At 67.6% G+C, this 103,877-nt stretch carries 97 protein-coding genes, 1 tRNA gene and 1 pseudogene; 62 read left to right on the top strand and 37 right to left on the bottom strand.

The window, feature by feature from the left end; all coding sequences use genetic code 11:
• Window positions 1-1,046: 1,046 nt before the first annotated feature.
• The 3 genes from H0523_RS10640 to mpl form a co-directional block, all read right to left on the bottom strand.
• A complete protein-coding gene (locus tag H0523_RS10640; protein WP_054432845.1) occupies window positions 1,047-2,954 on the bottom strand; it encodes a ribonuclease catalytic domain-containing protein in 1,908 nt (635 codons plus the stop codon).
• Between the two features lie 66 nt (window positions 2,955-3,020).
• Window positions 3,021-3,623 carry a YqiA/YcfP family alpha/beta fold hydrolase gene (locus tag H0523_RS10635; protein WP_054432844.1) on the bottom strand — a complete coding sequence of 201 codons (603 nt, stop codon included), beginning with the start codon at window positions 3,621-3,623 and terminating at the stop codon, window positions 3,021-3,023.
• Window positions 3,624-3,666: 43 nt separating this feature from the next.
• Window positions 3,667-5,037 carry a UDP-N-acetylmuramate:L-alanyl-gamma-D-glutamyl-meso-diaminopimelate ligase gene (gene mpl / locus H0523_RS10630; RefSeq protein WP_054432843.1) on the bottom strand — a complete coding sequence of 457 codons (1,371 nt, stop codon included), beginning with the start codon at window positions 5,035-5,037 and terminating at the stop codon, window positions 3,667-3,669.
• A 98-nt stretch (window positions 5,038-5,135) separates the two neighbouring features.
• On the opposite strand from mpl, the gene H0523_RS10625 reads away from it, so the two are divergent.
• From H0523_RS10625 to H0523_RS10565, 13 genes are all read left to right on the top strand, one after another.
• Window positions 5,136-5,672, top strand: a complete 537-nt coding sequence (locus H0523_RS10625) for a TlpA family protein disulfide reductase (RefSeq protein ID WP_054432842.1) — start codon at window positions 5,136-5,138, stop codon at window positions 5,670-5,672.
• A gap of 89 nt (window positions 5,673-5,761) precedes the next feature.
• The gene (aroQ, locus tag H0523_RS10620; RefSeq protein ID WP_006392754.1) at window positions 5,762-6,196 is read left to right on the top strand and encodes a type II 3-dehydroquinate dehydratase; all 435 of its coding nucleotides are present in this window, start codon (window positions 5,762-5,764) and stop codon (window positions 6,194-6,196) included.
• Between the two features lie 88 nt (window positions 6,197-6,284).
• Window positions 6,285-6,743, top strand: coding sequence for an acetyl-CoA carboxylase biotin carboxyl carrier protein (gene accB, locus H0523_RS10615; protein ID WP_054432841.1), 459 nt, complete (start codon window positions 6,285-6,287; stop codon window positions 6,741-6,743).
• A gap of 9 nt (window positions 6,744-6,752) precedes the next feature.
• The gene (gene accC / locus H0523_RS10610) at window positions 6,753-8,099 is read left to right on the top strand and encodes an acetyl-CoA carboxylase biotin carboxylase subunit (RefSeq protein ID WP_006392756.1); all 1,347 of its coding nucleotides are present in this window, start codon (window positions 6,753-6,755) and stop codon (window positions 8,097-8,099) included.
• Window positions 8,100-8,197: 98 nt separating this feature from the next.
• Window positions 8,198-9,124 carry a 50S ribosomal protein L11 methyltransferase gene (prmA, locus tag H0523_RS10605; protein ID WP_049071128.1) on the top strand — a complete coding sequence of 309 codons (927 nt, stop codon included), beginning with the start codon at window positions 8,198-8,200 and terminating at the stop codon, window positions 9,122-9,124.
• A gap of 23 nt (window positions 9,125-9,147) precedes the next feature.
• Complete coding sequence (locus H0523_RS10600; protein WP_054432840.1) at window positions 9,148-10,542, top strand: DUF3426 domain-containing protein; 1,395 nt, start codon at window positions 9,148-9,150, stop codon at window positions 10,540-10,542.
• A gap of 12 nt (window positions 10,543-10,554) precedes the next feature.
• Window positions 10,555-11,496 carry a carbohydrate kinase family protein gene (locus H0523_RS10595; protein WP_054432839.1) on the top strand — a complete coding sequence of 314 codons (942 nt, stop codon included), beginning with the start codon at window positions 10,555-10,557 and terminating at the stop codon, window positions 11,494-11,496.
• Window positions 11,497-11,716: 220 nt separating this feature from the next.
• Entirely contained in the window at window positions 11,717-12,220 is a 504-nt protein-coding gene (locus H0523_RS10590; protein ID WP_006388608.1) for an outer membrane lipoprotein, read from the top strand.
• Window positions 12,221-12,631: 411 nt separating this feature from the next.
• Complete coding sequence (locus tag H0523_RS10585; RefSeq protein WP_054432838.1) at window positions 12,632-12,868, top strand: acyl carrier protein; 237 nt, start codon at window positions 12,632-12,634, stop codon at window positions 12,866-12,868.
• Entirely contained in the window at window positions 12,849-14,027 is a 1,179-nt protein-coding gene (locus H0523_RS10580) for a D-alanyl-lipoteichoic acid biosynthesis protein DltD (protein WP_054432837.1), read from the top strand. Before H0523_RS10585 ends, H0523_RS10580 begins: the two co-directional genes overlap by 20 nt.
• Window positions 14,024-14,230, top strand: coding sequence for a hypothetical protein (locus tag H0523_RS10575; protein WP_006392763.1), 207 nt, complete (start codon window positions 14,024-14,026; stop codon window positions 14,228-14,230). The genes H0523_RS10580 and H0523_RS10575 overlap by 4 nt, the downstream gene beginning before the upstream one ends.
• 7 nt (window positions 14,231-14,237) lie before the next feature.
• Window positions 14,238-15,365, top strand: a complete 1,128-nt coding sequence (locus tag H0523_RS10570) for an MBOAT family O-acyltransferase (RefSeq protein WP_054432836.1) — start codon at window positions 14,238-14,240, stop codon at window positions 15,363-15,365.
• A 16-nt stretch (window positions 15,366-15,381) separates the two neighbouring features.
• Entirely contained in the window at window positions 15,382-16,830 is a 1,449-nt protein-coding gene (locus H0523_RS10565) for a D-alanine--poly(phosphoribitol) ligase (RefSeq protein ID WP_054432835.1), read from the top strand.
• A gap of 59 nt (window positions 16,831-16,889) precedes the next feature.
• Here H0523_RS10565 and H0523_RS10560 read toward each other — a convergent pair whose 3' ends face one another.
• The 5 genes from H0523_RS10560 to H0523_RS10540 form a co-directional block, all read right to left on the bottom strand.
• The gene (locus H0523_RS10560; RefSeq protein ID WP_006392766.1) at window positions 16,890-17,450 is read right to left on the bottom strand and encodes a YggT family protein; all 561 of its coding nucleotides are present in this window, start codon (window positions 17,448-17,450) and stop codon (window positions 16,890-16,892) included.
• 167 nt (window positions 17,451-17,617) lie between these two features.
• Window positions 17,618-18,271, bottom strand: a complete 654-nt coding sequence (locus H0523_RS10555; RefSeq protein WP_082380580.1) for a histone H1-like DNA-binding protein — start codon at window positions 18,269-18,271, stop codon at window positions 17,618-17,620.
• A 345-nt stretch (window positions 18,272-18,616) separates the two neighbouring features.
• The gene (locus H0523_RS10550) at window positions 18,617-19,816 is read right to left on the bottom strand and encodes a ribonucleotide-diphosphate reductase subunit beta (RefSeq protein WP_054432834.1); all 1,200 of its coding nucleotides are present in this window, start codon (window positions 19,814-19,816) and stop codon (window positions 18,617-18,619) included.
• 21 nt (window positions 19,817-19,837) lie between these two features.
• Complete coding sequence (locus H0523_RS10545; RefSeq protein ID WP_054432833.1) at window positions 19,838-22,768, bottom strand: ribonucleoside-diphosphate reductase subunit alpha; 2,931 nt, start codon at window positions 22,766-22,768, stop codon at window positions 19,838-19,840.
• A gap of 303 nt (window positions 22,769-23,071) precedes the next feature.
• A complete protein-coding gene (locus H0523_RS10540) occupies window positions 23,072-26,578 on the bottom strand; it encodes an indolepyruvate ferredoxin oxidoreductase family protein (protein ID WP_054432856.1) in 3,507 nt (1,168 codons plus the stop codon).
• 138 nt (window positions 26,579-26,716) lie between these two features.
• Here H0523_RS10540 and H0523_RS10535 point away from each other — a divergent pair, with 138 nt between their 5' ends.
• Entirely contained in the window at window positions 26,717-27,166 is a 450-nt protein-coding gene (locus tag H0523_RS10535) for an Lrp/AsnC family transcriptional regulator (RefSeq protein WP_006388620.1), read from the top strand.
• A gap of 259 nt (window positions 27,167-27,425) precedes the next feature.
• Here H0523_RS10535 and H0523_RS10530 read toward each other — a convergent pair whose 3' ends face one another.
• The gene (locus tag H0523_RS10530) at window positions 27,426-28,406 is read right to left on the bottom strand and encodes a Bug family tripartite tricarboxylate transporter substrate binding protein (protein ID WP_054432832.1); all 981 of its coding nucleotides are present in this window, start codon (window positions 28,404-28,406) and stop codon (window positions 27,426-27,428) included.
• Between the two features lie 152 nt (window positions 28,407-28,558).
• Entirely contained in the window at window positions 28,559-29,410 is an 852-nt protein-coding gene (locus tag H0523_RS10525) for an alpha/beta hydrolase (RefSeq protein ID WP_054432831.1), read from the bottom strand.
• A 74-nt stretch (window positions 29,411-29,484) separates the two neighbouring features.
• Here H0523_RS10525 and H0523_RS10520 point away from each other — a divergent pair, with 74 nt between their 5' ends.
• The 3 genes from H0523_RS10520 to H0523_RS10510 all read left to right on the top strand — a co-directional run bounded on the left by H0523_RS10520 (window position 29,485) and on the right by H0523_RS10510 (window position 32,401).
• Complete coding sequence (locus tag H0523_RS10520; protein ID WP_054432830.1) at window positions 29,485-30,384, top strand: LysR family transcriptional regulator; 900 nt, start codon at window positions 29,485-29,487, stop codon at window positions 30,382-30,384.
• 189 nt (window positions 30,385-30,573) lie between these two features.
• The gene (locus tag H0523_RS10515) at window positions 30,574-31,080 is read left to right on the top strand and encodes a hypothetical protein (protein ID WP_054432829.1); all 507 of its coding nucleotides are present in this window, start codon (window positions 30,574-30,576) and stop codon (window positions 31,078-31,080) included.
• Window positions 31,081-31,207: 127 nt separating this feature from the next.
• Window positions 31,208-32,401, top strand: a complete 1,194-nt coding sequence (locus tag H0523_RS10510) for an MFS transporter (protein ID WP_054432828.1) — start codon at window positions 31,208-31,210, stop codon at window positions 32,399-32,401.
• A gap of 94 nt (window positions 32,402-32,495) precedes the next feature.
• Here the strand turns inward: H0523_RS10510 and gltX are convergent, their stop codons facing one another.
• Window positions 32,496-33,902 (bottom strand): glutamate--tRNA ligase, encoded by a 1,407-nt coding sequence (gltX, locus tag H0523_RS10505; protein ID WP_054432827.1) that lies wholly within the window; start codon window positions 33,900-33,902, stop codon window positions 32,496-32,498.
• Window positions 33,903-34,022: 120 nt separating this feature from the next.
• Here gltX and H0523_RS10500 point away from each other — a divergent pair, with 120 nt between their 5' ends.
• Window positions 34,023-36,464: a bifunctional acetate--CoA ligase family protein/GNAT family N-acetyltransferase gene (locus H0523_RS10500; protein ID WP_054432826.1), complete on the top strand. Its 2,442-nt coding sequence runs from the start codon at window positions 34,023-34,025 to the stop codon at window positions 36,462-36,464.
• 85 nt (window positions 36,465-36,549) lie between these two features.
• Here H0523_RS10500 and H0523_RS10495 read toward each other — a convergent pair whose 3' ends face one another.
• From H0523_RS10495 to yjgA, 6 genes are all read right to left on the bottom strand, one after another.
• A complete protein-coding gene (locus tag H0523_RS10495; protein WP_054432825.1) occupies window positions 36,550-37,242 on the bottom strand; it encodes a cysteine hydrolase family protein in 693 nt (230 codons plus the stop codon).
• A gap of 9 nt (window positions 37,243-37,251) precedes the next feature.
• Window positions 37,252-38,088 (bottom strand): ABC transporter permease, encoded by an 837-nt coding sequence (locus H0523_RS10490; protein WP_054432824.1) that lies wholly within the window; start codon window positions 38,086-38,088, stop codon window positions 37,252-37,254.
• A 3-nt stretch (window positions 38,089-38,091) separates the two neighbouring features.
• Window positions 38,092-38,904: an ABC transporter ATP-binding protein gene (locus H0523_RS10485; RefSeq protein WP_054432823.1), complete on the bottom strand. Its 813-nt coding sequence runs from the start codon at window positions 38,902-38,904 to the stop codon at window positions 38,092-38,094.
• A complete protein-coding gene (locus H0523_RS10480) occupies window positions 38,904-39,920 on the bottom strand; it encodes an ABC transporter substrate-binding protein (RefSeq protein ID WP_054432822.1) in 1,017 nt (338 codons plus the stop codon). The genes H0523_RS10485 and H0523_RS10480 overlap by 1 nt, the downstream gene beginning before the upstream one ends.
• A gap of 312 nt (window positions 39,921-40,232) precedes the next feature.
• The gene (locus H0523_RS10475; RefSeq protein ID WP_054432821.1) at window positions 40,233-40,910 is read right to left on the bottom strand and encodes an alpha/beta hydrolase; all 678 of its coding nucleotides are present in this window, start codon (window positions 40,908-40,910) and stop codon (window positions 40,233-40,235) included.
• Window positions 40,911-40,925: 15 nt separating this feature from the next.
• Window positions 40,926-41,474 (bottom strand): ribosome biogenesis factor YjgA, encoded by a 549-nt coding sequence (gene yjgA / locus H0523_RS10470; RefSeq protein WP_054432820.1) that lies wholly within the window; start codon window positions 41,472-41,474, stop codon window positions 40,926-40,928.
• 58 nt (window positions 41,475-41,532) lie between these two features.
• Here yjgA and pmbA point away from each other — a divergent pair, with 58 nt between their 5' ends.
• From pmbA to erpA, 12 genes are all read left to right on the top strand, one after another.
• Window positions 41,533-42,897 (top strand): metalloprotease PmbA, encoded by a 1,365-nt coding sequence (pmbA, locus tag H0523_RS10465; protein WP_054432819.1) that lies wholly within the window; start codon window positions 41,533-41,535, stop codon window positions 42,895-42,897.
• Window positions 42,898-43,127: 230 nt separating this feature from the next.
• Window positions 43,128-44,441, top strand: a complete 1,314-nt coding sequence (locus H0523_RS10460) for a TRAP transporter substrate-binding protein (protein WP_180180055.1) — start codon at window positions 43,128-43,130, stop codon at window positions 44,439-44,441.
• Window positions 44,442-44,698: 257 nt separating this feature from the next.
• Window positions 44,699-45,853 (top strand): ABC transporter substrate-binding protein, encoded by a 1,155-nt coding sequence (locus H0523_RS10455; protein WP_054432817.1) that lies wholly within the window; start codon window positions 44,699-44,701, stop codon window positions 45,851-45,853.
• Between the two features lie 249 nt (window positions 45,854-46,102).
• Entirely contained in the window at window positions 46,103-46,984 is an 882-nt protein-coding gene (locus H0523_RS10450) for a branched-chain amino acid ABC transporter permease (protein ID WP_006388637.1), read from the top strand.
• A gap of 2 nt (window positions 46,985-46,986) precedes the next feature.
• Window positions 46,987-47,853, top strand: a complete 867-nt coding sequence (locus tag H0523_RS10445; protein WP_006392787.1) for a branched-chain amino acid ABC transporter permease — start codon at window positions 46,987-46,989, stop codon at window positions 47,851-47,853.
• Complete coding sequence (locus H0523_RS10440; protein ID WP_054432816.1) at window positions 47,846-48,634, top strand: ABC transporter ATP-binding protein; 789 nt, start codon at window positions 47,846-47,848, stop codon at window positions 48,632-48,634. The genes H0523_RS10445 and H0523_RS10440 overlap by 8 nt, the downstream gene beginning before the upstream one ends.
• The gene (locus H0523_RS10435; RefSeq protein WP_006392789.1) at window positions 48,631-49,341 is read left to right on the top strand and encodes an ABC transporter ATP-binding protein; all 711 of its coding nucleotides are present in this window, start codon (window positions 48,631-48,633) and stop codon (window positions 49,339-49,341) included. The genes H0523_RS10440 and H0523_RS10435 overlap by 4 nt, the downstream gene beginning before the upstream one ends.
• Before the next feature lie 396 nt (window positions 49,342-49,737).
• Window positions 49,738-50,166: a 50S ribosomal protein L13 gene (gene rplM, locus H0523_RS10430; protein WP_006217309.1), complete on the top strand. Its 429-nt coding sequence runs from the start codon at window positions 49,738-49,740 to the stop codon at window positions 50,164-50,166.
• A gap of 9 nt (window positions 50,167-50,175) precedes the next feature.
• Window positions 50,176-50,568 (top strand): 30S ribosomal protein S9, encoded by a 393-nt coding sequence (gene rpsI / locus H0523_RS10425; protein ID WP_006388641.1) that lies wholly within the window; start codon window positions 50,176-50,178, stop codon window positions 50,566-50,568.
• Between the two features lie 188 nt (window positions 50,569-50,756).
• Window positions 50,757-51,821: an N-acetyl-gamma-glutamyl-phosphate reductase gene (argC, locus tag H0523_RS10420; RefSeq protein ID WP_054432815.1), complete on the top strand. Its 1,065-nt coding sequence runs from the start codon at window positions 50,757-50,759 to the stop codon at window positions 51,819-51,821.
• Between the two features lie 41 nt (window positions 51,822-51,862).
• A complete protein-coding gene (locus tag H0523_RS10415) occupies window positions 51,863-52,609 on the top strand; it encodes a DUF6776 family protein (RefSeq protein WP_054432855.1) in 747 nt (248 codons plus the stop codon).
• Window positions 52,610-52,695: 86 nt separating this feature from the next.
• Complete coding sequence (gene erpA / locus H0523_RS10410; protein WP_006388644.1) at window positions 52,696-53,067, top strand: iron-sulfur cluster insertion protein ErpA; 372 nt, start codon at window positions 52,696-52,698, stop codon at window positions 53,065-53,067.
• 87 nt (window positions 53,068-53,154) lie between these two features.
• On the opposite strand, the gene H0523_RS10405 is transcribed toward erpA, so the two are convergent.
• Entirely contained in the window at window positions 53,155-54,264 is a 1,110-nt protein-coding gene (locus H0523_RS10405; RefSeq protein WP_054432814.1) for an anhydro-N-acetylmuramic acid kinase, read from the bottom strand.
• A gap of 79 nt (window positions 54,265-54,343) precedes the next feature.
• On the bottom strand, window positions 54,344-55,756 hold the full coding sequence (locus H0523_RS10400; RefSeq protein ID WP_054432813.1) for a M23 family metallopeptidase: 1,413 nt from the start codon (window positions 55,754-55,756) through the stop codon (window positions 54,344-54,346).
• Between the two features lie 259 nt (window positions 55,757-56,015).
• Between H0523_RS10400 and tyrS the strand changes: the two genes are divergently transcribed.
• Together tyrS and H0523_RS10390 are read left to right on the top strand one after the other, a co-directional pair.
• Entirely contained in the window at window positions 56,016-57,245 is a 1,230-nt protein-coding gene (gene tyrS / locus H0523_RS10395; RefSeq protein WP_054432812.1) for a tyrosine--tRNA ligase, read from the top strand.
• A gap of 72 nt (window positions 57,246-57,317) precedes the next feature.
• Window positions 57,318-57,974 (top strand): YbhB/YbcL family Raf kinase inhibitor-like protein, encoded by a 657-nt coding sequence (locus H0523_RS10390; protein ID WP_054432854.1) that lies wholly within the window; start codon window positions 57,318-57,320, stop codon window positions 57,972-57,974.
• A 79-nt stretch (window positions 57,975-58,053) separates the two neighbouring features.
• On the opposite strand, the gene H0523_RS10385 is transcribed toward H0523_RS10390, so the two are convergent.
• Entirely contained in the window at window positions 58,054-58,692 is a 639-nt protein-coding gene (locus H0523_RS10385; protein WP_054432811.1) for a LysE family translocator, read from the bottom strand.
• A gap of 205 nt (window positions 58,693-58,897) precedes the next feature.
• Here H0523_RS10385 and glyA point away from each other — a divergent pair, with 205 nt between their 5' ends.
• The 3 genes from glyA to nrdR all read left to right on the top strand — a co-directional run bounded on the left by glyA (window position 58,898) and on the right by nrdR (window position 62,313).
• Complete coding sequence (gene glyA / locus H0523_RS10380) at window positions 58,898-60,148, top strand: serine hydroxymethyltransferase (RefSeq protein ID WP_054432809.1); 1,251 nt, start codon at window positions 58,898-58,900, stop codon at window positions 60,146-60,148.
• Between the two features lie 392 nt (window positions 60,149-60,540).
• Window positions 60,541-61,683, top strand: coding sequence for a hypothetical protein (locus H0523_RS10375; protein ID WP_156350358.1), 1,143 nt, complete (start codon window positions 60,541-60,543; stop codon window positions 61,681-61,683).
• A gap of 150 nt (window positions 61,684-61,833) precedes the next feature.
• Complete coding sequence (nrdR, locus tag H0523_RS10370; protein ID WP_006392798.1) at window positions 61,834-62,313, top strand: transcriptional regulator NrdR; 480 nt, start codon at window positions 61,834-61,836, stop codon at window positions 62,311-62,313.
• A gap of 22 nt (window positions 62,314-62,335) precedes the next feature.
• On the opposite strand, the gene H0523_RS10365 is transcribed toward nrdR, so the two are convergent.
• On the bottom strand, window positions 62,336-63,295 hold the full coding sequence (locus H0523_RS10365) for a GlxA family transcriptional regulator (RefSeq protein ID WP_054432805.1): 960 nt from the start codon (window positions 63,293-63,295) through the stop codon (window positions 62,336-62,338).
• A gap of 11 nt (window positions 63,296-63,306) precedes the next feature.
• On the bottom strand, window positions 63,307-63,876 hold the full coding sequence (locus tag H0523_RS10360) for a cysteine hydrolase family protein (RefSeq protein ID WP_054432804.1): 570 nt from the start codon (window positions 63,874-63,876) through the stop codon (window positions 63,307-63,309).
• A 204-nt stretch (window positions 63,877-64,080) separates the two neighbouring features.
• Between H0523_RS10360 and ribD the strand changes: the two genes are divergently transcribed.
• Window positions 64,081-65,250, top strand: coding sequence for a bifunctional diaminohydroxyphosphoribosylaminopyrimidine deaminase/5-amino-6-(5-phosphoribosylamino)uracil reductase RibD (gene ribD, locus H0523_RS10355; protein WP_054432853.1), 1,170 nt, complete (start codon window positions 64,081-64,083; stop codon window positions 65,248-65,250).
• 19 nt (window positions 65,251-65,269) lie between these two features.
• Here the strand turns inward: ribD and H0523_RS10350 are convergent, their stop codons facing one another.
• Both H0523_RS10350 and H0523_RS10345 read right to left on the bottom strand, forming a co-directional pair.
• Complete coding sequence (locus H0523_RS10350) at window positions 65,270-67,768, bottom strand: hypothetical protein (protein ID WP_054432802.1); 2,499 nt, start codon at window positions 67,766-67,768, stop codon at window positions 65,270-65,272.
• Window positions 67,755-68,978 (bottom strand): DUF3142 domain-containing protein, encoded by a 1,224-nt coding sequence (locus H0523_RS10345; RefSeq protein WP_231689803.1) that lies wholly within the window; start codon window positions 68,976-68,978, stop codon window positions 67,755-67,757. Before H0523_RS10345 ends, H0523_RS10350 begins: the two co-directional genes overlap by 14 nt.
• Window positions 68,979-69,823: 845 nt before the next feature.
• Between H0523_RS10345 and H0523_RS10340 the strand changes: the two genes are divergently transcribed.
• The 4 genes from H0523_RS10340 to H0523_RS10325 all read left to right on the top strand — a co-directional run bounded on the left by H0523_RS10340 (window position 69,824) and on the right by H0523_RS10325 (window position 74,819).
• Window positions 69,824-71,740, top strand: coding sequence for a PrkA family serine protein kinase (locus tag H0523_RS10340; RefSeq protein ID WP_369816849.1), 1,917 nt, complete (start codon window positions 69,824-69,826; stop codon window positions 71,738-71,740).
• Window positions 71,741-71,752: 12 nt separating this feature from the next.
• Complete coding sequence (locus tag H0523_RS10335) at window positions 71,753-73,012, top strand: YeaH/YhbH family protein (protein ID WP_054432798.1); 1,260 nt, start codon at window positions 71,753-71,755, stop codon at window positions 73,010-73,012.
• Window positions 73,009-74,559 (top strand): SpoVR family protein, encoded by a 1,551-nt coding sequence (locus H0523_RS10330; protein WP_082404658.1) that lies wholly within the window; start codon window positions 73,009-73,011, stop codon window positions 74,557-74,559. Before H0523_RS10335 ends, H0523_RS10330 begins: the two co-directional genes overlap by 4 nt.
• Before the next feature lie 169 nt (window positions 74,560-74,728).
• A tRNA-Ser gene (locus tag H0523_RS10325) sits at window positions 74,729-74,819 on the top strand.
• 178 nt (window positions 74,820-74,997) lie between these two features.
• Here the strand turns inward: H0523_RS10325 and H0523_RS10320 are convergent.
• Window positions 74,998-75,855 (bottom strand): LysR substrate-binding domain-containing protein, encoded by an 858-nt coding sequence (locus H0523_RS10320; RefSeq protein ID WP_054432796.1) that lies wholly within the window; start codon window positions 75,853-75,855, stop codon window positions 74,998-75,000.
• Window positions 75,856-75,938: 83 nt separating this feature from the next.
• Here H0523_RS10320 and H0523_RS10315 point away from each other — a divergent pair, with 83 nt between their 5' ends.
• From H0523_RS10315 to H0523_RS10305, 3 genes are all read left to right on the top strand, one after another.
• A complete protein-coding gene (locus H0523_RS10315) occupies window positions 75,939-76,319 on the top strand; it encodes a tautomerase family protein (RefSeq protein WP_054432851.1) in 381 nt (126 codons plus the stop codon).
• 347 nt (window positions 76,320-76,666) lie between these two features.
• Window positions 76,667-77,443, top strand: a complete 777-nt coding sequence (locus tag H0523_RS10310; protein ID WP_231689804.1) for a putative nucleotide-diphospho-sugar transferase — start codon at window positions 76,667-76,669, stop codon at window positions 77,441-77,443.
• 85 nt (window positions 77,444-77,528) lie between these two features.
• Complete coding sequence (locus H0523_RS10305) at window positions 77,529-78,179, top strand: DsbA family oxidoreductase (RefSeq protein WP_054432793.1); 651 nt, start codon at window positions 77,529-77,531, stop codon at window positions 78,177-78,179.
• A gap of 106 nt (window positions 78,180-78,285) precedes the next feature.
• Here H0523_RS10305 and H0523_RS10300 read toward each other — a convergent pair whose 3' ends face one another.
• Both H0523_RS10300 and H0523_RS10295 read right to left on the bottom strand, forming a co-directional pair.
• A complete protein-coding gene (locus H0523_RS10300) occupies window positions 78,286-79,560 on the bottom strand; it encodes a hypothetical protein (RefSeq protein ID WP_054432791.1) in 1,275 nt (424 codons plus the stop codon).
• Window positions 79,561-79,583: 23 nt separating this feature from the next.
• A complete protein-coding gene (locus H0523_RS10295) occupies window positions 79,584-80,576 on the bottom strand; it encodes a Bug family tripartite tricarboxylate transporter substrate binding protein (RefSeq protein WP_054432789.1) in 993 nt (330 codons plus the stop codon).
• 144 nt (window positions 80,577-80,720) lie between these two features.
• Here H0523_RS10295 and H0523_RS10290 point away from each other — a divergent pair, with 144 nt between their 5' ends.
• Window positions 80,721-81,626 carry a LysR substrate-binding domain-containing protein gene (locus H0523_RS10290; protein WP_054432787.1) on the top strand — a complete coding sequence of 302 codons (906 nt, stop codon included), beginning with the start codon at window positions 80,721-80,723 and terminating at the stop codon, window positions 81,624-81,626.
• A 158-nt stretch (window positions 81,627-81,784) separates the two neighbouring features.
• The gene (locus tag H0523_RS10285; protein WP_054432786.1) at window positions 81,785-83,263 is read left to right on the top strand and encodes a glutamate-cysteine ligase family protein; all 1,479 of its coding nucleotides are present in this window, start codon (window positions 81,785-81,787) and stop codon (window positions 83,261-83,263) included.
• 35 nt (window positions 83,264-83,298) lie between these two features.
• On the opposite strand, the gene H0523_RS10280 is transcribed toward H0523_RS10285, so the two are convergent.
• Both H0523_RS10280 and H0523_RS10275 read right to left on the bottom strand, forming a co-directional pair.
• Entirely contained in the window at window positions 83,299-85,092 is a 1,794-nt protein-coding gene (locus H0523_RS10280; protein ID WP_054432783.1) for a patatin-like phospholipase family protein, read from the bottom strand.
• Window positions 85,089-86,003, bottom strand: a complete 915-nt coding sequence (locus H0523_RS10275) for a hypothetical protein (protein WP_054432781.1) — start codon at window positions 86,001-86,003, stop codon at window positions 85,089-85,091. The genes H0523_RS10280 and H0523_RS10275 overlap by 4 nt, the downstream gene beginning before the upstream one ends.
• 166 nt (window positions 86,004-86,169) lie before the next feature.
• Between H0523_RS10275 and H0523_RS10270 the strand changes: the two genes are divergently transcribed.
• On the top strand, window positions 86,170-86,613 hold the full coding sequence (locus H0523_RS10270) for a CesT family type III secretion system chaperone (RefSeq protein ID WP_231689805.1): 444 nt from the start codon (window positions 86,170-86,172) through the stop codon (window positions 86,611-86,613).
• Window positions 86,614-86,634: 21 nt separating this feature from the next.
• Here H0523_RS10270 and H0523_RS10265 read toward each other — a convergent pair whose 3' ends face one another.
• Genes H0523_RS10265 through sctW form a run of 8 tightly spaced genes read right to left on the bottom strand, consistent with a single transcriptional unit; the run spans window position 86,635 to window position 92,949 of the window.
• A complete protein-coding gene (locus H0523_RS10265; RefSeq protein WP_054432779.1) occupies window positions 86,635-86,901 on the bottom strand; it encodes an EscF/YscF/HrpA family type III secretion system needle major subunit in 267 nt (88 codons plus the stop codon).
• A 10-nt stretch (window positions 86,902-86,911) separates the two neighbouring features.
• Window positions 86,912-87,184, bottom strand: a complete 273-nt coding sequence (locus H0523_RS10260; protein ID WP_054432778.1) for an EscE/YscE/SsaE family type III secretion system needle protein co-chaperone — start codon at window positions 87,182-87,184, stop codon at window positions 86,912-86,914.
• Window positions 87,185-87,209: 25 nt separating this feature from the next.
• Complete coding sequence (gene sctD / locus H0523_RS10255; protein ID WP_054432777.1) at window positions 87,210-88,544, bottom strand: type III secretion system inner membrane ring subunit SctD; 1,335 nt, start codon at window positions 88,542-88,544, stop codon at window positions 87,210-87,212.
• A gap of 25 nt (window positions 88,545-88,569) precedes the next feature.
• Window positions 88,570-90,663 (bottom strand): type III secretion system export apparatus subunit SctV, encoded by a 2,094-nt coding sequence (gene sctV / locus H0523_RS10250; RefSeq protein WP_054432775.1) that lies wholly within the window; start codon window positions 90,661-90,663, stop codon window positions 88,570-88,572.
• An 8-nt stretch (window positions 90,664-90,671) separates the two neighbouring features.
• Window positions 90,672-91,031 carry a type III secretion apparatus assembly chaperone SctY gene (gene sctY / locus H0523_RS10245; RefSeq protein ID WP_054432850.1) on the bottom strand — a complete coding sequence of 120 codons (360 nt, stop codon included), beginning with the start codon at window positions 91,029-91,031 and terminating at the stop codon, window positions 90,672-90,674.
• Window positions 91,032-91,039: 8 nt separating this feature from the next.
• Window positions 91,040-91,447 (bottom strand): type III secretion apparatus assembly protein SctX, encoded by a 408-nt coding sequence (gene sctX / locus H0523_RS10240; RefSeq protein WP_054432774.1) that lies wholly within the window; start codon window positions 91,445-91,447, stop codon window positions 91,040-91,042.
• Between the two features lie 24 nt (window positions 91,448-91,471).
• Complete coding sequence (locus H0523_RS10235; RefSeq protein WP_054432772.1) at window positions 91,472-91,852, bottom strand: type III secretion system chaperone family protein; 381 nt, start codon at window positions 91,850-91,852, stop codon at window positions 91,472-91,474.
• A complete protein-coding gene (gene sctW / locus H0523_RS10230) occupies window positions 91,849-92,949 on the bottom strand; it encodes a type III secretion system gatekeeper subunit SctW (RefSeq protein WP_054432771.1) in 1,101 nt (366 codons plus the stop codon). The genes H0523_RS10235 and sctW overlap by 4 nt, the downstream gene beginning before the upstream one ends.
• Window positions 92,950-93,228: 279 nt before the next feature.
• Between sctW and H0523_RS10225 the strand changes: the two genes are divergently transcribed.
• From H0523_RS10225 to H0523_RS10150, 16 genes and pseudogenes are all read left to right on the top strand, one after another.
• Window positions 93,229-93,897, top strand: coding sequence for a hypothetical protein (locus tag H0523_RS10225; RefSeq protein WP_231689806.1), 669 nt, complete (start codon window positions 93,229-93,231; stop codon window positions 93,895-93,897).
• Window positions 93,898-94,042: 145 nt separating this feature from the next.
• The gene (locus H0523_RS10220) at window positions 94,043-94,645 is read left to right on the top strand and encodes a hypothetical protein (protein WP_156350356.1); all 603 of its coding nucleotides are present in this window, start codon (window positions 94,043-94,045) and stop codon (window positions 94,643-94,645) included.
• A 40-nt stretch (window positions 94,646-94,685) separates the two neighbouring features.
• Window positions 94,686-94,982 carry a Btc22 family type III secretion system chaperone gene (btc22, locus tag H0523_RS10215; protein ID WP_054432764.1) on the top strand — a complete coding sequence of 99 codons (297 nt, stop codon included), beginning with the start codon at window positions 94,686-94,688 and terminating at the stop codon, window positions 94,980-94,982.
• 29 nt (window positions 94,983-95,011) lie between these two features.
• On the top strand, window positions 95,012-95,524 hold the full coding sequence (locus H0523_RS10210) for a SycD/LcrH family type III secretion system chaperone (RefSeq protein WP_054432763.1): 513 nt from the start codon (window positions 95,012-95,014) through the stop codon (window positions 95,522-95,524).
• Between the two features lie 52 nt (window positions 95,525-95,576).
• Entirely contained in the window at window positions 95,577-96,455 is an 879-nt protein-coding gene (sctB, locus tag H0523_RS10205; protein ID WP_054432762.1) for a type III secretion system translocon subunit SctB, read from the top strand.
• 25 nt (window positions 96,456-96,480) lie between these two features.
• The gene (sctE, locus tag H0523_RS10200) at window positions 96,481-97,707 is read left to right on the top strand and encodes a type III secretion system translocon subunit SseC family protein (protein ID WP_054432761.1); all 1,227 of its coding nucleotides are present in this window, start codon (window positions 96,481-96,483) and stop codon (window positions 97,705-97,707) included.
• Window positions 97,708-97,742: 35 nt separating this feature from the next.
• Window positions 97,743-98,204 carry a tetratricopeptide repeat protein gene (locus tag H0523_RS10195; protein WP_054432760.1) on the top strand — a complete coding sequence of 154 codons (462 nt, stop codon included), beginning with the start codon at window positions 97,743-97,745 and terminating at the stop codon, window positions 98,202-98,204.
• A gap of 72 nt (window positions 98,205-98,276) precedes the next feature.
• Window positions 98,277-98,651, top strand: coding sequence for a hypothetical protein (locus tag H0523_RS10190; protein WP_231689807.1), 375 nt, complete (start codon window positions 98,277-98,279; stop codon window positions 98,649-98,651).
• 46 nt (window positions 98,652-98,697) lie between these two features.
• Window positions 98,698-99,114 carry a type III secretion system inner rod subunit SctI gene (sctI, locus tag H0523_RS10185; protein WP_054432758.1) on the top strand — a complete coding sequence of 139 codons (417 nt, stop codon included), beginning with the start codon at window positions 98,698-98,700 and terminating at the stop codon, window positions 99,112-99,114.
• Between the two features lie 77 nt (window positions 99,115-99,191).
• Window positions 99,192-99,956 carry a type III secretion system inner membrane ring lipoprotein SctJ gene (gene sctJ / locus H0523_RS10180; protein WP_231689812.1) on the top strand — a complete coding sequence of 255 codons (765 nt, stop codon included), beginning with the start codon at window positions 99,192-99,194 and terminating at the stop codon, window positions 99,954-99,956.
• 2 nt (window positions 99,957-99,958) lie between these two features.
• Entirely contained in the window at window positions 99,959-100,615 is a 657-nt protein-coding gene (locus H0523_RS10175; RefSeq protein ID WP_054432756.1) for a SctK family type III secretion system sorting platform protein, read from the top strand.
• Window positions 100,585-101,223: an HrpE/YscL family type III secretion apparatus protein gene (locus H0523_RS10170; RefSeq protein ID WP_054432755.1), complete on the top strand. Its 639-nt coding sequence runs from the start codon at window positions 100,585-100,587 to the stop codon at window positions 101,221-101,223. The genes H0523_RS10175 and H0523_RS10170 overlap by 31 nt, the downstream gene beginning before the upstream one ends.
• Before the next feature lie 2 nt (window positions 101,224-101,225).
• Window positions 101,226-102,557: a type III secretion system ATPase SctN gene (gene sctN / locus H0523_RS10165; protein ID WP_054432754.1), complete on the top strand. Its 1,332-nt coding sequence runs from the start codon at window positions 101,226-101,228 to the stop codon at window positions 102,555-102,557.
• A complete protein-coding gene (locus tag H0523_RS10160; protein ID WP_054432753.1) occupies window positions 102,554-103,060 on the top strand; it encodes a type III secretion protein in 507 nt (168 codons plus the stop codon). The genes sctN and H0523_RS10160 overlap by 4 nt, the downstream gene beginning before the upstream one ends.
• Complete coding sequence (locus H0523_RS10155) at window positions 103,057-103,617, top strand: hypothetical protein (RefSeq protein ID WP_054432752.1); 561 nt, start codon at window positions 103,057-103,059, stop codon at window positions 103,615-103,617. The genes H0523_RS10160 and H0523_RS10155 overlap by 4 nt, the downstream gene beginning before the upstream one ends.
• A gap of 12 nt (window positions 103,618-103,629) precedes the next feature.
• Window positions 103,630-103,877 (top strand): annotated as a pseudogene (locus H0523_RS10150) (type III secretion system cytoplasmic ring protein SctQ); the annotation flags it as partial.

The raw sequence follows: 103,877 nt of genomic DNA, 5'->3' as shown, positions 1-103,877 counted from the left end.
GGGGTAGCCTCGCCTCGGGCGTTACCTTGCGATCAATCGGCGGTCCTAGGCCGCTAGATTCCTTATCGACGCTGTGAGGCGGGGTGGGATGCTCTCGTTGTGGCAGTCCGGCTGCTACCGGCTGATGGATGACGACGTCCCTACCCCAGCACCCTCCCACTGCGGAAGGCGCATCTACACCATACAAGGATGACGACGGGGCAGTCCGGAGCGAACGCTCCGGACCGCAATCGCAGCCCCGCGCCCCACCGGCCGCCGACGCCACGGGCTGCACCGTGATCACTTCACCGGCGCGGGGGCGAATCGTGTGCTTGGCGTTTTGGTGGAAGATCGCGTCGGGACGGAAGATTTGGCGGGGCCGCCAAAACCGGCCGCGCGGGCGGCCTTCTTTGGCATTTGGGGGGAGGCCGGGCGAGATGCGGAAGAGTCTGTGGGCATTGCCGGAGGTGTTCTGCCTGGAGGAGGGATGCATTGGGAGTGTTCCCGCGGAAGAGTCCGGGATGCATTGGGTGGGGCTCCCCGCGGGAGAATCAGCGATGCATCACCTTATGTCTTCCCCGTTACCCACTCTTCCCTAATCAGGCGGCGCGCCAAGCCCGTCACGCGCACGCCACCCTCCACCGCGCGCCGCCCACTCTCCCCCCCCCCCGACCGGACGGCCCCCCAGCAAGCCACCCGTCACCCGCGCACAGCGTCATCAAACCAAGCCAAGACACCGCGTAAGTTGCGGGCGGCCGCCCGCGCGGCCACCCGCAACGGGCACCAGCAATCTCGTGAAGTTTCCCCGCTCCAGTAGCGCGACAGGCCAAGAAAAACGTAGCCCGTCTGGCAGGCGGTCCTGGCGGCGGGCAACCTCGATGCGCCCGACGGAATCCGAAGGCAGCCGCCGACAGGCGGCAACGAGGATGAGGATGGGGCAGTCCGGAGCGAACGCTCCGGACCGCAATCGTGGGCGCCCGCCGCCAGGACCGCCTGCCAGACGGGCGGCCTAAGAAAGCCCCCCCCGCCGCCAGCAGAAACAACCCAACGACAAGCCAAATGCCGCCCTAGGCAGCAGCCTCTTCAGCCGCCGGCCCCACCTGCCCCACATACCGGCAGTCCAGCTCCAGCGACAACTCATCCATCCCCAGGATCTCCACCTCCACCGCCGTCCCGCGCTCCAGCTCGGGCATTCCCCCGATGCGGGTGACGAGCGGGCAGTTGGCGAAGCGCACCAGGTCTTCGCGCAGCACGTGGGCCACCGTGCGGGTGATGTGGTGCTGCTTCAGCCAGCGCAGGCACCAGTAGCGCTCCATCGCGCTCTGGAACTCGGCCCAGGCCGCGTACTGCGCGTCGAACGCGCCGATGATCGCGAACAGGTCCGCGTCGCGCGGCTTGAAGGGGGCCACCAGGCGCGCCGAGACGCCGTGTTCCACCGCGGCGATCAGCTGCCACTGGTTCACCAGGTCCACGTAGCGGCGCAGCGGCGACGTGCTCCAGGCGTATTGCGGCACGCCGATGGCCTCGTGCGGCAGCGCCTGCGTGCTCATGCGCACGCGGCCGGCCTGTTGCGAGCGGTAGATGCCGGGCACGCCGTGCTGGTTCAGCAGGCCGCCCCACAGGTTGTTGGCCAGGATCATGTACTCGGCCACCATCCGGTCCAGCGGCGCGTTGCGCTGGCGCGGCACCAGGCGCACCGGGGTGTCGGGATCGTCGGGGTCGCCGTCCAGGTAGAAGCTGTACTCCACCCGCGAGTTGTTCTCGGGCTTGCCGCGCACGTTCTCGCGCTGCGCCGACAGCGCCTGCGCCAGCTTCCACAGCGGGCGCAGCCAGTGGCCGTAGGGCATGTCGGTGGACGTGTCGTTCAGGCTCTCTTCCGTGACTTGGGCGTCGAGCATGTTGTGGCGCAGGTTCTCGCGCACCACCACGCGCTCCAGGCGCGTGTCGGATTCGATGACCTCGCCGGTTTCCGGGTTGGCCGTCACGTACAGCGACAGCACCGGCACCTCGCGGCCCGCGTCCAGCGAGAACGCCTTGATGACGTTGTCGGGCTGCATCGGGATCTTGTCGCCCGGCATGTAGACGGTCGACAGGCGCGCGCGCGCCAGCTTGTCGAATTCGCTGTCGCGCGTCACGGTCAGGCCGGGCGCGGCCACGTGGATGCCCACGCGCAGGTTGCCGTCGGGCAGGGTGGAGACCGACAGGGCATCGTCGATCTCGGTGGTGGTGACGTCATCGACCGAATAGATTTCGGCGTCCGACAGCGGCAGGTCGCGGTCGACCGGCGGCAGTTCCAGTTCGGGGAAGGCCAGGCCGCGCGGGAAGTTCACCGCCAGGAAGCGGCGCTTGTGCAGCGCCAGCGCGTGCGGCCAGGCGCCCAATTCCAGCAGCAGGCGGTCGGGGCTCTTGCCGAGCTTGGCGCAGGCGGCGTCCAGCGCCTTCCATTGCTGCGAATTCTTGTCGGGCCGGATCAGCAGCGATTCGGCGGCCTGGGCGATGGGCTCGGGCAGGCGGCCGGCGGCCATTTCGTCCACCCATTCCTGCTGCTGCTCGGCCTGGCGCTGTTTCTTTTCCAGCGCGGCCAGGGCGGCGGCCAGGATGTCGGGCGGGGCGGGGCGGTAGCTGCCCTTGCCGCGACGGTGGAAATAGGCGGGCGCGCCGTGCAGCCGCATCAGCAGCGCGGCCTGCTCGACCGGGGTGGGGGCGTGGCCGAAATAGTCGGCCGCCAGCACGGGAGAATCGAATTCCTCCTGGGGGGCGCATTCCCACAGGAACTGCAGGTCCAGGGTGTCGGCCAGCGCGGTCGCCTGGGCCATCAGCGCGGCCGGTTCGGGCGCGGCGAAATTGAACAGGGTGTTGGCGCGCTTGATCTTGCTGCGCTTGCCCGATTCCGACTCCACCTGCAGGCTGGCGTCGGTTTCGGACAGGATATGGCCGGCCTTGAAGCTGCCGTCGTCTTCGTAAAACACATACATGGTGAGGGTCGTCCTGGGCGGCGCGCATGCGCCGCCTTGCGCAGCTATCTATCGTTGATGTCAGTGTTATTTGGGGCCATTCGGCGCGGAGCCAAGAGCGAATTCGAGCACCTCGGGCATCCAGTCGGCGAAATCGGACAGGCCGTGGTCGCTGCCCTGCACGATGCGCTGGCGGCAATCCGCGTAGCGATCGCGCATTTCGCGCCAGTCCAGCACCTCGTCGCCCGTCGCCGCCACCAGGAAATACCGCTCTGGCTGGGTGATCCGGCTGACGTGCAGGGCGGCCAGTTCCTCCACATACTCCGGCAGGAACATGAACGGCGCGTCGGAATGATACATGCGGTGCTCGCCCACCTGGGTCGCCAGGTCGCGCGCGGCCTCGACCGCGGGGTTGAGCAGCACCGCCTTGCAGCCCAGCTGTTCGGCCAGCCAGGTGGCGTAGAAGCCGCCCAGCGACGAGCCGACCACGGTCAGCGCGCGCGGGGCGGCGGCGCCGGCCAGTTGGCGCTGGGCGATGCCCAGCGCCAGCGCGACGGCCTCGCGCGGGCTGGCCGGCAGTTGCGGGCAAGCCCAGTCGCCGGCCAGGCCGCGGGCGGCCATGGCGTCGGCCATCAGGCGGGCCTTGAACGAGGTCGGCGAGGAACGGAAGCCGTGCAGGTAAAGAATCATCTCGTGCCTTTCCGGTGGAGCGGGATCGCGGGGGCGCCAGGCCTCAGCCGCGCGCCTCCAGGGCGGCCAGCAGTTTGCCGTGGATGCCGCCGAAGCCGCCGTTGCTCATCACCAGCACCTGGTCGCCGGGTCGCGCGGCATGCGTGACGGCGGCCACCAGGGCGTCGATATCATCGTAACTGGAAGCACGCTCGCCCAGGGGCGCCAGCACCTCCGCCGGATTCCAGCCCAGAGCGTGCTTGCCGGCGCGGGCGCCGAAGCAGAACACCAGGTCCGCGTCGCGCAGGGAGTCCGGCAGGCGCGCCGCCATGGCTCCCAGCTTCATGGTGTTGGAGCGCGGCTCCAGCACGGCCAGGATGCGCGCCGGTCCGACCTGGCGGCGCAGGCCTTCCAGGGTGGTGGCGATGGCGGTGGGGTGATGGGCGAAATCGTCATAGACCTTGACGCCGTTGACCGTGCCGCGCAGTTCCATGCGGCGTTTCACGCCGCCGAACCGGCTCAGGGCCTCGACGCCCTCGGCCGCCGGCACGCCGGCGTGCTCGGCGGCGGCCAGCGCCGCCAGCGCGTTCATGCGGTTGTGTTCGCCGCCCAGGGTCCAGCGCACGGTGCCCATGTCGACGCCGTCGCGCCGCACCTCGAAGGCGCCGCTATCGTCGGGCGCGCCCGCCTGCCAGGCGCCATCGGCGCCGAACGTGACGGTTTCCGACCAGCATCCGCGCGCAATCACGCGGTCCAGCGCCTCCGAGTGCGTCGGGCGGATGATGCGGCCGGACGCCGGAATGGTGCGGACCAGGTGATGGAATTGGGTTTCGATGGCGGCCAGATCGGGGAAGATGTCGGCGTGATCGTATTCCAGGTTGTTCAGCACCGCGGTGCGCGGGCGGTAGTGGACGAACTTGGAGCGCTTGTCGAAGAACGCCGTGTCGTATTCGTCCGCTTCGATCACGAAGGGGCGGCGCGCCGGGTCGTAGCGCGCCGACACGTGCAGGTCCTGGGCCACGCCGCCGATCAGGAAGTTGGGCGCCAGGCCCGCGGCCTCCAGGATCCAGGCCAGCATCGAGCTGGTGGTGGTCTTGCCATGGGTGCCGGCCACCGCCAGCACGTGCGCGCCGGGCAGGATGTTGTCGCCCAGCCATTGCGGGCCGGACACGTAGCGGGCGCCGGATTCCAGAATGGCTTCCATCAAGGGGTTGCCGCGGCTGACGACGTTGCCGATCACGTACAGGTCCGGCTTGAGGGCCATCTGCTCGGGGCCGAAGCCCTCGATCAGCTCGATCCCCTGTTCGGACAGCTGGGTGCTCATGGGCGGGTAGACGCCCGCATCGCAACCGGTGACCTTGTGGCCGGCGGCGCGCGCGATCAACGCCAGGCCGCCCATGAACGTACCGCAGATGCCAAGAATGTGCAGGTGCATTGAAAACTCTCCTGTCCTGCATTGTATATATAGGCGCAGGTCATGCCGGCGCGGCGGCCGATGCGGCGCAAACCGGCCGCAGCGGTTATGATCGCGCCATGAATCGACGCCTACTCCTTTCCGCCGCCGTGGCCGTTGCCGCCACGGTCGCGGGTGGCTACACCCTGCTGGGGCGCAACAAGCCGCAGCCGGCACCCGCGGCGCCCGCCGCCGAGGATCCTGTCGCCGCCCTCATGCAGTTGCAGCTGCCCGACCTGAACGGCGCGACCCAGTCGCTGGCCGCCTGGAAAGGCCAGCCCATCGTGGTGAATTTCTGGGCCACCTGGTGCGCGCCATGCGTCAAGGAAATGCCCGAGCTCGACGCGTTGCAGAAAAAATACCCGCAAATCAAGTTTGTCGGTATCGGCGTGGATTCTGCCGCCAACATGCAAAAATTTGTCGAGAAAGTACAGGTTTCCTACCCGTTGTGGGTCATCGGCGCCGGTGCCATCGACACCCTGCGCAAGCTCGGAAATCCCAGCGGTGGCCTGCCGTTTACCATTGTTTTCAATGCAGATGGCAGCATTAACCGGAAGATATTAGGTGAAATTCAGCCTGATGATCTGAACCAGACGCTATCCGGTTTGAAGGCGTAAGTCTGTTGGACAAATAGTAGGAATTGGCGTAAAAAGCTGGTTTATCGGCTGTTTTGCCAACAATTGGCAATCCACTCATTGGCAAGCGCATGGCGCAAAACATACTGGTATTGCATGGCCCGAATCTGAACCTGCTCGGCACCCGGGAACCTCACATCTACGGCAGCCTCACGCTGTCCCAGATCAACGAGGGTCTGGAGCGGCTGGCCGGTGACTTGGGCGCCACGCTGACCGCGTGGCAAGGCAATCACGAAGGCGCGCTGGTTGACCGCATTCAGGCGGCCCGGCAAGACGGCACCGATTTCATCATCATCAACGCGGCGGCATATACGCACACCAGCGTCGCGATCCGCGATGCGCTGGCCGGGGTCGCGATCCCATTTATTGAAGTACATTTGTCCAACCTGTATAAGCGAGAGCCCTTCAGGCATCACTCATATCTGTCCGACTTGGCGGTAGGCCTCATCAGCGGCCTGGGCGCGGACGGCTACGAAGCGGCTCTGCGTTACGCAGTGCGGCACTGATCTCGCACCAACTCTCAGCTTTTACATCTTATATGGCGCGGCCCCGACGATCGGGACGTTGCCGACACTATCTCGGGAAGCAGCTTCTATGGACCTTCGAAAACTCAAAACCCTGATCGACCTGGTGGCTGAATCGGGCATCGCCGAGCTGGAAATCACCGAAGGCGAAGGCAAGGTTCGCATCGTCAAGTTCTCGCAGACCCTGCAGCCGGTGGCCTACCACCAGCCGGAAGCCGGCGTCGCCGCCGCGCCGGTGGCCGCCGCCGCGCCCGCCGCTGCCCCCGCCGCGGCCGAAGCCGCCCCGGTGATCCAGGGCCACGTGGTCAAGGCGCCGATGGTCGGCACTTTCTACCGTTCGCCGAACCCGGGCGCCGCGCCGTTCATCGACGTCGGCGCCACGGTCAAGGAAGGCGATCCGCTGTGCATCATTGAAGCCATGAAGCTGCTCAATGAAATCGAAGCCGACAAGTCCGGCGTCATCAAAGAAATCCTGGTCGAAAACGGCGAGCCCGTCGAGTACGGTCAACCCCTGTTCGTCATTGGCTGATAGCTGAAAATGTTCGAAAAAATCCTGATCGCCAACCGGGGCGAAATCGCCCTGCGCATTCAGCGCGCGTGCCGCGAGCTGGGCATCAAGACCGTGGTGGTGCACTCCGAAGCGGACCGCGAAGCCAAGTACGTGCGCCTGGCCGACGAATCCGTGTGCATCGGGCCCGCGCCGTCGCGTGAAAGCTACCTCAACATGCCGGCCATCATTTCGGCGGCCGAAGTCACGGATTCCGAGGCAATCCACCCGGGTTACGGGTTCTTGTCCGAAAATGCCGACTTCGCCGATCGCGTCGAAAAGAGCGGCTTCGTCTTCATCGGCCCGCGCCCCGACACCATCCGCCTGATGGGCGACAAGGTCAGCGCCAAGCGCGCCATGATCGAAGCCGGCGTGCCGGTGGTGCCCGGTTCCGAAGGCGCGTTGCCCGACGATCCGCAGGAAATCATCCGCGTTGCGCGCGAAGTCGGTTATCCGGTCATCATCAAGGCCGCTGGCGGCGGCGGTGGCCGCGGCATGCGCGTGGTGTACACCGAGGCCGCGCTGCTGAACGCCGTCACCATGACGCGTTCGGAAGCGGGCGCCGCGTTCAACAACCCGGAAGTCTATATGGAGAAGTTCCTCGAGAACCCGCGCCATGTGGAAATCCAGGTGCTGGCCGACGGCGGTCGCAACGCCGTGTGGCTGGGCGAACGCGACTGCTCCATGCAGCGCCGCCACCAGAAGGTCATCGAGGAAGCGCCGGCCCCCGGCATCGCGCGCCGCCTGATCGAGCGCATCGGCGACCGCTGCGCCGACGCCTGCCGCAAGATGGGCTACCGTGGCGCCGGCACGTTCGAGTTCCTGTATGAGAACGGCGAGTTCTATTTCATCGAAATGAACACCCGCATCCAGGTCGAACACCCGGTCACCGAGCTGATCACCGGCATCGATCTGGTGCAGCAGCAGATCCTGATCGCCGCCGGCGAGAAGTTCACGCTGCGCCAGCGCGACATCACCTTCAAGGGCCATGCCCTCGAGTGCCGCATCAACGCCGAGGATCCGTTCCGCTTCGTGCCCAGCCCCGGCCGCATCACCAACTGGCATACGCCGGGCGGCCCGGGCGTGCGTATCGATTCGCACGCGTTCAACGGCTACTTCGTGCCGCCGAACTATGATTCGATGATCGCCAAGGTCATCACCTACGGCGACACGCGCGACCAGGCCCTGGCCCGCATGCGCACCGCGCTGTCGGAAATGGTGGTGGAAGGCATTTCCACCAACATCCCGCTGCACCGTGAACTGCTGCAGGATGCCCGCTTCATCGAGGGCGGCACCAGCATCCACTATCTGGAAAACAAGCTGGCCCAGCGCCCCTGACCAGCAAATAGGGGCCCTTGGCCCCTTTTTTACTGCCTTAACCGGCTGACCGGGCCGCGGCGTTTGCCGCGGCCCGTTGGCCAGATGGAAGAATCATCATGCGTGAACTCGTGCTCCATTGCCAGGAGGCGCAAGCCGAGGCCCTGTCCGACGCCCTGCTGGAAGCCGGCGTGCTGTCGGTGTCCGTCGAGGACGCCGACCTGGGCACCGACGACGAGCGTCCGCTGTTCGGCGAGCCGGGCACCGAGCCCGACGTGCAGGCCTGGGAACGCAATCGCGTCGTGGCCCTGCTGCCGGACGGAGCCGATCCCGCGCAGATCATGGAAGAAGCCGCCGCCGCGGGCGAGCTCGACCCGGCGCTGTTCGCCGGCTGGAGCCTGCGCGACGTGCCGGACGCCGACTGGGTGCGCCTGACGCAATCGCAGTTCGGTCCCATCCACATCGCCGAGCGTCTCTGGATCGTGCCCAGCTGGCACCGCGACAGCCCGGACGTGCCGGGCCTGGAAGCGGCCGCGGCCGAGGACGGCGCCATCCATATCGAACTCGATCCGGGCCTGGCCTTCGGCACCGGCAGCCATCCGACCACGCACCTGTGCCTGGCCTGGCTGGAAGCCGAGTTGCCCAAGGGCGCGACCCTGCTGGACTACGGCTGCGGCTCGGGCATCCTGGCCATCGCCGCGCGCAAGCTGGGCGCCGGTCCGACCCAGGCCGTCGACATCGACGCCCAGGCGGTGCAGAGCACGGTCTTCAACGCCGAGGTCAACCACGTCGAACTGCAGGCCATGTTGCCCGACGGCCTGGCCGACGGCACGTTCGAAGTGGTGGTGGCCAACATCCTGTCCAACCCGCTGAAGGTGCTGGCGCCCATGCTGGCCGGCCGCGTCGCCGCCGGCGGTCACCTGGTGCTGTCTGGCGTGCTGGAACGGCAGGCCGAGGAAGTCGCCGCCGCCTACGCGCCCTGGATCGCCATGTCGGTCTGGCGCGCCCGTGACGGCTGGGTCTGCCTGCACGGCCAGAAGGCCTGAGTCCGTTTCCGCCGGATCGCGCCATGGCCCTGACCACCCGCTGCCCGCAATGCGGCACGTCATTCAAGGTGGTGCCCGACCAGCTCCGGGTCCGCAACGGCCTGGTGCGTTGCGGCGCCTGCGCGACCGTGTTCGACGGCCGCGCCTGCCTGCTGCCTGAGGCGGGCGTACCGGCATCGGGCGTACCGGCGTCGGGCGTACCGGCTGCGGTTCCGCCGCCCGCCTCGATCCCGCCCGCCGCGCCCATTGCGTCGCCGGTGATCGCCGCGCCGGTCCTGGCGCCACCCGCCCAACCGGCCGACGAACCTCCGCCCCTGGTGCGGCGGCCGTCCGCCGAGCAACCCCCCGTTGCGCCCTGGGATGACCTGCCCGACGAACCTTTCCTGGCGCCGCCGCCCGAAGCGGCGATCCGGCCCGTCACGCCGCCGCCCGCAGTGTCGCCCGCCATACCGCCCGCGGTGCTGCGCGGCCGCGAGGATATCCGCCGCCGCATCGAACCCGACGCCGCGCTGGCGGAAGAGGGCGATGACGACGAAGACGAGAACGAAGACCTCGATCGCTACGACGACGAGCCGCGCCTGGCCCGGCAGCCGCGCTGGCAGGAACCCGCCGCGCCGCGCGACGAGCCCATCGTGGCGGTGCGCGACAGCGCGCGCTGGGACGCGCCGCGCGCCACCCGGCCGGCCGAGCCGGTGTTCGTGGTGCGTGACGACGCCGCCGATTCGCGCCACGACGATGACGAGGATGACCGCGACAGGGATCTCGACGACGATTTCGACAGAGACCACGACGACGTCGATGCCGAGCGCGACGCGGACTCGCCGGAACCGATCCTTGGCGACACGCGCACGCGCTACTCCAGCGCCACCGACGTCGGCCGCGCGCCGCCCGAATTCCTCGACCAGGACCGCCAGGAGCGCCGCGGCCTGCTGCGCAAGCTGTGGGGCTACGCCTGCCTGCTCGGCCTGATCGCGCTGGGATTGCAGCTGCTGTACGTGTACCGCATCGACATCGCCAACTCCGTGCCGGTGCTGCGGCCCGCGCTCGAGACCGTCTGCAAGCCGCTCGGCTGCACGGTCGGCTACGCGCGCCGCCTGGAGCGGATCGCGATTTCCTCGTCGTCGCTGCAGCCGCCCACGGGCGCCGCCGCCATCGACGACGGCCGCACCCGACTGGTGTTGAACCTGGTCCTGCGCAACCGCTACGACAAGCCGCAGCACTGGCCCGCGCTGGTGCTGGACCTGACTGATTTGTCCGATACCGTGGTGGTGCGCCGGGTGCTGATGCCCGAGAATTACCTGACGCCCGAGCAGTTGCGCGGTCCTTTCGGACCGGCAGGCGAACTGAAGATTTCCGTGCCGATTGAAGTGACGGGTGTCCAAGTCAACGGCTACCAACTCGACAAGTTCTTTCCCTGAAGGATGACATTCATGGCAACCCCTGTTCTAGTCTGCGGTTCGATGGCGTTCGACACCATCGCGGTGTTCGAAGGTCGCTTCAAGGAGCACATCCTGGCCGACCGCATCCAATCCCTGAGCGTGTCGTTCCTGGTGCCCAGCATGCGCAAGGAATACGGCGGCTGCTCCGGCAACATCGCCTACAACATGAATCTGCTGGGCGGCAAACCCGTGCCGGTGGCCACGGTGGGCGAAGACGCCGGTGAATACCTCGAACGCCTGGACGGCCTCGGCATCGACACGAGCCGCGTCAAGGTCGTGCCCGGCACCTTCACCGCGCAGTGCTTCATCACCACCGACCTGGACGACAACCAGATCACCGCGTTCCACCCGGGCGCCATGTCCTTCTCCGCCAGCAACGACCTGAGCGACGCCAAGGCCACCTGGGGCATCGTCGCCCCGGATGCCAAGGAAGGCATGTTCGCCCACGCCGAGCGCCTGCATAAGCAGGGCATCCCCTTCATCTTCGATCTGGGCCAGGCCATGCCGCTGTTCGACGGCGCCGACCTGGAACGCATGCTCGGCCTGGCGCAGGCCCTGACGGTGAATGACTATGAAGCCGGCGTGGTGGAACAACGCACCGGCCGCAGCATGGCCGACATCGCCACCAAGCTGCAGGCCGTGGTCGTCACGCGCGGCGCCGAAGGCGCCACGCTGCTGACCGAAGGCAAGACGATCCAGATCGCGCCGGTGCGCGCCACCCAGGTGGTCGATCCCACCGGTTGCGGCGACGCGCAGCGCGGCGGCCTGCTCTACGGCCTGACCAGCGGCTGGAGCTGGGAAGACAGCTGCCGCCTGGGCAACGTCATGGGCGCCATCAAGATCGCGTCGCGCGGTCCGCAGAACCACGCGCCTTCACGCGCCGAGATCGACGCCGTGCTGCACGCCACCTACGGCATCCATCTGCCGGTCTGAACGCGTTCCTGGCGGGTTCGGATCGTTGCGGGAACCTGAAACCGCGCAGATGGTCCAACCACGGTCAAGAAAACCGGCCGCGGCGTGGGAACGCCGCGGCCGGTTTGCAAATCGATTTTCCGCCCATGGCGGTGAGTTTCAGTGTGTTGCACGTTAGACTGCCGCTGTGGCTGGGCAGGGTATGATCAGATCGTCGGCAGTGCCCGATTGAGGAGTCCAAATGAACCAAAGCAAAACCTTTTCCCTGTTGACGCCGCGTACTGGCCGGTGGTTGGCTGTGGCTGCCGTCGTGACTTCGATGGCGGTCCTGGGCGGTTGTGCCAATCGCAGCGCATCCAGCGGTGTGTATAGCTATGATCAGGCCCAGCGCGAGCAGATCGTCCGCACGGGCACGGTAACGGGCGTGCGCCCCATCGTCATCCAGAACGACAAGTCCAGCGGCGTCGGCATGCTGGCCGGCGGCGCGCTGGGCGGCGTGGCGGGCAACGCCATCGGCGGCGGCACGGGTCGCACCATTGCCACTGTCGGCGGCGCCATCCTCGGCGCCCTGGCGGGCAACGCGGTGGAAAACCAGGTCGGCAAGAATTCCGGCTACGAAATCACGGTTCGCCTGGATAACGGCGAAACCCGCGTCGTGGCCCAGGAAGCCGACGTGCCGATCAGCGTCGGCCAGCGCGTGCAGGTCATCAGCGGCGCCGGTCCCACGCGCGTCACGCCGATGTAAACGGTCGGCGCCAGCCAACAGAAAAGCCCGCGAAAGCGGGCTTTTCTGTTTTGGGAGGCCGCGATGACGGACCGCTTTGGGGCGCTCAAGGGAGGCAGGGGACGGATGCCGCCGGAAAATCTGTCGCTCCGCTGCAACGCAGCACCCGGTATTTACCCGCAGGCGTTACGTTTACGCGCTTTTTATAGCGATTTGGTCTGTAAGTTTCATGGCGATTCGACGGTTGTAGTGCCATGATTGCATCCGTGAGCGATCTCGCCGCCTGACTTTGATGTAACCAAGTGCATCGACGGGCCGCTCCAGGATGCTGTAAATGTCAGTCGATTTTCAGCGATTTTTTGTATACTCGCCGTCCTGTATCTCGGGGCGGGGAATATTTTGCCGACGAGGCAATGTAACGCCGCACTCTCTATGCATACCGAGCAAGAACTCCACACCAAGATCGGCTCTATCGTCGAGTCGATCGTCATGAAGAAAGTCACTCCCGATACGCAACTGATTGCCACTGGCCTGGTCGACTCGCTCGCCGCCGTGGATATCACGCTGGCGGTCGAGGCGGAGTACGGCTGCAGCATTCCGGCTCCCGAGATCGCGGAGCACCTGCAGTCGGTCCGCAAGCTCGCCGGCTATGTCGCTGCCAATATTTAGCAATACCCGCCTGTTGTCCCATGTTGCAGCAGCCGCCACCGCGGTGGTGCTGGCGTATGGGGCCTTTTGTGGCGCGGACGACGTGTTGTCCAACATCGTCCATCCGGTTTCCACGGTGGCGGCGTCCAAGAGCAACTACCTGCCCAATCTGGGGCCGGATTGGGGCACGCAGCACGTCAACCTGAACCGGCTGGGCAATGCGCTCAGCGACGGCACGCTGGTGGTGCTCGGTTCGTCCGAGTTGTCCAGCCATGACCTGCGTTTCGTGCCTTACCGCTTCTTCCCCGAAGAACTGAAGGTGCCGACGCTGGCCTACGGCCACGCCATGTTCCAGTCGTACGGCATCGTCAGCGTGCTCGAGTCGGTGGCGGATTCGCTGACGCCGAATACGCGGTTGGTGATCATGGTGTCGCCGGCCTGGTTCGCCTCGGGCGGCCAGCTGCCGCGCAGCGCGTTCGCCGAGCACGTGACCGGCCCGGTCTGGGAACGCCTCTGGGACAAACCCAGCACGCGCGAACAGATGCAGACCTGGATCAGCGACAACGCCAACTGGGGCCTTCTGTGGCTGATCGCCAATGGCCAGGTCGCCGAGCTCAAGGACAAGCTGTCGCTGTGGTGGAACGCGCGCAAGGAACCCGCGCCCGACCGTCCGCGCAGCAAGCTGTCGGTGCCCGCGCACCGTTTCGTCTCGTGGCCCTCGTCGGCCAAGCTCAATGCCGGCCAATGGTCGCGCCTGACGCACGAGGCGCGCGAAGTCGAGCACCAGCTGGGCAGCAACAACCCCTACGACGTGCGCGACGACTACTACAAGCAGTACCTGGCGCCGCTGTATTCGCCGGCGCGCAATGAATTCGCCAACGTCGATCCGCTCACCCGCACCGAACTGGGCGACCTGTCGCGTGTCATGGCCTTGCTGCAACGGCGCAAGGTCAAGGCCTACTTCGTGATCCAGCCGTTCAATCCCAAGCTCATCCTGGACGTCGAGCGTTTCGACCCGGTGGTGGCCGCCATCACCGGCATGTGCCAGCGCTACCAGATGGGTTGCCTCGATATGTACAGCATTCCCTTCGAACCGGGCATGGTGCGTGATGACATGCATCTGGCCGAGCTCGGTTGGGCGATGGCGGACCAAGGCATTGCGGAGTACTTTTCCCGATGAACCCCTCACAGAAAACCGATGCGACGCCGGACGGCGCCGCCCAGGGGCCGGACGCCCGCAAGGCGGCCAAGGCCTGGGGGCGCCGCTTCTTCTGGCATCTCTGCCTGTATATCGGGGTGATCCTGGTGTTCGTGCTGCAGGCGCAGCCCACCACGGGTAGCGGCGGACCTATCAAGGTCGAATTCCAATATCAACAGTTCTGACCGCAGCATGGAATTGTTCGCAAGCTTGAGCTTCTTCGGCGGCGCCCTGTTCGGCGGGCTGGGTCTGTTGGCGTACCGTTCGTTCGGCATGCCCCTGCGCATCGGCTATCGCCACATCATCGGCGTGATCTGCCTGGGCGTGTGGATGGCGGTGTTCTGGGCGCGGCCCTACCAGCCGATCGCGCTGCTGGCCATTTCGGGCAGCGCGCTGTGGGCCATGCGCCGCAACTACATCCCGACCTGGCTGGCCGTCATCATCACCATGACGCCGCTGCTGCTGGTGAAGACCGGCGTGTCGCACCTGGGCGCGATGCTGGGCCTGTCGTTCGCCACCTTCCGCGCCATCGACGTGCTGCTGTTCGCGCCGCGCAACGAGCGCGTGTCGCCGCTGGACTACTTCATCTACCTGTTCTTCCCGCTGACGCTGCTGGCCGGTCCGATGTACCGCTGGCGCAGCTTCCAGGCCGACCTCAAGCGCGGCTACGAAGGCGTGAACCTGAACACCTGGCTGGCGGGCCTGGAACTGATCATGCTGGGCGTGATCCAGAAGTTCGGCCTGGCCGAACTGATCTGGCGCTACGGCCTGTCGACGCTGGACGCGCACGACTACTCGTTCACCGGCGTGGCGCTGAACGCCTCGCTCTACAGCGCCTACCTGTTCTTCGATTTCGCCGGCTATTCCACCATGGCCATCGGCATCGGCATGCTGTTCGGATTCACCCTGCCGATCAACTTCCGCAACCCGCTGGCGACGCTCAATCCGCAGGACTTCTGGCGCCGTTGGCACATCAGCCTGTCCGAATGGCTGCGCGACGTGGTGTTCATGCCGATCTACAAGGCGCTGAGCAAGACCGCGTTCTTCTCGCGCCACCGGATGGCGGCGCAGAACATCGGCATCTTCGCCACGCTGCTGGCGATGGGCGTGTGGAACGGCCTGTCGGTGCACTACATCGTCAGCGGCCTGATGTTCGGCGCGTACTCGGTGGGCCACAACCTGCTGATCAACGCCGCGCGCACCCGGCCGGCCCTGCAGGCCACGCTGGCGCGGCCCGTCATGCGCTTTCTCGGGCGCGTCCTCACCCTGATTCTGGCTGCCCTGGCGCTCTACGTGTTCAGCGGTCGCAGCCCCATCTGACGCCCGGAGTTTCGGCATGCGTTTCGACCTGAAGACTTTCCAGTTCGTTGACTCCGCGCGCGCGCCCGACGCGCTCGCGGTGGTCGGCGCCGACCGCAGCCTGACCTGGGCGCAACTGCGCGACGAAGCCACGGCCTGGGCCGACGAGGCGCGCGCGCATGGCGCGGCGCCGGATGTGCCGGTCGCCATCTATGGCCACAAGGAAGCCTCGTTCTTCGTCGCCATGGTGGGGGCGCTGCTGATCGGCGCGCCGTTCGTGCCGGTCGACACCATCTATCCGCCCGAGCGCCTGCGCCGCATCGTCGAGATCGTGCGCGCCGCCGCCGTCTATGACGCCGCGGCCCGCGGCTTCGAGCCGGGCGAGGGCGCCGAGCTGGCCGAGCGCGGCCTGGCCTACGTCATGTTCACGTCCGGCAGCACCGGCGACCCCAAGGGCGTGCAGATCGGCCGCGAAAGCGTCGGCCTGCTGGGCGACTGGATGCTCGGCAGCTTCGGTCTGGGCGAGGCGCCGGTGTTCATGAACCAGGCGCCGTTCAGCTTCGACCTGTCGATGTACGAGGTGTTCGCCACGCTGGCCGCCGGCGGCACCTGCGTGCTGAACTCGCGCGAGCAGATCGGCGCGGCCGCGACCTGGATGAGCCGGCTGGCGCAGAACGGCGTGACGGCCTGGGTCTCGACGCCGTCGTTCGCCCACCAGCAACTGGCCAACCGCGACTTCTCGCCGGCTACGCTGCCGACGCTGCGCACCTTCCTGTTCTGCGGCGAGCCCCTGCCGGCGGCGCTGGCCAAGAAGCTGCGCCAGCGTTTTCCGGACGCGGTGATCCTGAATACCTACGGTCCGACCGAGGCCACCGTGGCCACGACCTGGATCGCCATCACCGACGCGGTGCTGGCGGCGCACGATCCGCTGCCCGTCGGCCACGCCAAGCCCGATTGCGAACTGCGCATCGAGGACGGCGAGATCTGCATCATCGGCGACCACGTCATGCGCGGTTACCTGAACCGCCAGGACCTGAACGAGGTCAAGCTGTTCATGGCCGAGGACGGCCGCCGCGGCTTTCGCACCGGCGACCTGGGGCAGCTGGACGCGGACGGCCTGCTGTTCTGCCGCGGCCGCATGGACGACCAGATCAAGCTGAACGGTTATCGCATCGAGCTGGCCGAGATCGACGAGGCCCTGCATGGCCTGCCGGGCGTCGAGGGCGGCGCCTGCGCGGTGCTGCGGCGGCCGGACGGCACCGCGGTGCGCCTGATCGGCTTTGTCGCCGGCGTGGCGGCCGAGCAGGCCGAAGCCAGCCTGCTGGCGCAGGATGCGTTGACGGGGTGGAAGGATAAGCTGGGGCAGCGCCTGCCGCCCTATATGGTGCCGTCCGAGCTGGTGGCCTGCGCCGCGCTGCCGATGTCGAACAACCACAAGATCGATCGCAAGAAGCTGATCGATATCTACGCCGCGATTCCGGCGTAACGCGCCGCCCGCGGCGTGCGCCAGAGACGGCCCGGGCAGTTCGCCGGGCCGTTGCCGTTTCAGACGCCCATCATGCTGTAGCTCAGGCGCGCCAGCACCATCAGCAGGACCTGGGCCACGATCAGCAGCACCAGCGGCGAAAAGTCGATCGAGGTGCGCGGCAGCAGCCGGCGGATGGGATCGAGCATCGGCGCGGTCAGCGCCTGCAGCATCGGCATCATGGGCGCCATCGGGTTGACCCACGACAGCACCGCCTGGATCAGCGTCAGCCACACCACCAGGTTCAACGCCCATTTGAGCGCCATCAGCAGCGCCGACAGCATGGCCGAGGGCAGCAGCGCGGCCGGGATCAGCGCGCCGATGGCGATCAGCCAGATCAGCAGCAGATAGACCAGCGCGGCCAGCCAGGTGGCGACCAGGCTGGTCCAGTCGATCTTGTTGCCGGCGGGAATGATCTTGCGCAGGGGCAGCACCAGCCAGTTGGTGGCCTGGTAGATGACGCGCGCCAGCGGATTGAAGGGATGCAGCCGTATCGCATGCATCCAGGCGCGGGCGATGAGTGCGGCGCCGAACAGCGTGAACGCGATTTCGAGCAGGAAGCGAAGGATTTCACCGAGCATGGACGCTATCTACCTAATGATGACGGCTTTTATTGTCTCACGGCATTGCGGCAACGGTAGCGCCCAGGGCGCGGGGACACGCTTCTTTCTTCGGGCTGGGGACAAATAAAAACCGCCTGGCCGGGGCCAGGCGGTTTGAGGTACTGCTACCGTTGTGACCGGTCCGATTACGGACGGCCACCCGTCGGGAACGGCCACGACGCGGCGGGGTTCAGCGCGGTCTTCGCGCCCGGGGCAGCAGCCGTGGACGGCGGCGTGGCGGGCTTCTTCGGAGCGGCTTTCTTCGCAGCGGGCTTCTTGGCAGCGGCGGGCTTCGCAGCAGGCTTGGCGGCCGGCTTGGCAGCGGGCTTCGCGGCAGGCTTGGCAGCGGGCTTCTTGGCAGCCGGGGCCTTCTTGGCTACGACTTTCTTGGCAACCGCCTTCTTGGCGGGGGCCTTCTTGGCAACCGCCTTCTTGGCGACGGCCTTCTTGGCTACCGCTTTCTTGGCGACGACCTTCTTGGCTACCGCTTTCTTGGCGACGGCCTTCTTGGCAACCGCTTTCTTGGCGACGACCTTCTTGGCCGCTGCCTTCTTGGCTACCGGCTTCTTGGCCGCGACTTTCTTGGCGACGGCCTTCTTGGCTACCGCTTTCTTCGCGACCTTCTTGGCGGCCGGCTTCTTGGCGGCAACCTTCTTCACCGCCGGCTTCTTGGCGGCGACCTTCTTGACGGCTACCTTCTTGACGGCAGCTTTCTTGGCCGGAGCGGCCTTCTTCGCTACTGCCTTCTTGGCGGCGGGCTTCTTCACCGCTTTCTTTACGGCTTTCTTGGCTGTTGCCATGGTCATGCTCCTTAGGTTCAGGGGTCCCAGAACTTAAACCCGTGCCCCGATCCGCCAACAAGGCGAACCGTGCCCGGGCTATTCATCGGCGCATGCCGCTGTTCTGTGCGAGCAACAGCTACTACGGTTTGCGCTAATGAATTCGGCACAGCCATTTGATATGGCCCCCGCTCCTTTGGCGCGAGCCATTTCAAATGGCGCCGGTGGGCAGTCTGATCACAGACCGCCTACCGCTTGTTCTACGTGTTCGAAAACACCCTGACCTGGGAGATCGTCCTCGAGCCTGGCGCGAACGCGACGCTCTTTGGCAGAGCGTGCCCGCGCCGGGCCCGAAGGCGAACTACGTTACTCCCAGCTCAGCGTGCCACCGGTTTGGTATTCGATCACGCGAGTTTCAAAAAAGTTGCGTTCCTTCTTAAGATCGATCATCTCCGCCATCCACGGGAAGGGATTCTCTTCCTGCGGGTACAGCGGTTCGATACCGATTTGCTGGCAACGACGGTTGGCGATGAAGCGCAGGTAGGATTTGAACATGGGAGCGTTCAAGCCCAACACGCCGCGCGGCATCGTGTCTTCGGCGTAAGCGTATTCGAGTTCGACCGCTTTGCGGAAGAGTTCTCGAATTTCTTCGCGGAATTCCGGCGTCCACAGATGCGGATTTTCCAGTTTGACGGTGTTGATCAGGTCGATGCCGAAATTGCAGTGCATGGATTCATCGCGCAGGATGTACATGTACTGCTCGGCGGCGCCGGTCATCTTGTTCTGGCGACCGAGCGCCAGGATCTGCGTGAAGCCAACGTAGAAGAACAGGCCTTCCATCAGGCAAGCGAAGACGATCAGCGACTTCAGCAGCGTCTGGTCGGCCTCGGGCGTGCCCGTCTTGAAGTTGGGGTCCGCGATCGCGTCGATGAACGGGATCAGGAACTCGTCCTTGGCGCGGATGGACGGCACTTCGTTGTAAGCGTTGAAGATCTCCGCTTCGTCCAGGTCCAGGCTTTCGACGATGTATTGATAGGCGTGCGTGTGGATCGCTTCTTCGAAGGCCTGGCGCAGCAGGAACTGGCGGCATTCGGGCGCCGTGATGTGGCGGTAGGTGCCCAGCACGATGTTGTTCGCGGCCAGCGAGTCGGCCGTGACGAAGAAACCCAGGTTGCGCTTGACGATGCGGCGCTCGTCCTCGGTGAGCCCGTTCGGGTTCTTCCAGAGGGCGATGTCGCGCGACATGTTGATTTCCTGCGGCATCCAGTGGTTCGCGCACGTGGCCAGGTATTTCTCCCATGCCCACTTGTACTTGAACGGCACCAGCTGGTTGACGTCGGTCTCGCCATTGATGATGCGCTTGTCGGCAACCTTCACGCGTTGCGAGGTGGCGCTGCCGCTGGCCGTCAGGCCGGCCGCATGCTGCGGCGCGGCCGGGGTCGGCATGGCGGTGTCGCCGAACACGCCGGTCGCCGCCCGGACTTCGGGCGCAGCCTGCCCGCCCGCCGCGGGCGCGGGGGCTTGTGCAGGTTGCGTGGCGAGGGTGTCGTCTTCCCAATTAATCATGATTCATTCTCCGGAGGCGGTTTATTGGCAGGCTTCGCACTCTTCGAAGCCGGGGTCGCCCGGCCGCATGGTGCAAACCGCCCCGAGAACTTCGGGTTCCGGCAAAACAGGTGCAGCGGACACGGGGGCGGCGGTGGACTGGCCACCGGCGCTGACGGCGTTCAGTTCGCCGCCGCGTCCCGTCGACTTCTCGGCGCTGGTGGCGCCAAGGGTACGCAGGTAATAGGTCGTCTTCAGGCCACGCTTCCAAGCCAGCTTGTAGGTGTCGTCCAGCTTCTTGCCGGAGGCGCCGGCCATGTAGATGTTCAGCGACTGGGCTTGATCGATCCACTTCTGGCGACGCGAGGCGCATTCCACCAGCCAGCTCGGTTCGACTTCGAACGCGGTGGCGTAGAGTTCGCGGAGTTCGGAAGGTACGCGATCGATGCGGGACAGGCTGCCGTCGAAGTACTTGAGGTCGGCGACCATGACTTCGTCCCAGAGACCGAGTTTCTTCAGGTCACGCACGAGGTAATCGTTAACGACCGTGAACTCGCCGGAGAGATTCGATTTGACGTACAAGTTCTGGAAAGTGGGTTCGATGCACGCAGATACACCAATGATATTGGAAATAGTCGCGGTTGGGGCGATTGCGATGCAATTGGAGTTGCGCATGCCGTGTTGATTGATGCGCGCGCGCAACGCATCCCAATCGAGCGTGCTCGATTCATCGACCTCGACGTGACCACCGCGTTCGTCACGCAGCATCTTCAACGTGTCTTGCGGCAGGATGCCACGCGACCACAGCGAGCCTTCGTACGATTGATAGCGGCCACGTTCTTCAGCCAGCAGGCTCGAGGCCCAGTAGGCGTGATAGCACACGGCTTCCATCGAGGTGTCGGCGAATTCGACGGCGGCGTGCGAGGCGTACGGCACGCGCATCATCTGCAGGCAGTCCTGGAAACCCATGATGCCCATGCCCACCGGACGATGGCGCGCGTTGGAGTTGCGGGCCTTCTCGACGGCGTAGTAGTTGATGTCGATGACGTTGTCGAGCATGCGCATGGCGATGCTGACGGTGCGCTTGATCTTCTCGTGGTCGAGTTCGAAACCGCCGCCGGCGGCGGGCTTCATGTGCGCGACCAGGTTCACCGAACCCAGGTTGCAAACCGCGATTTCCGATTCGTTGGTGTTCAGCGTGATCTCGGTGCACAGGTTCGAGCTGTGGACCACACCGACGTGCTGCTGCGGCGAACGGATGTTGCACGGATCCTTGAACGTGATCCACGGGTGGCCGGTTTCGAACAGCATCGACAGCATCTTGCGCCACAGGTTCAGCGCCGGCATCTTCTTGAACAGCTTCAGGTCGCCGCTGGCAACGCGCGCTTCATAGCCGATGTAGGCTTCTTCGAAAGCCTTGCCGTACTTGTCGTGCAGGTCGGGGCAGTCGGACGGCGAGAACAGGGTCCATTCGCCGCCTTCCATGACGCGCTTCATGAACAGGTCGGGAATCCAGTTCGCCGTGTTCATGTCGTGGGTGCGACGACGCTCGTCGCCGGTGTTCTTGCGCAGTTCGAGGAATTCCTCGATGTCCAGGTGCCACGATTCCAGGTAGGTGCAGACCGCGCCCTTGCGCTTGCCGCCCTGGTTCACCGCCACGGCGGTGTCGTTGACGACCTTCAGGAACGGGACCACGCCCTGGCTTTCGCCGTTGGTGCCCTTGATGTGGCTGCGCAGCGCGCGCACCGGGGTCCAGTCGTTGCCCAGGCCGCCGGCGTACTTGGCCAGCAGCGCGTTTTCCTTGATGGCGTCGTAGATGCCTTCCAGGTCGTCGGAGACGGTGGTCAGGTAGCACGACGACAGCTGCGAGTGCAGGGTGCCCGAGTTGAACAGCGTCGGGGTCGAGCTCATGAAGTCGAACGACGACAGGATCTCGTAGAACTCGATGGCGCGGGCTTCGCGGTCGGTCTCGCGCAGCGCCAGGCCCATGGCCACGCGCATGAAGAACACCTGCGGCAGTTCGATGCGGGTGCCGCGGATGTGCAGGAAGTAGCGGTCGTACAGGGTCTGCAGGCCAAGGTAGCCGAACTGCAGGTCGCGCTTGGCGTTCAGGGCGAGGCCCAGCTTGGTCAGGTCATAGCCGGCCAGGTCGGGCGACAGCAGGCCGCCTTCGATGCCGCGGGCGATGAAGGTGGGGAAGTACTCGGCGTAGCGGGCGGCCATGCCGTCCTGCGAGACTTCTTCGCCCAGCACTTCCTTGCGGATCGTGTGCAGCAGCAGGCGGGCGGTGACCTGGCTGTAGGCCGGGTCCTTCTCGACCAGCGCGCGCGCCGACAGAATGGCGGACTTGAACACTTCGTCGACGGGGATGCCGTCGTACAGGTTCTTGACCGTTTCCTTCAGGATGGCTTCGGAGTCGATGAATTCGGCCAGGCCTTCACCGGCGGCGACGATGGTGGCGCGCAGTTCGGCGATGTCCAGCGGACGGCGGACACCCGCGTCCGTGACGTGCAGCACGTTTTCCTGCGGCGTCGTGTCGGCCTTCTGCTGGCCTTCGGCGGCCGCGGCGGCGGCGCGTTCCTGGGTGCGCTTTTCGCGGTAGAGCACGTAGGCGCGGGCGACGTCATGCTGGCCCGAGCGCATCAGGGCCAGTTCGACCTGGTCCTGGATGTCTTCGATGTGGAAGGTGCCGCCGCCCGGACGGTTGCGCACCAGCGCGTTGACGGCCTGGGTCGTCAGCTGTTCAACCAGCTCGCGCACGCGGGCCGAGGCCGCGCCCTGGCCGCCATTGACGGCCAGGAACGCCTTGGTCATGGCGATGGCGATCTTGCCGGGTTCGAACCCGACCACCGAGCCATTGCGGCGAATGATGTTGTAGCTGGCCCATTGCCCGCCATTGGCGTCGGCAGGGGAATCGGTTTGAGAGGGCGGCACGGCCGAGGGCCGGGTCACAGAGGCGATCGTAGTCTGCATGGAAGCTCCTGTGCGAAAAGCGCGTAGATAGCGACATGACGACGTCATGTCAGGTACGAAATTGGATCTTATTGAGGGGGTCGCAACGCTTGGACGGACGAATCCGTATGGCGTGGCCGACGAGTATCAGCGGTTAGGCGACCACAACATGTAGTGTAGCACCCCTCGTTGGACACTAATTCTAGTGATCGAGTACGACAGCTACAAGAAGAAGATAGGATCAGGTTCCCAAAACATTGTTACTAAATGCACTGGGCGCGCCTAGCAAGGCGCGCCCAGGAGAATGCCGCTCAGCGCGAGTGTTTATGCGGTTTTCCGCAGGGGTACATCGCGCGGGGCAGGCGCCGTATAGCTCTGCATCGAGCGGGCCAGCTCCGTCCTGTACTTCTCGACGTTCGCGGCCTTCACGTGGCCGAAGCCGCGGATGGTTTCTGCAAGGGCGGCGATTGTAGCTGCTTGCGCCAGGTTGTCGCGATTCAACCCTGCGAGCAACTGGTCTATGGTCTGGCGGTACTCGCCCACCAGCGCGCGTTCCATCTTGCGCTCGGCGGTGTGGCCGAACGGATCGAACCAGGTGCCGCGCAGGCGCTTGAAGCGGGTCAACAGCCTGAGCGCGGTCATGGTGCGCGGGCCCAGCGTCACCTTGCGCGGCACGCCGGTGCGCGGGTCCTTGCGCGCGAAGATCGGCGGCGCCATGTGGAAGCGCAGGCTGTAGTCGCCTTCGAACTGGCCCTTGAGCTGGGCCTGGAAGGCTTCGCCGGTGTAGAGGCGGGCGACTTCGTATTCGTCCTTGTAGGCCATCAGCTTGAACAGGCCGCGCGCCACCGCCATGGCCAGGCGCGGTGTCTTGGCGTCGGGCGCCAGCTCGCGTTCGCGCGCGGCGACGCGCTCGACCACGTCGCGGTAGGCCTGCGCGTAGGCGGCGTCCTGGTAGGCGGTCAGGTCGTCGACGCGGCGCGCCACGGCGCGTTCGAAGCTCTCCGGCACATGCAGTTGCACCACCTGGGCGCGCGGGCGCAGCGCGCCGTCCAGCGCGTCGGGCTGGTGCGCGGCCAGGCGGCCGCTGTCGAACGCGGCGCGGTTGGCGGCCACGGCGACGCCGTTCAGTTCGATGGCGCGGTTGATGGCGGCCTGCGACAGCGGCACGCCGCCGCGCTGCCATGCGTAGCCCAGCATGAACATGTTCGACAGGATGCTGTCGCCGAACAGGGCCAGCGCGGCTTCGTGCGCGTCGATGGCGGCGGTGTGATCGTCGCCCGCGGCATGGCGGATCTTGGCCAGCAGCGCCTCCGGCCGCATGGCGGCGTCAGGATTGCGGGTGAAATCAGACACCGGCGCGACGTAGGTGTTGACGGTGACCCGGGTGTGGCCGCGCCGCAGCGCGCCGAGCGAATCGGGCGCGACGGCGGCGACCGGGTCGCACAGGATGGCGGCGTCGGCCTGCTGCCAGTCCAGGCGCACCGGGCCGGCGGCGGCGCCCGCGGGCGCCAGGCGGATGTGGCTGACCACCGTGCCGCCCTTCTGCGCCAGGCCGGTCAGGTCCAGCACCGCGGCCGACAGGCCTTCCAGGTGCGCGGCCATCGAGACGATGGCGCCGATGGTGATGACGCCGGTGCCGCCCATGCCCGCCACCAGCAGGCGGTAGGGACGATCCAGCGCCGGCGCCTGCGGCAGCGGCAGTTGCTGGATCAGGCGCTGCAGGCGTTCCTGGTCGGCCTTGGGCGCGGCGCTCTTCCTGGGCTTGCCGCCCATGACCGAGACGAAGCTGGGGCAGAAGCCTTCGGCGCAGGAGTAGTCCTTGTTGCAGCTGGACTGATCGATGGCGCGCTTGCGGCCGTAGGGCGTTTCCAGCGGCACCACCGACAGGCAGTTCGATTTCACGCCGCAGTCGCCGCAGCCTTCGCACACGGCGCTGTTGATCAGCATGCGGCGGGCCGGGTCGGGGAACTGGTTCTTCTTGCGGCGGCGGCGCTTTTCGGCGGCGCAGGTCTGGTCGTGGATCAGCACGGTGACGCCGGGGATTTCGCGCAGTTCGCGCTGCAGGGCGTCGAGCTCGCGGCGGTGGTGCACCTTGATGCCGGCGCCCAGGTCCACGCCCTGGTATTTCTCGGGCTCGTCGCTGGTGACGACGATGCGGGCAACGTTCTCGCCGCGCAGCTGCTGGCAGATCTGCGGCACCGATATCGGACCATCCACCGGCTGGCCGCCGGTCATGGCGACGGCGTCGTTGAACAGGATCTTGTAGGTGATGTTGGCCTTGGCGGCCACGGCCTGGCGGATCGCCAGGTAGCCGGAGTGGTAGTAGGTGCCTTCCCCCATGTTCTGGAAGATGTGCGGCATCTTGGTGTAGCGCGACAGGCCGATCCAGTCGACCCCTTCGCCGCCCATCTGGGTCAGGCCGCCGGTGTCGCGGTCCATCCAGGCGGCCATGTAGTGGCAGCCCACGCCCGACAGCGCCTGGCTGCCTTCCGGCACCTTGGTCGAGGTGCTGTGCGGACAGCCGGAACAGAAGTAGGGGCGGCGGCGCATGCCGTCGGCGTCGTTGGACAGCATGTCCTGGCAGTCGAAGGTGGCCAGGTCGATGCCGGGCTGCAGGCCGGCGGCGCGCGACAGCCACTGGGCCAGCGGCCGCGCCAGCAGCGACGGGCGCAACTGGCCGGCGGACGGCACCAGCGCTTCGCCGTCGAAACCCTTCTTGCCGACCACGGTGGCGCGCTCGGGCAGGTTGAACAGCAGGTCCTTGAGCTGGGTCTCGACGACGGCGCCTTTTTCCTCGATCACGAGGATGTGCGAGAGGCCGCGCGCGAAATCGAGCATGCGCTCGGCGTCCAGCGGCCAGGTCAGGCCGGGCTTGTAGATGCGCACCGGCGCGTTGGCGGTGACGGTGTCCACGCCCAGGCGCGACAGCGCTTCCATGGCGTCCAGGTGGGCCTTGCCGACGGTGACGATGCCGACGGTGGCCTTGGGCGCCGGACAGGTGAGGCGGTCGATGCTGTGGCGGCGGGCGAAGGCGGCGACCGCCTTCATGCGCAGGTTCATGCGGGTTTCGACCGCCAGCGACAGGAAGTCGCGGGCGGAGTATTCCAGCGCTTCCGGCGGCAGGTCCGGGTCCGCCGGCATGTCGTAGTTGCGCACCGGCGCGGGGGTGAAGGAGTGGCCGCTTTCGATGGTTTCGGACACGGCCTTGAAGGCGACCCAGGTGCCGGAATGGCGCGACAGGGCCCAGCCCCACAGGGCGAAGGTTTCGTATTCGTCGATCGAGGCCGGGTGCACGATGGGCATCTGCCAGCCGATCAGCGAGGCCTCGCTGGCGTGCGGGATCGAGGAGGAGACGGCGGTGTGGTCATCGCCCACCACCACCAGTACGCCGCCGTGGCGCGAGGCGCCGGCGGCGTTGCCGTGGTGCAGGGCGTCGCCGGCGCGGTCCACGCCGGGGCCCTTGCCGTACCACATGGCGAAGACGCCATCGACGTTGCGGTCGGCGCGCACGCCGGCCTGCTGGGTGCCCATGACGGCGGTGGCGGCCATGTCTTCGTTGATGCCGGGCAGGAACGAGATCTGGTTGGCGTCGAGCGCCTTCTGCGCCTTCCACATCGCCATGTCGACGCCGCCCAGCGGCGAGCCGCGGTAGCCGGAGACGAAGCCGGCGGTGTTCAGGCCGCGCTCGCGGTCGACGCGGCGCTGGGTCAGCATGATGCGGACCAGCGCCTGCGTGCCGGTGAGGAAGATGCGGCCGGTCTCGCGGGTGAGGTTGTCGGCGAGCTGGTAGTCGAGGTCCAGCGTGGGCTCGGGGGCGGGAGTGCCGTCCATCATGAATGCTCCTGTAGTCGGCACCATGATAGGTTCGCGCGGCATCGGGTTTATTGCGTTTTCGGATCGTGCTATCCCTATAATTCGCAATGAATATTTCGTGTTCGCGGAATTTCGACCCAAACAGGAGACAAAACGATGGACAAGACCGATATCGGCATCCTCAAGGCCCTGCAGGAGGATGGCCGGGCCTCGGCGCAGCAGCTTTCGGACAAGGTAGGGCTATCGGCGGCGCCGGTGTGGCGGCGGGTGAAGGCGCTGGAGGCCAGCGGCGTGATCCAGGGCTACAGCGCGCAGGTGGATCGCAGCAAGGTGGGGCTGGGCTGTATGTTCGCGCAGATCAGCCTGGAGCGGCATTCGGCGAATACGGTGGAGAACTTCGAGCGGTCGGTGCGGGATGCGCCGGAGATTCTCGAATGCTATGCGGTGACCGGGGATTCGGATTTTCTGCTGAAGATCCTGGTGGAGAGTCCGGAGGCTTATGACCGGTTCCTGCATCGGTTCTTGTTCAATATGCCTGGGATTCGGCAGACGCGGACGATTGTGGCGTTGCGGGAGATCAAGCATGAATTGAAGTTGCCTTTGTAGGGCGGCTTCTTTATCTGTTCTTGCGGCGGATTGGGTTCTTTAGCCGCGAGCGACGGGGCAGGCGGGGGATGGCGGGGCTACGATTGCGGTCCGGAGCCTTCGCTCCGGACTGCCCCGTTGTCATCCTCGTCCGCCTTCGGCTCCCTTCGGATTCCCTCGGGCGCAATCTACACGCCCCGCCATCCCCCGCCTGCCCCGTCACTCGCTCACGATGAGACTTAATGGGCGCTTTTGGGATTGTCTCTATATATAGAGTGTCTTACTGGGGCTGGATGCCGGAGATTTTTATCCATTCCTTCCAGCGGGCGGTGTCTTCCTTGACGAAGGTGTCGAAGCGGGCGGTGTCCATGGCTTCGGGGGTGAGGCCCAGGGCGCGGAGTTTGTCGGCGGTGGCGGGGTCGTTGACGGCGGCCTGGGTGGCGGCGTTCATCTTGGCGACGACGTCGGGCGGGGTGCCGGCGGGGGCGGAGATGCCGAGCCAGCCGGCGACGATGAAGTCGGGGTAGTAGGTCGACATGGTGGGAACGTCGGGCCAGGCGGGGTGGCGCTGGGCGGCGGTGACGGCGAGGGGGGCGAGGCCCTTGCCGTCGATCTGGCCCATGGCGGTCAGGTAGTCGACGAAGGCGAAGCCGATCTGCTTGCCGCGCAGGTCGGTGATGATCTGGGTGATGTTCTTGTAGCCGGCGGCGCCGATGTTGATGCCGGCGCGTTGCTTGAAGAGTTCGGACGGCACTTGCGAGGACGAGCTGTAGTAGCCGAAGAAGACTTCGCCGGGATGCTTCTTGGCGTAGTCGACCAGCTCGGGCACGGTGCGATAGGGGCTGTCGGGGGCGACGATGCCGACGGTGCCGAAGGTGCCGAGCATGCCGATCTGCACGAAGTCCTTTTGCGCGTCGTAGGGCAGGCGCTTGTAGAGGAACTGGTTGGCGGCGTGGGTGGAGTTGGTGGACAGCAGGAAGGTGTAGCCGTCGGCGGGGGCGTTCTTGGCGGCATTGGTGCCGACGATGCCGCCGGCGCCGGGGCGGTCTTCGACGATGATGGTCTGGCCGATCTGCTTGCCCAGGAACTGGGCGAAGGTGCGGGCGGTGAGGTCGGCGGCGCCGCCGGCGGCGGACGGGACGATCAGCGTGATGGGTTTTTCGGGCCAGCCGGCGGCGTGGGATGCGCCGGCAAGAAGCAGGCTGGCGGCGGCGAGCGCGTGGCGCAGGAATGCGCGGGGCGCGAGGGCGGTGAGGGTCATGCTTGTCTCCTGGGGCGGCGGTGGCGCCGTCATGTTCTATGGCTTGCGGTGTGTTTCATGGCGCGCTGAACGCGCGCCGGGTGGATCTGTCTGGGGTTCGTGGGCGGATGTCGGTGGCTGGGTGTGTGTCTGGCGTGGGCGGGCGTCGCGGCTCAGTCGAACTGCTGGCGATACCAGTCGAGGATCGCGTCCGCGCTGACCTGCCATGCGTCGCCGTACATCATGCAGTGCGGCTGTCCGGCGAGGACGGCGTGGGAAAAGCCGAACAACTGCGCGATGGCGCGGTCCTGGCCGGGCGGGTGGCGGTCGTGGGTGTCCAGGCCGGCCTCCAGGCACAGGCCGGGGGCGGTGACGGCGGCGGGGTCGACGGGCACGCGCAGCAGGTAGCGGTCGTTGAGCACGCGCGGGCTTTCGGGGTTGAGGCGTTGCATGACGGCGCTGACGTCGCGCGTCGGCGAGGTGGCCAGGAAGCGGGCGCGGATCTCGCTGGCGGCGGGCACGGCGCGCACGGTATCCGCCGGCACGGGCGGCAGGCCCAGCGCGCCGGGCAGGTTGGCGGGCGGCGAGGGCGCCATCAGCACCACGCCGGCGACGGCGCGCTGGCTGGCGGCCAGCAGCGCGGGCAGGGCGCCCATGCTGTGACCCACCACGACGGTGGGCGCATCCAGCAGGTCGAGCGCGCTGACGACGTCGGCGGCCAGGTCGGCGATGTCGGCGTCGATGAAGCCGGGCGCCTGCGGCAAGGGGCCGTGGCCGCGCACGTCGATGGCGGCGCAGGCCAGGCCGGCGCGGGCGAAATGGTCCAGGTAATGGGCGTAGCACCAGGCGCCGTGATAGGCCCCGGGCACGAGCAGCAGGCCGGGCCTGCCGTTGGGCGCGGCGGCGGTCAGCAGCCGGCCCTGGCCGGCGGGGCGGACGGGCAGCCGGTCGGCCAGGCTGAAGTCGAGCGGGTCGACGGCGCGGGCGGCGGCGGGGGAAAGGGTCGCGGTAGTCATTGCGGCCATGTTAAGTGCCGCCCTATGATGAGAAAACTTTATTTTTCCTATGATTTGATAAGTTCCTCAAATCAGGTGCCACGATGCCCGCCTTGCCCGAACTCTCCATTGCGCACTACCGGCACTTCCTGCTGGTGGCCGAATTGCGCAGCTTCCGCGCCGCCGCCGCGCGCGCGTTCCGTTCGCAGCCGGCGCTGTCGCTGTCGATCCGTGAAATGGAGCAGCGCCTGGGCCAGCCGCTGTTCGAGCGCGGCAACGGCAACGCGCTGACGCGCTTCGGCCAGGACTGCCTGCCGCTGGCGCGCGAACTGGTCGAGCACCATGACCGCGTGGCGGGCACGCTGGCGGGGCTGGCCAGCAACGAGGCCGGCACCCTGACGATGGCCTCGGTGGCGACGGTCGCGACGCATTGGCTGCCCGAGCTGGTGGCGGCCTACCGCGAGCGGTTTCCGGCGGTGGCGCTGCGCCTGTTCGACGACAACTCGGAGGGCGTGGAGCGCATGGTGCTGGCGGGCGAGGTCGAGCTGGGCGTGTGCAGCCCGGTGCTGCGCGACCGCCGGCTGGCGTTCGAGCCGCTGCTGCGCGATGCCTTCGGCCTGGTCTGCCACCGGGGGCATCCGCTGGCCGGCCGCAAGTCCGTGACGTGGCGCGAGATCGCCGGGCTGCCGCTGGTGGGCACGGTGGCGCACCGGCAACTGGCGGACTATCCGCAGGCCGCGTTCATGATGGAGCGCCAGGTGTTCGTGTCCAACATGATGTCGCTGCTGGCGATGCTGGAGCGCGGCGTGGGCGTGACGGTGCTGGCGCGGCTGGGCGTGCCGCCGGATTCTCCCGGTCTGGTTTTCGTGCCGCTGGCCCGGCCGCGCATCGAGCGCGAGCTCGGCATCACGCGGCTGGCCGGCCGCAGCTTGTCGCCGGCCGCCGCGCGGATGGAGGAAATGCTGCGCGCCAAGGCCGCCCGCGGCGGCCGCAGTGTCGCTTGAAACCAACGCATTTTTGCGCGTTGAGGCCTTAAAACACGGGCTTTGCGGCGGGGACTGTTGCGCAATTGCACACGGCGCGGATCGTCGTTGATTCTTCCGTGGCGCGTCTTTAGAGTGCGTGATGTTTGCTGCGCGAGGGGCGTGCCGATCTGAACGGCGCGGCGCGTCGACAGACGTGTTGAGGAAGTCATGAGCAGTGTGTATTTGCGTTCGGCGGGCGTGGCTTGCGCCCTTCTGATCCTGGCCGGTTGCGTCACCCGCAAGCCCGCCGCCATTACCGAGGCCCAGCCGGAAGGGCCGCCCAAGCCGATCGCGTGCGTGCCCGCCAAGAGCGGTGAACCCATGGTCGGCACCTGGTATTCGAATTCCAAGCCAAAGGGCGTCAGCGGCGACCTGCAGGCGCTCACGGTGCTGTATCCCGACGGCCGCATGGCCTATGAGACGCAGCTGAAGATCGGCCGCAAGACCCGGCCGGCGCTGCGCGAGACGGGTTGCTGGAGCGTGGTGGACGGCGTCTACACGATGCAGACCACGCAATCGAACGGCGAGCTCGTCGATGCCGGCGATCCGATCTACATCAACCGCTACCGCGTCGAGAAGGTCGAACAGGCCAAGCTGACGCTGCGCGAGCTCAGGAGCGGTGGCCAGGTCGTGACCGCCCGCCGCATGCCGCAGGGCTACCGCCTGCCGTATTGATCCCCGGGGCCGTCCGGCCGCTGGCCGGACGTAACGCCGGGCGGACGCAATCGCGCCGCCGGCGTCGCCAAGCGCCCGGGGCTGCGGTAAGGTGCGGACTTCGTCCTCCATCCGCCGCCGGCCCTCCATGCCCGCCCTCTCTTCCGAAGCGCGCGCCATTGCGCTGCTTGCCCTGGCCGCTTTCGTCAGCGCCAGCGCCTTCCGTATCTGTGATCCCATGCTGCCGCAGCTGGCCGCCGAGTTTGGCGCCTCCACCGGCCAGGCCGCGCGCGCGGTGACCGCGTTCGCGGTGGCCTACGGCGTGCTGCAGATGTTCTTCGGCCCGGTCGGCGACCGCTACGGCAAGTACCGCGTCGTCAGCGTGGCGACCTTCGCCTGCGCGCTGGGCAGCGCCGGCGCCTTCGCGGCCGAGACGCTGGACGCGCTGGTGTTGTGCCGCGCGCTCTCGGGGGCCGCTGGCGCCGGCATCGTGCCGCTGTCGATGGCCTGGATCGGCGACACCGTGCCCTACGAGCGCCGCCAGGCGACGCTGGCGCGGTTCCTGACCGGCACCATCCTGGGCATGGCGGCCGGCCAGCTGGCCGGCGGCCTGTTCGCCGACACGCTGGGCTGGCGCTGGGCCTTCGCGGCGCTGGTGGGCGGCTACCTGGTGGTGGGCGCGCTGCTGCATCGGGAAGTGCGGCGCCAGCGCGCGCTGGGGCTGGGCGTGGTCGATCCGAACGCGCCGCGCCAGGGTTTCGTGGCGCAGGCGCGGCTGGTGCTGGGCACGCCCTGGGCGCGGGTGGTGCTGGCCACGGTGTTCATCGAGGGCCTGCTGGTGTTCGGCGCCCTGGCGTTCGCGCCGTCCTACCTGCATGAACGCTTCGATATTTCGCTGACCGCGGCCGGCGCGCTGGTGGCGGTCTACGCGGTGGGCGGGCTGCTGTACACGGTGGTGGCGGGCCGCATCCTCAAGCGGCTGGGCGAACGCGGCCTGGCGGTGGCGGGCGGGCTGGTGCTGGGGGTGGCCTTCCTGTCGTACCTGTTGGGGCCGGTATGGCTGTGGAGCCTGCTGGCCAGCGTGCTGGCGGGCTTTGGCTACTACCTGCTGCACGCGACGCTGCAGACCAATGCCACCCAGATGGTGCCGTCGGCGCGCGGCACGGCGGTGGCCTGGTTCGCGTCCTGCCTGTTCATGGGGCAGGCGGCGGGCGTGGCGCTGGCCGGCTCGGTGGTGGACGAGGCCGGCGCGGCGGTGCTGTTCGGCGGTTCGGCCGTGCTGCTGCCGTTGCTGGGCGCGTTCTTCTCGCGGGCATTGAAGACGCGGCCCAAGGCCGCCTAGGGCGACGGCAGCCGCGCGGCGCCGGCCCGCGAGGCCAAAGAAAAGCCCCGAACGGCCAGGCCGGACGGGGCTTTTTCGTGGACGGGAAGTCCGATCAGATGGCGGCCAGGCGCTTGATCACGACGTCCTTGCCCAGCAGGGCCAGCACCGCGTCGACGGCGGGCGTCTGGGTCTGGCCGGTGACGGCCACGCGCAGCGGGATCGCCAGTTGCGGCATCTTCAGGCCGCGGTCGGCCAGCACCGCCTTGATCAGCGCCGAGATGGCCTCGCGGGTCCAGTCGGCGCCCTGGGCGCGCTGGGCGAAGTCGGCCAGCGCCTCGCGCGCGGCGGCGGTCAGGTGATGTTCGACCAGCTCCGGCGCGGCCGGCTTGAATTCACCGCAGAACAGCATGGCGCCGTCGGCCAGCTGTTCCAGGGTCTCGGCGCGGTCCTTGAGCAGGCCCATCACGCCCGGCAGGTCGATCTTTTCCGGATAGCCGCCGCGATGGGCGACGCGCGGCGCCACGCGTTCGGCCAGTTCGGCGTTGTCCATCTGCTTGATGTAGTGGGCGTTGACCCAGTTCAGCTTCTTCGGGTCCCACTGCGAGGCCGACTTGGACAGGTGGCGGGTGTCGAACCATTCCACCAGCTGGTCGCGGCTGAAGAGTTCGTCGTCGCCGTGGCTCCAGCCCAGGCGCGCCAGGTAGTTGATCATGGCCTCGGGCAGGTAGCCCTCGTTGTCGTATTCCATGACGTTGACCGCGCCGTGGCGCTTGGACAGCTTTTCGCCGTCCGGGCCGAGGATCATGGGCACGTGGCCGTATTCGGGCAGGGTGGCGCCCAGCGCGCGCAGGATGTTGATCTGGCGCGGGGTGTTGTTGACGTGGTCGTCGCCGCGCAGCACGTGGGTGATGCCCATGTCCCAGTCGTCCACCACCACGCAGAAGTTGTAGGTGGGGGTGCCGTCCGGGCGCGCGATGATCAGGTCGTCCAGCTCGGTGTTGTCGAAACTGATGGGGCCCTTGACCATGTCGTTCCAGGCGGTGGCGCCGTCCTGGGGATTCTTGAAGCGCACCACGGGCTTGCGGCCTTCGGGCACCGGCGGCAGGGTCTTGCCGGCCTCAGGGCGCCAGGTGCCGTCGTAGCGCGGCTTGTCGCCGCGGGCGCGGGCCGCCTCGCGCATGGCCTCGACTTCCTCGGGCGAGCTGTAGCAGTGGTAGGCGGTGCCGGCGGTCAGCATCTGCGCCACCACTTCGCGGTAGCGGTCCATGCGCTGCATCTGGTAGAACGGGCCTTCGTCCGGCTGCATGCCGAGCCAGTCCATGCTGTCCAGGATGGCCTGCACCGCTTCCGGCGTGGAGCGTTCGACGTCCGTGTCTTCGATGCGCAGCACGAATGTGCCCTTGTGGTGGCGCGCGAAGGCCCAGGAGAACAGCGCGGTGCGGGCGCCGCCCAGGTGCAGGAAGCCCGTGGGCGAAGGCGCGAAGCGGGTACGGATGGGGGAGGAGGCGTTGGAAGTCATAGGAACCAATGATAGCGGCAGCGGCGCCACGAAGCGGCGGCGGACCCGGCCTGGATCAAGCGGACGTGGGGGTTGTCTTGTTACGATGAACGCTATTTTAGATTAGTGCCTGTTCCCGCCATGCTGCGACACGCTCTTGCCCCGATGTTCGAACCCGGTTCGCTGGTGATCGTCGCCGATCGGCCGCTGCCGGCGGCGGGCTCCCTGTCGCCCGCGCTCAAGGCGAAAACCACGGTGGTAGCCTGCGAAACCGGCGCCGCGCCCGACCTGCCGGCCGCGCTCCAGGGCCTGGCCGCCGGCGAGCGGCCCGATCTGGCCCTGGTTTGCGTCTCGCCCGCCGTGCTGCCCGAGACCCTGCGCCGGCTGGCGCCGCTGGCGCCGCGCGCGGTCATCCTGCTGCCGCACGAGCTGCCCGATCCGTATCCGCGCGGCACGCTGGCGCTGTGCCGCGCCTGGGCCGAGGAAAACCGCTGCGAACTGCTGGGGCCGCGCTCGTTCGGCGCCCAGCGGCCGCATGCCGGCCTGAACCTGAGCCAGCACCCGGTGCTGGCGCGCGCCGGCCGCGTGGCGCTGCTGGCGCAGTCGCGCTCCATCATGGCGGCCGTCATGGACTGGGCCGAGGACGTGCACATCGGCTTTTCCACCGCCGTGTCGTTGGGCGACGAGGCGGTGGTGGGCCTGTCCAAGGTGCTGGACTACCTGGCCAGCGACCCGCGCACCGACAGCATCGTGCTGTACCTGGAAGACGTGGGCCCGGCGCGCGAATTCATGAGCACGCTGCGGGCCGCGGCCAGCGTCAAGCCGGTCATCGTGCTCAAGGCCGGCCGCGCCGACACCGACAGCGCGGACGCCATCTTCGATGCCGCCCTGCGGCGCGCCGGCGCGGTGCGGGTGCGCTACTTCGTGCAGCTGTTCTCGGCGGTCAAGGTGCTGGGCTACACGCGCCGTCCCAAGGGCCGGCGCGTGGCGCTGATCTCCAACGGCAGCGGGCCTCCCCAACTGGCCATGGACCTGATCGGCCCGGACGCCGCGGTGCTGCGGGCCGACCTGGCGCCGGCCACGCAGCGCGCGCTGGCGGCGATGCTGGAGCCGGACGCGGCTAGCACCAATCCGGTCATCACCTACGTGCCGCTGACGCCGGAACGCATCCGCGCCATTCTCGACGTGGTGCTGGACGACACCGGCGTGGACGGCGTGCTGGTGCTGCTGGCGCCCGACGCGCTGGCCGACATGCCGGCGGTGGCGCGCGAGCTGGCGCTGATCGCGCCCAAGGCCAAGAAACCGGTGGTCACCTGCTTCATGGGCGATGCCGGCATGCGGCCGTTGCGGCGCATGCTGGACGATGCCGGCACCTCGGCGTTCCGCACGCCCGAATCCGCGGCCGACGCCTTCGGCGTGCTGGCCACGCACCACTACAACCAGCAACTGCTGCTGCAGACCCAGCCGCCCGAGCCGGCCACCCACGTGCCCGACCTGGGCGCCGCCCGCGAGATCCTGGCGCGGGTGCGGGCCGATTGCCGGCGCGAACTGAACACCGCGGAGATCCGCGCGCTGCTGGCGCTGTTCTACGTGCCGCTGCGCGACATGCCGGTGGACGTGGCGGCCGCCGAGCCGGAGTCCCGCCCCATGGCGATCCGGGTGCGGCGCGATCCGCAGTTCGGGCCGGTCATCCGCTTCGGCGCCGGCGGCCCGGACGCGGTGTTGTCGCAATCCGATCGCGGCATCGACCTGCCGCCCCTCAACGGCTTCCTGGCGCGCCAGATGATCGAGCGCAGCCGCCTGTGGCGCCGGGTGCTGGCGCCGCGCGTCGGTCACCTGGCCGCCGAGGCGCTGCAGCAGGCGCTGGTGCTGGTCTCGGAGATGGTGTCGGAGCTGCCGGACATCGAGACGCTCGACATCGATCCGCTCTATGCCGGCGAAACCCATCTGCGCGCCGGCGGCCTGCGCATGATGCTGGCCGAGACGCCGGGCTGCGAGACGCCGCAGACCGCCGGTTATCCACACATGGCGATCCACCCGTACCCGGCGCGCCTGGTGCAGGTGCGCCGCTTCGCCGACGGCATCCCGTGGGTGCTGCGGCCGATCCGCCCCGAGGACGGCCAGCCGCTGCAGGACTTCATCCGCGGCCTGTCGGAGCGTTCGCGCTACATGCGCTTCGTGTCGATGATGCGCGAGCTGACGCCGCGCATGGTGTCGCGCTACACCCAGGTGGACTACCACCGCGAGCTGGCGCTGGTGGCCGCCACCCAGGTGCCCAACCCGGCCAACCGCGGCCATCCGCACGAAGTGCTGGTCGGTTTCGCGCACTACCTGCGCAACCCCGACGGGCGCGGCGCGGAATACGCGCTGGTGATCGGCGACGATTGGCAGCGGCGCGGCCTGGGCCGCCAGCTGATGACGGCGCTGATCGACGCGGCGCGCGAGCAGGGGCTGGAATACATCGACGGCCTGGTGCTGTCGACCAACCGGCCGATGCTGTCGCTGATGACCAGCCTGGGGTTCACCAACGATCCGGATCCGGAGGACCCGACCATGCGGCGGGTCTGGCTGGACCTGGACTGAGCCGGCGCCGGCCGGTGCCGGCGCCGTATCCCTGGCGGACCGCGCCCTGTCCGCGGCGGCATCTCCCGCCTGATATCAGGCCAAATCAGGCCGTCTTGCGCGCGGCCTGCGCCGGCCGCAGCCGCGTCGACACCTCATCCACCGACAGCACGTCGCCGAAGAAAAGCAGCCAGCCATGCAGGGCGTTTTCGTGCTCGGCGGGCGTCACCGCGGCCAGCGCGTCGTCCACCATGATGGTGCGGAAGTCGCGCATCATCGCGTCGCGCGCCGTCGATTCGCAGCAGACGTTGGTGACCGTGCCGGCGATCAGCAGCGTGTCCACGCCGCGTCCGCGCAGCAGCGGCTCCAGTTCCGACGAGCCCGTGGCCATGGCGCTGTAGAAGCGCTTGGTCACGCACAGGTCGCTGTCGGCCGGCCGCAGGTCCGGATGCAGGGCGAAACCCGGCGCATCGCGGCGCAGGGTTTCCAGGCGCCGCGCGCTGCGCTCCGGCGTCAGCATTACGCCATGGTGGTGCGACCAGAAGGCGTCGGCGTTGTCGGACGCGGTCTGCACCCAGACCACCGTGCCGCCGGCCGCGCGCACCGCGTCGCACAGGCGGTTGACCGGCGCGATGATGTCGCGCGCCGCGGCGCATTCGCCCTGATAGCCAGGCAGCGTGAAGTACTGCTGCATGTCGATCACCACTACCGCGGTGCGGGCGCCGGGCAGGCTGTCGTAGGGATGCAGGCAGCCCTGGCGGGCGATGACGCGGTCCTGGACCCATTGCGGAATCTGCATGGCGGTTCCTTATCCGTAGCGCCGCGCCACGGCGGCTTCGATGCGGTACACCACCAGGTACATGACGCTGGAGATCAGCGCCAGCATGGCGATGGCGGTCATGACGATGTTCAGCTTGAAGACCTGGCTGCCGTTCATGATGAGAAAGCCCAGGCCCGAGTCGGCCGACTGGAATTCGCCGACGATGACGCCCACCAGCGCCAGGCCGATGTTCATCTTCACCGCGGCGATCAGGGTCGGCACGCTGCCGGGCAGCACCACCTTGGTCAGCACCTGCCAGCGGCTGGCGCCGAAGGTGCGGGCCAGCTTGACCTTGTTCAGGTCGATGGCGCGAAAGCCGGCGTACACCACCATGATGGTCACGAACACCGCGATCGCCACGGCCATGCCGTAGACCGCGTAGTCCGAGCCCAGCCACAGGTAGAAGATCGGCACGAAGGCGATCTTGGGCATGGCGTTGGCCACCACCAGGAACGGATCGAGCACCTTGTACAGGAAGTCCGACCACCACAGCGCAGCGGCGACGATGATGCCGATCACCATGCTGAGCGTGAAGCCGACCAGCGTGGCCGACAGCGTGGTGAGGATGTGGTGCGCCAGGTTGCCCTGGCTCCACAGCTCCAGGAAGGTCGGCCACAGCGCGCTCGGATAGCTGGTCAGCAGCGGGTTCAGGATGTGCATGCGCGGCAGGATCTCCCAGGCGCACAGGAACACCACCAGCAGCAGCGCCTGGGCGATGCGGATGTTGCGGCGGCGGGCGCGGTCGCGCCGCAGGTAGTCCTGGTACTTCTGGCTGGGCGCGGGCACGGCGCGCAGCGGCACGGTGTTGGCAATCGGTGCGTTCACGGCTCAACCCTCCACATGGACGTCCAGCTCGTCCCAGAGCTGCTTGAAGTAGGCATTGAATTCCGGCCGCGAGCGGGCCTGGAACGGCGTCGGCCGCGCGCCGTCGCCATAATGGATGCGGTATTGGCTCTTGAGCCGGCCGGGCCGGCGCGACAGCACGATGACGCGGTCGGTCATGGCGATGGCCTCGCCGATATCGTGGGTCACCAGCACCACCGTCTTGCCTTCGCGCCGCAGGATGTCGACGACCTCGTCGGAGATCGCCAGCCGGGTCTGCGAATCGAGCGCCGAGAACGGCTCATCCAGCAGGATCACGTCGGGCTCGGTCACCAGCGTGCGCGCCAGCGCCGCGCGCTGGCGCATGCCGCCCGACAGCTGGCGCGGCGTGTGCGACAGGAACGCGCCCAGCCCGCACTTTTCCAGCAGGTGCACGGCCCGGGCCTCGCTGCGCGCATCGCGCCGGCCCTGGATCTCGGCGCCCAGCATGACGTTGTCGAGAATGGTGCGCCACTCGAAAAGGTAGTCCTGCTGCAGCATGTAGCCGATGCGCGGATTGGGTTCGGTGACCGCCTGACCGTCGATCATCACCGTGCCCGAGGTCGGCGCGTGCAGGCCGGCGATCAGCGACAGCAGCGTGCTCTTGCCACAGCCGCTCTGGCCGATCAGGCTGACGAATTCGCCCGGCGCCAGCGCGAACGACACCTGCGACAGCGCTTCGGTCTCGCCCTCCGGCGTGAAATAGCTCAGGCAGACATCGCGCAGTTCGATCTTGGAGGTGGCCGGGTCCGGCTTGAGGTTGTGGACGACGGCGCTCATCACGGCACCTTCCTGGCGAAGTCGGCCACCACCACGTCTTCGTATTTGACGCGGGCGCCGTCCTTCATCACCGCGCTGGCGATCAGCATGTCCTGCAGCTGGTTCATGGCCTCGGCCGTCACCAGCGGCGTGGTCTTCCAGATCTGGTACTGCTTGTAGCGTTCGATGGCGTCGGTCACCGCGGCCGCGTCCATGCCGGGGAAGTAGGTCATGATCTGCGGCGCCAGCGTGGCCGCCGGCGTGTCCTTGACGTATTTCTCGGCGCGCGCCACCACATTGGTCCAGGCCTGGATCACCTTGGGGTTGTCGCGGATGTACTTGTCGGTGGCGGTGAAGACCGTGTAGTCCACCTGGCCGACCTCATGGCCGACCGAGGCCACGATGTAGCCCTTGCCGTTGCGCACCAGTTCGCCGGCCTCGGGTTCCAGGAAGATGCCGTACTCGCCCTGGCCGGCCATCCAGGCGCCGGCGCGCGCGGGGATGCCGATGTTGTTGAGCAGCTTGACGTCCTTCTGCGGGTCCAGGCCGTGCTTGCGCAGCGCGGTCTCCAGGAACACGATGGGGTTCGACCCGGGCCGGAAGCCGATCACCTCCTTGCCCTTGAGCATGCTCCAGTCGAACTTCTCGACCGGCTTGCGCGCCAGCAGGAAGAAGCCGTCGGTGGCGGTCAGTCCGGCGAAGATCTTCGGCTTGACTGGCGATTCGCTGTTCTGCACGTAGATCGAGGCCTCGGGCCCGATCAGGACGATGTCGGCGCTGCCGGACAGCAGGGCGGTCATGCCCTTGTCGGTGCCCTGCGAGGTCTTCATGGACACGTCCAGCCCGGCGTCCTTGAAGTAGCCCTGCGACAGGGCGACATACTTGGGCACGTAGAGGATGGAGCGGACCACCTCTTCGTAGCGCACTTTCACGGGGGGATTCAGGGCTTCGCCTTGGCTGGCGAAGGGGGCGAGCGCGGCGGCGCACGCGGCAAGCAGCGCCACGGCTGCCGGGCGGGGCGATGGCAAGGGCTTCACGGGACTTTCTCCTGCGTCTGAATGCCTCGCCGAAACCCGGCGCGACACGGCCAATGGGATGGATCGACTGCAACAACAGGGAAGCCCGAACACTTTCTCGCCCGGGCCGATACGGCGTGATTGAATACTATATTCAACAATCGCGGCCCACAAGCGTTTTGATATTGGCGTTTTCTCTAGGGGCGAGCATCAGGCAGCGCCGGAAAATCCGGAGCTGGAATACCACTTGGTATACAAAGCAGGGGAGTCCCCCGTTGGAATGGCCCGGAGAATCCGGGCCCGGGGGGAGGGCGGCGGCGCGCGCCGCCCGCGTCAGGCCAGGACCTGGTTCAGAAAGCGCGAGATGTCGGCCACTTCCTCGGCGCAGACCGAGTGCGGCATGGGGTAGGTGTGCCAGCGCACGTCGTAGCCCAGGCGTTCCAGCTCGGCTCGCGAGGCCTCGGCGCGCGGCAGCGACACCACCGGGTCATACAGGCCGTGGGCCAGGAAGATCGGGGTGCGCTGGTTGGCCGGCGCGCGCTCGGCCTCGGCGCTGGCCAGCAGCGGCAGGTAGCCCGACAGGCCCATCATGCCGGCCAGCTTGTCCCGCAGGCGCAGGCCCGTGTGCAGGGTCATGGCGCAGCCTTGCGAGAAGCCCGCCAGCACGATGTTCGAGGTCGGGATGCCGCGCGCGTTCTCGCGCGCGATCAGCTTGTGGATCGCGGCTTCCGAGGCGCGAATGCCCTTGGCGTCTTCCACCCGCACCAGGTCCATCACCAGGATGTCGTACCAGGAGCGCATCGCCATGCCATTGTTGATGGTGACGCGCTGCACCGGGGCATTGGGGAAGACGAAGCGCACGCCCAGGCCGGCCGGCAGGTCCAGCTCCGGCACGATGGGCGCGAAGTCGTTGCCGTCGGCGCCCAGGCCGTGCAGCCAGATCACGGCGTGCGTGGGGTTGGGGGCGGTTTCGATCTCGATGCAATCGAGCAGGTCGGTCGGGGCGTTCATGGACGGCGGGCGCGATCAGTGGGTGAGGGTCTTGAGGGTCTGGAACAGCGCGCGGTAGTGCTTTTTCTGCGGTTCCTGGCCCTGCAGCAACGCGGCGTTGGCCAGCTTTTCCTTGCGGGCGGCGCGGATCACCGCGCGCAGCTGCTGCACATCCGCCTGCGGATTGTCGTTCAGCAGCTTGGTCAGGGCTTCGTCGTCGTCGAGCAGGCGGTCGCGCAGGGTTTCCAGGCGGTGCATGGCCGCGGTTTCCTCGCGCGAACCGTTTTCCCAGACGTCGAGCTGGGCGCGGATCTCGTCGGCGGGCGCGTCGCGCATCAGCTTGCCCACGAAGTGGGTCTGGCGGCGCCGGCCTTCGCGGCTGGTGGTGCGTTGCGCCTCGCGGATCGCCTCGTAGAGGCGTTCGGCCAGGGGCAACTGCTTGAGGCGTTCGGGGGACAGTTCGATCAGCTGCTTGCCCAGGTCCAGCAGCGCGTGCATGTCGCGCTTGACCTGGGACTTGCTGGGACGATCGTAGCCGTTCTCGTCGTAGCCGTCGGTGGATTCTTCTTCGATATGGGAATTCATGGAAAACTGCGCAATGACAGACTTGGCTATGATAACCGTCTCTGCAAATTGGACAGCAATGGTCAAATCCTCCTCCTCCTTGCCGCTGGCGGCCAATCACGCGCGTTTTTCCGAACTCGTCGAGCAAACGCTGGCCTACGCGCGCCAGATCGGCGCCTCGGACGCCGCGGCCGAAGTCTCCGAAAGCCTGGGCCTGTCGGTATCGGTGCGCAAGAACGACATCGAGACCGTCGAACAGACCCGTGACCGCTCGCTCGACCTGACGGTCTACGCCGGCCAGAGCCGCGGTTCCGCCTCGACCTCCGACTTCTCCGAAGCCGCGCTGCGCCAGACGGTCGAAGCCGCCTGGCACATCGCCCGCCACACCGCCGCCGATCCGGCCGCCGGCCTGCCCGACGCCGACCAGCTGGCCACCGAATTCCCCGACCTCGACCTGCATCGCGCCTGGACGGTATCCACCGAGGAAGCCGCCGAGCTGGCGCTGCGCGCCGAACGCGCCGCGCGCGAGGTCGATGCGCGCATCACCAACACCGATGGCGCCACGGTCGGCACCTACGAAGGCCAGTTCGTCATGGGCAACACCCGTGGCTTCCTGGGCGGCTACCCGTATTCGCGCCACAGCCTGTCGGTGGCGCCCATCGCCGGGCGCGGCAACGGCATGCAGCGCGACTACTGGTACACCTCCGAGCGCGATCCGGCCAAGCTGGCCACGCCCGAGGCGGTCGGCCGCTACGCCGCCGAGCGCACGCTGTCGCGCCTGTCGGCGCGCCGCATCCGCACCGGCAAGTTCCCGGTCCTGTTCGAGGCCCCGCTGGCGCTCGGCCTGGTCGGCGCCCTGACGCAGGCGGCCAACGGCGGCGCGCTGTACCGCAAGGCCAGTTTCCTGCTCGACGCGCTGGGCAAGCCGATCTTCCCCGACCACATCAACCTGACCGAGGATCCGCACATCCGCGGCGCCATGGGCAGCTCGCCGTTCGATGACGAAGGCGTGCGCACCCGCAAGCGCAGCGTGGTGTCGGCGGGCGTGCTGGAAGGCTATTTCCTGTCCTCCTACACCGCGCGCAAGCTTGGCATGCAGACCACCGGCAACGCCGGCGGCTCGCACAACCTGGTCTTCAGTTCCACCCTGACGCGCCGCGGCGACGATTTCGAGGCCATGCTCAAGAAGATGGGCACGGGCTTCCTGGTCACCGAGCTGATCGGCCAGGGCGTGAACTACGTCACCGGCGACTACTCGCGCGGCGCGTTCGGCTACTGGGTCGAGAACGGCCAGATCCAGCACGCGGTGCAGGAGATCACCATCGCCGGCAACCTGTCGGACATGTTCCGCCAGATCGTCGCGGTGGGCGCCGACACCATCTCGCGCGGCACCAAGACCACCGGCTCGATCCTGATCGAGCAGATGGCGATCGCGGGCACCTGAGTCCCGTTTTCTCGCCCCTGCGCCCGCCTGCGCGGCACCTTCGGGTGCCGGCGGCGGGCGTTTTCATTGGCGCGGCCACGGCGTTCGCGCCGGATCTCGCGGCAACCGGTCCGCGCCTGTCTTTGCAATCCTTTATCGCTCGGGAATTCCTCTAGCCGCCAGGGCCGATTGCAACGTGTAATATCCGGCGGGTATTGCTCAAACTGGTATCGCTGTAGAGGAGCAAAGAGATGCAACGACGTTCATTCTTGAAGCAGGCCGGCCTGGGCGCCGTGGCGACGGGGGCGGCGATCAGCGCTCCCGCCCTGGCGCAGGATTCCCCCTCGATCAGCTGGCGCCTTGCGTCCGGCTTCCCGGCCGCGCTGGACCTGCGCTTCGGCGCCGGCGAGGTCTTCCGCAAATTCGTCTCCGACGCCACCGGCGGCAAGTTCAGCATCCGCCAGCTGGCCGACGGCGAGATCGCGCCCGCGGCGGAACTGATGGACGCGGTCGGCGCCGCCAAGGTCGAGTGCGCCCACGTCTCATCAGGCATCTACTTCGCCAAAAACCCCGCCTTCTGCTTCGATTCGGCGGTGCCGTTCGGGCTCGACGCGGGTCAGATGAATGCCTGGATGCTCGAAGGCGACGGCCTGCGCCTGACGCGCGAACTGTTCAAGGCGCAGAAGATCATCAACTTCCCGCTGGGCAACACCGGTCCGCAGATGGGCCTGTGGTCCAACCGCGAGATCAAGCGCGCCACCGACCTGAAAGACCTGAAGATGCGCGTTGACGGCCTGGCGGCGCAGGTGCTGGCGCAGCTGGGCGTGGCGCCGCAGCAGGCCGGAGCGGCCGCGCAGGCCGGCGACGGGAAGGGCGCCGAAGCCGCCAAACCTGCGGAGGGGGCCAAACCTGCCGAGGAGGCCAAGCCCGCCGAAGGGGCCAAACCTGCCGAAGGGGCCAAGCCCGCCGAAGGGGCCAAACCTGCCGAAGGGGCCAAGCCCGCCGAAGGGGCCAAACCTGCCGAAGGGGCCAAACCTGCCGAAGGGGCCAAGCCCGCCGAAGGGACCAAGCCCGCCGAGGCCGCCGCCAAGACGGGCCCGGACGCCGTGGCCGGCGCCGGCGCCTACGACGACGGCAAGCTGGGCCTGAACAAGACCGCCAGGTTCTACTACGGTCCCAGCTGGTGGGCCGCCAGCGAACAGCTGTCGCTCTATATCAATGAAGAGGCCTGGGCCAAGCTGCCCAAGCACTACCAGGCCGTGCTCGAGGCCGCCGCCCTGGCCGCGCACACCCGCACCACGGCGGCCTACGCCGCCCGCAATCCCGCCGCGCTGGCCCAGCTGGTCGCGGCCGGCGTGCAGGTGCGCGCCTTGCCGCGCTCGGTCATGGACGCCGCGTTCGAGGCGTCCCTGCAGGTCTACAAGGACTTGAGCGAGAAAGACCCGAAGTTCAAGGCGATCCACGACAACTACATGGGCTTTCGCGACAGCGCGATGCCCTGGTTCCGCCTGACCAGCGGCGCCTACGACCAGTACCTGGGCGTGGCGCTGTCGGCGCGCAGTTGATGGCAGGTCCGGATGCCGAATGGCATTCGGTTGGAGGTGGGGTTTTCGCTGATAACCCCGTGTTTTTTACAAAAAAATGGGCGGTTTTGCTCCTTTTGTTGAACGGCATTCGAGTTTCGGCCTGATACAAAGGAGTAATATCCCGGGTCTTGACGCGCAAACGTGACGCCTTCAGGCGCCATTGGACGTCAATCCGGCGGGAACATCCCGGCCTGGATAACCAACATTCCGAGACAGACTTTAAGGTGGTATCAACCATGCAATCCAAGACCAAGAAGCTGCTGGCCGCGCTGATCGCCGCCGGTATCGTCCCGGCCGCCCATGCGGCCGACATCAAGCTGGGCGTGGCCGAGGCCCTGTCGGGCGGCGCCGCCCAGTACGGCGTGTCGATCCGCAACGGTTTCCAGCTGGCGGCCGACGAGATCAACGCCGCGGGCGGGATCAATGGCAACAAGATCGTGCTGGTGGTCGAGGACGAGCAGGGCAAGAAAGAAGAAGCCATCAACGTCTTCAAGAAGCTGATCTTCAAGGACAACGTCCTGATGGTCTTCGGCCCGACGCTGTCGAACTCGGCCCAGGCCGCCGACCCGGTCGCCCAGGCCGCCAAGACGGTCGCCTTCGGCACCTCCAACACCGCCGACGGCATCACCTCGATCGGCAACTACGTGTTCCGCAACTCGGTCACCGAAGCCGACGTGCTGCCGGCCACCATCTCCACCGTCAAGGCCAAGACCGGCCTGAAGAACGTGGCCGTGCTGTACGGCAACGACGACGTCTTCACCAAGAGCGGCTACGACAACTTCAAGAAGGCCCTGGAAGACCAGAAGATCCCGGTCACCACGACCGAAACGTTCGCCAAGGGCGACGTCGACTTCAAGGCCCAGCTGACCAAGATCAAGGGCACCAACCCCGACGCCATCGTGCTGTCGGCGCTGCTGGCCGAAGGCGCCCCGATCATGGTGCAGGCCCGCCAACTGGGCATCAACGTGCCCGTCATCGGCGGCAACGGCATGAACTCGGTCAAGATCTTCGACCTGGCCCCCGGCGGCGCGTCGAACAACCTGTGGATCGGCAGCCCGTGGTCGATCGAGAACAAGGCCCCCGAGAACGTCAAGTTCATCGACGCCTACAAGGCCAAGTTCAACGGCGCGCCCGACCAGTTCGCCGCGCAGTCGTACGACGCCATGTACATCGTCGCCCAGGCCCTGAAGAACACCAAGATCTCCGGCGAACTGGCCAAGGATCGCGCCGCCCTGCGTGACGCGCTGCCCGCCGTCCAGTGGACCGGCGCCACCGGCGCCTTCAAGTTCCGCCAGGCCACCGACCGCGCCGGCAAGCCCGCCGGCTACGACGCCGACCAGGCGCCGATCGTCAGCGTGACCAAGGACGGCAAGTACGTCATCGAGAAGTAAGCAGTCCGCATCCCCGCGCGGGGGGATGCGCCTTGCGGACGGCGGCTGGCCGCGGTCCGCAAGGCGCTTTTTATCGTAGGACTCCCCAGGAATAGAACGGCTCTCTCAGGGCGGCAGGTCCACGCAATGCGCGGCGTGGAAGGCCTTACACAGGCCTGCCCCGAGTCCCGAAGCCGAGCCTGGCGAGCGGCAAGTCCACGCAGGGGGCGCAGCGTGGGGGCTCTTTTTTGATTTGGAATATGTCCCATCATGTTGGAACAACAATTCGTTAACGCCTTGTCGCTGGGCTGTGTGTACGCACTGTTCGCGCTGGGCTTCACGCTGGTATTCGGCGTGCTCGGGGTGATCAACCTCGCGCATGGCGCCGTCTTCATGGTGGGGGCCTACGCGGCGCTCTCCGTGGTGCAGCATTTCGGCCTGCCCCTGTGGGCGGCGCTGATGGTGGCATTTTTCGTTGCCGGCTTCACCGGGGTCATCATCGACTACCTGGTGCTCAAGCCGCTGCGCAAACGCAATGCACCCCACCTGATCCCCATGATCGCCACGATCGGCGTGGGCATCATCCTGAACAATGGCGCGCAAGGCATCTTCGGCGCCAGCAACCTGCGCTTCCCGCACGGCACCGTGCCCGAGGAAGTCATCGAGATCGCCGGCCTGCACCTGACCGTGATCGAACTGGGCATCATCTTCCTGTCGTTCGCGCTGATGGCCCTGCTGATGTTCGTGATGCGTCGCACGCAGTTCGGCCGCGCCCTGCGCGCCATTGCCGAATCGCCCAAGGCCGCCTGGCTGCTGGGCATCAACGTCGAAAAGCTCTTCATCACCACCTCGTTCGCCGCCGCCGCCCTGGGCGGGGTCGCGGGCGTGCTGATCGGCCTGTACTCGAATGCGCTGTTCCCGCTGATGGGCCAGCCGATGCTGCACAAGGGCATCGCGGTCATCATTCTCGGGGGCATGGGCGACATTCGCGGCGCCATGCTGGGCGGGCTGTTCCTGGGCTTCGCTGAAGTGCTGTCGGTGGCCTATATCGGCTCCACCATGCGCGACGCGGTGGCATTCGGCCTGCTGTTCCTGATCCTGCTGGTGCGCCCGCAAGGTCTGTTCGGCAAAGTGGTTCAACGCAAGGCGTGAGTATGAGCGGATTCGAAAACTTCTGGGCCATCTATGGCAACCTGGTGCTGACGCTCGGCACCAACGCCCTGCTGGCCCTCTCCATCTGGCTGACGCTTGCCTGCGGCATGCTGGCCATGGCCAATGCGGCCTTCATGGGCATCGGCGCCTACGCGGCGGCGTTGCTCACCATGAACTACGACGTCTCGTTCCCGGTCGCGCTGGCCGGCGGCATGGCGGCGCCCGCCCTGGTGGCGGCGCTGATCGGGTTGCCGACCTTGCGGCTGTCAGGGGTCTACCTCGCCATGGCCACGCTGGGCTTTGGCGAAGTGGTGCGGGTGACGGTGCTGAACACCGAGTCGATCACCGGCGGCGCGCTGGGCCTGAACGGCATTCCGCAGCTGACGCAATGGTGGCACGTCATCCTGGCGGTCGTCATCGTGCTGTTCGTGCTGTGGCGCGTGCGCGCCTCGAAGATCGGACGGGCCTTCGAGGCCATCCGTGGCGACGAGACCGCGGCCGGCCTGATGGGCATCGACGTGCGCGCCAACAAGATGCTGGCCTTCGTGGCGGGCGCGATGATCGCCGGCCTGGCTGGCGCCCTCAACGCGCACCTGACCTTCTTCATCGGCCCCAACGAATACGGCTTCGACCGCGGCGTTGAAATCCTGACGATGGCCATCCTGGGCGGTATCGGCGGCCTGGCCGGCCCCGTGCTGGGCAGTTTCATCATCACCGTGCTGCCCGAGATGCTGCGCGGCTTCGCGGATTTCCGCCTGGTCATCAACGGAGTGATCCTGGTGGTGATTGTGCTGTTCCTGCCGCAAGGCATCTGGGATCCGGCGCGCTTCAAGCGCTGGATGCGTCAAGGAGGCAAGCGCCATGCTTGAGCTGACCTCCGTTTCCAAGAGCTTCGGCGGCCTGCACGTGCTGCATGACGTCAGCCTGTCGGTGCCCGAAGGCGCGATCTTCGGCCTGATCGGCCCCAACGGCGCCGGCAAGACCACGGTGTTCAACCTGATCACCGGCCTGCTGCCGCCCAGCGGCGGCGGCATCGCCTTCCAGGGCGAAAGCCTGCTGCGCAGGAAGCCGCACGCCATCACCCGCATGGGCATCGCCCGCACCTTCCAGAACATCCGCCTCTTCAAGGAGATGACGCTGCTGGAGAACGTGGTGGTGGGCGCCTACCGCCACATGAACTATGGCTTCCCCAGCCTGTTGCTGGGCCTGCCGGGCTACCGCGAGCACGAGCAGCGCGCCCGCGAGCGCGCCCACGAGCTGCTGACGTGGATGCGCCTGGACCACAAGGCCAACGACCTGGCCGACAACCTGTCGTACGGCGAACAGCGCCGCCTGGAGCTGGCGCGCGCGCTGGCCACCGAGCCCAAGCTGCTGCTGCTGGACGAGCCGGTCGCCGGCATGAACACCGGCGAACGCGCCGAGTTGATGCGCGAGATCCTGGCGATCCGCGACCGCGGCTACACCATCCTCATGATCGAGCACGACATGCGCTTCGTGATGGGGCTGTGCGAACGCATCGCGGTGCTGAACTTCGGCAAGATCATCGCTTGCGGCGGGCCTGAAGAGATCCGCAACAACGAGCAGGTCATCGAGGCCTACCTGGGCCGCGAGGACGACGACGACATCGAAAACGCGGAGGCCGCACAATGAGCGCAATGCTGGAAGTCCGCGGACTCGAGGTCAACTACGGCCACATCGAAGCCGTCCGCGGCATCGACCTGGACCTGGAAGCCAAGGAAATCACCGCCCTGGTCGGCGCCAACGGCGCCGGCAAGTCGACCACGCTGCTGGCGCTGTCGGGCCTGCTGCCCAAGGCGCGCGGCAAGATCCTGTTCGAAGGCGAGGACGTCACCAACCTGGCGCCGCACCAGCTGGTGGCGCGCGGCATCGTCCAGGTGCCGGAAGGCCGGGCCATCCTCACCACCATGACCGTGCTCGAAAACCTCGAGCTGGGCGCCTACCGCCGCGGCCTGAAGAACGTCGATTCGGACCTGGAATACGTCTTCAACCTGTTCCCGCGCCTGAAAGAGCGGATCACCGGCATCGCCGGCAACCTCTCCGGCGGCGAACAGCAGATGCTGGCGATCGGCCGCGCCCTGATGGCCAAGCCGCGCCTGCTGCTGCTGGACGAGCCGTCGATGGGCCTGGCGCCGATCGTGGTGCAGGAGATCTTCCGCTCGCTGCGGGCGATCAATGCCGACGGCCTGACCCTGTTCCTGGTGGAGCAGAACGTGCGCCAGGCGCTCAAGATCGCCCAGCACGGCTACGTGCTGGAGAACGGCGCCATGGCGCTGTCGGGCACCGGCCGCGGCCTGCTCGGCCATCCGCGGGTGCTGGAAGCCTACCTGGGCGCCTGATCCGCGCCGCCCGGCACGGACGGGGGGGGCAGGAGCGCGCGGGCAGGGTTGCCGGCAGCGCGCGCTTGCGTCCCTTTTAAAAATGCGACAGTCGTTCCCCCGGAAACGGCTGTCCATTCGCCTGGATTCGGCCACGGCTGCCCATTTTTTGAGCATCCGTGGTAGAATTTCAGGCTTTCCCTCATTTTGACCATTGCACGGGCGGGTAATAACGCTTAGGCGGGACGTCGATAGGGACAAAGGATCGGCTTAAACCCGATCGGCTTAAACCCGATCGGCTGAAACCCGGCACTGAAACCCAGTTGCTGGAAAGATGCCGGCTCCATTGTCTAGTTGAGGGAAAAAGCCTGGCTGGATCGTCCAGTCAGAGACCATTTTTCATATCTAGGAACCATCATGAAGACCTTTGTGGCCAAGCCGCATGAAGTCCAACGTGACTGGTTTGTGATCGACGCCAAGGGCAAAGTCCTCGGTCGTGTGGCCAGCGAAGTCGCACGTCGTCTGCGTGGCAAGCACAAACCTGAATTCACGCCGCACGTTGATACCGGCGATTACATCGTCATCATCAACGCTTCCGATATCGTCGTTACCGGTACCAAGGCGAAGGACAAGAAGTACTTCCGCCACACCACGTACCCGGGCGGTATCCGCGAAACGAACTTCGAGAAGATGCAAGAGCGTTTTCCCGGTCGCGCCATCCAGAAGGCCGTCAAGGGCATGCTGCCCAAGGGTCCTCTGGGCTACGCCATGATCAAGAAGCTGAAGGTCTATGCCGGTGCCGAGCACCCGCACACCGCCCAGCAGCCCAAGACGCTGGATATCTAAGGAAACGCCATGATCGGTAACTGGAACTACGGAACCGGCCGTCGCAAAACTTCGGTGGCTCGCGTTTTCATCAAGAAGGGCACCGGCAAGATCGTCGTCAACGGCAAGCCCGTCGACGAGTTCTTCGCTCGTGAAACCGGCCGCATGGTCGTGCGCCAGCCGCTGGAACTGACCGGCCACCTGGAATCGTTCGACATCAAGGTCAACGTGCACGGCGGCGGTGAAACCGGCCAGGCCGGCGCAGTCCGTCACGGCATCACGCGTGCCCTGATCGACTACGACGCGACCCTGAAGCCCGCACTGTCGCAAGCTGGTTTTGTGACCCGCGATGCCCGCGAAGTCGAACGCAAGAAGGTCGGCTTCCGCAAGGCGCGCCGTCGCAAGCAGTTCAGCAAGCGTTAATCGCTGCGAAAAAAGCCCGCCTCGTGCGGGCTTTTTTTTACATCCCGGGGCCCAGGCCCCGTCCAGGCCCGCGGAACTCCGCGGGCTTCGTCCGGTCGGACAGCGGTCGCCGCGCGCTTTCAAGCGTGGCGGCAAGGCCGGTTGTCCGAGCGATACAATCGAGCCTCGTTCTACGAAGAGCACACATCATGGCCCAAGCATCGAACTCCCGTATCAAGGTTGGTATCGTCGGCGGCACCGGTTACACCGGCGTCGAACTGCTGCGCTTGCTGTCGCAGCATCCCCATGTGGAATTGACCGCCATCACGTCCCGCAAGGAAGACGGGCTGCCGGTGGCCGACATGTACCCGAACCTGCGCGGCCGCGTGCGGATCGCTTTTTCCTCGCCGGAAAAGGCCACGCTGACCGACTGCGACGTGGTGTTCTTCGCCACGCCCCACGGCGTGGCCATGGCCCAGGCCCAGGAACTGATCGCCGCCGGCACCAAGGTCATCGACCTGGCCGCGGACTTCCGCCTGCAGGACGTGCCCACCTTCGAACGCTGGTACAAGATTCCCCATACCTGCCCGGACATCCTGGCTGAATCCCAGTACGGCCTGGTCGAGCTGAACCGCGAAGCCATCTCCAAGGCGCGCGTCATCGGCAACCCGGGCTGCTACCCGACCACCGTGCTGCTGGGCTTGGCCCCGCTGCTCGAAGGCGGCAAGCAGCTGGTCGATGCGCAGACCCTGATCGCCGACTGCAAGTCGGGCGTGTCGGGCGCCGGCCGCAAGGCCGAAGTCGGCTCGCTGTTCTCCGAGGCCTCGGACAACTTCAAGGCCTACGGCGTGGCCGGCCACCGCCACCATCCCGAAATCGTCGCCCAGCTCGAGAAGATCGCCGGCGGCAAGGTCGGCCTGACCTTCGTGCCGCATCTGGTGCCGATGATCCGGGGCATGTACTCGACCATCTACGCCCGCATCAAGCCCGAGGCGCGCGACACCGACTTCCAGGCCCTGTTCGAGCAGCGCTACGCCGACGAAGCGTTCGTCGACGTCATGCCCGCCGGCAGCCTGCCCGAGACGCGCTCGGTGCGCGCCTCGAACAACCTGCGCATCGCCCTGTCGCGTCCGGGCGGCGGCGACCAGCTCATCATCATGGTGGTGCAGGACAACCTGGTGAAGGGCGCGGCCGGCCAGGCCGTGCAGAACATGAACCTGATGTTCGGCTTCCCCGAGACCGTCGGTCTCGACCAGGTCGCGATCCTGCCCTGATGCCGCGCCGGGTCGGCGGCAAGCCCGCCGGCCCGCTTTTCATGTCCAACGATTCCTCCGCGACACCTCGAACCTCCCGCCCCGGCCTCGGCCTGCGGGTCGCCGCCGGCGTGCTGGCGGGCGTACTGGCGGGTGGCGCGGCCGGCTATTACTACGCCCGCGGCGTCTACCAGCCCAAGGACGCGGTGGTCCTCAGCGCCGACCAGGCCGAGGCGCGCGACGAGGCGATGCGTCAGCAGGCGGTCCAGCTGCGCTATACGCGCGGCCAGCTCGACACCGCCGACGGCGAGCTCGTGATCGAGCGCTCGGCGCGCCAGGAGCTCGAAACCCAGCTGCATGCGGCGCAGGCCGAGGTTGGCCGGGTGCGCGATCAGCTGGCGTTCTATGAGCAATTGCTGCCGCCGGGGCCGGAAGGCACCGTGGACATCCGCGGCGCCCAGATCGATCGCGAAGGCGGGGGCCTGCGCTACAAGGTGCTGCTGATGCGCAGCGGCCGCAATGGCGCGGCCCCGTTCGCCGGCACGCTGCGGTTCCAGGCCACCGGCACGCTCAAGGGCGAAACCGTCACCGTCGACCTGGCGCCGATGCAGGTCAAGGCGGAAAGCGGGCCGGTGCCCGCCACCGGTGAAACCACGACAGCGGCATCGCTGGCCTTGCAGTTCGACCAGTACCAGCGCAGCCAGGGCGTCCTGGCAGTGCCCGAGGGATTTGTCCCCGAAAGCGTCACCATCAGCATCCTGGAGGGCGATGTGGTCCGTGCCTCCCGCAGTGTCAAGCTCGAACTTTGAGTCCGGGCGGCGCCTGCGCTATAGTGACTACATGCGAGTGGCGCAGCCGCTCATCGGAATACGGCCCCAGCGGCCAGGAGTGAATCATGAATGCAGTGACCGAAACCGTCGACCTGCAGGCCGCCCCGCCTGCTCCCCTGGTGTTCACCGACTCGGCAGCCGCCAAGGTCAAGGACCTGCTGGCCGAGGAAGGCAACCCCGAGCTGAAGCTGCGCGTGTTCGTGCAAGGCGGCGGCTGTTCGGGTTTCCAGTACGGTTTCACGTTCGATGAGGTCGTCAACGAAGACGACACCGTGCTGGACAAGGCTGGCGTGCAACTGCTGGTGGACCCCATGAGCTTCCAGTACCTGGTCGGCGCCGAGATCGACTACAAGGAAGACCTGGAAGGCGCGCAGTTCGTCATCCGCAATCCCAACGCCAGCACCACCTGCGGCTGCGGTTCGTCGTTCTCGGTGTAATCCGCGCGCGGCCTCGCGCCGATCGTCCGCCCGACAAAAAAGCCCTTCGGTTTTCCGAAGGGCTTTTTGCTGGGCGCGCGCCGCGCGTCAGGCGGGGTACAGCGCGCCCAGGATGCGCGGGCCGCGGGCGCCGGTGACGCTGGGCAGGCCGGCTGGCTGGCGCGCCAGGAAGGCCTGCGCCAGCCAGGCGAAGGCCAGCGCCTCGACCTGCTGCGCTGGAACACCCAGCGCGTCGGTGGCATGCACCGGGCGCTGCAGGCAATACGCCAGCTCGCGCATCAGCCCCGGGTTGTGGGCGCCGCCGCCGCACACGTAGAGCTCGCGCACGTCGTCGCCGGCTGCGTCGATGGCGTTGGCCACGGTGCGGGCCGTCAGGCGCTGCAAGGTGGCCTGCACGTCCTGAGGGGCCGGCCTGGCGCCGTCGAAGGCGGCCAGTCGGTCGTCCAGCCAGCGCATGTTGAAGAGGTCGCGGCCGGTCGACTTGGGCGGCGGCAGCGCGAACCAGGGTTCGCTCGCGATCAGTTGTTCCAGCAGCGGCGCCAGCACCTGGCCGCTGTCGGCCCAGCGGCCGTCGGCATCGTAGGGCTGGCCCAGGTGCCGCTGGCACCAGCCGTCCAGGAAGACGTTGGCCGGGCCGGTGTCGAAGCCGCGCGGCGCCTGGCCCGGCGCCAGCAGGGTGACGTTGGCGATGCCGCCCAGGTTGAGCACGGCGCGGCCCTGCGGCGCGCCGAACACGGCCGCGTGGAAGGGCGGCACCAGCGGCGCGCCCTGGCCGCCGGCGGCCACGTCGCGGCTGCGGAAGTCGGCCACCACGTCGATGCCGGTCAGCTCCGCCAGCAGGGCGGGCGCGTTCAATTGCACGGTGTATCCGCTGTCGGGACGGTGGCGCACCGTCTGGCCATGGGCGCCGATGGCGGCGATGTCCTGCGCCCGCAGGCGGGCGCCGACCAGCAGGTCGGCGGTCACCTGCGCGTACAGGCGGGCCAGTTCGTTGGCGGCCAGCGCGGCGCGGGCCAGCTCGTCGTCGCCGGCCTGGTTCAGCGCCAGGAATTCGGCGCGCAGCGCGGCCGGCATCGACAGGCTGGCGCTGGCCAGCACCTGCGGCGGCTGGCCGTCGCGCAGGCGCGCCAGGACGCCGTCGACGCCATCCACGCTGGTGCCGGACATCAGGCCGATGAAATGCTGGGGGGTGGTCATGTCGGGTGCCGCCTGGAAAAAAAGCGGCCCGGCATCGAGATGCGCGGGCCGCCTTGCGGGTGCGTCATGCAGGTCCGCCTTAGCGGCTGGCCACGTTGGTCAGCGCGTCGGGAAGAGTCTGCTGGAATTCGGTCAGCAGCTGGATCTGCTGCTTGTACGGCGCCACGGCCTGGTTGAAGGCGCGGATCTCGGCGGGCTCCAGGGCGCGGGCGACGGGCAGGTCGACCGACAGCGGGTCGATCGGCTGGTTGTCGACGCGGAACTCGTAGTGCAGGTGCGGACCGGTGGCCCAGCCGGTGGCGCCGACGTAGCCGATCAGTTGGCCCTGCGAGATCTTGCTGCCCTTGGTGATGCCTTCGGCGATGCGGCTCTGGTGGGCGTACAGCGTCGAGTACTTGCCGTGGTGCTTGATGATGACCACGTTGCCGTAGCCGTTCTGCCAGCCCGAGAACTCCACCGTGCCATCGGCCGTGGAGTGGATCGGCGTGCCCGAGGGCGCGGCGTAGTCCACGCCCTTGTGGCCGGTCCAGGTCTTGTGGATCGGATGCATGCGCATGCCGAACGTGGAGCTGATGCGGCTGAACTTCAGGGCGGTGCGCAGGAACGCGCCGCGCAGGCTGGTGCCATCGAAGTCGTAGTACGAGCCGGTCTTGTTGTTGTCGGCGCTGAACCAGACGGCGGAGTAGGTCTTGCCGCCGTTGATGAACTCCAGGGCCAGCACACGGCCGGCGCCGGCGTAGCGGCCGTCGTGCGAGCGCACTTCGTAGACCACGCGGAACTGGTCGCCCTGGCGCAGGTCGCGCAGGAAGTCGATCTTGGCGCTGAGGATGTCGGCCATCTGCATGGTGACCGAATCCGGGATGCCGGCGGCATCGGTGGCGCCGAACAGCGAGGAGCGGATCGTGCCCACGGCGACGCGGGTCTGGCGATCGGTGCTCTCGGTGATTTCCTCGGCCTTGTAGCCGTTGTCGGTGCGCGCCACGTGCAGCATGCGGGTGACGACCTGGCCGTCAGCCTCGTTGCCGGGGGTGTGGATGTAGCGCAGCCAGATCAGGTTGCCTTCCGCGTCGGTCGCGGCCTGCACCGAACGACCCGGGTACAGCTTGTAGATGCTGCGCGCGCTGGCGTCGTGGGTGAGGAAGGTCTGCAGATCCGGGGAATCCAGTTCCAGGCGCTGCAGCACGGCGGCCAGCGTGTCGCCCGCGCGGATGCGGGTTTCGCTGATGTACGGCGCGGCGCTGGGCGTGCTGACTTCGACCTGTTCGGTGGTCAGCGGCAGGATGCTCTGGATGATGCGGGTGGGGGGGATTTCGCTGCGGTCGGGTTGCTGCACCATGCCCAAGGCGGCGGCGCCGGCAAACAGACCCATGGCGGTGACGAGAAGAGTGCGACGGAGAAGTCCCGAGCGATGGGGCTTGGGCTCGACGGGCGCAAACACGGCAGCAACTTTGCGCTTGATGCTACTCGCCAGGTCGTGGAGGCCACGATTCATCGTGAAGATACCCTCTCAGGTGGCATGAGCTCGCAGGGTGCGTGACACGAACGGCCCCCGCGCGCCACGTTTTCCGGGGCAAGGGCTGGCGCGGGGCGCAACTTGTGAACAACGGGTGGTAACCGGACGCGCAACTGCGTATATATGACAGTTGCGTATGATTAGGGCGGTATCCTAGCTGATTCGGCTAGAATTTTCGATAGTTTTCGTCACTTTTTACACCTTTTTATCGGCTGAAGCCGTCGCGGCCCCCCTAAAAATGTCACCCTCAGAAGCCCCCATCACCCCCGAAGTCGAAGCCGATCTGCGTATTGCCAAGCGCGGATGCGATGAACTGCTGGTCGAAGCCGAATTCGCCCGCAAGCTGGCCCGCAGCCGCGCCACCGGCGTGCCGTTGCGGATCAAGCTGGGGCTGGATCCGACCGCGCCGGACATCCACCTGGGCCACACCGTGGTGCTCAACAAGATGCGCCAGTTGCAGGACCTGGGCCACGAGGTCATCTTCCTGATCGGTGACTTCACCTCGACCATCGGCGATCCCAGCGGCCGCAACAGCACCCGCCCGCCGCTGACGCGCGAGCAGATCGAGGCCAACGCCAAGACCTACTATGCGCAGGCCAGCCTGGTGCTGGATCCGGCCCGCACCGAGATCCGTTACAACTCCGAGTGGTGCGACCCGCTCGGCGCGCGCGGCATGATCCAGCTGGCGTCGCGCTATACCGTGGCGCGCATGATGGAACGCGAGGATTTCACCAAGCGCTTCAAGGGCGGCATCCCGATTTCGGTGCATGAATTCCTGTACCCGCTGATGCAGGGTTACGACTCGGTGGCGCTGAAGTCCGATCTGGAGCTGGGGGGCACCGATCAGAAGTTCAACCTGCTGGTCGGCCGCGAGCTGCAGAAGGAGTATGGACAGGAGCCGCAGTGCATCCTGACGATGCCGCTGCTGGTCGGCACCGACGGCGTCGAGAAGATGTCCAAGTCCAAGGGCAACTACATCGGCATTTCGGAGTCGCCCGATTCGATGTTCGGCAAGCTGATGTCGATTTCCGACACACTGATGTGGCGCTACTTCGAGCTGCTGTCGTTCCGCTCGCTGGAAGACATCGCCGCGCTCCGCCAGGAGATCGAGGGCGGCCGCAATCCGCGCGACGCCAAGGTCATGCTGGCCCAGGAAATCATTGCGCGTTTCCACTCGGCCAAGGCGGCCGACGACGCGCTGGCCGCTTTCGAAGCGCGTTTCCGCGACGGCGCGATTCCGGAGGACATGCCCGAGGTCAGCATCGGCGGCGCGCCGGTCGGCATCCTCAAGCTGCTGCGCGAGGCCGGGCTGGTCGCATCGGGTTCCGAGGCCCAGCGCAACGTCGAGCAGGGCGGGGTGCGCGTCAATGGCGACCGGGTCGAAGACAAATCGTTGCAACTGCCTGCCGGGACTTACGTCGTCCAGGTGGGCAAGCGCAAGTTCGCGCGTGTTAAGTTGAACCCATAATCGCGAAGATTTTGATACGCTGGAGGGACGTTCAAGGCTGGAATGCCTTCGCAGCACTTCAAGGAGCACGACATGAAACTTTCGAGTTTGTCTTTTTCCGATCACGAGTCGATTCCGGAGCGCTACGCCTTCGGCAAGATCGATGCGCAATCGCACGTCGCGCTGGCTGACAACTTCAACCCGCAGTTTTCCTGGGACGACGTCCCGGCGGGCACGCAGTCGTTCGCCTTGATCTGCCACGACCCGGACGTTCCGTCCAAGCCCGACGACGTCAACCAGGAGGGCCGCGAAGTCCCGGCCGACCTGCCGCGGGTGGATTTCTTCCACTGGGTGCTGGTGGATCTGGCCGCCGACATGCGCGAGATCGACGAAGGCGCCTTTTCCAGCGGCATCACGCCGCGCGGCAAGGGCGGCCCGCTGGCGCCGCTGGATGCCCGCCAGGGCATCAACTCGTACTCGTCCTGGTTCGCCAACGACCACGACATGAGCGGCGACTATTTCGGCTACGACGGCCCGTGCCCGCCCTGGAACGACGCGCTGGTGCACCGTTACGTGTTCACGCTGTACGCGCTGGACGTCCACACGTTGAACCTGCAAGGGGCGTTCACTGGCGAAGACGCGCTGCGCGCCATCCAGAAGCACGTGCTGGCGCAGGCGTCGCTGACGGGCACCTACACGCTCAACCCGGCGCTGGCGCCCAAGCAGATCGGCGCGACCTCCGCGTCCTGATCGCCGCGATCAGCAAAAAGGGCCGCATCAATGCGGCCCTTTTTTTATTTCCGGCGCATTCGCCGGACGCGCCGCGCCCTCAGACGCCGGCGCGCTTCAGGCGCAACAATGCCACGCCGAAGGCGACGAACACCGAACCCACGGCCCGGTTGATCCAGCGCACCGCGCGCGGCTGCTGGAACAGGCGGCGGGCACGGCGCGCCAGCAGGCCGTAGGCCAGCAGCGAGGGCAGCGACAGGCCCATGAAGATGCCCGTCAGGATGAAGAACTGCGGCAGCAGCGGTTCGGCCGCGTTCAGGAACTGCGGGAACAGCGCGGTGAAGAACAGGATGGGCTTGGGATTCAGGCCGGCCACGAAGGTCGCTTCGAGATACAGCGCCAGCGCGCCGCGCGGCGGGCGGCCGGCGCTGTCGGGCGGCGGCGCGGCCACGCTGCTGCGGCCCAGCAGGTGGCGCAGGCCCAGGTAGATCAGGTAGGCGGCGCCGGCGATCTTGAGCGCGGCGAACAGCAGGGCGGACGATTGCAGCACCACGCCCAGGCCCAGCATGGCGGCGGCGGACAGCAGGAACAGGCCGGTGACATTGCCCAGCGACGATGGCAGCACCGCGCGCAGGCCGCCGGCGGCGCCGTTGCGCATGGCCAGGATGCTGGCGGGGCCGGGGGTGACGACGCTGACGGCGGCGACCAGGGTGTACGCGACCAAAGTCTGGGTTTGCATGAAAGTTTCTCAAGTCGGGTTGAGCGCGTTTTCCAGCCATGGACGGATGCCGGAATTTTCGCGCCCTTGGCGGGAATTTTGCCGCCATTCGGGGCATTTTGGCGACAGGGGAAGCGGCGGTACGCGGTAAACTATTCGTCATTATCCGGGTTTACCCACCCGGGCGCAGTTTCCTCCTCTCTTACCGCCTCAGGAACCCCCCGTCATGTTTGACCGCAACCTCACCCTCTCCAAGGCTGACCCGGACGTCTGGGCCGCCATCCAGAAGGAAGACGTTCGCCAGGAACAGCACATCGAGCTGATCGCTTCGGAGAACTACGCCAGCCCGGCCGTCATGGAAGCCCAGGGCACGCAGCTCACGAACAAGTACGCCGAAGGCTACCCGGGCAAGCGCTACTACGGCGGTTGCGAATACGTCGACGTGGTCGAGCAGCTGGCCATCGACCGCCTGAAGCAGATCTTCGGCGCCGAAGCCGCCAACGTGCAGCCCAACTCGGGTTCGCAGGCCAACCAGGGCGTGTACATGGCCGTCCTGAAGCCGGGCGACACCGTGCTGGGCATGAGCCTGGCCGAAGGCGGCCACCTGACGCACGGCGCGTCGGTCAACGCCTCGGGCAAGCTGTACAACTTCATCTCGTACGGCCTGGACGAAAACGAAGTCCTGAACTACGCCCAGGTCGAACAGCTGGCCAAGGAACACAAGCCCAAGCTGATCGTCGCCGGCGCCTCGGCCTACGCCCTGCACATCGACTTCGAGCGCATGGCCCGCATCGCCCACGACAACGGCGCGCTGTTCATGGTCGACATCGCCCACTACGCCGGCCTGGTGGCCGGCGGCGCCTACCCCAACCCGGTGCCGCACGCCGACTTCGTCACCTCGACCACGCACAAGTCGCTGCGCGGCCCGCGCGGCGGCGTCATCATGATGAAGGCCGAGTACGAGAAGATCGTCAATTCGGCCATCTTCCCCGGCATCCAGGGCGGTCCGCTGATGCACGTCATCGCCGGCAAGGCGGTGGCTTTCAAGGAAGCGCTGGAACCCGAATTCAAGACCTACGCGCAGCAAGTGGTCAAGAACGCCAAGGTGCTGGCCGACACGCTGGTCAAGCGTGGCCTGCGCATCGTCTCGGGCCGCACCGAAAGCCACGTCATGCTGGTGGACCTGCGCTCCAAGGGCATCACGGGCAAGGAAGCCGAAGCCGTGCTGGGCCAGGCCCACATCACGGTCAACAAGAACGCCATCCCGAACGATCCGGAAAAGCCCTTCGTGACCAGCGGCATCCGCCTGGGCACCCCGGCCATGACCACCCGCGGCTTCACCGAAGCCGAGGCCGAGCTGACCGCCAACCTGATCGCCGACGTGCTGGACAACCCGCGCGACGAAGCCAACATCGCCGCCGTGCGCGCCAAGGTCAACGAACTGACCTCGCGCCTGCCGGTGTACGGCAAGAAGTAATGCGACGGCGGATTTTTTCCGCCCGCATGTGACACGGACGGCTCCGCAAGGGGCCGTCCTTTTGTTTTCCGGGCCGGTGCCCCCGCCGGCGCCGTTTCGCACCCCCGTTCAGGCCTTCATTACCACCCCGATGTGGTAATCCCTCCTATGGCTGAACGGCAAAAGCCGGGCTCGGCCGACCTATATTCAGAGTCGCTTCGGGCGCCATCGCTCGATCCATTTTCCGCCTCCACCGAGCGCCGTCCGACGCTGCCAACCGACACGGCCCTGGATCAGGGGTCGTGTCGGTTGCCTTGCCCGCAGTCCTCGCCACGGCATGCAACGCCCCTTTTCTTGAAATGGCAACGAACCTCCAACCTATCGGGCAACGGCCATGTTCCCGAGAAGACGGCATGACTGAACGGACACGATTTGCGCGCCGAGGCAGCTCGGGCGCGCTGATGGCAGGGCTGCTCATCGCCTGCGCGTTGCTGATCCCGGCGACAGCGCTAGGCGATGAATGTCATTCCGTCATGGGGTCTGCCGCCACCGTGCAATTCCATCTGCCGCCCTCGGTGGGTTTCGCCTTGAGCCAAGTCCCCCCGGAAGGCGCGGTCCTCTATCGAAGCCAACCCTACGTCGTGGATTACTTATGCACCTACACGTCAGGCCCGGCCAAGAATCAGCCCATGCTCACGACGCTTGGGGACTTTACCCCGCTGAGAAACGCCTTGAGGGATTCCGGCCTGGCCCTGGATATCATCGTCGACGGCAATGAGGCCAAGCCCTGGTCTCCCAAGGCATTGGAGTCCGTCGCACAGGTCTTCCCCGAATTCTTTCCGATCGGCGTCCCGTTTGACAGAACCCTGCCCGCCGATCAGCAACGGCCGCAGCACGCCACAATCGTCATACAGCTGAGCGTGAAAAGCAGGAAGGTCACTCCGGGGCGCTACCCGGTGCCCGGAACCACGGTGATCAAGCTGATCTCCGACTTCACCGGCACAGGCAACCCGGGCATCTTCCTGACCACCAGCCCCACGCGGCTACAGTACATCCCCGATACCTGCATCGGCGACGTCGGCGTGGACAATCTGGTTCAGTTCGACCGCGTGGTCGCGACCGCCGGCTATATGGGAACCTTGCCGCAGCAGCGGCCCTTCAATGTCACCGCGCGGATCAATCCCTCCTGCTCGACCGGCAGCCTCACGACGGTCAGACCGGGGGAGGGACCCGATCAAGAGTTCTACATGCCGCTCACGGCGACATTCACGCCGATGGGCACGGAGCGTCTCTCCAGCGATGGGCGCTTCATCTTCCTGCGCAACGAGGAAGGCCAGGAAAACGGCCTGCAAATGCAGATCACCGATCCCGCTGGCCAGCCGGTCATCCTGAACCAGGCCGTCGTTCCCCCGAAAGGCAACTTCGGCGCGTTGCATGGCAGCATCTTGTCATTGCGTAATACCTACGCCGCCGAATTGTCGCCAACGGGTAGCGCCGATGGCATGAAACTCGGCAAGTTCACCACCCAGGTCATGGTGAACGTACGGTTTGAATGAGGGGGCGCTCCGTTCCGATGTGCCGCGGCGCTGCGGAGAAAATGTCCGTCGCGTGCGCAGGGACGAATTTGGCCCCTCTTGACACCGATACACTGCCACATCGTTACAATATCGCTGAATTATTGCTTTCCGTGTTTTCAGGGATCACACATGCGGTGTCCATTTTGCGGCAATTCCGAAACGCAGGTCGTCGACAGCCGTGTCTCGGAAGAGGGCGATGCGATCCGCCGCCGGCGTCGCTGCCAGTCCTGTGACAAGCGCTTCACCACCTACGAGCGGGTGGAGCTGGCGCTGCCTTCCGTGGTCAAGCGCAACGGCAGCCGCAGCGACTACGATCCCGCCAAGCTGCGCGCCAGCCTGAGCCTGGCGCTGCGCAAGCGCCCGGTCAGCACCGAGGACGTGGACGCGGCCGTGGCCCGCATCGAGGAACAACTGCTGGCCAGCGGCCTGCGCGAAGTGGCTTCCGGGCACATCGGCGAGCTGGTCATGAACGAACTGCGCAAGCTCGACAAGGTGGCCTACGTGCGCTTCGCCTCGGTCTACAAGAGCTTCGAGGACATCGGCGAATTCGTCGAGGCGATCCGCGAGATGCAGGGACCGGTGCTGCCCGGCAAGCTGCGCAAGGAATGAGGCCGCGGCACGGCCCGGCGCGTTAAAGCGCCACCGTCCGCGCCATGCTGGGCGTCTGCGGCTGGAACCGGCGCCACACGCGGCGCAGATGCTGGGCCGAGCCGAAGCCGGATTTCTCCGCCACCAACTCCAGGTTCAAGCGGGTCTCGCGCAGCATGTCGCGCGCCAGCGCCACGCGTATCTGATACAGGTAGTCCATCGGCGTGCAGCCGGCATGCTCGCGGAACAGCCGCGTCAGGTGGCGGGCGCTGGTGTGGGCCTGCTCGGCCAGCGATTGCGCCGACCAGGGCGCCGCGGGGTTGCGCACCACCGCGTCCTGCACCCGGTGCACGCCCGGATGCATGTGGTTGCGGTGCTCCAGCCAGGGTGACAGCGCCGAGTCGGTGCCGGCGCGGCGCTGGTACACCACCATGTCGCGCGCCACTTCGCTGGCCACGCGCGGGCCGCAATGGCGCGCCACCATGTGCAGCGCCAGGTCGATGCCGGCGGTGATGCCGGCGCTGCTGACTAGGTTGCCGTCTTCCACGAAGATGCGGTTGTCGTGCAGCCGGGCGCTGGGATCCAGGTCGGCCAGCTGCGCCAGGCAGCTGTGGTGCGTGGTGCAGTCGCGCTGGCGCGTCAGGCCTGCCGCGGCGGCGAACAGGGCGCCGGCGCAGACGGTCATCAGGGTGAAGCCGTCGGCCGGATGGCGCGCCGCCAGCCAGTCGATGATGACGCGGGCCTCGGGCTCATCCAGGCGGATGTGCTTGCCGACCACGCCGGACACGATCACCAGCGCCTCGGGCGGCAGTTTCTCGGGCAGCGGCTGGATCCGGGCCAGGTGCAGGCCGGGAATGCCGCTTTCGACTTCGGTCGACGGGCCGCAGAAATGCTGCGAGAAGGCGTCCGGGCACAGCTTGTTGGCGACCCGGAAGGCCTCGGCCGGCCCGGCCACGTCGAGCAGCACGATTCCCCTGGGCAATACGAAGTGCACGGGAATCATGGCTGGTCGCCTTATTGCGCGTCCGCGAAGACGTCGGCGGCGCGGGCGATGCGGGCGAAGCGGCCCTGCAGCACCAGCTCGGTGGCGTCGCGGATCTCGGCCGGCGTGTAGTGCTTGCCGGACGGGCTCTGCATCGCGAAGGTCAGCGTGGCGTCGGTCGGGAACACCACCTTGAAGCCGTCGTCGCTGGCGTGGCGGGTGGTGGTTTCGCAGCACTGTTCGGTGCGGATGCCGCTGACGATGACGCCTTCGATGCCGTGCTTGCGCAGCCATTCCTGCAGCGTGGCGCCGTCGGCGTCCTTGGCGTAGAGCGAGGAATGCACGGTCTTGTGGAACACGGCGTCGGGGGCGATGCGCAGTTCCTTCAGCGTCTTGACGTGGCCGGAGGCCAGCGAAAACGGATTGGCCGGGTCGTTGGCGGCGCTGATGTGGAACACCTGCAGCACCGGGATGTCGCGGGCGCGGGCGGCGTCGATCAGGCCCTGCAGTTGCGAGACGAATGCCGGGTATTCCGATTCGTCCCAAAACGGACGCTGGCGGAAGGAATCCTGGACGTCGATGACGATCAATGCTTGTTTCATGGCGGCGGGCTCCGTGCCGTGGGATTTCAGGAGGTACGTTGCGTATTGTGTGCCTGCCCCGGCTCCCGGGCGAGGCCGTCTCCAGACCTGCGTCGGCCTAAAACGGACATCCATTTCAGGCCGCTGCGGCCATCATAGCGCCTCCGTCGGCGCCGGCGGGCCCGGCGTGCCGCGGGCCCGCCGCGGACATACAATTTGGCCATGATGATGAATTCCAGCCCGACCCCCGGCCAAGCCGACGACCTGTCCTGGATGCGGCGCGCCCTGGCCCTGGCGCAGACCGTCATGTATTCGACCGCGCCCAACCCGCGCGTGGGCTGCGTGATCGTGCGCGACGGCCGGGTGCTGGGCGAGGGCGCGACCCAGCCGCCCGGCGGCCCGCATGCCGAAGTCTGCGCGCTGCGCGATGCCCAGGCGCGCGGCGAATCGGTGGCGGGCGCCACCGTCTACGTTACGCTGGAACCCTGCAGTCATTTCGGCCGCACGCCGCCGTGCGTGGATGCGCTGCTGGCGGCCGCGCCGGCGCGCGTGGTGGTGGCGATCGGCGATCCCAATCCGCTGGTCAACGGCAAGGGCCTGGCGCGGCTGCGCGAGGCCGGCATCGCCGTCACCACCGGCATCTGCCGCGAAGAGGCGCTGGCCCTGAACGCGGGCTTCATTTCGCGCATGAGCCGCGGGCTGCCCTGGACCTGGCTCAAGATGGCGGCGTCGCTGGACGGCCGCAGCGCGCTGCATAACGGCCTGTCGCAATGGATCACCGGCCCGGAGGCGCGCGCCGACGGCCATCGCTGGCGCGCCCGCAGCTGCGTGGTGCTGACCGGCATCGGCACCGTGCTCAAGGATGATCCGCAATTGACCGTGCGCAGCGTCGAGACGCCGCGCCAGCCGCGCCGGGCGGTGGTCGACGGCCGCTTCGAGATTCCCGAGGACGCGCGCCTGTTCGACGGCGGCGAGGTCATCGTGTTTACGGCCCGCGCCGACGCCGCCAAGCAGGCGCGGCTGGAGGCCAGGAACGTGCGGGTGGTGGCGCTGCCCGCCGAGATGCCCGACCGGGTCGACCTGCCGGCCATGATGCGCTGGTTCGCCGCGCAGCAGTTCAACGAAGTCCACGTCGAGGCCGGCGCCGGCCTGAGCGGCGCGCTGGTCGCGGCCGGCTGCATCGATGAGCTGCTTATCTATATGGCGCCGATGCTGCTGGGCGACGCCGCCGGCGTGGTCAAGCTGCCCATGCTGGAACGGCTGGACGCCGCTCCGCGCTACGAATTCATCGAGGCGGAGCGGGTGGCGGCCGACCTGCGCCTGCGCGCCCGGGTGCCGGAGCACTGGCGAGGGTTGCTGCGGCGGGTCGAGTTGCCCGCCGCCGGGACGCCGTAGCGCCCGTGCGGGGCGCTTTTTACGCCAACGGATCCTGGCGCTTCTTGCCGTTGCCGGCCGGCGCGCCATTGCGCCAGGCCCACAGGCCGGCGCCAAGCGCCGACAGCGCCAGCAGGCCGGCGGCCAGCAACACGCCCGGATGCTGCTTGCGGACACGTTCCCAGGCCTTCCATGCCTGGATATAGTGGAAGCGCGACGCCGACTGGAAGTCCGGTTCCGGGCATTCGCGGCCGAACGTGCCGCTGAAGGGCACCTGGGCGCCCTGATCCACGTAGCGCAGATAGATGGCGGTGGCGCGCTCCGGCGTGTCGTCGATCACGTAGCGGGCGCCGCGGCAGAGCGTGGCCGCAAAGGCCTGCGAGCGGGTCGGCAGTTCGTCGGCCGCCTTCAGCGCGTAGTCGGCGGCGATCTGGCGGTAGTGATAGCGTACGTTGGGGCGCGCCTCGCTGGCCGCGTAGCGCACGCGTTCTTCCTGCGTTACGAAGGGGCCGGGCAGGTCCGCCTCGGCGCGCTGCCGCGGCGTTTCCATCGGTACGCCGGCATCGGCGCGGGCCTCGCGCCACCAGGGGTTGGCGTCGCGGCCGGCGCCGGCGGAGTAGTTGCCCTCGTAGACGGCGTAGTCCGGTCCCTGTTCGTAGCCCATGATGCGCATGCCGTCGCGGCGCGCCAGCGTGGCGGCGGTGTACCAGGCTTCGGCGCGGGTGGTGCGGCCCCAGGCGTTGCCCGCGGCCTGCAGCGCGTCGCCGTACTGGGCGGCGCGCTGGCGGACATCGGACTCCCGGATCTTCCAGTTGCCGTTGTCGTAGTCGAGCGAGGCGAAGCGGGGATCGGAATCCGCGGGAAAGTACGGCAAGGCCTCGGCCACCCGGTTTTCCCGCACCAGCCGCCGCGCCAGCAGCTGGCGCAGGCGGTCATGGACGGGCGGCTGGTTCAGGCGGCTCCATTCGTAGAACTGGTCGGTCGTGTAACGGCTGAAGCCCGACGGCCGCGACGGCGCGGGCGGGGGCGGCGGCAGCCGGTCGACATAGGCCTTGAGCTCATCGGTCGTCAGCACGCGTTCGGCCACGTAGGCCGCGTCGTTCCAATAGGGCGAGAGCGGCCAGCCCTCTTCCGGCGGCGGGGCGCCATCGCCCGCCGCCGCGGCCCGGTACAACTGGTCCAGGGCTTCGACGTATTGGCCGCGCGACAGCGACAGCACGCCCTGTTCGCCCTTGAGCAGGGCGCCGGCTTCCGCCTCGACGCTGCCGTCACCGCGCGGGAACGCCTCCGCCGCGCGGGCGTAGGCCTGGGCGGCGAGCTCGTTGTCGCCGCGGCGGATCGCCAGCTTGGCGCGCACCCACCAGGCCAGCGCCGTGTCGAGCCGGTCGGCCAGCTCTTGCGCCAGGTCGTAGCGGCCGACGCGGTAGGCCAGCGCCGCGACCCGGTCGGCGTCGGCGATCCGTCGCGGATCCTGCGTCTGCAGCGCGGCCACCAGCGATTGCAGCGCGGGGTTGGGCGTGACGTTGGGCGTGCCGTCGGCGGCGTCGGCCAGGCTCAGGCGGCCGGTGGCCTCGAAGTTGGCGAAAGGGTCGCGCGCGCTGTCGGGCTTGCCGTCGACGATGTCGCCCAGCCGGGCCAGGCCGTACGCCACCAGCAGGCGCTGGCCGACCGGGTCGTCGATCAGGCGGATGGCGCGCGTCGGCGCGGCCAGCGCCCAGTCGGCCATCAGGCGCAACGATTCGCGGCCGCTGACCGACTCGCGCGCGGCCTGGGCGGCATACAGGCGCACGGCCTGCTGCAGGTCGGCCGGCGCGATCGCATCCATGCAGGGCGAGGCGTTGAACAGGTCTTCGTAGGCGCATTGGCCCAGGCTGCCGGACAGCGACAGGCGCGCTTGCTGGCCGTAGCTGGCGACGGCCAGGCCCAAGGGGTCGGGCGCGCCTTGCAGCGCCAGTTCGCGCACGCGGGCATAGGCCTGCGCCGGGTGATCCGTCGCCGGCGTGGTTCCGATGTCCCCGATTTCGGCCAGCAGGTAGGCGGCCCAGACGCTGCGGGTTGCGGCCTGTTCCGCCGGCAGCGCCAGGATGGCCAGCAGGCGCTGGCGCGCGCGTTCCAGGCGCGGTTCGTCCGGCGCCTGGGCGGCGCTGCGGTAGTCCACCGCGGCGGCGACGTAGAGGCGCGCGGCTTCCGGCAGGCCGTCGCCGGCGGCGTAGGCCTGGTCGCCGTCGGGACGGGCGCGCATCGCCCGAGCCTGTTGCCGTTGCGCCGGCGTCAGCGTCGCGTCGAACGCTTCGGGGATGGCGTCGGAGCGGTACGTGCCGTCTGGCAGCAGCGGCGATTCGTTGGTCCGCAGCGCGTCCGTGGCCGGCATCAGCCGCGCCGCTTCGTAGGCGAACGAGTTGGCGGGCGTGCCCTGCAGCGTGCCGGCGCGGTCGTCCAGCAACTGCGGCGGGAAGTCCGGGCCGCAGGCGATGACGATGCCGGCGCCGGCGGCGCAGGCCAGCGCCAGCGCGGCGGCAAGCGATTTACGGTTGTACATGGAAGCTCGGGGTTGCGGAGTCACAGCGGATCCATCCAATGGCGCGTTCGGCGCCGGCGCGCAGCAAGCCATCCTGCGCGCGGCGAAGATACCTGCCCTCGCGATCGTATTCAAGGGTGTAGCCGTTGATGCCGTCGGCGGCGCCGCATGTGGCGTCGAGCCGGACGGTGAACGGGAGCGCGGTGTCGGCGTTGCCGCGGTTGGCCAGTCGCACGTCGCGCGCGCCGCCGGCGCCGGGCGCGGCGGCGATCACCTCCAGTTGCGGCGTCAGCGGTTGACGCGCCAGCACGGCGCGCCAGGTCGGCAGGCTCCAGGCGCGCGTGTCGGCCTGGGTCGGCAGGCGGAACCAGACGATGCCGCGCAGCCCCGACGGGCGATCGCGATCGAGCGTGGCGACGAAGGCCGCCATGGCGTCGGGCGTGACCAGCAGCTCGGCCGAGCGGCCGCCCGGCATCAACGCCGGGCGTTCGCTTTCGACCGCGGCGATCCGGCCATGCTCGTCCCAGGCGACGCGGCTGCCATAGGAAGGCAGCGCCACGCGCCAGGGTTTGCCGGTCTGGCGCGCGTAGGCATCGAGCCAGGCGCGGGCCCGCTTGGCGTCGAACAGGCCTTGCGTGGGGTTCTGCACGGCGTGGACCTGCAGCACGGTTTCGTCCGGCACCGCCAGCAACGCGGGCAGCGCGGGACTGTCGAGCCAGGTGGGCAGGGCGGTGATCGACAACGGCAGGCTGGCGCCGAGGTGGGTCTTCAGCGTCGCCAGCAATGCGCGATAGGCCGGCAGCTTGGAGGTGGCGCAGTCGTAATCGATTTCCAGGCCGGCCGGCGTGACGCCGGCCTGGCGCCAGGCCGCCAGCGCGGCGATGGCGCGATCGGCGATGTCGGTGTCGCGCAAGTCGTTGACGCGGCCATCCAGCCGCAACACCAGCACCACCGGTCGTTGTGACGCGGCCAGCGCGGCGAGGTCGGGCGCCGCGTCGAACCAGGCGCCGTCGGCGCGCAATTCGGCCGCCAGCACCCGCCATGACCGCACCGCATCCGCGCCCTCGGCCAGCGCGCTGACGAGCGCGGGCGTCCATTGCCGTTGCCAGACATAGGCGTCGTTGGGCAGGGGCGGGGCGGCGCGTTCGCACGCGGCCAGCAACAGCACGCCGCACGCGGCCGCCAAGCGCCGCCAGCGCATCGGCGCGCGGACGATGCGGAGCCCTTGCATGAGGCGGCGCGAGCGGGGCGGCATGATGGGACGGACGGTGTTTGAAAGCGGTGTCGTACGCGGTTTCGCGGGATGCGTGATTCTATCCTTGACGCCGCAAGGGGTATTAGCACTCTCGATGCCTGGCTGCCAACCCACCGCGTGATAGCCGTGGACCATCGGCCGCATAGCGTTTGCCCGCGCGGCCCGCGGCGTGATGGCAGCAAGTTTGGGAGTGATTCCTGCATGTCCGCGTCGAAGCATCCGACAGCTTTTTTTTACCGCGTGTGCACAAATGAATTGCCACAAAACCGTCAATTGGGCTTAAGCTAGGTCATGACTTGGCGCTACGCGCGCATGGCTTGCTCCACGACCCGCCACGCGCCCTCGTCACCACGGATTCCAGTGTCGCGTACCGGCGCTTTTCACAAACCGGACCGACACGTTGCTGAACGCAGTCGCCTTGCGCCGTTCAGACCGTTCGCTGCCATCGCATAGCGAACGCACCGGACTTGCGTTCCGGATCATAAGAATCCACCGGGATATCTCATCCCTTCAAATCATTGCTGACCATTTCGTGCGTGGCTGCGTCATGCGCCCGTTCTACAGCGATATGCTGAAGGCGAACGAGTGAACTTATTCACGTTGGTTGCAATCCCTGACGGAACTTGTGTCTCCAGGGTGCAGCCTAAACGGAAAGGGCCCGATCGTGCTCTTGGTTGATGTGTGGCGAAAGCAACATACGACCGTGCCGAGATTGCTTATAGCGAGATTGACTAGTCACGCTGAAGCACTGAGGCACACAATGGGGACACGTAGGGACGTCATGGCTTTTTCGCGTGTTGTAGGAGGTTTCCGTGCAAAACATCGTCGAAGGCTTCAAGTCGCAGTATGCAAGAGAACAGGAATCAGAGCTTTCCCTAGAGGAATATCTGGACCTCGCCCGACGCGACCCGATGGCATACGCCAGCCCCGCTGAGCGCATGCTGGCGGCGATTGGCGAACCTGAAATCGTGGATACGCGCAACGACCCACGTCTTTCCCGTTTGTTTTCCAACCGGACCATCCGGCGCTATCCGGCGTTCCAGGAGTTCTACGGCATGGAGGACGTCATCGGGCAGATCGTGGCGTTCTTCAAGCACGCCGCGCAGGGACTGGAAGAGCGCAAGCAAATCCTCTATCTGCTGGGGCCGGTCGGCGGCGGCAAGTCGTCCATCGCCGAACGCCTCAAGGTGCTGATGGAGAGCTTCCCCATCTACGCGCTCAAGGGCTCGCCGGTGAACGAGTCGCCGCTTGGCCTGTTCCATCCGGAACGCTTCGGCGACACGCTCGAAAAGGAATACGGCATTCCGCGCCGCTACCTCACGGGCATCATGTCGCCGTGGGCGGTCAAGCGCCTGAAGGAGTTCGACGGCGACATCTCGCAATTCCGCGTGGTGCGCCTGAACCCGTCGGTGCTGCGCCAGGTGGCGATCGCCAAGACCGAACCGGGTGACGAGAACAATCAGGACATCTCGTCGCTGGTCGGCAAGGTCGACATCCGCAAGCTCGACCGCCATTCGCAGGACGACCCGGACGCCTACAGCTATTCCGGCGGCCTGTGCCTGGCCAACCAGGGCCTGCTCGAGTTCGTGGAAATGTTCAAGGCGCCGATCAAGATGCTGCATCCGCTCTTGACGGCGACGCAGGAAGGCAACTTCAAGGGCACCGAGGGTTTCTCGGCGATCCCGTTCAACGGTTGCATCCTGGCGCACTCGAACGAGTCGGAATGGCAGACCTTCCGCAACAACAAGCACAACGAGGCGTTCCTCGACCGTATCTATATCGTCAAGGTGCCTTACTGCCTGCAGGTCTCGGAAGAGGTCCGCATCTACGAAAAGCTGCTGCATCACAGCTCGCTGTCGACGGCGCCGTGCGCGCCGGGAACGTTGGACATGATGGCGCAGTTCTCGGTGCTGACCCGGCTGAAGGAGCCGGAGAATTCCAGCATCTACTCGAAGCTGCGCGTCTATGACGGCGAAAGCCTGAAGGACGTCGATCCGAAGGCCAAGGCGCTGCAGGAGTACAAGGACTACGCCGGCACCGACGAAGGCATGAACGGGGTCTCGACGCGCTTCGCGTACAAGATCCTGTCCAGCGTCTTCAACTACGACCAGACCGAGGTGGCGGCCAATCCGGTGCACCTGATGTATGTGCTCGAGCAGCGCATCGGGCGCGAGGACTATCCGGAGGAAATCCGCCGGCGCTACCTGGAGTTCATCAAGGGCTTCCTGGCGCCGCGCTACGCCGAGTTCATCGGCAAGGAGATCCAGACCGCGTACCTCGAGTCGTACTCGGAGTATGGCCAGAACATCTTCGACCGCTACGTCACGTTCGCCGACTGCTGGATCCAGGACGAGGAATTCCGCGACCCGGAAACCGGCGAGAGCTTCGACCGCAGCGCCTTGAACGACGAACTGGAGAAGATCGAGAAGCCGGCCGGCATCGCCAATCCGAAGGACTTCCGCAACGAGATCGTGAACTTCGTGCTGCGGGCGCGCGCCAACAACAATGGCCGCAACCCGACCTGGACCAGCTATGAAAAGCTGCGCGAGGTGATCGAGAAGAAGATGTTCTCGAACACGGAAGACCTGCTGCCGGTGATCTCGTTCAACGCCAAGGCGTCGGCCGAGGACAAGTCGAAGCACCAGAGCTTCGTCGACCGGATGGTGGAAAAGGGCTACACGGAGAAGCAGGTCAGGCTGCTGTGCGAGTGGTACCTCCGTGTGAGGAAGTCTTCCTGAGCGAGGTGAATCATGAATTCACTGATCGATCGCCGTCTTAACGGGCGCAACAAGAGCGCCGTTAACCGGGAGCGCTTTCTGCGGCGTTACAAGGACCAGATCCGCAAGGCGGTCCACGGGATGATCCGCGACCGCTCGATCCAGGACATGGATCAGGGCGGCGAGATCAACCTGCCCGCCCGCGATATTTCCGAGCCGACGTTCCGGCACGGCGCGGGCGGCGACCGGGAAATGGTGCATCCGGGCAATCGCGAGTTCGCCAAGGGCGACACGTTCGACCGGCCTCAGGGAGGAGAAGGCCAAGGCGGGTCCGAGCCCGGCGAGGGCGAGGCGGTCGATCAGTTCACCTTCAGCCTGTCGCGGGCCGAATTCCTCAACCTGTTCTTCGAAGACCTGGAACTGCCTCACCTGGCGCGCACCCAGCTGGGCGAGGTCAGCCAGAAGAAATGGCAGCGCGCCGGCTACACCACCACCGGCTCGCCCAGCATGCTCAGCATCAGCCGCACGCTGAAGTCGTCGCTGGCGCGGCGGGTGGCGCTGAGCGTGAAGGCGCGGGCCGACCTGGAAGACGCGGAAGAGCGCCTGGCCAAGGCCAAGGCGGCGGGCGAGCCCGCCGACCAGATCAAGGCCCTGGAGCAGGACGTCGAGGACTGCCGCGAGCGCCTGGCGCGCGTGCCGTTCCTGGACGACCTGGACCTGCGCTACCGCAACCGCGTGTCGGTCGCGATCCCGATGGCGCGCGCGGTCATGTTCTGCCTGATGGACGTGTCCGGCTCGATGGACGAGGGCAAGAAGGACCTGGCCAAGCGCTTCTTCACGCTGCTGTACCTGTTCCTGTCGCGCAAGTACGAGCACGTCGACCTGGTCTTCATCCGCCACACGGACAATGCCGAGGAAGTGGACGAGCAGACCTTCTTCTACGATCCCAAGAGCGGCGGCACCATCGTGCTGTCGGCGCTGGAGCTGATGCGCGAGATCGTCGAGAAGCGCTATCCGCCCACGGCCTGGAACGTGTATGCGGCACAGGCCAGCGACGGCGACTCGTTCGGCGCCGACGCGGGCAAGAGCGCGCGCTTCCTGGCCGAGCACCTGCTGCCGGCCACGCGCTACTTCGCCTATATCGAGGTTCCCGACTCGCAGGAGGCGCGCAAGAGCAGCCTGTGGGCGGAATATGAACAGAAGCTGGCGCCGCATTTCGTGATGCGGCGGATTTGCGATCGCGGGGAAATCTATCCCGTGTTCCATGACCTGTTCAAGAAGGAAACCGCATGAATGCCATCCTGGGCGCACTCGTGGAGCCGGAGTCGGCCGGCAGCCCCCGGCCGCTGTCGCAAGGTTCCGAATGGACGTTCGAACTGATCCAGTCCTATGACGACGCGATCTCGCAGGTCGCGCGCGAGTACGGGCTGGACACCTATCCGAACCAGATCGAGGTCATCACCTCGGAGCAGATGCTGGACGCCTATGCGTCGGCGGGCCTGCCCATCGGCTATCCGCACTGGTCGTATGGCAAGGAGTTCATCCGCAACGAGCAGTTCTATCGGCGCGGCATGCAGGGCCTGGCCTACGAGATCGTGATCAACTCCAACCCCTGCATCGCGTATCTCATGGAAGAGAACTCCATGACGATGCAGGCGCTGGTGATCGCGCACGCCTGCTACGGCCACAACTCGTTCTTCAAGGGCAATTACCTGTTCCGCCAGTGGACCGACGCCGATGGCGTGCTGGACTACCTGGTGTTCGCCCGCAAGTACGTGATGGACTGCGAGGACCGCTACGGCATCGACGCGGTGGAGGCGCTGCTGGATTCCTGCCATGCGCTGTCGCACCATGGGGTCGACCGCTACAAGCGGCCCACGCCGATCTCGTACAAGGAAGAGGCCGCGCGCCAGGCCGAGCGCCAGGAGCACGCGCGCCTGCAGTACAACGACCTGTGGCGCACGCTGCCGCGGCTGGAGGCCGACAAGGACGAGCGGGTGGCCGCGTCGGTGTTCCCGCCCGAGCCGGAAGAGAACCTGCTGTACTTCATCGAGAAGTATTCGCCCAAGCTGGCGCCGTGGCAGAAGGAGCTGGTGCGCATCGTGCGCAAGGTCGCCCAGTACTTCTACCCACAGACCCAGACCAAGGTGATGAACGAAGGCTGGGCCACGTTTTGGCACTACACCATCCTGAACCGGCTGCACGAGAAGGGGCTGGTCAACGACGGCTTCATGATGGAATTCCTGCAGAGCCACACCAACGTCGTCAGCCAGCGCGGCTTCGACGAGCGTGGCTACGGCGGCATCAACCCGTATGCGCTGGGCTTCGCGATGATGTCGGATATCCGCCGCATCTGCGAGAAGCCCACCGACGAGGACCGCCGCTGGTTTCCCGACATCGCCGGCGGCGACTGGCTGAAGACGCTGGACTTCGCCATGCGCAACTTCAAGGACGAGTCCTTCATCTCGCAGTACCTGTCGCCGCGCCTGATCCGCGAGTTCCGCTTCTTCGCGATCTCGGACCACCAGGCCAATCCCAAGCTGGAAGTCGCCGCCATCCACGACGACGACGGCTACCGCGACATCCGCCGCCTGCTGGCCGCGCAGCACAACCGCGACAACCAGGTGCCGGACATCCAGGTGGTGCGCTTTAACCGCGACACCGATCGCTCGCTGGTGCTGCGCCACCTGACGAGCCGCGGCCGGCCACTGGCGGCGGAGGACGCCGAGCAGGTGATGAAGCACCTGGCGCGGCTGTGGGGCTTTCGCGTGAGGCTGGAGGAAACCGAGCCGGACGGCACCGTCGGTTCGTACCGCGAGCAGGATCCGCCCAACGCGTGAGGGGGCGGCGGGCGGCCTCGGCGCCGCCGTCGCGCGGCTGGCCGGGAGGCTCGTGGCAAAAAGGGGACGCAATCGCGTCCCCTTTTTCTTTTGCCGCGCCGCCAATGCAGCTTTCTTGCCGATCTGCTAGAATCGCGGATTCGCATTTTTCGGAATGCGTACCAGATCAGGACAGGTGGCCGAGTGGTTGAAGGCGCACGCCTGGAAAGCGTGTATACGTCAAAAGCGTATCGGGGGTTCGAATCCCCCTCTGTCCGCCAAGAATTTCACAAGCGTTGCCGCGCGGTCGCCCGCCATCAGCTTGCCCCAGAACCCGCATGGACATTGGTCCTGCGGGTTTTTTGTTTTCCGGCGAGGACGCCGCGGTAAGCGGCGTTCCCTTGAGGGCTCAAGTGGCCTGCGACCCGCGACACCGCTTGACCGATCCGGCTTTGGCGATCAGCTTCGCACCGCGCCGCGAAAGGCCGCCGAGAGCGCGGCCAGCGCATCCTGCGAGCGGCTGTTCCTGACCCGGGTATGCAGCAGGATGGGCAGCCGCGGCAGATCCGGTAGCCCCAGCCTGGGACCGACGTCGACCGCGCCGAACGGCACCATGCGTGGGGCCAGCGCGGCCACCCCAAGCCCCGCCATGACGGCGGCGGCGACCGTCATCACGCCGCCGCCCACGAACACTTCGGTCCAGGGTATGCCGGCCTCATCGAGCAGTTGCCCGGCCAGGGCGCGCACGCCGCAGGGCTCGGCCATCGTGGCCAGCGGCAGCGGTTCTCCCGCCCGATGTTGCCAGCCGGGCATGGCGAACCAGCCGAACTTTTCTTCGGCGAGGATTTCCCCATCGCCGCGGTCCGCCTGGAAGCGGACGATCACCGTATCGAGCTCCCTGCGGTCGAAACGTTGCAGCAGCTCGGCCGACGAGCCGATCCGGATTTCGATCAGCAGCCGGGGATCCTGCGCGTTCATGCGTGCGATCAGCGCCGGCAGTTCCGGACCCGCGACATGGTCGCTGATGCCGATGGCGAGACGCTGCCGCGTTCCCGCGACGACCGAGACCGCCCGGTCGTGCGCCTCGATGAGCTTGCGCGCGTGCTCGAGAAAAGTCGCGCCGTGGGCTGAAAGCTCCACGCGCCGGGGCGTGCGTTCGACGAGCCTGAAATCCAGCCGGTCTTCAAGCCGCTTGAGCTTCAGGCTGATCGCCGCCTGGGTGGTCTGCAGCGATTCGGCGGCGCGGGTGAAACTGCCCAGCTCGGCAATGCGGATGAAGGCTCTGACCGCCTCCAGGTCGAGGGCGCGCTTGGTCATTTCAAAACTTTATCGTTGAAATAAAAATGCATACGTTATCAGAATGGATAATGGGCAGCGGGACCACAAAGGAGGAACTTCCCATGCCGTTCGCTCATATCTCATTGCGCTCCGGAAAGCCGGAGGCCTATAGGCAAGCGATCTTTGACAGCGTTTATCGCGCGCTGCGCGAGACATTCAATGTTCCCGAGGATGACCAGTTCATGGTCATGACCGAGCATGAGGCCGCGAATTTCCGCTACGGGGCGACTTACCTCGATATCGCGCGAAGCGACGATCTGGTGTTCATCCAGATCACCGCGAACAACACGCGTAGCTTGGAACAGAAGAAGGCGTTGTTCCGGCGGATTGCGCAATTGCTTGGCGAAAATCCCGGCCTGCGGCCCGAGGATGTGTTCGTGAACCTCGTCGAGGTGCTGAAGGAAAACTGGTCGCTGGGAGGCGGCCTCGCGCAATACGCCTGAGCCGGCTGGCAACAGCACTCACGCCGTCGGGATTTTCCCGACGCGCGGCAAGCCCTGCCCGGAAAGCCGGTTGAAAGTTCTGTTGGGCCTGGAACGGCGCTTCAGAGGGAGGCCGCGCGAAGAATTATTTCAGCGTGGCGATTTGAATTTCGACTGATTGCAATTGCGTCGACGCGTATCGCGTCGATCCATAAACTCTGCCTGCGCTTCGATCCCGCGCCTGTACCGCCCGCACCATCGTGCGTCGCGTTACGGCGGGAGAAGCGTTGTGCGAGCCTGCCTCCGCGCTGTCGACATGACGTTGCCGGTATGCCCGCTGTACCTGATCTTGAATAGCGTGGCGCATCATGTTCGATTGGTTTCGACGCAGGTGGTTCGGCTGGTCCGCGGAGCAGGCGCGAGGGGTTCCGAGCTTTCCGGGGCCGGACAAGGTGGCGCCGGGCGGGCGACGAGGTAGTGCCACGGGCATGGTGGTGGCGTTTTTCACCTGCGACAGCATTTACGAGGCGGAAAAGAATCGCCTGCTGCGCTCGGCGGAACGGCTGGGGCTTGCCGTCGATGCCGAGCCGATCGAATCCGCCGGGTCCTGGGTGCGCAATGCGTCCATGAAGCCATCGGTGCTGGTTGCCATGCGCAAGAAGCACACGGGGCCACTGCTGTATGTCGACGTGGACGCGGTGTTTCATCGCGATCCGTGGCCGACGCTGGCCGCGTTGGACTGCGATATCGCCGCCTACCATGAGCCCGACGGGCACTTGCTGAGCGGCACGTTGTTCATCAACCATACGCCGGCCGCCGCCGCGCTGTTGCAAGCCTGGGCGCAGGCCTGCGCGGAGAATCCCGACGAGTGGGACCAGCGGGTGCTGGAGCGCCTGCTGGCCCGCGACGCCTTGTCCGCCGAGCCGCGTTATCGGCAGGCGCGGCTGCCCGTTGCCTATTGCTGGATCTTCGACAAGACCGACAATGCGTCGTGCGACGAGGTGTTCATCGAGCATCTGCAGGCCAGCCGGGAAGCCACGCAGCGCAAGCGCGTGTTCGGCAGGCCGGTGCGCGCGGTCAGGCGGCGCCGGGATAGGGTGCGGGCGATCGAGCGGATCCTGTTTGGTCGGAACGCGGCGCGCTAGGCGTCGCGGCCCTGGCGCGTCCATGGTTTCTTGGCCGTGATGTCGTGCTTTGGTCTACGCTAGCTCTCTGTTCCCGGAGAGTTCCATGTCCAAGATCACTGTTGATTTCGTGTCCGATGTCGCCTGTCCCTGGTGCGCGGTCGGGTTGGGCGGCCTGCTGACCGCGATCGAGCGGGTGGGCGGCGAGGCCGAGGTCGAGCTGCATTTCCGTCCGTTCGAGCTGAATCCCGACATGCCCAAGGGCGGGCAGAACACCATCGAGCGCCTGATGGCCAAGTATGGCTACAGCCGCGAGCAGGTGCAGGCCAATCGCAAGGTGATCAGCGAGCGCGCCGCGGCGGTCGGCATGCGCATGCGCATGGGCGACGACAACCGTTCGTTCAATACCTTCGACGCCCATCGCCTGTTGCACTGGGCCGGCCTGGAGGGGCAGGGCAGCCAGACGGCGTTGAAGAAGCGCCTGCTGGAGACCTATCACTACGACAACCAGGACACCAGCGACGTCGAGGTGCTGGTGCAGGCGGCGGCGGACGCCGGGCTGGATGCGGCCGAGGCGCGCGCGGTGCTGGCCTCGGGCCGCTACAGCGAAGAGGTGCGCAAGGAAGAGGCCGAATGGCGCGACCGCGGCATTACCTCGGTGCCGTCGGTGATCCTGAACGGCAAGTACCTGGTGTCCGGCGGCCAGCCGGCCGACGTGTTCGAGCAGGCGCTGCGCCAGGTCGCGCGCGAGGGGTGAGCGGCGGGCGGCGCCATGGGCGCCGCGCCGCGATCCGTATGACCGCGAGGCCGCCGCGTCGTTGCCGCGCGACGGCGGTCCCGGGCTTGTCCATGCGGCGGCCGGCTCAGGCTTTCACGATCGGCGCGACGTCCAGCACGTACATCTGGCGTTCGCCTTCGTGCACCGAATCCACGCACACCTGCGTGCCGTCGCGGCTCCAGCGCGGGTGCAGGTCACAGCGGTTTTCCTTGGACAGCGAAGGATCGGCGTAGAAGCTGCCGAGGTCGTGGCGCTGCCCGGTGCGCATGTCGTACAGGAACAGGATGCGTTCGTGGGTGACCGGATCGGGATAGGTGTCGCTCAGCAGCCAGCGGCTGTCCACGGGTGAAAACGTCATGTGGCCGTTCTCGGTGAGGACGCCGTCGCCCACCACTTGCACCTGGCCGCCGTCGGCATCTTCATACAGGTGGTAGTGGATGCGGCCGGCATGCGGTCCCCAGACGATGATCGAGCGGTCGTCGCGCCACAGCGGGTGCGAGATCTGGTATTCCGATTTCTCGTAATCGAAGGTGCCGACGGCGGCCGGATCGAAGTCGTCGGCCAGCTGCGGCAGGGGGTGGTCGGAACATTCCAGCAGGCGCATGTCGCTGCCGTCCGGGTTCATGGTGATGAGGCGGTGCAGGAAGCAGGTCTCGTCCTCGACCCGCTCGGTCCAGCGGTGCAGGAACAGGATGCGCGTGGACGAGGGGTTGACCTCGATGTGGCTGACCCAGTGGATGGCGCGTTCCATCGAGGCGCGCGGATGGAAGTTGCGCAGGTCGGCGTAGCTGACCAGCAGGCGGTGGTCGCCGCTGTCCAGGTCGAGCGTGTGGATGCCGTCGTCGGCCGGCGCGTTGGCCACCGGCGCGGGCGCGTGTTCGCTGTAGCCGATGGTCTGGTGCGTGATGTAGAGCCGACGGTAGTCCACGCACAGCGCGTAGCGGCTGTCGGGGGCGGCGACGTAGATCGGCAGCGGCAGGTAGCGCGTCTGGCCGGTGACGAGGTTGTGGACCGCCGAGCGGAATCCGGGATAGAAGCCGCCATCGTCGTCGCGCCGGCAGTTGTAGATCAGCTGCGGCTCGGCCTGGCCGTCCAGCCACTGCAGCTGGCAGCCCATCTGCCAGTTCCAGGCGGTGGTGGCGCCGACGGCGTGGTAGCGCTCGCCGTCATGCAGGTCGAAGTAGCCGACCTCGGCGCGCAGCCCGGGCGTGAGCACGGCGTCCTTGACCGGCGCGCGGTTGGCCAGCAGATAGCGGCCGCCGCGATGCCAGACGGTCTTGTTGTAGTAGCCGAAGAAATGATGGCCCGGCGGGCCGCCCAGGCGGCGGCAGGCGATGGCGGGAGTGGTCATGCGATTCATCAATGAAGGAAGGGGAAGGGCGTTCAGCCGGCGCTGATGTGTTCGGTCTCGATGACCTTGTTCCAGCGGGCGCGCTCGCGCTCGACGAAGGCGCGCGCCTCGGCAGGGCTGTTGCCCACCGGCGTCATGCCCAGGTGCTCGAGGCCGGCGCGGAATTCCGGATCGGCGTAGACGCGGCGCAGGTCGGCGCTGAGCTTGTCGATCAGCGCGTCGGGCACGTCCTTGCCGGCGGCCAGGGTGGTCCAGGAGGTCACGGTCAGGCCGGGCAGGCCGGCCTCGGCGGCGGTGGGCACGTCGGGTAGCGCGGCCGAGCGCGTGGCGCCGGTGATGGCCAGCGCCTTGAGCTTGCCGGTCTGGATGTAGCCGATGGTGGTGGGCACGTTTTCGAACAGCAGCTGGATCTGGCCGCCGATCAGGTCGTTGATGGCGGCGGAGCTGCCGCGATAGGGAATGTGCGCGATCGGGGCCTGCGCGGCCATTTTGTAGAGTTCGCCTACCATATGCACCGAGGAGCCGACGCCGGCCGAGCCGAAATGCAGGTTGTCGGGGTTGGCCTTGGCCTGGGCGGTCAGTTCGGCCAGGGTGTTGGCCTGGAGCGTTGGGCTGGCGACGACCACGTGCGGCATCTCGGCGACGATGGTGATGATCTTGAGGGCCTCGGCCGGGCGGTAGTTCAGGTGCTTGTAGACGCCGTAGGTGGCATGCAGGCCGATGGAGCCGAGCAGCAGGGTGTAGCCGTCGGGGTCGGATTCGGCGACGAATTTGCCGCCGATGTGGCCGCCGGCGCCGGGCCGGTTCTCGACCACGACCGGCTGGTTGTAGAGCTGGCCCAGGTACTTGGCCAGCAGCCGCCCCTGGATGTCGGAGCTGCCGCCGGCGGTGAACGGCACGATGATCCGTAACGGGCGGTCCGGATAATTGGCCTGGGCCTGGGCGGCGAACGGCAGGGCCGCGCTCGCCAGGGTCAGGCAGAAGGCTTGCAGGACGCGGCGGCGCCAGGGATGGCTTGAACGCATGGTATTTCCCCTACAGCGGTTGGTTTTTCGGTGGGGTGCGGGAGCAGGAGCACCCGAGGAGCCACGAGTGTAGGAGTCGCTAAGTATTTGAAAAAATTCTTTTTTCGGCATAGTCTATGCAAGTTTGCTATACCCTGTGACCCCATGAGCCGACCGCTGAATTTCCGTCAGATCGAAGCCTTCCACGCGGTAATGCTGGCCGGCACCACCACCGGCGCGGCGCAGATGCTGCGCACCACGCAACCGTCGGTGAGCCGCCTGCTGGCGCAGGCGCAGCAGGCCAGCGGCCTGAAACTGTTCGACATGGAGCGCGGCCGCCTGCGGCCGACGCGCGAGGCCAAGGACCTGTTCGATACGGTCAAGCGGCACTTCGTCGGCCTGGAGCGCATCGAGGACCGCGTGGCCGCCATGCGCCGCAGCGGCAGCGGGGTGTTGCGGCTGGCCTGCACGCCGGCGCTGGGCCTTGGCATGCTGCCCGGCGCGGTCGAGGAATTCGCGCAGCGCTATCCCGACGTGCACATCAACATGCAGACCGTGGGCAGCCAGTATCTGCGCGAGGGGCTGCTGCACGGCACCTACGATGTGGTGGTGACGACCGTGCCGCTGGACGGCGCGCACCTGGCGCTGCAAAGCCTGCACGAAAGCGCGGCGGTCTGCGTGATGCGGCCGGACCATCCGCTGGCGGCGCTGCCGGCCATCGGCATCGCCGACCTCAACGAGCGCCGGCTGCTGGTGCTGAACGCCGACGATGACGTCTACCTGCAGTTGCGCGGCGCGATGCTGGCGCACCAGGTGCAGCCGGTGTCGGAAATCGAGACCACCTATTCATCGACGATCTGCGCGCTGGCCGCGGCCGGCACCGGCCTGGGGATCGTCAATCCGTATATCGCCGACGTCTTCGCGCAGCAGCTGGCGATACGTCCGTTCACGCCCAAGCTACCCGTGCGGGTCTGCATGGCCTATCCGGCGCAGACCGCGCCGTCGGTGGTGACCGAGGCCTTCGTCGACATCCTGACGCGGCGCTTCGGAGACATGGTCGAGTCCGTCTGAGACCGTCTCGACAGCCGCCGGGGAACGGCGGCGCCATCGGTGTTACTCAGCTTGCGGCGCGTATCGCGCCAGAAGAACAAGGAGACAGTCTTGATGCACGCCGCCACCCTTTCCGTTCCCGATGTCCGGAACCGCCCGCGCGCCGCGGGAGCGGCGCGATGACGCCGCGCGCGGGACGCACGCTGGGGCTGGAGATGGAAATGGCGGTGGCGCGGCGCGATACCGGCGCCAGCCACCCGGTGGGCGGCTACTTCGAGACCTTGGCCGCGATCAAGGCGGCGCGCGGCGAGGCGCCGGACCTGGCGCGCATCGGCGAGCGCATCGTCGGCGTGTCGGTGGCGGCCGGCGAGAGCGGCCTGGACAACGGCTTCAACCTGCTCGAGACCGCGTTCGCGCCGGTCTCGGAGGATGACGGCGGACTGGACGAACTGGCGCGGCGCGCCACGCGTGAACTGCATGACGCCAGCCGCGCGCTGGAAGCGGAAGGCGCGGTGCTGCTGAATGCGTCGGAGCATCCCGACTGCACCCTGGACCCGTCGTGGTACGCGACGGTGCACGTGCCGCGGCCGATCTACCGCGAGCTGGTGGGCCATCGTGAATGGCTGCACCGCGTGGGGATCGACGCCAAGGCGCAGAACAGCCCGTGCACGTCGGTGGACGTGACGCAAGCGGCGCGTGCGCTCAACGTGGTGCTGGCGCTGGCGCCGGCCAGCATCGCGATCTTCGCCAACAGTCCGCTGGAGAACGGCCGCGCGACCGGCCTGAAGGAGAACCGGCTGACGGTGTGGGACCGCATGTTCCGCCACTCGCGCTATGCCGGCGACTATCACCTGCAGCGCCTGCCCGAGCGGCCGTTCGTGGACCTGGGCGATTACTTCCGCTGGATGTTCGCGCCCGGCACCGCCAGCCGCTGCCTGCCGCTGGCGACGGACGATGGCTACAAGTCGGCCACCGGCGTGTACCTGCGCGGTTCGCCGTGCCTGTCGGCGTTCCTGGCGTCGGAGGGCTGGCCGGGCCGGCGCTCGGACACCGGCGAGGGCGTCACCATCGCGCCGCAGGGCGCGCATTTCGAGTATTCGCAGTTCGCGCATTTCCTCGATGCGCGCTGGCGCTACCGGCTGGCGACGCCGCCATCGCTGGAGGCGCTGCGTGAAGCCTGGCGGCGGCCGGGCGGCATCGAGGAGCTGTACGCGCAGCTGGGCGCCAGCGGCTACATCGAAGGCCGCGCGCCCGGCGCCGGCTTCGCCGATGCGCAACTGCTGCGCGAGGCGGGACGCGAGGTGGCGGCGACGCTGGTGATGGCGCCGTCGGCGCTGCAACTGGGATTGATGCGCAACCTGCCGCAAGCCGAGGATCTGTTGCGGTCATGGGGCTGGCTGCGGCTGCGTGCCATGCGCGCCGACGCCATGCGCGACGCGCTGCACGATCCCGCGGTGCATGCGCTGGCCGGCGAGGTGCTGGCGGTGGCCGCGGGCGGGCTGGCGCCGCACGAGCGCCATTGGCTCGGTTATGCGCATTACGCGGTGGATGCACGCAGCAGCGGCGCGGACCGCCTGCTGCGCCTGTGGCGCGAGCTCGATGGCGATCCGCGCCGCCTGGCCAAGGTGTGCGAGGCCAGGGCGGTGGTGCCGCTCTGACTCGCCCGGCCGGCCCCGTGCGGGGCCGGCATCGTTCAGGCCAGTTGCGGCATCGGTCCCAGGCCGGGCGGCGGAACGTTGTCGACCAGCGCCAGCAGTTGGCGTTGCAGGCCATCGGGCGCGGCGCCGGTGCGCAGCGCCTGCTTTTCGCCGTCGGTCAACAGGCCCGCCAGGTCCGCCAGGCTGTCGCATTCCATCGAGTAGGCCTGATGCGTGCGCACCGCGATCTGCTCCAGCGACTTCCAGGCCGACAGCATGTGGGCCTGGTGCTGGACCTCGTCGCTGATGTTCGAGGTCAGCGTGCTGATGCCGCCGTGGAACACCGGCAGCGCGTTCGGGCCGGCCGTCCAGATCTTCTGCTTGTCGGCGAAATCGGCGCCGGCCTGGTCGGGGTGGCTGGTGATCAGGTTGACGAAGAACGACTTGATCTTGCCCAGCACGCCCGGCGTCGGCGCCTGGGGCGGGCCGCCGTGCATGATCTGGTAGGCCTTGCCGTTTTCGTCGAAGGTCAGCAGCAGGGTGCGGGCCTGCGTCTGGCCGAGCGCGTCGCCGGTCAGGGCGGTGGGCACGCCCTGCGCGTCCTTCGGATGGGTGAAGACCTCGGACGGCATGTTGCTGCCGATGCCGCCATCGGCGTAGACCTTCTTGCCGCCGTCGGCCGTCTCCACCGACACCGCCTTGAACGCGATCGGGAACGACATCGACATGCGCGCGGCATAGGCGATCGGCATGTCCGGCGCGCTGTCGGCGTCGAAGTATTCCTCGACCTGATCGGTCTTGTTCCAACCGGTGAGCGTCAGCTGCTTGAACTTGTCGGGCGCCAGCGTGTTCAGCAGCTTCAGGTCGCCGAACGTGATCATGCTGTCCTTGTGTTCCTGCTCGAAGTCCGGCAGCTGCTGCAGGCGGCTGAGGCGTTCGAGCTGGCGGTCGCTCAGCTGGCCCTGGCCGGCGAGCGCGACCAGCTTGTCCTGGAACGCATGGGTGTTCCAGTGCGTCGTCAGGTAGTCGTGCACGCTGCGCGAGGTGGTCTGGTCGACTACCTTCAAGGAAGCGACGGCGGGCGCGAGGCCGCCTTCCATCTTCAGGTCGGGATAGATGCGCGCCAGGTCGCCGCCGCCCTTAAGCGCATCGAGCATGCCCGGGCGGAACAACGCGTCGGCCGGCCCCTGTTCGAACTGCGCCGCGCTCAGGCCCGCCGCCAGGCAGGTGGCGGTGAGGGCGCCGGCGGACGAGCCCGACAGGTGCTTGAGTCCGGCCAGCATGCCGGTCTTTTCCATCTGGTCCAGGCCGGCGCTGTAGCCGATGCCCTTGGCGCCGCCGCCGCGCAGCGCCATGTTCTCGAGCTGCGGCGCGGGGCGGATGACGACGTACTTGTCGCCGCGCGGGATGATCTGCGGGCGGGTGTCGGCCTGCGGCAGGTTGGACATGAGTTCCGAGCGCGCCGCATCCACCTTGAGCCGGTCCAGCGCCATGGCGGCGGATTTTCCGGCCGACTTCATGGCGCTGGCGAAGTCCTTGCCGTCGACCGAGCCGTCCTGCTTGCGCGGCAGCGCGTCGAAGGAGCGCTGGACGATGGACTCGAAGCGCGTCTGCACGTCGCCGGCGAAGCTCTCGATGCCCTTGGGGCCCATCATGTTGGCGAGCGCGCTGGTCTCCTGCATGAAGTACTGCTCGAACGAGCGCTTGGCCGCGTCGACGTGGGCGGCGTTGGTGTCGGGCGTGACGAACAGGCCCTTGAGCTGGCCCAGCAAAGAGGTCGGCGCCTGTGCCGGCGGTTGCCAGACGGAGGCGGCGGCGCTGTTCTGGATGGCGCTGGAGATACCGTTCATACCAGCGCTCCCGGCGCGGCGGCGCCCGTGGCGGCGGCCGCCACGCCAAAGGAAATCTGCGCGCCTTCCAGCGCCAGGTCGCGCACCAGCGCGCGCGTGTCTTGCGCCTGCGCCAGCTGGTATTGCAGCCAGCGCGGCCAGGTGTCGTCGTCCAGTCGCTCGAGCGCGATGCGGCCGCTGCCCGTCACGAACTGGCGGCTGTCCAGTCCGACCACGTAGGCGTGGCCGCGCAGCGCGTTCTGGTTGATGAGCAGCGCGCTCTTGATGACGGCGCGGCGCAGGCTGCCCTGCAGCGCGGCGGCGTCGTGCAGGAAGAAATCGATCAGCAGCCGCCGGTTGTCGGGGTGCAGCGTAACGCGGCCGGGCAGGTCGTCGAACAACAGATCGAACTGGCGCGCGCCGCTGGGCAGCGTGTCCAGCCCGCAGGCCAGCGCGAGCCGCGCCAGGTCGCGCTCGGCCTGGCGCGCATCGCCTTGCGGGCCGCGCGGCAGCGCCGCGGGCGGCGTGGCGTCGGGGTGGGGGCCGGCCAGGCGGTCGAGTTCCCGCAGCAGCGTGTCGGCGATGTCGTGCAGGGCCTGGGCGTCGCAGGCCGCGTACAGCGGCAGGCTCAGGCTCGGCCCCAGCTCGGGCGAGATGCCGCCGATCAGGCCCGCGCCCAGGCGCGTATCGAAGCCGCGGCGCAGCAGCGCTTCGCCCTGCGGGTCGTCGAAGCCGGGCGCGTCGTTGAAGGCGTGACGCCAGGCGGTGAGCACCACGCTGCCGTCGTGCGCGTTGCGCGCCATGCCCAGTTGATGATGGTCGTCCAGCGGGACGGCCCATTGCGCGGGCTGTTCGGTGTCGCCGGTATGGAAATGCGCCTGCGCGTACTGTGCGGCGGCCTGCGCGATGTCGGAGAGGGAGTTGAACGCCATGGAAAGCTCGCGGAGTGGGAATCACCCCTTGAGTAACAGCAGCATGCCTTCCGGTTCCCTGTCGGGGCCTGGGATTCGCGCGGCGCGGGTGCCATAATGTGGCCTCGTCCATCTCGCGCTGCGGGCGGCCGCGCCCGTTCGCGCCCGCATCGCCACTTTCGTTACCGTGTCAGACCCTCATTTCGCCCAGGTGCTTTCCGAACTCGGCCAGGCGCTGGGCATTCCCGCGCTGGCGCCCGCCGAGGGCGGGCTGTGCCAACTGGCATTCGATGGCCGCCATCTGGTGCAGCTGATGGCGCATGGCGCGCGCGGCCAGATCCTGCTGTCCTGCGCGGTGGGCGGGGGCAAGATGGATGGCGCGCTGGCGTTGCTGGCCGCGCAGGGCAACTTCCTGCAGGCGGGCGGTGGCGTGGTGGCGTGCGCGGCCCCGGATGGCCGCATGCATCTGCAGCTGGGCGTGGCGCGCGAACAATGCGGCGCGGACGCGCTGCTGGCCGCGATCGACGCGCTGCTCAACCAGGTCGAGGCCTGGGAGAAACGCGCCGCGCGCGCGGAGCCGGGCGCGGACGCGCCGTGGCGCAATCCCGCCTTCATGATGCAGTCGGTCTGACCCCGCGCGGGGGAGGCCGGCTCAGCTGGCTTTCTGGATCACGCCCTTGAGCGAGTCCGCGATCTGCTTGGTGATCGTGCTCTGGATCTCGATCAGCATGGTCCACTGTTGCACCTGTTGCTGCATCTTCAGCATGTCCGCTTGCGACACGCTGCCGTCGGCATTGGTGCGCAGGTTGGACAGCGTCGTCTGCAGGTTGCTTTCCTGCGAACGGATGCTGTCGTAGATCGTGCTGTTCACGCTGTTGAAATTCAGGCCGGACGAGCCGGTCAAACCGTTCAAAGCCATGGTGCGTCTCCTAGCGATTCAGGGGAGAAAAAGCGGCGGGCGGCGCGTCGGCGCCATCCCGGGGATCAAGCGGCAGCGCGGCCAGCACCTCGCGCGCGGCGGCGGCAGCCTGCGCCACCGCCTGGTATTGCTGGAAAGCCACCGGCACCAGGCCCGAGTCCAGGCGCTGGTTGGCGCCTTGCTCCAGTTCGGCGAGGCGCTGTGCCAGTTCGGCGCGCAACGCGGCGCCGCCAGGGGCGGCCAGGCGTTGTTCCAGTTCGGTCAGGGCGGTCGGATCGGTCATGGTGTCAGGGGATCTGGGTGAGTGGTCAGCGCGTCACGATGGCGGCGCGCGGGCCTTCGAAAATGATGCGGGTGTTTTCCACGGAGACCAGGCGGTACTTGCGGTAGACGCCGCCCACCAGCAGCTTGCTGCCGTCCTCGAGCACGATGAAGGGCTGCGGCCCGCCGACCACGCTGCGGATCACGAATGGCACGCTGTCGGCCGCTGGCGAAGCGCTGGTCGCGGCCAGCCGGGCGACGCCGAGGTGGTTCTGGTTGAACTCGTTCAGCACGTCCTGCAGGCGCGCCTGCTGGTCGTCGTCGAGCGCACCCGCGGCGATCTCCAGGTGATCGGGTTTCCAGGCGAGGGTGACGCCGGACAGGCCCGCGTCCACCAGCTGGCTGGACAGGGTGTCGCTCAGCTGCTGCGTCAGCGCGATGGCGTTGCCCAGCACCGTCATGCCGGGCAGTTGCGCGCGCAGCGCATCCAGCGCCGAGGCGCGCTCGCGCGCGCTGCTGGCGATGCCGACGACGTTCAGGCGGCCATCGCCCTCGTAGCGCGGCTCGTAACGCACGTTGAAGGCGCGCAGCGCGGCGCGGGCGGTGCGCACCACCTCGTCTTCGTTGCTGATGCGCATGGCGGGCATGGGCCAGATCTGCGACAGCGCCGACGCCACGGCGTCCTGCTCGGCGGCGTTGCGCACCCAGCCGGACACCGTCACCACGCCATCGCGCGCCATCGAGACGTGCAGGCGCGAGGTCAGGCCCATGCGCTCGAACACCGCGGAGATCTGCCCCACGGATTTTTCCGCGGCGGCCAGGCGCGGGTCGACCTGCGGCGCGCGGCTGGCGGTCGATTGCGGCATCAGGGTCAGGACGATGGCGACGACGATGGTGAGCACCACCGCGGCCAGGCCCAGCGCCATGGGCCAGGAGTCGCGCTTGCGGCGCCGGCCCTGCGCGGGCGGCAGCGGCAGGCGCCGTTCCAGCTGGCGGTCTTCGTCGCTTGGCGCCGGCGCGACGGCGGGCGTCGCTTCGGGCGCCGCTGCCGGTTCGACCGCCGCGCGCGCCAGCGCGTCGTTGGCGGCATCGGGCGCGTTGGTCCAGGGGTCGCCGCGACGGGCCACGGTGATCCAGACCGGGCCGAGCGGCACCGGCCGGTTGAACGGCGTGCCGGGCTGCGGGTTGGGCGCGGCACCGTCCAGCGCCAGGTCCCAGCCGCCCTCGCCGATGCGCACGCGCGCGGCGCGCGGGCCCATGCCGTCGTCGGCCAGCACGATGTCGCAGGCCGGGTCGGCGCCCAGCACCGCGCCGTCCGCGACCTGGCAGCGCGCGTCGCGATGCAGGCCGGACAGCACGCGCAGTTCCAGCGCTTCGCTCATGAGGGGACTCCGGTTGCGGGCGTGTTCACAGGTCCACCCTGGCCAGCGGCTGTACGTTGATTTCCTGGGTCAGCTCCTGGTAGGACAGCACCGGCAGCTCGTACAGGTCCTGCTCGATCATCTTGCGCAGGTAGCGGCGGATGTCCATCGAGGTCAGCAGCACCGGCTTCTGCGCCGCGGCGGTCAGGTCGCCGGTGGCGCGCTTGATGTTGTCCACCAGCTTGCGCGAGGCGTTGGGGTCGAGCGCCAGGTAGCTGCCCGCCGAGGTCTGGCGGATGGCGCCGCGCACCGTCTCTTCGACGTTGGGCGCCAGCAGGTAGGCGGGCAGGATGTTCTGGCCGCTGGAATACTTGTAGCTGATGTGGCGCTTGAGCGAGACCCGCACGTACTCGGTCAGCAGCACCGAGTCCTTTTCTTTCTGGCCCCATTCGATCAGCGCTTCCAGCACGGCGCGCAGGTTGCGCACCGAGATGTCCTCGGACACCAGCCGCTGCAGGATCTCGGCGATCTTCTGCACCGGCATGACGCGCAGCGCTTCCTTGACCAGGTCGGGGAAGCGGTCTTCCATCGCCGTCAGCAGGAAGCGGGTTTCCTGGATGCCGATGAAGTCCGACGAATATTTCTTCAGCACGAAGGCCAGATGCCAGGTCAGCACCTGGTGCGGGTCCAGGAACGGGATGCCGGCGGCCGACAGCGTCGGCGCCAGGCTCGCTTCGACCCACAGCGTGGGCATGTTGGGCAGGAAGCGCTTGTCGGTTTCGTAGGGCACCTGCAGCGCCTGCAGGTTCTGCTCGGTATCGCGCACCAGCACCGCGCCGGGCCGCAGCTTGCCCTGCGACACCGGCACTTCGGACAGCAGGATGTTGTACGTGTCCGTCGGCAGGGCGTCGTTGAAGCGCAGCTGGATGCCGGGGAACGGCACGCCCAGGTCGAAGTAGAGCGCGCGGCGGATCTTCAGCAGCTCGTCGTTCAGTTCGTCGGCATCGAAGCTGCGTTGCAGCGCGGCGGCCACGTCGATCATCAGCGGCAGGGTGGGCGCGAATTCGGCGCTGCCGTCGGCGCGTGGCCTGGCCTGCGGTTTCTGGCCGTCGGCCGCCAGCGCCGGGATCTCGGTGATCTCGCCCGTCTTTTCGTCCACCACCTTGCGCGTGCCGCGCAGCAGCACGAAGCCGATGGTGCCCACCACCGCGGCCAGCGCCAGGAAGGTCAGGGTCGGCATGCCCGGGATCAGGCCCATGCCGACCGCGATGGCGGCGGCGATCAAGAGCGCGCGCGGCTGCGCCAGCACCTGGGCGCCGATGTCCTTGCCGACGTTGGAGGGGCCGTCGCCGGTCTGCACCCGGGTCACGATGATGCCGGCGCAGATGGCGATGAAGAGCGCCGGGATCTGCGCGATGAGGCCGTCGCCGATCGTCAGGATCGAGTACACCTGCACGGCTTCGCCGGCGGTCAGGCCGCGCTGCATGGTGCCGATCAGGATGCCGCCGAGCAGGTTGACCGCGACGATGATGAGTCCGGCGATGGCGTCGCCCTTGACGAACTTCATGGCGCCGTCCATGGCGCCGTAGAGCTGGCTTTCCTTTTCGACCACCGAGCGGCGTTTGCGCGCCTCGTCCATGTCGATGGTGCCGGCGCGCAGGTCGGCGTCGATCGACATCTGCTTGCCGGGCATGGCGTCCAGCGAGAAGCGCGCCGCCACTTCGGCCACCCGCTCGGCGCCCTTGGTGATGACCACGAACTGCACGATGGTGAGGATCAGGAACACCACCAGGCCGACGATCAGGTTGCCGCCGACCACGAAGTTGCCGAAGGTCTCGATGATGTGGCCGGCGTCGCCCTGCAGCAGGATCAGGCGGGTGGTGGCGATCGAGATGCCCAGGCGGAACAGCGTGGTGACCAGCAGCACCGACGGGAACGACGAGAACGCCAGCGGCGACGGCAGGTACATGGCCACCATCAGCAGGATCGCCGACAGCGTCATGTTGGCGCCGATCAGCACGTCGACCAGGGTCGTCGGCAGCGGCAGGATCATCATGAAGATGATCGAGACGATCAGGACCGCCAGGACGATATCGTTGCGGCTGGTGGCGGCGGCGACGACGCGGTTCAGGGCTTGCATGGGGCGGCTCAAGTCGTTTCTGCTTCGGTGGGCGCGGCCGCCGCGGCGGGGCGCAGGGCAACGTAGGCGCGCATGGCCGCGGCGGCCTCGTCGCGACGCTCCAGGGCCAGCAGGGCCTGCGAGCGGATCAGGTGGAAGGGCGCGTCGACGCCGCCCTGCATGGCCAGCTGGTCCAGTGTCGACAGGGCCGCGTCGGGCTTGCCGGCGCGCAGTTGCGCCAGCGCCAGCGTGGCGAGCTGGCGAGGGTCGGCCAGCCCCAGCGTGCGCAGCGCGTTCAGCACCACGGCGGTCTTTTCGGGGCGGTTGTTTTCCAGGTAGACATAGGCCAGCAGGCTGAGCAGCTCGCGGGCGTCGGGCGTCAGGGGCATGGCGGCGGTCATCCCTGGTACAGCGCGCTGCGGTACATGGCGACCAGCTCGCGCAGGCCGGCCTCGTCCTTGAGCAGCCGCACCGCGCGGTTCAGCGCGCGGGCGTCCTCGGGATTGCGGTCCTGGCTCTGCTCGGCCGCGGCGGACAGGCCATCCAGCGTCGCCTGCAGGGCCTGGGCGAACTTGCCGGGCAGCAGCAGGTCGCGGTTGGCGACCGTGGGGCGCAGCTGGCTGTCGAGGTAGCGGTCGATGTTCGGCGTGTCGAGCAGCTGGGCCAGCTGCGCCTTGACGCCGTCGGCCGGCGGCGCCAGTTCCTGGCGTTCGGGCAGGTGCTGGCCGGCGGCCTCGCGGCCGGCGTAGGTGATGCCGTCCAGGCCCCGGTCGAAGGCGAAGCCGCTGATGCGCATATCGGACATGGTGTGAGGGTCTCCGTTCCGGGGTCAGTCGGCGCGCGCGTCGTCGAGCCAGCGCGCCAGCGTGTCCGCCGCGCGCCGCAGCGCGGCGGCGTCGGCCTGGTCGGCGGGCAGGCGGGTCAGCGCCAGCAGCCGGGGAATGCCGTCCTGGTCGCGCAGGGCGGCCTGCACCGGATAGCCGGCCAGGCGCGAATGGTGCGCCCGCCGCCAGGCCTGCAGCAGGCGCGTCGGGGCGTCGTAGGGCACCGGATCCGAGACGTAGACCAGCACCTCGGTGTCGGCCGCCTCGATGGCGACCCGACGGCCCGAGTCCAGCTGCAGCGCCAGGTTGCCGCCGGGCCCCAGGGCCAGCCGGTCCAGGCCGATGGTCTCGCCGAAGGCGCCCAGGGCGCGATCCAGGCTGTTCATTCGTATTCCTCGTCGATGGCCGCATCCAGGGCCAGTTGCGCCGCGCCCAGGACGGACTGGCGGGCATCCGCGTCGGGGTACATCGGCAGCGGCAGGTCCTTGAGCACCGCGCGCACGCCGCCCAGGAAGGTGATGCGCGCGGCGACGCTGTCGGCGCCGTGGCTGGCCGCCAGGGCCGCGAAGCGCGATTCGGAGATCCACTTCTCGTTGCTGACGTTGACCAGGTCGCGCATCAGTTGATCGGCCGCCAACGGCTTGCCGTGTTCCCGCGCCATCTTGTCGCCCAGTTCGCCGCAGCCATCCAGCACGGTGACCGCCACGCCCAGCTGATACAGATCCTGCATCAGCGCCTGCAGCCGGTCCGGGCTGGTGGACGGGCGCGCCGCCGCCAGGTCCTGGCCGAGCGCCTGGATCAGCTGCTGCAGGCCGCGGCCGACGTCCTTGCCGCCGAAGCGCTCCAGCGCCAGCGCCAGGGTCTTGGCCAGCGACGCTTCGCCCAGCACCACGTCCTGGTAGGTGCGCTGGAAGTCGGCCACGCCGCGGGCGTCGCCGGCATAGCCGGCGGCCGCGCCGATGGTGTTCAGGCTGGCGCGTATCTGCGGGCCGCTTTCCAGCTCCAGGTCGGCCAGCGCTTCGCGCAGGCCGTCCAGCACGTCCTCGGGGGCGCCGTCGCGTTCGCCCTGGCGCAGCGCGTACTGCAGGCCGAGGTACTGGCCGGCGGCATCGCCGAAGGCGCGGGCGGCGGCCTGGCGCGGATCGGCGCCGCCGGCCAGCAGGTGGCGCGCCAGTTCGATCAGCTTTTCCTGGGCGTCGGCGTCGTGCGACTCGGCCAGGTAGGCCACGATGGCCTCGGCGCTGAGCAGCTGCAGCGGGGCGTCGCGGCCGATCTTGCGTTCGGCGTGGTGCTTGTCCTCGGTCTTCTCGGCCATGTGCAGGCTGAGTTCCTCGGCCGAATCCGCCAGCGAGATCTCGCCATCCACCGCCACGGCGGCCTGGCCCAGCATCGTGCCGACCTGCTGCTGGCCGCTCTGGGGGGCGGCTTGCGAGGTCGTGGACGAGAAAGCGGAAGGGGGCAGGCCGGCGTCGATACGGTTCATGAAGGCGCGAGGAACGGCGGACGAAGGCCGCGCACAGTCAGGGGTAGTAACGGTTGGGCGGGGAAAGTTCCATCGTTCGTCGATGGAACCGTGGCGAGGCTTTCGTTACCAACACGGCAAGCAGGCATTCCAGGGCGATGGGCGCCGGGGGTGTGGTTTTTTCAGGGTTAACCCGGGTTACCGCCCCGCGCGGCGGGCCCGTCGGTTCAAGGAGAAGGGAAGATGTCCACGGTGACCGGTGCGGGTGCGAGCAATATTGGGGCGATGGACTTGAAGGGCATGGATCTGGAGACTGCCCTGCTGGCGGTCCAGAACCAGCGGGCGCGGCTGCTCGAGAATTCGCTGCGCGATCAGCTGGAGTCGGTCAACGCCCGCAATACGCAGATCGCGGGCTTGAACGAGTCGATCACCGCGAAGGGCGCCGAGAACAACAAGCTCGAAGCGTCCAGCCTGTCAATGCAGCAGCAGATCGCCGAACTGAAGGATCTGCAGGGACGGCTCGCGGCCAGCAAATGCCCCAACCCCGAAGGTTGGTACGGCCTGTCCTGGGGGCAGGGCGACGACAAGGCGCTTTCCCACGCCACCCTGGACCAGATCAAGCAGGCCGGGCTGACCGTGCCGGGCGGCGCGGATGCGCCGCGCGACGTGGATGGCAACGGCACCATGGACGCCAAGGGCCGCGTGGTGCAGGGCTGGGTGGATCAGATCGCCAGCAAGGTGGCCGGTCTCGAGGCCAGCGTCAAGGCGAATGCCGCCGCCATCGAGACCAACAAGAGCGACATCGCCAACGCCAAGAACCAGGTGGACGCCCTGGGCAATACCCAGCAGATGGAGATGTTGCGCCTGCAGGGCCTGACCAACAAGCGCAACGAGGCCTTCGACGTCATGACGAATTTCGTCAAGAAGATGCAGGACAGTCGTTCCTCCATCATCGGCAACATGCGCTGAGGCGCGCCGGGCAAAAAAACGGCGACGGCGTGGAACTCGCGCGCCGGCCCGGTTACTCAAGCGGCATGGGGACCGGAAGCACGCGGTCTCAGGGGAAACCCGAAGGCCTTGGCCGACGGAACCCTCTCACTAATTGGAGATAGGCATGAGCGGACCAGTGGGCGGCGCGAACGGCGCCGGCAACATCGGCGGTATCGACATATCCAGCATGGACCTGGAAACCGCCCTGATGGCGGTGCAGAACGAACGCGTCAAGCTGCTCGACGCCCAGCTGCAGAACCAGATCAAGGAAGTGCAGAACCGCAACGAGCAGATCGCCAAGCTGAATGACGCCATGAACAGCCTGAATGCACTGGTCGGCCTGTTCAAGTCCGGCAAGGACGGCGCCACCAAGATGCAGGATGGCGGCATCCCCGACTGGAACAAGGCGGGCACGGAGAACGACAACCGCTACAACCAGATGCGCGATTCCATGTGGAAGGCGATGGGCGAGGCGGGCGTCGACCTGAACACCGACAAGTACCAGCTGCAGGTGGATGGCGGCATCAGCAAGGTCACCAAGGGCAGCCTCGATACGGCCATCCAGGCCATCAAGAACAAGGTGGACGCGCTGTCGAACACCCAGCAGATGGACATGACCCGCCTGCAAGGCATGACCAACAAGCGCAACGAGGCGTTCGACGTCATGACCAACTTCATCAAGAAGATGCAGGACAGCCGTTCGTCCATCATCGGCAACATGCGTTGATCGTCCCTTTCCCATCCTCCCTCTCAGCCAGAACCGCGCCATGAGCTCCAACAAGACCGCCAAACAGATTCACGCCGACGCCGAACGCGCGCTGGACGACGCCCGCCGCGCCCTGGCGCAGGCCGACGACTTCTACCGCGACCAGGGACTCGATCCCGACAAGGTGCGGGCCGTGGCCGACGCGCGCCTAGGCCCGCAGGAACTGGCTCAGGCAGAAGCCCTGGTGCGCCAGGACATGGAGGCCATCGAGGCCGAGGTCGCCCAGGAAATGGCGCGCCAAAGCTTTGCCAATGCGCCCGTCTCGGGCAGTGTGAAAAAAATGCGCCCGATGGTGTGAGCCTCGGAACGCCGCAGCAGGAGACCTTGATGAGTTTGACCCCGGAAGAGAACGCCGCGCTGGCCCGGAACCTGACCGCCGCCATGGACGAGGCGACCGGCGGCCTGGCCAGCTACCTGCGCGAGGGCGGCAAGCTTGGCGACGTGCTCGGGCTGACGTCCGCCGAATTGGAAGCGATGTATTCGCTTGGCCACGCGCTGTACGAGCAGCAGCGGTACAGCGAGTCGTTCAAGGTGTTCTCTGCGCTGGTCACCTATGACCACACCGAGCCGCGCTACGGCCTGGCGCTGGCGGCGGCCAACCGCATGCTGGGCCGGCACGAGGACGCGCTGCGCCAGTACCTGCCGGCCATCATGGCGGACCCGCTCGATCCCGCGCCGCTCTACTACAGCGCCGAGTCGCTGGTGGAAATGGGCCGTGGCGAGGAAGCCATCGAGGCGCTGGACACGGTCGAGGCCCTGTGCGAAGGGCAGGACAAGTACGCGGCGCTGGCGGCGCGGGCCCGGATGCTGCGCGGCGCCCTGGCGGGGCCGCAGGCCTGAACCCCCACGAGGCGCCTGGCGGCGCCCGGACAATCGTTACGGGAATCCATTCATGAACATCAATTCAGCAGGCGCAGGCCGCATCAACCCGCCGGCCAACCTCGACGATCTGATGAAGGCCTCGTCGCCCGAGGTCATCAAGACGGTCCTGGAAAATGCGCAGAAGCTCGCCTCCGAGAACGAGGCGCTCAAGCAGAAGCTGCTGGGCGCCATGGGCGCCGCGGGCCAGATGGATGCCAAGGATCTGGCGCTGCTCAGCGCGGAGATCGGCCAGAAGCTGCAGGACGCCATCGGCGGCGTCCGCCACCTGCAGGTCCCCGAGACCTTCCAGGGCGCGAATGCCGGCTCCGCGCAGGAAGCCTTGTCGCGCCTGAGCGAGCAGGATGTGCAGACCGACATCTATGCGTTCATGGCGTTGTTCCAGCAACTGGCGCAGACCATGCGCACGTCGGCGCGCGAGACCCGCGCCAGCGAATTGCAGGCCCAGGTCGACACGCTCAAGAACGCGGCGCAGGAAATCCGCGATGCCGCCAAGGAGCGCATGATCGGCGCCATGACGCAGGGCGCCTTCCAGATCGCGGGCGGACTGTCGCAGATCGGCGCCGGCGCCATGCAGATGCGGGTGATGAGCCAGGGCGGTGCCGGCGCCGAATCGCGGGCACGCAGCATTTCGGACACCGGTGGCGGCCTGTCGGGCGTGGCCGGCGGTATCGGCACCATGATCAACGCGGCCCAGGAGCAGAAGGCTTCCGAGCATGACGCGCGCCGTTCCGAGCTGGAGGCCCAGGCCAAGGTGCATGACTCGGGCATGCAGCAGGCCAGCGAAATGGCGCAGCAGATGATGGACGTGATCCGCGACGTGCGCGACAAGCTCGCCGCGATCGAACAATCGCGCATGGAAACCAACCGCGGCATCGCTCGCAACATCTGAGCTCGCGAACCATCGGGAATTGCATATGACCTCGATCTCTTCTAATCCCGCGAGCATCGGCGGCGCGCCGTTGCCTGGCGGCGGCGACCTGCCGGCCGACGCTGGCGCCCAGGCGGCCCAGGCGACCGCGCGGGTGCGCGAACTGCTGGATGCCTTCGTTGGCATGGCCGGCACGTTGCCGACGGGCAAGGCGGCCGGGCAGCAGGCCGGTGCCGACGGCTTGTTCAACGGCAACGGCGCTCCGGCGTTGGAGCCGCCGGCGCAGTCATTCTCGGCCAACGACATGATTGATCTGCTGCGCAGCATCCGGTCCAAGTCCGACGAGGCGCAGATTTCCAGCGCCAAGGAAAACCTGGCGACGGCGCGCACCAAGATGGAAAAGAACAACGAGGCGCAGCTGCAAAAGATCCAGGACTACGTCAAGAAGTGCGAAGAGGCCGCCAGCAAAGGCATCCTGGGCAAGATCTTCGGCTGGATCGGCAAGATCGCCGCGCTGGTCTTCTCGGCCATCGCGGTGGCCGTGCTGGCCGCGGGCTCGGTCGCGTCCGGCGGCGCCGCCACGCCGCTGCTGGCGCTGGCCGTGATGGCGCTGGTCAGCTCGACGATCTCGCTGGCGGATCAGATCTCGAAGGAATGCGGCGGCCCGGAAATCAGCCTGGGCAACCTGATGACGACCATCGCCAGCAAGTTCCTGCAGGCCTGCGGCGTCGACGAGGAAACCGCGCAGCGCATCGGCAAGGTGGTGGCCGGCGTCGTCGGAATTGCCTCGCCGGCCTTGCTGCTGGTGGAGCCTGGCCTGCTGGGCAACCTGGCCGGCGGCATCGCCGAACTGGCGGGCGCGGACAAGAGCACCACAATGGCCCTGACCATGGCGTTCTCGCTGGCGGCCACGATCGCGCTGGGAGCCATCACCATCGCGGCGTCGGGCGGCGCATCTGCGGTCAGCACCATGTCGCGGGTGGTCAGCGCGGCCGGCCAGATCACCCAGGGCGCGACGCAGGTGGCGCAGGGGGCGGTCAACATCTCGGTGGCCAAGACCAAGAACGAGGCCGAGAACATCCAGGCGGACAAGAAAGAGATGGACGCCTACACGCGCAAGCTCCAGGCCCGGATGGAAGAGGCTCAGGAAGAGATCACCAAGGTGATCAAGCAGATGGAAGAAGGCTTGCGGATGGTGTCGCAGATGATCAACGGCGCCGCTGACAGCATGTCGCAGATCACCGCCAATATCGGCAAGCGGATGGCGGTCTGATGACGCCGAAACCGAGCACGCACCAAGGAAAGGACATGGCAGACAACGTGGTGGCGCGGGACGAGTTTGGCGAGGCATTGCTCAACGGGTTGCAGGCCCTGCCTTCCAATGGCCGTCTGACGCCAGAGCAGCTCGAAGTGATCTACGCCCTGGCGTACGCCCACGTGGCCCAGGAACAGTACGCGCAGGCCCTGCCGGTGTTCGCGTTCCTGGCGCAGTACGGACCTGCCCGCAAACACTATCTGGTCGGCCTGGGTGTCTGCCTGCAGATGCTGGGCAGACACGAAGAGGCGATCTCGATCTATTCGCTGGTGCTGACCCTGTATCCCGATTCGCTGCCGATCGCCCTGCGCGTGGCCGAATGCCAGCTTGCCGCGCGCCAGACCGACGAGGCGCAGCGCACCTTGCGGCTGGTGGAAGCTTCCGACGCGCCGGTGGACGTGCGCGCGCGGGCCGAGGCATTGTTGCAACTCTCTTCGCGCGAGGCCGCGTCATGACCCATGAACAATAGCGCCGTTCAAGCGGCGCCGAACGCAGCGCAAGAGGCCGTCTCCCAGGAGACGGCTGTTGTGCTTTCGGCGGACGATGCCCGCCTGCTGGCCGAGGTCGGGTTCCTGGCCGCCGGCGCGGGCGACGCGGCGCGCGCCGAGATCATTTTCAACGCCTTGCGCCGCCTGCGGCCCGACCGTGCCTATCCGGTCGTCGGGCTGGCGGTGGCCTGGATGAACGCCAACCGCGCGCACGACGCCGTGCGCCTGCTGGAAGGCACGGTGGCGCCGGATCCGGCCGACCGGGCCTTGCTCGACGCCTGGCGCGGCTTCGCCCTGCAACTGTCGGGCCGGCGCGCGGAAAGCGTGCGCCTGCTGGAGACGCTGGCCACGGGCGAGAGCGAGGGGGCGCGCCTGGCGCGCGGCCTGCTGGGCATGCCGCAGGTCAACGGCTGAGGCGCCGGGCCACGGACGATAGATAGAGACACTGGAGCTAGGGAACATGGAAATCACAGCGCTCGCGGCCGCCTTGCCGCCGGTCTTGTCCACGCCGGCGGCGCCGCCGGCGCAACTGGCCGCCGAACGGTTCGCGGCCATCATGGCCGCGCCCGAGGCCGGCGCGCCCGCGCTCACCGGCCTGCAGTCCGCGCTGCAATCGGCCTTCACGCCCGCGGTCGACGCCGCCCCGGCCACGCTCGGCAACCAGATCCTGGCCAGCCTGCGCAACACCACCACCGAGTACTCGGAGAAGTGGCAGAACATCTCGGGCCGCCTGGATGCCATGTCGTCGCAGCCGGCCATCGCCGACATGCTGCGGCTGCAGGCCGATCTGGTGCAGGTGTCGGTGCAGTACGAGCTGGTCGGCAAGGCCGTCTCGCGCACCACGCAGAACATCGATTCGCTCGTCAGGATGTCCTAATGCACGCCGTCGCGACACCGTCTTTTCCCCTTGCGGGAACCCGCCGCGTTTCGCCGCTGGGACGCCTGCGCTGGCTGATGCTGGGCCTGGCGCTGCTGCTGGCCGCGTGCGGCTCGCGGGTGGAGCTGTTTTCCGCCGCCAACGAGAGCGAGGCCAACGAGGTGCTGTCGGTGCTGCTGGATGCCGGCATCGCCGCGCAGAAGGCCACCACCAAGACCGGCGTGGCCGTGTCGGTGGACGGCCAGCAGGTGGCGCGCGCGCTCGACATCCTGCGCGCCCGCGGCCTGCCGCGCGAGCGCTTCGATGGCATGGGGCAGATCTTCCGCAAGGAAGGCCTGGTGTCGTCGCCGCTGGAAGAGCGCGCCCGGTATATCTACGCGCTGTCGCAGGAGCTCACCAACACCCTGTCGCAGATGGACGGCGTGCTGGCCGCTCGGGTGCACGTGGTGCTGCCCGAACGCGGCGGCGTGGGCGAGAACACCACGCCGTCGACCGCGGCGGTGTTCATCAAGCACCAGGCCGGCTACAACCTGGACGCGCTGCAGCCGCAGATCCGCAAGCTGGTCACGCACGCGATTCCCGGGCTGACCGAGGACCGCGTGTCGATCGCGCTGGTGTCGGCGCAGCCCGCCGCCGCGGCCTCTGCCGCCGGCCAGGCCACGCGGCAGGTGCTGGGCATCGAGGTGGGCGAGGGCTCGTCGGTCACGCTGCTGGCGTGGCTGGCGCTGCTGATCCTGCTGGTGCTGGCCCTGGCCGGCGCGTTGGCCTACGTGCTGTGGCGCTACGGCGTGCCGGGCCGCGCCCGGCCCGAGCGCCGCGAACCCGTGTCCGAGGCCCGCTGACGATGACACCCGCATCGGCGGCGCTGGACCGCAGGCTGGTTGAATTCAACCAGCTGCCCAGCCGCACGCTGCACCCGAGCCGCCACGCGGCCTATGCGCCGCCGGCCGCGCTGGCGGCGATTGCCGCCGCGCCCGGACTGGCGCCGGCATGGCACCGGCATTGGTCGCGCGAGATCCTGGACGCGCTGGGCCTGTGGCAACGCCCGGTGACCGATCCGGACCGCCCCGAACTGGCGCTGGCGCTGCTGGCGCCGGACGCGCTGGCGCAGTGCGCCCGCCGGCTGGGCGCGGTGCTGTGCGGTCCGCGGCTGCGCCGCGCCATCGCCGGCGAGGAGGTGCGGGCGCTGATCGCGCATCTGGGCGCGGACCTGCTGGATTTCACCCGCCGCACGGCCGCGGGCCTGCACGACGGCCTGGCCGACAGCGCGGCCTGGACGCTGGCCGAAACCACCGCCGCGGTGGACACGCTGGGCCTGGGCGCGCTGCGCGCGGCCCTGAGCGGCGCCGGTCCCGAACTCGCGCAACGCGCCGAACTGAAATTGCCCGACCTGCCCGCGCCGTCCGCGCCCCTGCCCGCACCGCAGGCGCTGGCGCTGGGCCTGTCGCTACTGAAGAAAACGGAGCCCGCATGGCTTTCCTCATTCCCCGCGATCCGCTGACGCCGCGCGCCGCGGCCGGCCGCATCGATCCCGCCGCGCGCGTGCTGCGCGGCGCCGAGCTGGCGGCGTGGGCCGACGCCGAACAGTTGCTGGCGCAGGCGCGGGCGCGGGCCGACGAGATCGTCGGCGGCGCCCAGGCGGCGTTCGAGGCCGAGCGTCAGCGCGGCTACGAAGGGGGCCGCGAAGCGGCGCTGCTGGACCAGGCCGAGAAGATGATCGAGACCGTCGGCCGCACGGTCGAGTACTTCGCCGGCGTCGAGAACGAAATGGTGGAACTGGTGATGTCGGCCGTGCGCAAGGTGGTCGATGGCTTCGACGACCGCGAGAAGGTCATGGTGGTGGTGCGTAACGCCCTGGCGGTGGTGCGCAACCAGAAGCAGATGACCCTGCGGCTGAATCCGGCCGAAGTCGATACGGTGCGTGAGCAGATCAACGACCTGCTGGCCGCCTATCCCGGCGTGGGCTATCTCGACATCCTGGCCGATGGCCGGCTGGCGCGCGGCGCCTGCATCCTCGAAAGCGAGATCGGCATGGTCGAGGCCAGCCTGGAAGGGCAGATCCAGGCGTTGCGCCAGGCCTTCCAGCGCACCTTGGGAAGCCGGGTATAGCGATGCGCCAGTTCGACTACATCTCCGAAATGATGGAGCTGGCGCTGCAGGACACGCCGACGCTGCGCATCAAGGGCCGCGTGACCCAGGTGATCGGCACCATCATCAAGGCGGTGGTGCCGTCGGTGAAGGTGGGCGAGGTCTGCATCCTGCGCAATCCGGGCGAGAACTTCGAGATGAAGGGCGAGGTGGTGGGCTTCGCGCGCGACGCCGCGCTGCTCACGCCGATTGGCGACATGTACGGCATCTCCACCGCCACCGAGGTCATCCCCACCGGCCGGGCCCACATGGTGCCCGTGGGCCCGGGGCTGCTGGGCCGGGTGCTGGACGGGCTGGGCCGGCCGCTGGACGAGGCCGAGCTGGGGCCGCTGGAGGCCAGCAAGTTCTATCCCGTGTTCGCCGAGGCGCCGGACCCGCTCAAGCGCCGCATCATCTCGCAGCCGCTGGAGCTGGGCGTGCGCGCGCTGGACAGCGTGCTGACCTGCGGCGAAGGCCAGCGCATGGGCATCTTCGCGGCAGCGGGCGGCGGCAAGTCGACCCTGATGGGCATGCTGGTCAAGGGTGCGGCGGTGGACGTGACCGTGGTGGCGCTGATCGGCGAGCGCGGTCGCGAGGTGCGCGAATTCCTGGAACACGAACTGGGCCGCGAGGGCCGGCGCAAGAGCGTGATCGTCTGCGCCACCAGCGACAAGTCGTCGATGGAGCGCGCCAAGGCCGCCTACGTGGCCACGGCCATCGCCGAGTATTTCCGCGATCAGGGCAAGCGCGTGCTGTTCCTGATGGACTCGGTGACGCGCTTTGCCCGCGCCCAGCGCGAGATCGGCCTGGCCGCCGGCGAACCGCCGACCCGCCGCGGCTATCCGCCATCGGTGTTCGCCACGCTGCCCAAGCTGATGGAGCGCGCCGGCATGAACGAGCATGGCTCCATCACCGCGCTGTACACGGTGCTGGTGGAAGGCGATGACATGACCGAGCCCATCGCCGACGAGACCCGCTCGATCCTCGACGGCCACATCGTGCTGTCGCGCAAGCTGGGCGCGGCCAACCACTACCCGGCCATCGACGTGCTGGCCTCGGCCAGCCGCGTCATGAACGCCGTCATCACGCCGGAGCACAAGCGCGCCGCCGGCCGTCTGCGCGAGCTGATGGCCAAGTACCAGGAGGTCGAGCTGCTGGTGAAGATTGGCGAATACAAGCGCGGCGGCGACGCGGTCACGGACGAGGCCATCGACAAGATCGCCGCGATCAACCAGTTCCTGCGCCAGCGCACCGACGAGCGCGCCACGCTGCCGGATGCCCTGGCGCAGATGAGCGCCATCGTGGGGACGGCATGAGCGTCTTTGACGAACTGCTCGCCATCAAGCGCTTTCGCGAAGGCCAGGCCGAGATCGCGGTGTCGCGCCAGCGGCTGCGTCACGCCGAGGCCGATGCCGCGCGCGAGGCCTCCGAGCGGGCGCTGGCGGACTTCCGCGATGAATCCGAGCGGCGCGAGCGGGCCATGTACCACGACCTGTGCAGCCGCGTGGTGCGGGTGCGCGAGATCGAAGACGTGCTGCAGGGCGTGGCCGGCCTGCGCGAGGGCGAACGCCAGCACGAGCAGGCCGTGGAACAGGCGGCCGAGCGCCTGCGCGAGGAACACCAGGCGCTGACCGAGCGCCGCGTCCAGCACCAGCAGGCGGTGCGCCTGACCGGCAAGTTCGTGGAACTGGCCAGCATCCACCTGGCCGAGCACCTGAAGGCGCTGGAGCACAAGGAAGACATGGAAATGGAAGAAGCCGCATCGCTGTCGCGCGACCGCGAGGACTGGGAACAGCACGAGGAGTTCGAGCCGGCATGAGCATCGACCGCCGCATCGGCCTGGATACCGCGATCGCGCAGGGCTCGGGCCTGGCCCAATCGGATGCGCAGGCGTCCGGCCGCCAGGCCAGCGACGCCGACAAGCAGGCCTTCGAGCAGGCCATGGCGCGCGGCAGGGACGAGCCGCCCGTCGCGCCGCCGGCCGCGCCCTCGCCGTTCTCGCTGTTCGGCGCGGCCCGGACCGATGCGCCCGCGCCTGCCGACGCGACGTCGCAGGCCCTGGCGCAGGCGCTGCAAGGCAGCGCCGAACAACTGCTGGTGGCCGACGGCAGCCAGGGCCGGCGCCAGGTGCGGGTGGAATTGAAGGACGACGTGCTGCCCGGCGTCAGCGTGTCGGTCTATGAAGACGGCGGCCGTGTCATCGCCGACTTCGTCTGCGCCAATGAAACCTCGCGTGAGCGCCTCGCCGCGATGGCGCGACCGCTGGCCGAGCAATTGGCCGACAGCCTGGCGCGGCCGACGCGCGTGCGCGTCGGCACCGATGACCCGGAAGACCCCTGCCTGGCGGAAACCGACGCCGATGCGCCGGTCCGTTGATCCCTGGAACCCATGACTGCCAGTACGCTTCTCTCTTCCTCCCCGCTATCGCTGCCGCGCCTGTCCGGCAACGAGGCCCGCGCCCGCACGCTGATCGCGCGCCATGGCGCCGATCTGGCGGTCACGCTCGCGCCGCTGGCCGGCGTCGACGCCAAGCCCGCGCAGTGGCGCCTGGGCTTCACGCCCGGCGTGGCCGAGGCCCTGCGCCAGGCGGCCACGCTGTCGGCCGACCTGGAATGGGCCGGCGCGCGGCTGCGGCT

This window comes from Achromobacter insuavis (assembly GCF_902859645.1).
In the GTDB taxonomy this organism is placed as follows: Bacteria; Pseudomonadota; Gammaproteobacteria; order Burkholderiales; family Burkholderiaceae_B; genus Achromobacter; species Achromobacter insuavis.
Note: the sequence above shows the minus strand (reverse complement) of the source record. Positions and strands in the feature narration are given on the sequence as shown.

What these genes read in the sequence shown, in the direction of transcription:
- H0523_RS10640 (WP_054432845.1), bottom strand. Translation starts at nt 2,954, where the DNA reads ATGTATGTGTTTTACGAAGACGACGGCAGCTTCAAGGCCGGCCATATC.
- H0523_RS10635 (WP_054432844.1), bottom strand. Translation starts at nt 3,623, where the DNA reads ATGATTCTTTACCTGCACGGCTTCCGTTCCTCGCCGACCTCGTTCAAG.
- mpl (WP_054432843.1), bottom strand. Translation starts at nt 5,037, where the DNA reads ATGCACCTGCACATTCTTGGCATCTGCGGTACGTTCATGGGCGGCCTG.
- H0523_RS10625 (WP_054432842.1), top strand. Translation starts at nt 5,136, where the DNA reads ATGAATCGACGCCTACTCCTTTCCGCCGCCGTGGCCGTTGCCGCCACG.
- aroQ (WP_006392754.1), top strand. Translation starts at nt 5,762, where the DNA reads ATGGCGCAAAACATACTGGTATTGCATGGCCCGAATCTGAACCTGCTC.
- accB (WP_054432841.1), top strand. Translation starts at nt 6,285, where the DNA reads ATGGACCTTCGAAAACTCAAAACCCTGATCGACCTGGTGGCTGAATCG.
- accC (WP_006392756.1), top strand. Translation starts at nt 6,753, where the DNA reads ATGTTCGAAAAAATCCTGATCGCCAACCGGGGCGAAATCGCCCTGCGC.
- prmA (WP_049071128.1), top strand. Translation starts at nt 8,198, where the DNA reads ATGCGTGAACTCGTGCTCCATTGCCAGGAGGCGCAAGCCGAGGCCCTG.
- H0523_RS10600 (WP_054432840.1), top strand. Translation starts at nt 9,148, where the DNA reads ATGGCCCTGACCACCCGCTGCCCGCAATGCGGCACGTCATTCAAGGTG.
- H0523_RS10595 (WP_054432839.1), top strand. Translation starts at nt 10,555, where the DNA reads ATGGCAACCCCTGTTCTAGTCTGCGGTTCGATGGCGTTCGACACCATC.
- H0523_RS10590 (WP_006388608.1), top strand. Translation starts at nt 11,717, where the DNA reads ATGAACCAAAGCAAAACCTTTTCCCTGTTGACGCCGCGTACTGGCCGG.
- H0523_RS10585 (WP_054432838.1), top strand. Translation starts at nt 12,632, where the DNA reads ATGCATACCGAGCAAGAACTCCACACCAAGATCGGCTCTATCGTCGAG.
- H0523_RS10580 (WP_054432837.1), top strand. Translation starts at nt 12,849, where the DNA reads ATGTCGCTGCCAATATTTAGCAATACCCGCCTGTTGTCCCATGTTGCA.
- H0523_RS10575 (WP_006392763.1), top strand. Translation starts at nt 14,024, where the DNA reads ATGAACCCCTCACAGAAAACCGATGCGACGCCGGACGGCGCCGCCCAG.
- H0523_RS10570 (WP_054432836.1), top strand. Translation starts at nt 14,238, where the DNA reads ATGGAATTGTTCGCAAGCTTGAGCTTCTTCGGCGGCGCCCTGTTCGGC.
- H0523_RS10565 (WP_054432835.1), top strand. Translation starts at nt 15,382, where the DNA reads ATGCGTTTCGACCTGAAGACTTTCCAGTTCGTTGACTCCGCGCGCGCG.
- H0523_RS10560 (WP_006392766.1), bottom strand. Translation starts at nt 17,450, where the DNA reads ATGCTCGGTGAAATCCTTCGCTTCCTGCTCGAAATCGCGTTCACGCTG.
- H0523_RS10555 (WP_082380580.1), bottom strand. Translation starts at nt 18,271, where the DNA reads ATGGCAACAGCCAAGAAAGCCGTAAAGAAAGCGGTGAAGAAGCCCGCC.
- H0523_RS10550 (WP_054432834.1), bottom strand. Translation starts at nt 19,816, where the DNA reads ATGATTAATTGGGAAGACGACACCCTCGCCACGCAACCTGCACAAGCC.
- H0523_RS10545 (WP_054432833.1), bottom strand. Translation starts at nt 22,768, where the DNA reads ATGCAGACTACGATCGCCTCTGTGACCCGGCCCTCGGCCGTGCCGCCC.
- H0523_RS10540 (WP_054432856.1), bottom strand. Translation starts at nt 26,578, where the DNA reads ATGGACGGCACTCCCGCCCCCGAGCCCACGCTGGACCTCGACTACCAG.
- H0523_RS10535 (WP_006388620.1), top strand. Translation starts at nt 26,717, where the DNA reads ATGGACAAGACCGATATCGGCATCCTCAAGGCCCTGCAGGAGGATGGC.
- H0523_RS10530 (WP_054432832.1), bottom strand. Translation starts at nt 28,406, where the DNA reads ATGACCCTCACCGCCCTCGCGCCCCGCGCATTCCTGCGCCACGCGCTC.
- H0523_RS10525 (WP_054432831.1), bottom strand. Translation starts at nt 29,410, where the DNA reads ATGGCCGCAATGACTACCGCGACCCTTTCCCCCGCCGCCGCCCGCGCC.
- H0523_RS10520 (WP_054432830.1), top strand. Translation starts at nt 29,485, where the DNA reads ATGCCCGCCTTGCCCGAACTCTCCATTGCGCACTACCGGCACTTCCTG.
- H0523_RS10515 (WP_054432829.1), top strand. Translation starts at nt 30,574, where the DNA reads ATGAGCAGTGTGTATTTGCGTTCGGCGGGCGTGGCTTGCGCCCTTCTG.
- H0523_RS10510 (WP_054432828.1), top strand. Translation starts at nt 31,208, where the DNA reads ATGCCCGCCCTCTCTTCCGAAGCGCGCGCCATTGCGCTGCTTGCCCTG.
- gltX (WP_054432827.1), bottom strand. Translation starts at nt 33,902, where the DNA reads ATGACTTCCAACGCCTCCTCCCCCATCCGTACCCGCTTCGCGCCTTCG.
- H0523_RS10500 (WP_054432826.1), top strand. Translation starts at nt 34,023, where the DNA reads ATGCTGCGACACGCTCTTGCCCCGATGTTCGAACCCGGTTCGCTGGTG.
- H0523_RS10495 (WP_054432825.1), bottom strand. Translation starts at nt 37,242, where the DNA reads ATGCAGATTCCGCAATGGGTCCAGGACCGCGTCATCGCCCGCCAGGGC.
- H0523_RS10485 (WP_054432823.1), bottom strand. Translation starts at nt 38,904, where the DNA reads ATGAGCGCCGTCGTCCACAACCTCAAGCCGGACCCGGCCACCTCCAAG.
- H0523_RS10475 (WP_054432821.1), bottom strand. Translation starts at nt 40,910, where the DNA reads ATGAACGCCCCGACCGACCTGCTCGATTGCATCGAGATCGAAACCGCC.
- yjgA (WP_054432820.1), bottom strand. Translation starts at nt 41,474, where the DNA reads ATGAATTCCCATATCGAAGAAGAATCCACCGACGGCTACGACGAGAAC.
- pmbA (WP_054432819.1), top strand. Translation starts at nt 41,533, where the DNA reads ATGGTCAAATCCTCCTCCTCCTTGCCGCTGGCGGCCAATCACGCGCGT.
- H0523_RS10460 (WP_180180055.1), top strand. Translation starts at nt 43,128, where the DNA reads ATGCAACGACGTTCATTCTTGAAGCAGGCCGGCCTGGGCGCCGTGGCG.
- H0523_RS10455 (WP_054432817.1), top strand. Translation starts at nt 44,699, where the DNA reads ATGCAATCCAAGACCAAGAAGCTGCTGGCCGCGCTGATCGCCGCCGGT.
- H0523_RS10450 (WP_006388637.1), top strand. Translation starts at nt 46,103, where the DNA reads ATGTTGGAACAACAATTCGTTAACGCCTTGTCGCTGGGCTGTGTGTAC.
- H0523_RS10445 (WP_006392787.1), top strand. Translation starts at nt 46,987, where the DNA reads ATGAGCGGATTCGAAAACTTCTGGGCCATCTATGGCAACCTGGTGCTG.
- H0523_RS10440 (WP_054432816.1), top strand. Translation starts at nt 47,846, where the DNA reads ATGCTTGAGCTGACCTCCGTTTCCAAGAGCTTCGGCGGCCTGCACGTG.
- H0523_RS10435 (WP_006392789.1), top strand. Translation starts at nt 48,631, where the DNA reads ATGAGCGCAATGCTGGAAGTCCGCGGACTCGAGGTCAACTACGGCCAC.
- rplM (WP_006217309.1), top strand. Translation starts at nt 49,738, where the DNA reads ATGAAGACCTTTGTGGCCAAGCCGCATGAAGTCCAACGTGACTGGTTT.
- rpsI (WP_006388641.1), top strand. Translation starts at nt 50,176, where the DNA reads ATGATCGGTAACTGGAACTACGGAACCGGCCGTCGCAAAACTTCGGTG.
- argC (WP_054432815.1), top strand. Translation starts at nt 50,757, where the DNA reads ATGGCCCAAGCATCGAACTCCCGTATCAAGGTTGGTATCGTCGGCGGC.
- H0523_RS10415 (WP_054432855.1), top strand. Translation starts at nt 51,863, where the DNA reads ATGTCCAACGATTCCTCCGCGACACCTCGAACCTCCCGCCCCGGCCTC.
- erpA (WP_006388644.1), top strand. Translation starts at nt 52,696, where the DNA reads ATGAATGCAGTGACCGAAACCGTCGACCTGCAGGCCGCCCCGCCTGCT.
- H0523_RS10405 (WP_054432814.1), bottom strand. Translation starts at nt 54,264, where the DNA reads ATGACCACCCCCCAGCATTTCATCGGCCTGATGTCCGGCACCAGCGTG.
- H0523_RS10400 (WP_054432813.1), bottom strand. Translation starts at nt 55,756, where the DNA reads ATGAATCGTGGCCTCCACGACCTGGCGAGTAGCATCAAGCGCAAAGTT.
- tyrS (WP_054432812.1), top strand. Translation starts at nt 56,016, where the DNA reads ATGTCACCCTCAGAAGCCCCCATCACCCCCGAAGTCGAAGCCGATCTG.
- H0523_RS10390 (WP_054432854.1), top strand. Translation starts at nt 57,318, where the DNA reads ATGAAACTTTCGAGTTTGTCTTTTTCCGATCACGAGTCGATTCCGGAG.
- H0523_RS10385 (WP_054432811.1), bottom strand. Translation starts at nt 58,692, where the DNA reads ATGCAAACCCAGACTTTGGTCGCGTACACCCTGGTCGCCGCCGTCAGC.
- glyA (WP_054432809.1), top strand. Translation starts at nt 58,898, where the DNA reads ATGTTTGACCGCAACCTCACCCTCTCCAAGGCTGACCCGGACGTCTGG.
- H0523_RS10375 (WP_156350358.1), top strand. Translation starts at nt 60,541, where the DNA reads ATGACTGAACGGACACGATTTGCGCGCCGAGGCAGCTCGGGCGCGCTG.
- nrdR (WP_006392798.1), top strand. Translation starts at nt 61,834, where the DNA reads ATGCGGTGTCCATTTTGCGGCAATTCCGAAACGCAGGTCGTCGACAGC.
- H0523_RS10365 (WP_054432805.1), bottom strand. Translation starts at nt 63,295, where the DNA reads ATGATTCCCGTGCACTTCGTATTGCCCAGGGGAATCGTGCTGCTCGAC.
- H0523_RS10360 (WP_054432804.1), bottom strand. Translation starts at nt 63,876, where the DNA reads ATGAAACAAGCATTGATCGTCATCGACGTCCAGGATTCCTTCCGCCAG.
- ribD (WP_054432853.1), top strand. Translation starts at nt 64,081, where the DNA reads ATGATGAATTCCAGCCCGACCCCCGGCCAAGCCGACGACCTGTCCTGG.
- H0523_RS10350 (WP_054432802.1), bottom strand. Translation starts at nt 67,768, where the DNA reads ATGTACAACCGTAAATCGCTTGCCGCCGCGCTGGCGCTGGCCTGCGCC.
- H0523_RS10345 (WP_231689803.1), bottom strand. Translation starts at nt 68,978, where the DNA reads ATGCAAGGGCTCCGCATCGTCCGCGCGCCGATGCGCTGGCGGCGCTTG.
- H0523_RS10335 (WP_054432798.1), top strand. Translation starts at nt 71,753, where the DNA reads ATGAATTCACTGATCGATCGCCGTCTTAACGGGCGCAACAAGAGCGCC.
- H0523_RS10330 (WP_082404658.1), top strand. Translation starts at nt 73,009, where the DNA reads ATGAATGCCATCCTGGGCGCACTCGTGGAGCCGGAGTCGGCCGGCAGC.
- H0523_RS10320 (WP_054432796.1), bottom strand. Translation starts at nt 75,855, where the DNA reads ATGACCAAGCGCGCCCTCGACCTGGAGGCGGTCAGAGCCTTCATCCGC.
- H0523_RS10315 (WP_054432851.1), top strand. Translation starts at nt 75,939, where the DNA reads ATGCCGTTCGCTCATATCTCATTGCGCTCCGGAAAGCCGGAGGCCTAT.
- H0523_RS10310 (WP_231689804.1), top strand. Translation starts at nt 76,667, where the DNA reads ATGTTCGATTGGTTTCGACGCAGGTGGTTCGGCTGGTCCGCGGAGCAG.
- H0523_RS10305 (WP_054432793.1), top strand. Translation starts at nt 77,529, where the DNA reads ATGTCCAAGATCACTGTTGATTTCGTGTCCGATGTCGCCTGTCCCTGG.
- H0523_RS10300 (WP_054432791.1), bottom strand. Translation starts at nt 79,560, where the DNA reads ATGAATCGCATGACCACTCCCGCCATCGCCTGCCGCCGCCTGGGCGGC.
- H0523_RS10295 (WP_054432789.1), bottom strand. Translation starts at nt 80,576, where the DNA reads ATGCGTTCAAGCCATCCCTGGCGCCGCCGCGTCCTGCAAGCCTTCTGC.
- H0523_RS10290 (WP_054432787.1), top strand. Translation starts at nt 80,721, where the DNA reads ATGAGCCGACCGCTGAATTTCCGTCAGATCGAAGCCTTCCACGCGGTA.
- H0523_RS10285 (WP_054432786.1), top strand. Translation starts at nt 81,785, where the DNA reads ATGACGCCGCGCGCGGGACGCACGCTGGGGCTGGAGATGGAAATGGCG.
- H0523_RS10280 (WP_054432783.1), bottom strand. Translation starts at nt 85,092, where the DNA reads ATGAACGGTATCTCCAGCGCCATCCAGAACAGCGCCGCCGCCTCCGTC.
- H0523_RS10275 (WP_054432781.1), bottom strand. Translation starts at nt 86,003, where the DNA reads ATGGCGTTCAACTCCCTCTCCGACATCGCGCAGGCCGCCGCACAGTAC.
- H0523_RS10265 (WP_054432779.1), bottom strand. Translation starts at nt 86,901, where the DNA reads ATGGCTTTGAACGGTTTGACCGGCTCGTCCGGCCTGAATTTCAACAGC.
- H0523_RS10260 (WP_054432778.1), bottom strand. Translation starts at nt 87,184, where the DNA reads ATGACCGATCCGACCGCCCTGACCGAACTGGAACAACGCCTGGCCGCC.
- sctD (WP_054432777.1), bottom strand. Translation starts at nt 88,544, where the DNA reads ATGAGCGAAGCGCTGGAACTGCGCGTGCTGTCCGGCCTGCATCGCGAC.
- sctV (WP_054432775.1), bottom strand. Translation starts at nt 90,663, where the DNA reads ATGCAAGCCCTGAACCGCGTCGTCGCCGCCGCCACCAGCCGCAACGAT.
- sctY (WP_054432850.1), bottom strand. Translation starts at nt 91,031, where the DNA reads ATGCCCCTGACGCCCGACGCCCGCGAGCTGCTCAGCCTGCTGGCCTAT.
- sctX (WP_054432774.1), bottom strand. Translation starts at nt 91,447, where the DNA reads ATGTCCGATATGCGCATCAGCGGCTTCGCCTTCGACCGGGGCCTGGAC.
- H0523_RS10235 (WP_054432772.1), bottom strand. Translation starts at nt 91,852, where the DNA reads ATGAACAGCCTGGATCGCGCCCTGGGCGCCTTCGGCGAGACCATCGGC.
- sctW (WP_054432771.1), bottom strand. Translation starts at nt 92,949, where the DNA reads ATGAACCGTATCGACGCCGGCCTGCCCCCTTCCGCTTTCTCGTCCACG.
- H0523_RS10225 (WP_231689806.1), top strand. Translation starts at nt 93,229, where the DNA reads ATGGATCTGGAGACTGCCCTGCTGGCGGTCCAGAACCAGCGGGCGCGG.
- H0523_RS10220 (WP_156350356.1), top strand. Translation starts at nt 94,043, where the DNA reads ATGAGCGGACCAGTGGGCGGCGCGAACGGCGCCGGCAACATCGGCGGT.
- btc22 (WP_054432764.1), top strand. Translation starts at nt 94,686, where the DNA reads ATGAGCTCCAACAAGACCGCCAAACAGATTCACGCCGACGCCGAACGC.
- H0523_RS10210 (WP_054432763.1), top strand. Translation starts at nt 95,012, where the DNA reads ATGAGTTTGACCCCGGAAGAGAACGCCGCGCTGGCCCGGAACCTGACC.
- sctB (WP_054432762.1), top strand. Translation starts at nt 95,577, where the DNA reads ATGAACATCAATTCAGCAGGCGCAGGCCGCATCAACCCGCCGGCCAAC.
- sctE (WP_054432761.1), top strand. Translation starts at nt 96,481, where the DNA reads ATGACCTCGATCTCTTCTAATCCCGCGAGCATCGGCGGCGCGCCGTTG.
- H0523_RS10195 (WP_054432760.1), top strand. Translation starts at nt 97,743, where the DNA reads ATGGCAGACAACGTGGTGGCGCGGGACGAGTTTGGCGAGGCATTGCTC.
- sctI (WP_054432758.1), top strand. Translation starts at nt 98,698, where the DNA reads ATGGAAATCACAGCGCTCGCGGCCGCCTTGCCGCCGGTCTTGTCCACG.
- sctJ (WP_231689812.1), top strand. Translation starts at nt 99,192, where the DNA reads ATGCTGGGCCTGGCGCTGCTGCTGGCCGCGTGCGGCTCGCGGGTGGAG.
- H0523_RS10175 (WP_054432756.1), top strand. Translation starts at nt 99,959, where the DNA reads ATGACACCCGCATCGGCGGCGCTGGACCGCAGGCTGGTTGAATTCAAC.
- H0523_RS10170 (WP_054432755.1), top strand. Translation starts at nt 100,585, where the DNA reads ATGGCTTTCCTCATTCCCCGCGATCCGCTGACGCCGCGCGCCGCGGCC.
- sctN (WP_054432754.1), top strand. Translation starts at nt 101,226, where the DNA reads ATGCGCCAGTTCGACTACATCTCCGAAATGATGGAGCTGGCGCTGCAG.
- H0523_RS10160 (WP_054432753.1), top strand. Translation starts at nt 102,554, where the DNA reads ATGAGCGTCTTTGACGAACTGCTCGCCATCAAGCGCTTTCGCGAAGGC.
- H0523_RS10155 (WP_054432752.1), top strand. Translation starts at nt 103,057, where the DNA reads ATGAGCATCGACCGCCGCATCGGCCTGGATACCGCGATCGCGCAGGGC.